Raw genomic sequence first — 110,561 nt, forward strand, 5'->3', positions numbered from 1 at the left:
GTTCGTTTGGGGAAGGTTCCTCGGTTTGGTGCCCTTTTCCCGGCGACGGGACCCCCACGCGGGATCGCCTGGGGGGGTCGGGGAGCGGCGCGCACGGCCCCCGGGCCGGGTGTGCTGCTCCCCGACCCGCCGACTTGCAGGCGATCCCGCCGCGCCGGCGAAGCCGGCGCCATCAAACACAGCCTTCGATCTTCCTGATCAACCTGCCGATCGGTGTTTTCGCAGTCCTTGCTGGCCGAAAGGGTCTCGGCGAGTCGTCCGATCCGGCGCACGGCGCGCTGGACCTGCCCGGACAGGTGCTCGGCGCGTTGTGGATCGGGTCGTTCACCTACGCCGTGATCGCGTCCGACGCGGTCGTCGCGGCGCTCGGCGCACTCGGCTTAGCCGCCTTTATCGTCGTGGAACTGCGGGCTCCGCATCCGATGCTGCCGATCCGGCTGTTCGGCAAGCTCCGCTTCGCCACCTCGATCTTCACCTCGTTCGTCATCGGCTTCGCCTGCTACCCGCTGCCGGTGCTGATCGCCGTGTATCTGCAGCACGGCCTCGACGACAGGCGTGCAGATGCTGCCGTACGTGGTGGCCAACGCCGTGCTCGCGTTCTTCTCCGGAAGGCTCGCCGCCCGCTTCACCGCGGAACGCGTGCTGCCGATCGGCCTGGCCATCACCGCGGCGGGCAGTTTCGCCTTCCTGCTGGTCGACACCACGAGTCCGTATTGGTTGCTCAGCGTCCCGCTCGCGCAGTCTGGCATCGGTCTCGGCCTGAGCCATCACCCCGACCAATGTGGTCGGCCTCGCTGGGCTTCCGGTGCAGCGCACGGGCACCGCAGCCGGCACGGTGAACGCCGCGCGGCAGGTGGGAATGGCGCTCGGCGTCGCCGCGCTCGGTGCCCTTCTCGACCACGGCAGCACCCTCACGACCGGGCTGCGGACCGCGATGGCGGTGGCCGGAGCGGCACTGCTCGCGGTGACCGTCCTCACCGCCGCGACCCTGCGCAGGGCCGGATGAGGCGGGGCGGACTATTGTCCTCGCTGTGGAGACCTTGTTTACGACCCTGTTGATCATCGCGGGCATCGCCACCGTGCTGTTCGCGGTCTTTGTCGTCTACCGGCTGTACGCCGACCAGCGCTGATCAGCATGACGAGTGGCGACGAAGCCATCGCAGCAGCCGACGAGCGGGCCGCCAGCACGCGCGACCGCAACCTGCCGTTGTGGGACGACCTGCCGATCCCGAACGACACGGCGAACCTGCGCGAGGGCCCGAACCTGAACGACGCGTGCCTCGCGCTGCTGCCGCTCGTCGGCGTCTGGCGCGGCGAGGGCGAGATCGACTACCCGACGATCGACGGGCCGATCAAGTTCGCCCAGCAGCTGACCGTCGCCCACGACGGCCGCCCGTTCCTGTACCACGAGGCGCGCTCGTGGCTGCTGAACGAGGACGGCAGCGTGCTGCGGCCCGCCGCCCGCGAAACCGGGTTCTGGCGTCCGCAGGAGGACGACACCCTGGAACTGCTGCTCACGCACAGCTCCGGCATCGTCGAGCTGTACTACGGGAAGCCGCGCAGCCAGACGTCCTGGGAACTCGGCACCGACGCGGTCATCCGCACCGCGACGGCCAAGGAGGTCACCGGTGCGCAGCGGCTGTACGGCCTGGTGAACGGCGACCTCGGGTACGTCGAGGAACGCGCGATGGTCGGCCAGGAGATGCAGCCGCACGCCTCCGCGCTGCTGCGCCGCGTGGTGGGCTGAGGCTCCGGGAGACGCCGTGCGCTGGCGGCGGTACGGCGAACACGCCGCACTGCTCGACTGCGCCTCTCTCGAGGAGATGAGCGCGGCCCGGGCGACGCTCACCGAAGCCGCGCTCGACGGCGTCGAGGAGATCGTCCCCGGGGCCCGCACCCTGCTTGTGGTCGCGGCTCCCGGTTCTGGTGCGCTGGAAGCCGCGCGGTCGTTGCTGGCTTCGGCCGATCTGACACATCCGCCAGCCGGGGATGTCCGCGAAGTTGTCTTGGACGTGCACTACTCCGGCGAGGATCTCGCCCTGGTCGCTGAGGACGCGGGGCTCCGCGTGGACGAGGTCGTCACCCTCCACACCGGCACGGTCTACACAGTCGCGTTCACTGGCTTCGCGCCCGGTTTCGGTTATCTCGCCGGGCTTCCTTTCGAGTTGCAGCAGCCGCGTCTTGCTTCGCCGCGGACCCGGGTCCCCGCTGGCGCGGTGGCCATCGCGGACGAGTACACCGGCGTCTACCCACGGGAATCCCCAGGCGGCTGGCGTTTGATCGGACATACCGAGGCGACGCTTTTCGACCCTTCCGCCGAGCGACCGGCGTTGTTCACGCCTGGTCTCCGTGTGCGGTTCCGGAGTGTCTGATGCGCGCGCTGGAGATCGTCTCGACCGGTGCGCTGGCTCTGGTGCAAGACCTCGGACGACCTGGTTACGCACATCTGGGCGTCCCACCGTCGGGTGCTCTTGACGTCGCTGCGCTGCGGCTCGGCAACCGGCTGGTCGGCAATGCCGAGGACGCCGCCGGGATCGAAACCGTGCTGGGCGGATTGACCGTCCGGGCCGCGGTCTCGTGCACCGCCGCGGTGACCGGACCGCCGGTCGCGGTCTCCGTGGACGGACGGGAAACCGGTTCGCACACGCCGATTTCGCTGCGCCCAGGCCAAAAACTGTCGATCGGCCGACCTGTCTCCGGGCTGCGCTGCTACCTGACGGTGTCCGGTGGGATCGCGGTGCCACCCGTATTGGGGAGCCGGTCGACTGATGTCCTTTCTGGACTCGGCCCCGCGCCGTTGAGCGATGGTGCGACAGTCCCCCTCGGCCCCGTCACCGGTGTTCCGTCCGGTGCCGACGTGGTCGCCGCCGCGCCCGTGCCGTCGCAGCTGACTGTCCCGGTCCTGCTCGGGCCCCGCGACGACTGGTTCGCCGAGCCCGCGAGCGCGCTCAACGCACAGTGGACAGTCACCGCGGAATCCAACCGAGTGGGGGTCCGCCTCTCCGGGCCGCCATTACGTCGAGTGTCCACTTCGGAGTTACCCAGCGAAGGCGTGCTCACCGGCGCGATTCAGGTCCCGCCGAACGGATCGCCGCTGGTGTTCCTCGCCGATCACCCGACCACGGGCGGCTATCCGGTGGTCGCCGTCGTGAGACGGGAGTCACTTGGAGCACTCGCTCAAGCACGCCCCGGAACCTTGGTGCGGTTCCACACGTCCTTCTGAGCGTGGAACGGGTAACGATCACCGGCGGCGCGGGTTTCCTGGAGCTGAACACCGGAGGACGGGCGGAGCTGCCGCAGTCGCTGCGCATCGCACTCGCGACCGGCCAGGTACGCCTCCCGCTGGCCGAAACCCTCCGCGAGCTGCTGGCGCTGCTGGTCGACGGCCAGTACCGGGTCAGCGGCCCGCAGCGGTTCGAGGGCCCCGATCTGGTCCCGGCGAGCGACTGGCCGGACGACGACGATGCCCGCGTCGCGTACTACCGCACGGCGATCCGCTCCGGACACCGTCCGGTGGCGGTGGTTTTGTCCGGTACGCGCCCGTTGCTGCTGGACGGGCACCACAAGATCAGCGCGTACCGGGCGGAGGGGGTCACGCCGTCGGTGGTGCTCATTTCGGCTGCTCGGGCGGAAAACTCAGGCTAGCTTTCGGCGTTGCCGCGCCATCGCGAGGCGGATGGATGCCGCCCAGCCAAACCCGGCCGCCGAAACCTCAGTACTCGCCCTCGTAAGCCGCCACCAGCTCCCCGTGCAGCGCCGACGAGTCCGGCAGCTCCGTCCCGTTCAGCGTGTGCACCCGGGTCACCTTCCGCACCGACGACGTGAGAAAAACGCCGTCCCCGCGCAGCAGGTCCTCCACCGAAAGCGGCTCCACCTTCACCGACCAGCCCGCCTTCTCCGCGCCGCGGAACAGCGCGTACTGCGTCGTCCCTGGCAGGATGCCAACAGTGGACGGCGGGGTGTAGAGCGTCCGCTCCTTCGCCAGGACGACCGTCGACGTCGGTCCTTCGAGCACCGAATCGTCGGTAGCGGTGAAGATCACATCTTGGGCTCCGCGACGGGCCGCCTCGCGCAGGGCGGCCATGTTCATCGCGTAGGAAACCGTTTTCGCGCCGAGCAAAAGCCACGGGGCGCGCTCGGCGAGTTCGGGGCCGAAACCGCGCTCCAGGGTCACCACGGAGACGCCTTCGGTGCGCGCCCGCAGCACCTTCTCGTCGACCTCCAGGCCCATCGCGAACGCCGTCGGCCTTCCCTCCGGATCACCGTCGACACCCCGCGTGTACACGAGTTTCAGGGCAATCTCCGGCCCGCCCCGCCACGCGTCGACGACCGCCCGCGCGGCCCGCGCGAAGCCGTCGAGGTCCGGGGCGGGCAGGTCCAGCATCGCCGCGGAACGGGCGAGCCGGTCGAGGTGCGGACGCATTTCCCGCGGCTTTTTCACTGCCACGAGGATCGTTTCGAACACCCCGTCCCCGCGCAGCAGGCCGAGGTCGTCCACCCGGAGGTGAGCGGCTTCGGGGTCGGCAAGTGAACCGTCGAGGAAGGCGAGAACGCGCATCCCCACAAGGTACTCACTTACCCTTAGCGGTATGCCGTACAGCTCGCCGCTGCTCGAAATCCCCCGCGCGGTCGCCGCGCCCGAGGGCCATCCGGAAGCCGGAGTTCCGTGGCACTGGGGCGATCCGTTCGCCGAGCAGCGCACCGCCGCCCGAGGAGTGGTCGTGATCGACCGCTCGCACCGAGAAATCCTCGCGGTCACCGGCGAGGAACGCTTGTCCTGGCTGCATTTGGTGATCTCGCAACACGTCACCGAACTCGCCGGGAACACGGGCACCGAAGCGCTCGTCCTCGACAGCCAGGGCCACGTCGACACCCACTTCGTGCTCGCGCACACCGGCGAAACGGTCTACCTCGACAGCGACCCCGATCCGGTCGTCACGAGCGCGTTGCCCAAGGGCGGCAAGCAAACCCTGCGCGAGTACCTCGAAGCGATGAAATTCTGGTCCAAGGTCGAGATTCGCGACGCGACGGAAGAACTGGCCGTTCTTTCGGTGCTCGGCCCGGAGACCGACAGCGTGCTCGGCGTCGAACTCGGCGCCGAGCCGTACTCGGTGACCGAGCTGCCCGAAGGCGGATTCGCCCGGCGGATGCCGTGGCCGACGCGAGCGGGCGCGGATCTCGTGGTGCCGCGCGCTCAGCTCACTCAATGGTGGCAACGACTCACCGACGCCGGTGCGCGTCCGGCCGGCTCCTGGACCTTCGACGCGCTGCGCGTGGAATCGCGGCGTCCGCGGCTCGGTGTCGACACCGACGAGCGGACGATCCCGCACGAGGTCGGCTGGATCGGCTCGGCCGCGCACGTCGCGAAGGGCTGCTACCGCGGCCAGGAGACCGTCTCGAAGGTGCACAACGTCGGCCGCCCGCCGCGGTACCTCGCGCTGCTGCACCTCGACGGTTCGCCGGAGATCACGCCGGAGACCGGCGACCCGGTGAAGCTCGGCGAGCGCGTGGTCGGCCGGATCGGCACGGTCGCGCAGCACCACGAACTCGGGCCGATCGCGCTGGCACTGGTCAAACGCTCGGTCCCGGGCGGGGCGGAACTGCTGGCAGGAGACGAGGACCGAGTGGTCCAGGCCACTGTCGATCCGGACTCGGTGCCGGGCGAACACGCGGCGCCCGGACGGGAAGCGGCGCAGAGACTGCGGGGCTGAAGTGAACTCGACGGTAGCGTCGTCGCGGAATGTGGAGCAGGATGTGCCCGTGATCGAAGTGCGTCCCGGCGGGCGACGACGGATCGACCGCGTCCTCGGCCCGGGATATCTCACCGGATTAGGCGACTTGCCGCTCCCGGTGCTGCGCGAGCGGCGCGACGAGGCCGCGCAGGAAGAGACAGACCTGTCCTACCTGCGCCGGCTCCTGCACGCCCGCATCGACATCGTGCGCGCCGAACAGGAACGCCGCTCGTCCGGCGGGGCAGCCAGCATCGTCGACCGGCTCGCGTCGATCCTCGCGGACAACGCGCTCGGCCCGGCCGCCGGTTCGGGCAGACACCAGCAGCTCGAACCGTCCCGCGCGGGCGAGCATCGAAGGCACGCGGAGGCGCTGATCGGCGACACCGGGCTGACCGACGTCGGCTCGCTTTCCGACGACAAGCTCGCCGCCGCGCTGGACACATACGCGGCCGAGGAAGTGTCTGTGTCTTCCTTTCGCCGCCAGGTCCAAGGCGTGATGGACACGCTCAACGCCGAGATCGCCGCGCGCTACAGCAGCGGAGCGGCCACTGTGGACCAGCTGCTGGACAGCGAACTGGGGCGCGTCGAGGAATGACCGGCCAGCCGATCCTCGTCGAGGTCGTCCGGAACGGGTTCGTCGAGAGCGTCCATCACGGATGTCTCGTCGCGACCGCGCCGGACGGCTCCGTCCAGTTCTCCGCGGGCGACGTGACCAGCCCGTTCTTCCCCCGGTCGGCGAACAAGCCGCTGCAGGGCGTCGGCATGCTCCGGGCCGGGCTCGGCTACGACGGCGCGGATCTGGCGTTGGGCTGCGCGTCGCATTCCGGCGAAACCGGACATATCGAGCGTGTCGCCGCGATGCTGTCCGGAGCGGGGCTCGACCCGTCGGCGCTGGCCTGCCCGGCTGAGCTGCCGATCGGCGAGGACGCCCGGCGCGCGGCCAACGAGCCGCGGAAGATCACGATGAACTGCTCCGGCAAGCACGCCGCGATGCTCGCCACCTGCGTCGCGAACGGCGGGGAGACCGACGGCTACCAGCTGCCGGACCATCCGCTGCAGGTCCAGCTGGCGAAGACGGTCGAGGAGCTGACCGGCGAATCCATCGCCGCGGTCGGGGTCGATGGCTGCAGCGCGCCGCTGTTCGCGTTCTCGCCGACCGGCCTGGCGCGGTCGTTCGGCCGGCTCGTCCAGGCCGAGCCGGGCGGCGACGAACGCCGAGTCGCCGACGCGATGCGCGAGCACCCGTGGCTGGTCGCGGGCACCGGCCGGGAAGACACCCGGCTGATGCAGGCCGTGCCCGGACTGCTGTCGAAGAGCGGCGCGGAGGGTGTCCTGGCGTTCGCGCTAGGTGACGGCACCGCGTGCGCGATCAAGATCGCGGACGGTGCGAAGCGGGCCTTGGCACCGCTGGCCATGACCGTCCTCGCTCGCCTGGGCATCGAGGTGCCAGAAGAGCTGTCTGACCTGGTCAATCCGGAGATACGAGGCGGCGGTCAGCGGGTCGGCGAGCTGCGGGTCAGTTGGAGTGCTCCTTAGCCGCGAGGTCGCCCCAGAACTCGCGCAGCTGCGAAAACAGCTCGGCCAGCTCCTCGACGTTCCCGGTGCGCAGCGCGTCGAGGATGTCATGGACCTCCTCCGCGGTGGAGTCGGCGTCCAGCAGCGAGTCGGCGAACAGCTGCACGAGACCGCCGTAGTCCAGTTCGACGACCGAGTCCGGGTCGAAGCTCTCCAGCCACTGGCGGGTCTGCGCGAGCACCCGGCCGGGGCCGGAGTCGCCGAAGGTCGTCTCGATCAGCTCGCCCGCCTCGGACGCCCGGCGCAGCGCGGCCGACATCGGCGTCCGCCACGACGCTTCCCGCGTCGGGTCGGCCGGGCCGCTGCCGAGCACGAGCTTGCGCTCGTCCGGGTCGACCAGCGAGAACCAGGGCAGCGGGACGGTCCAGGTGGTGGTGAGGGTGTGCGCCGCGGCGGCGGTGAGATCGGTCATCGCGGCCTTGGTCTGGGCCCGGGCGCCATCCGCGGTGACGCCGCCGGCGTCGAGGACCGTGATCCGCAACGCCGGTTCGGCGTCGGCGAGGAAGGTGCTCAACGCGGCGGCCGAGCGGGCGCGCAGTTCGAGCGGGCACGCGAACGGGCCCTCGGCCGTGTGGCCCGCCGGGACGTCGGCCGGGTCGAGCACGAGCACGTCGGTGACGAGGCTCGGCGAGGGCCGTCCGTCGCGCAGCTGCGCGGGCAGCAGCCGTACCGGCGCGGCCGCCTGTGACTTGAGCCACATCCGCTGTTCGCGTTCGCCGATCCCGACCCGGCTGAGCCCGCCCGCGGAAACGGCCTCGACCAGCTGTTGCGCCGGGGGATCGCCCAGCGCGCGCAGAGGTTCGTACACCCGCAGATAGGCCACGAAAGGTCGGAGCACCCGAGCATCGTGGCACGCCGACCAGGGCCGATCGGCATCGACGTGCCGGTAACCGGCGTCCGGCGGACACTGTCGCGACGAGCACACCGTGCCACGTCGCATCCAACCCCCGGGACACGGTACGGTGTCAGCAGGAAAGAACTGTCGAGACGATGCGGGGCCGCCGATTCCCCCGGCCGCCCCGCCCCTGTGCGAGGGGGTCGAGCCATGGGGCGCGGCCGGGCTAAGGCCAAGCAGACGAAGGTGGCGCGCGAGCTCAAATACAGCTCCCACGAAACCGACTTCGATGCTTTGCAGCGCGAGCTGTCGAGTAGTTCCTCGGACAACCACGAGGACGACAAGCGGTACGAGGACCCGTACGACGACGGGTACGACGAGTACCGCCGTTGACGCAGGCACACGACACGCGAGGGCGGAATCGGACCTAGGTCCGAGACGCCCTCGCGCGTTGCGTGCTGCCCGTTTTCTTGCTGCTGCCAGTGAGGTGACGAAGGAGTTGGACGGGTGAGCGACATCGCACGAGTAGGTGTGGTCGGAGCAGGGCTGATGGGCTCCGGCATCGCCGAGGTGCACGCCAGGTCCGGGTTGGACGTGCTGGTCACCGAGGTGAACCAGCCCGCTCTCGACGCGGGCAAGGCGCGCATCGAGAAATCGCTGCAACGCGGCGTCCGCAACGGCAAGCTGGCCGCCGAGGACGCCGAAGCGGCGCTCGGGCGGCTGCGCTTCACCACGGACATCGCCGAGTTCGCCGACCGCGATCTCGTCGTCGAGGCCATCCTGGAACAGGAGCAGGCCAAGGTCGACGTGTTCCGGCAGCTGGACAAGATCGTCGAGCGCGAGGACGCGGTGTTCGCGTCCAACACGTCGTCGATCCCGATCATGAAGCTCGGCATGGCCACCGGCCGTCCGCAGCAGGTCGTCGGCATCCACTTCTTCAACCCGGTACCGGTGCTGCCGCTGGTCGAACTGGTCCCGTCGCTGCTGACCAGCGAGGAGACCGCCCGCCGGGCCGAGGAGCACGCCACCGGCGCGCTGGGCAAGACGGTGATCCGGTCGCAGGACCGGGCCGGGTTCATCGTGAACTCGCTGCTCGTGCCGTACCTGCTGTCGGCGATCCGGATGATCGAGTCGGGCTTCGCTTCGGCCGAGGACATCGACCGCGGCATGGAGCTGGGCACGGCGCACCCGATGGGTCCGCTGCGGCTGTCCGACCTGATCGGCCTCGACACGATCAAGGCCATCGCGGACTCGATGTACGCCGAGTTCAAGGAGCCGCTGTACTCGTCGCCGCCGCTGCTGCTGCGCATGGTCGACGCCGGGCTGCTCGGCAAGAAGACCGGCCGCGGGTTCTACTCCTACTCCTGACTTTAGTCGCGGATCCGATCAACCTTTCCCCGCTGTGCGGGGCCGGGCTGGTCGCTTGACTGTGCGGCATGACTTCGACGTTCGTCTTCGCCGCCGGTGCCAACGGCGTGTCCGCCGCCCCGCCCGAACTCGTGCTGCGCGGGTATCGCGGGGTGGGGGTGCCGCAGCCGGAGCAGCAGTTTCGGCTGTCGTATCAGGCTCCGCAGGATCGCGGCGCGTTCTCCACGGAACCGTCGGCGCTGGCCGGCGTGACCGTGGCCGACCAGGTCGCGTCCACTGTGGACGTCGTGCGCCGGGCCGCGGCGCTGGGTCCGGTCGTGCTGGTCGGGTCGAGCATCGGCGGCGCGCTGGTCACGCTCGTCGCCGAAGAGGTGCCGGAGCTGGTGTCGGCGCTGGTCTACGACGCCGCGTTCTGCTGTGTCGACCTGCCGACGCCGGAGGAGTATCTGGCCACGCCCGAGGCCGCGTCGTCGCGGGTCGGGGCGATGTTCGGGTTCATCGCGGCCGACCCGGCGGTGATCGGGGCGATGCGCTTCAACTGGCGTACTTCCACCGCTGAGACCCTGACGACGGCAAAGGCGGCGCTCTGCGCGGACGCCACCGACGGCGAGTTCTACGCCCTGCTCAACGCGATGGCCCCGGACGACATCATCGGCCGCAGCTCGACCGACTCGCGGGGCACGCCGGAGCGATGGGGGCGCGTCCCCCGGTTCTACGTCCGGCATCTCCAAGACCGTATGGTCCCGCTCGCCCTGCAGGACCGGATGATCGCCGAGGCCGACGCGCGCACTCCCGACACGCGGTTCGAGGTGCACGACATCGACACCTCGCACTTCCCGAACGCGGCCGGGATGGCTCAGTTCGTCGAGGTGCTGGACAAGATCGGCCAGTCGGTCAGCTGAACGCCGCTCGGCGCGCGGCCCGGCGCAGCACCGTCAGGATCGCCGGGCCCAGCACGAGGATCGCGACGAGGTTCGTGAGCGCGCGGCCGGTATCCCAGCCCAAGGTGGACGTCAGCACGGTGAAGACCAGGAACCGGTGCAGGTTCTCGCCGAGCGGGCCGCCCGGGACGAAGTCCAGCGCGGTGTGATTCGCCAGGAACGGCCAGGTGAACAGGCTCATCGCGAGGCCGTAGAAGTACGCGGCGACCACGCCGTAGACCGCCAGCAGCGCGATCTCCCACCGGCCCCTCACCCGGCGCGGCAGCAGCCCGGCACCCAGGCCGACCAGCGACGACGCCAGCATCTGGAACGGCAGCCACGGCCCGACGCCCCCGGTGAGCAGGGCGGAGGCGAACAGCGACGTCGAGCCGAGGACGAACCCGAAACCCGGTCCGAAGACCCGCCCGGCCAGCACGAGCAGGAAGAACACCAGCTCGATCCCGCCGGTGCCCGCGCCGAGCGGACGCAGCGCGGCGTTCACCGCGGACAGCACGCCGAGCAGCGCGAGCGCCTTCGCGTCGAGCCCGCCGCTGGACAGCTCGGCCAGCACGATCAGGATCAGCACCGGCAGCGTCACGAGGAAAACGAACGGCGCGTCGGTCACGTGCGCGGAGGTGCCGACGGTGCTGCGGGCGAGCAGCGGCCAGCAGAACATCGCCAGCCCGACCACGACAGCCGCCGTCAGCACCAGCGCCGTGCGGTGCCGGATGCGGACGGCTGGACCCAGGAAATCGGTCACGCCAGCGCCTTCGCCACCGCGTCCACGGTCAGCCACGGCTCCGGCGCGAGAATCTTCGCCACCTGCGGCGCGAATGCGGGCGAGGCCACGACGACGTCCGCGGTCGGACCGTCGGCGACCACTTCGCCCTCGGCCAGGACCACGACCCGGTGCGCGGCGGAGGCGACGAACTCGACGTCGTGGGTGGCCAGCAGCACCGCGTGTCCCTCGGCGGCCAAGTCGGCGAGGATGGTCGCGAAGTGCCGTTTCGCCGGGTAGTCCAGGCCACGAGTCGGCTCGTCCAACAGCACGACCGGCGGGGCAGCGGCCAGCTGCACGGCCAGGACCAAAGCGAGACGCTGGCCTTCGGACAGATCTCGCGGGTTCGTGTCGTCTTCGATGCCGGGCACGAGGCGGTCGAGCAGCTTCCGCGCGGTGCCCGCGGTGACGTCCGATTCGAGGTCCGCCTGCCGGAGTTCCGCCGCGACTGAATCGAGGTACAGCAGGTCAGACGGGGTCTGGGGGACCAAGCCGACGCGCGTGCGGGCAGCCCGCGTCCGGAGCGCCTTCGGGTCCGCGCCGAGCACGTCGACCGTGCCGTCGGACCGGGGTCCGCTGCCCTGCAACGCCCACAGCAGCGAGGACTTGCCCGAGCCGTTCCGGCCCATCAGCGCGACGACCTCGCCACGGTTCAGCCGCAGGTCAACACCCCGCACCGCGTTCACCCCGCCGTACCGGACCCGCACGCCCCGCGCGGTGAGGACCGCCTCGCCAGAGCTTTGTGCCGCCTGAGCAGGGCGACGTTCGGCCAGGCGTTCCCGAAGCGGACGGGCGAGCCGACGGGCGTCGCGGACCGACAGCGGCAGCGGCGACCAGCCCGCGAGTCGGCCCAGCTCGACGATCGGCGGCGCGACATCGGTCTCGGCGAAAACCTCCGCCGGCTGGCCGGAGACCACGGTGCCGTCGCCGGGCAGGTAGAGCAGGCGGTCGGCGTACTGCGCGACGCGTTCCATCCGGTGCTCGGCGACGACGACCGTCGTGCCCAAGTCGTGCACCAGCCGGGTGATCGCGGCCAGCACCTCCTCGGCGGCGGTCGGGTCGAGCGCCGACGTCGGTTCGTCCAGCACCAGCACGCTCGGGTGTGCCGTGAGCACCGCGCCGATCGCGACGCGTTGCTGCTGCCCGCCGGAGAGGGTCCGAAGTGGACGGTCGCGGAGTTCGGCGATACCCAGCAGGTCAAGGGTTTCCTCGACGCGTTTACGCATCACGTCCGGCGCGACCGCGAGCTGCTCCATCGCGTACGCCAGTTCCTCCTCGACGGTGTCGGTGACGAATCCGGCCAGCGGATCCTGCCCGACCACGCCGACCACCGACGCCAGTTCGCGTGGCGGATGCGTCGCGGTGTCGAGCCCGGCGACCTCGACGCGGCCGACCAGGGTGCCGCCGGTGAAATGCGGGACGAGACCGTTGATCGCGCCGAGCAATGTCGACTTGCCGACACCGGTGCGTCCGGCGACGAGGCAGAGTTCGCCCTCCTCGATCGTGAGGTTGACGTCCCGGAGCACCGGCCGGTCCGCCCCGTCGTACGTGACGCTGACGTGCGAAAACTCGATCATCGGGCGACCTCCGACACCAGCGCCGGACGCGGCGCGAACCAAGCGGGCAGCACGCTGATCAGCACCGCGACGGCCGGCAGCAGCGGCAGCGTCGGCCAGGTCAGCGGGCTGGCCGGGGTGGTGAGCGAAACCGGGTCGGCGATCAGCACGAGCACCGCGGTGGCGACGCCGCACAGCGCGACCAGCGTCTCCGGCAACCGCCACGGATCGGGCCGGTAGGTCGTGCGCCGGATCTGCCGCCCGCCCAGCACGAATCCGGCGGCGGCCAGCACCAGACCGGCGACGAGCATCGGCACCCCGAGCCACGACGCGGACCCGTCGAGCACGCCGTAAACCCCCACCGCGACGCCGACCAGCCCGGCCAGCACGCAGGTCGCGATCAGCATCCGGACCCGCGGCGAGAGATAGCCGCGCCGTCCGTAGCCGCGAGAATCCATCGCCGCCGCGAGCTGCAGCGACCGGTCCATGGCGTCGGCGAGCACCGGCACGAAAATCCCCTTCACGAACCGCAGGCCGCGCGTCTTGCCCGCCCGCAGCCGACGCGCGCGGCGCACCCGCTGCACGCTCTCGACCAGCTGCGGGGCCACGGACAACGCGACGGTGACCGCCGTCCCCACCTCATACAGCGCCCCGGGTACGGCCTTGAGCAGGCGTTTCGGGTTCGCCAGCGCGTTCGCGGCACCGATGCAGAGCACGATCGTGGCCAGCCGGAGCCCGTCGTAGAGCCCGCCGAGCAGCTCCTCGGCCGAAGTGGGGCCGAGGAGCTGAATGCCAGCCGCGACGCTCGGCAGCGGGATGGTCGGCAGCGTGAACAGGACGTGGCCGCCGTCCTCGCCGCCGATCAGGATCCGGAACAGCACGCGCGAGGCCACGATCACCCCGGCGATCCAGGCGTACATCCGGAACGCCAGCGCCCACGGCGCGTCGCCGCGGCGGAGCACCACGACGAACCCGGCCACCGCGATCACCAAGGCGAGCAGCACCGGGTTCGTGGTCCGGCTCGCGGCGACGGCGAGCGCGAGCGCCCACACCCACCACGCGCCGGGATGGAGCGCTCGCGGACTACTCCGCGGCACGCCTGCGACGCACCGCGACGACCGTCCCGGCCACCACGAGCAGCACGACGACCACGATGCCGATCACCAGGCCCCACGGGAAGCCACTGTCCGAAGTGGACGCCGGAGCCTGCGCGGGCGCGGTGGCCTTGCGCACCGGCGCGGTGCGCGGCGGCGGATATTCGGTGTAGGACTTGCCGATCGCGAACGACCAGCCCTCGAACGCGCCGGCCGGTGGCTTCCAGCTCTGCGCGCCGACCTGCGCCGACTCCCATTTGCCGCCGTTGGTGGCGGTCCAGAAGCTCCACGACGCCTTCTCCGGCGGCATCCCGGTGCAGGTCTGATCGGCGGGTTTGCCTTCGATCTTGCACATCACCGACAGGCCGTACTTGCCCGCGCCGGTGAGTTCGAAGCCCGCGTTCTGCAGGGCGGTGACGCCGTTTTCCTGTTTGCCGGGGGCGCACCGGACGAGGGTTTCGCCGCCAAGCCCCTGGAAGTCGACGATCACCGTGACGCCGTTGTCGTCCTGGCAATAGCCGTCGGAGCCCTTGCCGGGCGTGGTCGCGGAGGCGGAGGACGCCCCGCCCAAACCGGTGGCGACGAGAAGAGCGCAGCCGGCGAGGACTCGCCCCCAGTGCCGCGCGTGCACGAACCGCATGTCAGATGTACCTCGCATCGATCGGACCACGACGGGCGATCCGGCTCGCGATCCCCGGGGACCGCTCACGGTTGCGGGCCAGCGCCGGATTCTCACCGGCTTCCCCCGTTCGTGGCGAAGAACTTGTCGACGTTAACGCACCGCAGGCCCCGCTGGAAGCGACCGCGGCCACACCTACACTTCCGGGCGTGGGACAGGACCAGTTGCGCGTCGGCCTCGTAGGAACCGGACCGTGGGCCACCACGGTGCACGCCCCCGGGCTCGCGGATCATCCAGGGACCGTGCTCAGTGCCGTGTGGAGCCGTCGGCCGGAAGCCGCCGCCGCGCTCGCGCAGGCCTACGACGCCGTGCCCACCAGCGATCTGGACGAGCTGTTCGAGCAGGTCGACGCACTCGCGTTCGCCGTGCCGCCGGCCGTGCAGGCCGAGCTGGCGACCCGGGCCGCGGAGGCGGGCAAGCACCTGATCCTCGAGAAACCGATCGCCCCCGACCTCGCCACGGCGCAGCGCCTCGCCGACGCCGTGACGTCCGCTGGCGTCGCGTCGCTGGTGATGCTGACGCTGCGGTTCGCCCAGCAAACGCGCGATTGGCTGGACGGCGTCACCGCGGCTGGCGGTTGGCGCGGCGGCAGTGCGCGATGGCTGTCCGGAGCTCTGCTCGCCGGTAAATACGCGACCTCCGCCTGGCGGCAGGATCCGGCTGGCGGCGCGCTCGCCGACATCGGCCCGCACGCGTTCGACCTGCTCGACGCAGCCCTCGGCCCGATCACCGACGTCCTTGCCGCGCACCGCGGTCCCGAAGACCTGTGGCAGCTGCTGCTCGAACACGAAGGCGGCATCACGAGCACCGCGACGCTCAGCCTGCGCCTGCCAGTACAGCCGACGGTGGTCGAGTACTCGGTCTTCGGCGAGCACGGCTTGCGCACTCTCGGCCGTACCGGCACGGCGAACGACGCGTACACCGCGCTGCTGGACGATTTCGCCGCGATGGTGTCGTGCGGAACGACCACGCATCCCTGCGATGTCCGGCGGGGCGTGCACCTCGCTCGGATCGTGGACCAGGCGCGCGCCGCGCTCAATCGTTAATTCGCTTGCCCATCCTGAGACGATGAACGGGAAGTTCGTTTCGGACGAAGGAATGCCTATGTGCTCCGCCACGGCCCACTCCGGCCGCCTGGCCTGAGCTGTTCGGCGCCGCGCGCCGGTGTGGGGTTCGCCCTGCCTGGTTTTTTGTTGCCTGCGCATTCCTTCTTCCTCGAAAGGCTTCCACCAGAGATGTCCGCCCTTCAGGCATACGTCCGCGCCACCGCACCGATCGGCCGCGACACCGAGCGAATCGGCCCGTTCCTGGCCACTTTCGCCCAAGACAGCTCTCATCCGATGGCTAACTACGCCATCCCCGACGACGGCGCGAAGCCCTCGTCCGCCGACGTCGCGGCCCTGGTTTCCGCCTACCAGCAACGAAATCTCCTGCCCCGGCTGGAGTTCTTCACCGAAGCCGCTCCCGAGGTCGAGAAATCCCTTGTCGGCGCGGGGTTCACGCTGGAACGACGCGTGCCGGTGATGACCTGCACTGCTGAAGACCGCGTCGATTGCCTTGCCCCGGAACACATTCAGCTGCGCGAACCGTTGTCCGACGACGAATTCCGCCGCCTGCGGTCCGTGCAAAACGTCGCGTTCGGAGAGCCGCCAGAGGTGTCGGACGCCGATCTCGAACGCAACCGCGACTACCTGACCGTCCTAGCCGAACACGGCGAAACCATTGTGGGCGGCGGAGTCGCGCTGGACATCGTGTCCGGCGCGACGGAAATCGTCGGCATCGCGGTGGCCGCCGAGTACCGCGGCCAAGGCGTCGCGGCGGCAATCACCGCGCACCTAACGCGCCTCGCCCACGAACGCGGGGCGCGGACGGCGTTCCTCACGCCGGGCGATGTCGGTATCGGGACGGTATATCGCCGTGCCGGCTACCAAGTCGCCGGTGAGTGCGTGCACCTGTCGCTGAGCTAATCGTCGTACCGGCCGCCGCGGCCGCGTTTCACGTCGCTGCGGCGTTTCTTCGCTGCCAGACGGCGTTCCTTCGAGCCTCGCGAAGGCTTGGTGGGACGCCGTTTGGCCGACGGCGGCGCGGAGGCCTTCGCCAACACGTCGGCCAACCGCTCCCGGGCCGCGTCGCGGTTCATCAGCTGGGAGCGGTATTCGCTGGCCGCGATGGTCAGCACTCCGTCGACCAGACGGGTGCCCAAGCGAGTCGTGATGCGTTCCTTCAGCGCGGGCGGGATCACGGCGGAGCCCGCGACGTCGAACGACAGCTCGACGCGCGAGTCCGTCGTGTTCACGCCCTGTCCGCCCGGCCCCGAGGACCGGGAGAACCGCTCTCGCAGTTCGGTGCCCGGGATCACGAACCGGGCGCCGACGCGTACGTCCTCCGCCATGTCTTCAGTGTCTCAAGACGTGGCAAGCGGCTTTCAGAACCGCGGGTGGTCGCCGGACAGCACCGCGCGCGGGCCGTCCGGGTCTTCGGCGGGCTGCACGTCGCCGAGGATCCAAGCGGGCACGTGCCGCGCGGTGAGCACCGCCAGCGCCCGGTCGACGTCCTCGGCCGACACGATCGCGACCATGCCGACGCCCATGTTGAACGTCTTCTCCAGCTCCGCGCGCTCGACCTTGCCGCGCTGTCCGATCAGCGCGAACACCGGGGCCGGCGTCCACGTGCCGCGTTCGAGCTTGGCGACGAGGCCGCGCGGCATCACGCGCGCGAGGTTGGCCTCGAGGCCGCCGCCGGTGATGTGCGCGAACGTGCGCACCTCGGTCTCGGCGACCAGCGCGAGGCAGTCCTTCGCGTAGATCTTGGTGGGTTCGAGCAGTTCCTCGCCGAGGGTGCGGCCGAACTCCTCGACGTGCCCGTCCAGCGGCATCCGCGCGATGTCCAGCAGCACGTGCCGGGCCAGCGAGTAGCCGTTGGAGTGCAGGCCGGACGAGCCCATCGCGATGACGACGTCACCGGGGCGGACCTTCTCCGGCGACAGCAGCGCGGACGCCTCGACCGCGCCGACGCCGGTGGCCGACAGGTCGTAGTCGTGCTCGCCCATCAGGCCGGGGTGCTCGGCCGTCTCGCCGCCGAGCAGCGCGCAACCAGCCTGGACGCAACCCTCGGCGATGCCGCCGACCAGCGCCGCGATCTTCTCCGGCACGACCTTGCCGACCGCGATGTAGTCCTGCAGGAACAGCGGCTCCGCTCCGGTGACCACGAGGTCGTCGACGACCATCGCGACCAGGTCGATGCCGACCGTGTCGTGCTTGTCGAGCGCCTGCGCGACCGCGATCTTGGTGCCGACGCCGTCCGTGGAGGAGGCGAGGATCGGCTCTTTCCACTTGTCGAGTTTGAGGGAGAAGAGCCCGGCGAAACCGCCGACCCCGCCGCGCACCTCGGGCCTCGTGGCCCGCTCGGCGTGTGGCTTGAGCAGCTCGACGGCCTGGTCACCGGCGTCGATGCTGACCCCGGCGGCTGCGTACGTGGCGCTCGTGGACTCGCTCACGGAAGCGGACTCCCTACTGGACATGCTTGGTTCACGGACGCCGGACGGCGTCTTCGGCACCGTACCCGGCGGCGCTGACCGGAGTCGCCGCGCCACCTGCGGCGTCCATGCTTTCGAGCAGGTGCTTGCCGATGAGCGCGTCCTCGGGCAGCGGAATCGGGTACTCGCCGGAGAAGCAGGCCGTGCACAGCCGCGACTTCGGCTGCTCCGACGCCGCGACCAGGCCGTCCAGTGAGATGTAGCCGAGCGAATCGGCCCCGATCGAACGGCGGATGCCGTCGAGGTCGACGCCGTTGGCGACGAGTTCGGCGCGCGAGGCGAAGTCGATGCCGTAGAAGCACGGCCACCGCACCGGCGGCGACGCGATCCGCACGTGCACCTCGAGCGCGCCGGCCTCGCGCAGCATCCGCACGAGCGCGCGCTGGGTGTTGCCGCGCACGATCGAGTCGTCCACCACCACCAGGCGCTTGCCGCGGATGACGTCGCGCAGCGGGTTCAGCTTCAGCCGGATGCCGAGCTGCCGGATGGTCTGCGACGGCTGGATAAAGGTGCGCCCGACGTAGGCGTTCTTGACCAGACCGGTGCCGTACGGCAGGCCGGAGCCCTGCGCGTATCCGATCGCGGCCGGGGTGCCGGACTCCGGCACCGGCATCACGAGGTCGGCGTCGACCGGGTGCTCGACGGCCAGCTTGCGGCCGATCTCGACGCGCGTGGCGTGCACGCTGCGGCCGGCGATCGACGTGTCCGGACGGGCGAGGTATACGTACTCGAAGACGCAGCCCTTGGGCTCCGGGTTGGCGAACCGCGACGAACGCAGCCCCTCGGCGTCTATCGCGATCAGCTCGCCCGGCTCGACCTCGCGCACGAAAGACGCGCCGCAGATGTCGAGCGCGGCGGTCTCGCTCGCCACGACCCAGCCGCGCTCCAGCCGGCCGAGCACCAGCGGGTGCACGCCGTGCGGGTCGCGGGCCGCGTACAGGGTGTTCTCGTCGGCGAAGACCAGGCAGAACGCGCCCTTGAGGGTCGGCAGCAGCTCGAGCGCGGCGGCCTCGATGCCCTTGTCGGCGGCGTTCGCGGCGAGCAGGCCGCAGACGAGGTCGGAGTCGCTGGAGGACCCGGTGAGCCCGGCGTGCGGCTTCAGCCCCGCGGCGACGGTGCGGTCGCGCAGTTCGGCGGTGTTGACCAGGTTGCCGTTGTGCGCGAAGGACAGACCGCTGCCGGTGTCCGTGGTGCGGAAGATCGGCTGGGCGTTCTCCCAGATCGTGGCGCCGGTCGTGGAGTACCGGCAGTGCCCGACGGCGATGTGCCCCTGCAGGGACTGCAGGACCTGCTCGTCGAAGACCTGGCTGACGAGCCCGAGGTCCTTGAAGACAACGATCTGCGAGCCGTCCGAGACGGAGATGCCCGCTGCCTCCTGCCCGCGGTGCTGCAGGGCGTAGAGGCCGTAGTAGGTCAGCTTGGCGACTTCTTCCCCGGGAGCCCAGACGCCGAAGACGCCGCACTCCTCACGGGGTTCCGGTTCGGGTTGATCTTCGGGTCGAGCAGGACTGGCGGAGGGGTCGGAAACCACCGAGGAGCTCCCAGGAAGACGCGGGCGGGCCGAGTCCAAGTGTAAGGGGTCGATGAGGTGGGGAAGCGGGCCGCGGCGTGGTTCTGACCACTACGGGGGAGGGTTTGCGGAGCAGTGATCTTGGTTTGGAGCGACAGTCTTGCGGGTGGAGTGGGCACCTGGGTGCGCTCCGTCACCGCCTCGGCTTTTCCCGGTCCTGGCTTTCGAGCTCCGCCAGGTGCGCCAGCGCCGGAAGCGCCGCCACCAGGGCCTCGACCTCGTCGTCGGCGAGTTGGTCGATCAGCCGCGCGTACGCGTCGACGCCCGCCTGGTGCCGCGTCCGCACATAGGACGCGCCGACCTCGGTCAGCTCCACCAGCGTGACCCGCTTGTCGGACGCGTCGCCCCTCCGCTCGACCAGTCCGGCCTCCTCCATCGCCCGGACCAGGGCGGTCATCGCGGGCTGGGTGACCCCTTCGATCACGGCCAGGTCGGTGATGCGTCGCGGGCCGCACCGGTGCAGGGTGGCCAGGGTGGCGGCGGACGTGATGCTGAGATCGCGAGGAAGGCGTCTCGCAGCTCGGGTGGCCAGCTCGTAGAGGGTCGACCCGATCTCAGCGGAAGTACCGCGAGCGGCACCTTGACGGCTCATGCGTGAAGCATAGAGTATTTATATTAATTCTTTATACATCTCTCGAAGCCGGACGGGTCCGGCCGAACACAGGAGGTTTCCGTGGCCAAGGGCTACTGGGCCAGCGTCTACCGCGACATTTCCGACCCCGAGAAACTGGCCGCCTACAACAAGCTGGCCGGTCCGGCCGTCCGAGCCGCGGGCGGGCGGCTCCTGTCCCGCGACGGCCGCGTCGTCGCGCACGAAGCCGGCATCACGCAACGCGTCATTCTGATCGAGTTCGACAGCTTCGAACAGGCCGTCGCGGCATACGAGAGCGAGGCTTACCAGGAGGCGCTGGCAGCCCTCTCCGACGGCGTCGAGCGCGACTTCCGCATCGTCGAAGGCCTCGACTGACCGAGAGGCTGGGCCTCGTCGCGAACGCGGGGCGGAAATGAGCCAGGCCCCGCACGAAGTGGATTGGGCCACTTCGTGCGGGGCCTGAAATCGAGGGCACCGGTGGGGACGGCGCGGAGAGGGTGGATCAGCGAGCGGCCAGCCACTTCGAGCGGCCGCCTCGGCCTGGAACCCAGCAGCCGTTCGCGGAGACGACTGAAGTGACCGGGGGGCGCTCGGGGAGGGCCAGCACTTCGCCCAATACCTGGCTCGCTTCGCCGCGCGAGCGCCACAGCGTGGCCGCGGGGGCGAAGATGTTCTGCTCGCTGCCAGGCAAGCGCGTGGCCTCGACGTCGTCCTCAGCGTTCAGCCGGACGACGTCCACCACATTGTCGTGGACTCGCACTCCGACAACGGCCTGCACTTCGCCGCTTCCGTCCGTCGGGTGGACGAACTGGTAGCCGCGGTCGATGAGTCGCTGCAGGCCTTGCTCGATGTCGAAGGCGGATCCGACGACGTTGGCCTCAGCCGAGGACATCGTCGAATTCGCCGTCCTTCGCGCCGGCGAGGAAGGCCGCCATCTCCGCACGCGTGTAGACGAGCGCCGGCCCCTCCGGGAAACGGGAGTTCCGCATCGCGATCTCGCCCGAGGTAAGCGGGGCGACTTCAACACAGTTGCCTACCGCGCCGCTGTAGCTCGCCTTGCGCCACTGGGCGCCGGTCAGACGGTCGGCCGGAATACCGTTCTCGAACCGTTCAGCCATGATGCCACCTTCCGGGAAGGACGATGAAAAGCTCAGGAATCTGCATGTGCATCTGCCTGTGACTTCGACGCTAGCACGCGCGCATGCAGCGGTAAATGCACGTGCAGAATTTTCTGCAAATTTCTCACTGCGTGACGACACGGTTCAGTAGAAGTTCCCATACAGGTGATTCGAGCACTACCTGAACGGGCTAATAATTACCTTGGGTCACGATATTGGCATTCTGATAACGCACCGCGTTCGTGACTCGCCGCCGTTGGGTGCAGCGGGTGAATGAAGAACACTGACCGTGAGGTCCGACGCGGCAGTAAGAAGGTGTGGAACCGGGTCGGTGGAAACGGGTTCGCGGACTTATGCACGCTCGGTGATGAGAATGCGGGTCGGCGTTCTCCATTCGGTTACCGCTCGCCCGGATGGCGGGGGTGGAATCCTTGGCGGGGAGAATTTCGCTGGAGGCGGCGCCTCGGTGCGGTGAAGTCTGGAAGCGATGCCTCGGTGCGGTGAAGTGAGGTGGGGCGAAGCGGCGAGCGCTTAGCTCTCGGCCCTGCGCTTGGCTAGATCTCGGCCTTGCGCTTGGCGATGCGGGCCCGGCTGCGTTCGGGAGTCTCCGCGTCCACGGCCAGCAGGTCCAGCGCCCGGCCGTACTTCTCGATCTCGTCGCGCTTGTCCAGGTAGTGCGCGCCGGTCAGGTACTCGACGTAGACGATGTTCGGCAGCTCCGCCTCGGCGAAGCGCAGCAGCGAGAACGCGTGCTCAGCCGACAAACCGCTTCGGCAGTACGGCAGGATCTGCACCGACACGTGCGGCAACGTCGTCACCTCGAGCAGGTATTCCAGCTGCTGCCGGAACACCTTCGGTCCGCCGATCGGCCGGTACAGCACCGATTCGTCGAGCACCGCCCAGATCCGCGGCGCGTCGGGACGGGCCAGCATCTTCTGCCGCCGCATGCGCAGGGCCACCAGCTGGTCCACGCGTTCGTCGGCCATTTCCGGGCGGCCGTGGCTGAAGATCGCTCGCGCGTACGGCTCGATCTGCAGCAGGCCGGACACGAACAGCGGCTCCCAGATCTGGATCCGGGACGCGGCTTCCTCCAAGCCGACGAGGTCGGTGAACCATCCGGGCACCGTCTCCCCGAACTTGCGCCACCAGCCCGCTTCGTTCGACTGCTTGACCATGTCGAGGAACGCTTTGCGCTCCTCGTCGTCCGAGACGCCGTACATGGTGAGCAGGTCGGCGACGTCGCGTTCCTTGAAGCCGACCCGGCCGAGTTCCAGCCGGGAGATCTTGGATTCCGAACCGCGGATGTTGTAACCGGCCTGCTGGCGCGTGATCCCGGCTTCCTCGCGCAACCGGCGAAGCTGCGAACCGAGGATCATCCGGCGCGCTGTCGGGCCGAGGCTCTGCTCGCCGGCGGACACGCCTACCGCGTTCATGACCAGGGCCCTTCCATCGCCGCTCGTACGAAATCCGACTACCCAAAGTACACGCAAGGCAGTGCCCCGGACAGCGTGGCACAGGCCTGCGTTCAGGGGATTCTACGGAGTGTGTGCCTCAGAAGACACTCCCGAGGGAACAATTCCGGAGGGAAATCAGATCCGTACGACCGGAAGCCAGTGCGAAAGGTCCGCGCGACTGCCCGAGGCGGATACGCGGGCGGCACTGAGCGCGTCGTCCCAGTCCAGGAGACCGGTGGCCAGTTCGAGCCACGTCCGCGGATCGGTCTCGATGACGTTCGGCGGCGTGCCCCGGGTGTGGCGCGGGCCCTCGACGCATTGCACCGCGGCGTACGGCGGGACCCGGACCTCGACGGTGTGCCCGGGTGCGTCCTGGGCGAGGGTCCGCAGCGTCGCGCGCACCGCGGCGGCCAGTTCCGGGCGCGCCGGATCCGGTCCGGCACCACGCAACCAGTCCGAAACGGCCAGTACCGCCGCCCGTAACTGAGAGGGATCGACCGAACGCGAAGAGGCCATGCGACAACAGTAGAGTGGCCGCGGACGGAGTTTCAGGCACCCGGCACCGAGGGACGGCGATGGCGCAGCGGGACGAGGCAGATCGGATGGTTTCCCGGACCCCGGCGGGCAAACGCGCGCGCCGGAACGCGTATCCGCGCCGCGGGCCGCAAGGAAAACCCGAGATCACTCCCGAGATGCGGGCCAACGCGCGGACGAATCCGAACAGCTGGCTCTACGTCATCGACGAGGCCTTCGACGCCAGCGGCCCGGTGCCGTCGTGGGCGGTCGTCGGCGCGTATCCGGTGAACGGCACCGGAGAGGTCGTCGAGGACTTCCACCCCAACGACCGGTACCGGCCCTCGCCGAAGGCGCTCGGTTTTCCCGAGCCGCGCAACGAACTCGAGCGGCTGCTGCAGATGGTTCGCACCGAGCACCGGCCCGCCGAAGACCTGCCGCGCGTCATCCTCGATTCGACGCTGCTCGTCTACGCGCTGTCCCCGGTGCAGCGCACGGTGATCGGCTTCCACAACGCCGACGGCCGGGTCATGGTCCCGGCGTACACGTCGAAGTCGCTGGTGCCGCGCGAATGGCCGCACGCCCGCGCGGTGCTCGGCCGCGACATCGTCGGGCTGCTCGCCGGACATCCGCTCGCGGTCAACCCGCACGACCTGATCACCGCGGTCGTCCCGGCCGAGCACCTGATGAAGGCGCTGGCCGAAGAACGGCGCTGACCTGGGCAGACCACTCTGCCGAGTGAGCATGATTCGCCGAACTCCCCCGACCCGGGCATCGTGACGCAGCAGGAGTACACGCGTCCGGTGAGGAGCCCTGGGTGAAGCGTCATCTGCTGCTGCGCTGGAGCGCGGTTCTCTTCGCCGGGATCACCGGCACGTCCCTGTGCGAAACGGCGGTGGCCGCGCCGAGCTACGCCGGGGCCGCGGACAACTACGCCGGTTCGCAAATCGCGAAGCACGAAGGCGTGCTGGGATCGCCGAACATCTCCTACACGACGGCGGATCAGTACCTCGGGCACGACGTCAGCGGACACCAGGGCCCGGTCGACTGGCCGGCGGCGGCCGGAGCGGGCGCGAGGTTCGTGTACGTGAAAGCGACCGAGGGCACCGGGTTCGTCAGCGGGCAATTTGCCCAGCAGTACAACGGTTCCTACCAAGCCGGGCTCGTCCGCGGCGCCTACCACTTCGCGCGGCCGGACGTGTCCGACGGCGCCGCGCAGGCCGACTACTTCCTCGCGCACGGCGGCGGCTGGTCGGCTGACGGCAAGACGCTGCCCGGCGCACTCGACATGGAATACAACCCCTACGGCGAAACGTGTTACGGCAAGGACGCGAACGGTATGGTCGCGTGGGTTCGCGCCTTCTCCGACACCTATCGCGCCCGCACCGGACGACTGCCGACGATCTATACGTCGACTAGCTGGTGGAAACGCTGCACCGGAAACAACCCTTCTTTCGGAGGGAATCCGCTCTGGATCGCGCGCTACAACTCCTTCATCGGCGAACTCCCCGCGGGCTGGGGACAGCACGCCATCTGGCAGTTCTCGAACAGCGGGACACTGCCAGGAGACCAGAACTGGCTCAATGGCACCCAAACCGCGCTGCGCAATCTGGCATTCGGGTGAACATTCGTGACGTTGTCACGAATTAGTCATCACCGCCCGATGAAAATCACCCACTCGCCCATTCATCTTCACGGAACTTGATGACAAACGACGATTCGTCCTCAAGAATCTCCCCCGTGGCGGCTACCTGCACATAGCCGCCCTCCGCGAGGGTATCTGTGAAGGGATCGACGATGTCCACTTCCCGAAGAGGACGGCGTACCGCGCTGCTGTCCGCTCTGACCGTCCCCGTTGTCGCGCTCCTGCTCGGCGCTTCGACGGAGGCGATGGCCGACCCGGCCGCTTCCCCGCTTTCGGCGCGGGAGGTCAACGCAGTCAACGCCGACATCCAGGCGAACAACCACACCATGGGTTCGCAGATCCGGCGCGTCGAGGGGGATCAGTCAACCCCCGAGACGAAAACCGCCGCGCAGCGACCGCAACCGGCGGCCGCGCTGCCGAACCAGGTGGCGGCCGCCGTCGCCGGCATCGACGTGTCCGGCTACCAGGGCAATGTCGACTGGGGCAACTGGTGGGGCCAGGGCAAGCGGTTCGTGTGGACCAAGGCCACCGAAAGCACGACCTACACGAACCCGTACTTCGCCCAGCAGTACAACGGTTCCTACAACCAGGGGTTCATCCGCGGCGCGTACCACTTCGCCACCCCGAACACCTCCAGCGGCGCGACGCAGGCGAACTACTTCGTCTCGCACGGCGGCGGCTGGTCGCGGGACGGCAAGACGCTGCCGGGCGTGCTCGACATCGAGTACAACCCCTACGGCGCGACCTGTTACGGCCTGACCAAAGCGTCGATGACGGCGTGGATCAAGGACTTCCACGACACGTATCACGCCAGGACGGGTCGCTGGCCGGTGATCTACACGTCGACGAACTGGTGGAACCAGTGCGCGGGCGGCGATTTCTCCAGCACCGCTCCGCTGTGGATCGCGCGGTACGCGTCCTCGGCCGGAACCCTTCCGTACAACTGGGGCTACTACACCGTGTGGCAGTACACCTCGAGCCCGCTGGACCAGGACACGTTCAACGGCGCCTACGACCGGCTGCAGGCACTCGCCAACGGCTGATCTGAGCGGCGCGCACGGACGCGGCTCCCGGTTCTCCCCTCCTCCTGCCGGGCGGGGCGGCCGGGAGCCGCTTTTGTGCGAGCTTTATCCGCCTTGCACAATGCAGACCTGGGGCGGAGACGGAACCGCCTGAGCCGACGGGGCGTCAGACCGCGGCGCGAGTCGGTGCAGCAGGAAGGCGGAACCGGACATGACTTACCCACCGCAGCCCGGACAGGGCGGGGACCCCTACGGCCAGGGCTGGCAACAGCCCGGCTCGGGCGGGGTGCCACAGCAGCCGGGGTGGGACCCCAACCAGGCCCAGCAGCAGCCGGGATGGGACCCGAACGCCCAGCACCAGCAGCAGCCCGCCTGGGATCCGAACGCTCAGCAGCAGCCGCAGCAGGGCTGGGACCCGAACGCTCAGCAGCAGTACCCGGGGTACCAGCAGCAGCCGTATCCGGGCACCCAGCAGTTCCCGCAGCAGGGCTGGGACCAGGGGCAATACCCGGGCGGACCGGGCGGCGAGCCGCCGAAGAACAACAAGACCGGGCTGTGGATCGGCATCGCCGTCGCGGTCGTCGTGGTGGTCGCGCTGGGCATCACCGGGTTCGTCGCTCCGGGGTTCTTCCTGAGCAAGGACGACAAGGGCAGCTCGCAGGCACAGCCGCCGGCCCCCGCTCCGTCACCGTCCCAGTCCTCTGAGGCTCCGCTGCCGAGCGACTCGTCCTCGCCGTCGACGGATTCGAGCGAGGACCCCGGCTCCAGCGGCGCCTCGGGCGAGGCGAAGCAGGTTATCGACAACTTCCTCGCCAAGCTCAACGCCAAGGACGCCGCCGGCGCCACCGCGCTGGCCTGCCAGGGCACCGAGAGCATGTCGAAGAAGAGCATTGACGAGACCACCAGCGGCGACCCGCAGCTCACGCTGGGCAAGGTCACCGCGGGCAGCGCCACGACGAGCGCCCGGGTCACCGGCACGCTGTCGGGCAAGGACGCCAGCGGCACGATGGTCATCATGAACCGCGGCGGCGGCTACTGCGTGGGGCTGTACCTGATCCTGGCGTTCTGACCCGGTGCGCTCGCCGCTGCTGTGGACGCTGATCGCGTCCGTGGTACTGCTCTGCGGGGTCGGTGGCTGGCTGCTCACCGACCCCGCGACCAGCCGCAGTGACGCACTGAAAACCGCCGGTCTCGCCGGTGGCGCGGTCGTGGCGTTGTACGCGTTGTGGCTCAACGATCGCCGTCGCCGCGTCGAAGAAGCGCGGCAGGTGATCGAGCAGCAGCGGCACGACGTCGACCGCGAGCGGATCTCCGACGAGCGGTTCGCGAAGTCGGTGGAATTGCTGGGGCACGAGGCCGATCAGGTGCGGGTGGGGGCGTTGCACGCGCTGGCGGGGCTGGCGCGGACGCGGCCGGAGTATCGGCAGACCGTGCTGGACGTGCTGTGTTCTTATCTGCGGCGGCCGTTCACTCATAGCCGGTACTTAAATCCGGAATATGGTGGCACGGAGGAGCAGGAACGCGAGCTGCAGGTGCGGCTCACCGCGCAACGGCTGGTCCGGGATCTGCTGCCACCGTCCGATGTGGACGGACCGGGTCCGGACCTCGATCTGACCGGCGCGGTGCTGGAGTATTTCGATCTTTCCCACCGCCGGATAGGCGGACTGCTGCTGCGGCACGCTTCTCTGTACAGCAGCACGAATATCAGCGGTTGCGTCTTCACCGGGCAGGCCTACTTCACCGCCGCGGGCACCGGACCCGGTCGGCTGGTGGGCGTTTTCCGTTGCCGCAACGCGACTTTCCTCGATCGGGCCTGGTTCTCCGGCACCGCGTTCTCGGAGCGGACCAATTTCTCCGACACGACCTTCGCCGGACGAACGACCTTCAAAGGTGCGACGTTCGCGAAGGAAGTCCTGTTCGACGGGGCGACTTTCGCGGATTCGGCGGAAGTCCAGCTGCCCGACGGCTGGAAGCTGGAACCTCGGAATGGCGGATATGTCGCGGTGCCGATCTGAGTAGCATCAAAAAACCGTGGACGTCTACGAAGCGGTGCGCTCCCGGCGGTCGGTCCGCGGCTTCCTCGGCAAGCCGGTACCGCACGAGGTCCTGACCCGAGTCCTCACCACTGCCTTGCGCGCGCCCTCCGGGGGAAATCTGCAGCCGTGGCGGGTGTACGTCCTGTCCGGCGCGAAGCTGGCCGAGCTGACCTACCTGGTCCAGCAGCGCATCGCCGAGGGCGACACCGGTGATCCGCCCCAGGTCCTGCCCTATCCGGAAGCGCTGCCCGAGCAGTACGCGCAGCGGATCGAAGAGCTGGGAGCACTGCGCTACGGCGCGGTCGGCATCGCGCGGGAGGACCGCGCGGGACGGGAGCGGGTCCGCGTCCGGAATTGGGACTGCTTCGGCGCCCCGGTCGGGCTGTTCTGCTACCTGAACGAGCGGATGCTTCCGCCGCAATGGCTGGACGCCGGGATGTTTCTGCAGACCGTGATGCTGCTGCTCCGTGCGGAGGGGCTCGACAGTTGCGCGCAGATCGCGTGGGGCCGCTACCACCGAAGCGTCACGGAGATCGCGGAGCCGCCTGCCGGATATGTCCTCGGCTGCGGCATGTCGATCGGGTACGCCGATCCGGACGAGCCTCAGCCAGCGATCCCTCGGGCACCGCTGGCGGAGGTGGTCACCTTCCGGTCGTGAGTGCCGGCGCCGATCGGCACCGGCACTCACGAGGCCTCAGTCGAACAGGGCCGGAAGGGTCTTCTCCCAGGTCTCGCGCAGTTCTTCGAGGGTGAACTCCGTGACGCCCTGGATCTCCAGCGTGCCGGAATCCGGGTCGACGACACCGGTCTTGCGCCACGGCAGGCCGCGCGCGGTGCACATCTCGGTGAACCGCAGCTCCTCCGTGCGCGGGACCGCCACCAGCACGCGGCCGGACGACTCGGAGAACAGCTGCACGAACGGGTCCTGGTCGCGGTCGAGGAAGACCCGGGCCCCGCACTGTCCAATGAGGACAGTCTCGGTGAGGGCCTGGGCGAGCCCGCCGTCGGCGAGGTCGTGCGCGGCGGAGATCATGCCGTCGCGCGAACCGGCCACCAGGACGTCGGCCAGCAGCTTCTCGCGGGCCAGGTCCACGCGGGGCGGGACGCCGCCGAGGTGGCCGTGCAGCTCGCGGGCCCAGGCCGAACCGTCCAGCTCGTCGTGGGTGTCGCCGAGCAGCAGCAGCGTCTCGCCCGCTTCCGCGCCGATGCCGGTCGGGATGCGGCGGGCGACGTCGTCGATCACGCCGAGCACCGCGATCACCGGGGTCGGCAGGATCGCCGTGTCGCCGGTCTGGTTGAAGAAGCTGACGTTGCCGCCGGTGACCGGGATGCCCAGCTCGACGCACGCGTCGGCGAGACCGTGCACGGCCTGCTCGAACTGCCACATCACGCCCGGGTCGGTCGGGGCGCCGAAGTTGAGGCAGTCGGACACCGCGACCGGGGTCGCGCCGCCGGTGGCGACGTTCCGGTACGCCTCGGCCAGCGCGAGCTGCGCGCCGCGGTACGGGTCGAGGTAGACGAACTTCGCGTTGCAGTCGGTGGCCACCGAGACGCCGCGGTTGCTCTCCTCGTCGATCCGGATCATGCCCGAGTCGGACGGCTGCGACAGCACCGAATTGCCGCGCACGTAGCGGTCGTACTGCGCGGTCACCCATTCCTTCGACGCCTGGTTCGGCGACGCGATGAGCTTCAGGAAGTCCGCGCGCAGTTCCTCGGGCGTCGACGGGCGCGGCAGCTTCGCGGAGGTGTCGGCGATCAGGCCGTCCTGGAACGCGGGGCGCTCGATCGGGCGGTCGTACACCGGGCCCTGGTGCGCGACGGTGTGCGCGGGCACGTCGACCACGATCTCGTCGTTCCAGGTGATGACGAGGTGCTCGCCGTCGGTGACCTCGCCGATGTCGGTGGCGATGACGTCCCATTTGGCGCAGACCGCCATGAACGCCTCGACGTTCTCCGGCGAAACGACCGCGCACATGCGTTCCTGCGATTCGCTGGAGAGCACCTCGGCGGGCGTCATTCCGGTGGCGCGCAACGGAACCCGGTCGAGGTAGATGTGCATGCCGCCGTCACCGGCCGCGGCCAATTCGGACGTCGCGCAGGACAGCCCGGCACCGCCGAGGTCCTGGATGCCGACGACCAGGTTCTCCTTGAACAGGTCGAGACAGCACTCGATGAGCACCTTCTCGGTGAACGGGTCGCCGACCTGCACGCTGGGCAGCTTCCGACGCCCGGCAGCCGATTCGTCGCCGGAGAAGGTGTCGCTGGCGAGCACGGACACGCCGCCGATGCCGTCGAGACCGGTGCGCGCGCCGAACAGGATGATCTTGTTGCCCGAACCGGACGCGAAGGCCAGGTGCAGGTCCTCGGTGCGCATCGCACCGACGCACAGCGCGTTGACCAGCGGGTTGCCCGCGTAGGAGGGGTCGAAGACCAGCTCGCCGCCGATGTTCGGCAGGCCGAGGCAGTTGCCGTAGCCGCCGACGCCCGCGACCACGCCGGGCAGCACGCGTTTGGTGTCCGGCGCGTCGGCCGGGCCGAAGCGCAGCGCGTCCTGCACCGCGAGCGGCCGCGCGCCCATCGCCATGATGTCGCGCACGATGCCGCCGACGCCGGTGGCCGCGCCCTGGTACGGCTCCACATAGGACGGGTGGTTGTGGCTTTCCACCTTGAAGGTGACCGCCCAGCCGTCGCCGATGTCGACGACGCCCGCGTTCTCGCCGATGCCGGCCAGCATCTTGGCCTTCATCTCGTCGGTGGCGGTCTCGCCGAAGTAGCGCAGGTGCTTCTTCGAGGACTTGTAGGAGCAGTGCTCGCTCCACATCACCGAGTACATCGCGAGCTCGGCGTCGGTGGGCCGGCGGCCGAGGATTTCCCGGATCCGCGCGTACTCGTCTTCGGCGAGGCCGAGTTCGACGTACGGCTGGCTCGTTTCCGGGGTCGCCGCGGCCACTGCGGTGGTGTCTGTGCTAACAACAGGGCTGGTCACAGTGTTTGTCCGACTGTCCGTGTCAGGGTTCGCCACGCGCTCAAGACTACGTGTCGACCGGGTCACACCCGCAGCCGCCCGGCCTGGTCCCGGGAAGGTCCGCCAGGGCATAAATCAGTCGCGCCGGACGGTCCCGGCGGCTTAGCGTCAGTGATCGTGCTTTCCGCCACGTACCCCTTTCCCGACATCCGGCTGCCGGAACGCCCGACGGCGGTTCGGTACTTGCTGGCGGTCCTGCGCGCCCGGCCGTGGCTTGTCCTCGGCGCGGCGGTGACCGGGGCGGGCTGGTCGCTGCCGAGCGCCCTGCTGCCGCTGGTGATCGGCCGCGGCGTCGGCGCGATCGCGGACGGCGACACGTCCTCGCTCTGGCGATGGGCGGTGGTCGCGGGCGTGCTCGGCGTGGTGCAGGCGCTGTTCGGCACCGGGCTGCACTTCGCGGCGTACGGCATGTGGATCCACGGCGCGGGCACCACGCAACGCCTGGTCACCGGCCACACGACCCGGCTCGGCGCGTCCCTGCGCGAGGCGGCCAGCACCGGCAACGTCGTCGCGGTCACCTCGTCGGACATGAACTGGATCGGCAACGCGTTCGAGGTCCTCGGCCGCACGATCGGTTCGATCGTGGCCTTCGTGGTCATCGGGATCGCGATGCTCGGCACGTCGCCGCTGCTGGGCACCGTCGCGCTCGTCGGCGTCCCGCTCGCGGTGCTCGGCATCGGGCCGCTGCTCGCGCCGCTGCAGAAACGCAAGACCGCGCAGCGGGAGAATCTGAGCGAGGTGAACGCACTCGGCGCGGATATCGTGTCCGGGCTGCGGATCCTGCGCGGTGTCGGCGGCGAACGGCGGTTCCTGCGCCGGTTCCACGACGCCAGCCAGCTGGTGCGCCGGTCCGGCGTCGAGGTCGGCCGCAGCGAATCGTGGCTCGCCGCCGCGGAGGTGCTGCTGCCCGGGCTGGTCACGGTGGCGATCACCTGGCTGGGTGCCCGGCTCGCGCTCGACGGCACGATCGGCGTCGGCGAACTGGTCGCGTTCTACGGCGTTTCGGCGTTCCTGGTGGTGCCGGTGAGCACGGCGACCGAACAGGTCAGCGCGCTCAGCTCGGGCCTGGTCGCGGCGCGCAAGGTGTGCGGGCTGCTCGCCCTGCGGCCGAGGCTGGCCGACCCGGCGTCGCCGCAGCCGCTGCCGGACGGGCCGCTGGAACTGGTGGACACCACCAGCGGCATCCGCGTCGCTCCGGGCAAGCTGACGGTGGTCGACCTCCGTGCCGAAGCGGAGGCGATCGCCGAGCGGATGGCCCGGTTCGCCGATCCGGACGAGGACGAAAAGGTGCTGGTCGGCGGGGTGCCCGCGGATCGCGTCGCGCTCGCCGAGCTGCGGACCCGCGTGGTGTACGCGCACAACCAGGACCTCTGGTTCTCCGGGGTGCTGCGCGAGCAGCTGGAGCCGGCGCGTCCGGGAAACGTCGACATCTTCGCGGCGCTGCACGCGGCGGACGCCGAGGACATCGTCGAAGCGCTGCCGCGCGGGGTCGACGAGCTGATCGGCGAACGCGGCCGTGAGGTGTCCGGCGGGCAGCGGCAGCGGCTGAGCCTGGCCAGGGCGCTGGCGACCGACGCCGACGTGCTGCTGCTGGACGAGCCGACCTCGGCCGTCGACGCGCACACCGAGGCCCGGATCACCCAGCGCGCCAAGGAATTGCGGAGCGGAAGGACCACGGTGGTGTTCAGCCAGAGTCCATTGTGGAGGAACGTGGCGGACGAGATCGTGCACGGAAAGGCGGTGTCGGTATGACGACGCGGCTCCCGCTCGCGTCGAGGCGCGAGGTCCGGCAATGGGTGCGGCGCACCGCCGCCGAGCACCGCCGCGAGTTCTCCGTGATGCTCGGGCTGTTCTTCCTCGCCACGCTGATCGGGCTGGCCGGGCCGCAGTTGCTGGGCCTCCTGGTGGACGGCGTGGTCAGCCACGGCGCGACGCTGCGGGTCGACCTGCTGGCGGCGGCGTTCGTGGCGGTGCTCGTGCTGCAGGCGTGGGCGAAGAAGGCGGCCCGGTTGCGCGGGCGCGTCTTCGGTGAACGCGTGCTGGCGGAGAACCGCGAACGGTTCGTCAAGAACGCCCTCGACCTGCCGCTGGGCACTGTCGAGGCGGCCGGAACCGGCGACCTGCTCAGCCGCGCGACCAGCGATATCAGCAGGCTGGACCACGCGGTTCGGTTCGCCGCGCCGGAAATCCTGATCGCCACCGCCACCGTGCTGCTGACGACCATCGCGATGATCGTGACGTCGCCGCTGCTCGCGCTCACCCTGCTCGTGGCGCTGCCGCTGCTGGTCCCGGTGAACATCTGGTACCAGCGGCGGATTCCCAAGGCGTTCGCGTGGATGCTCGACCGGTGGGGCGATCTGCAGTCGGTCACCCACGAGACGGTGGAGGGCGCGCGGACCGCGGAGGCGCTGAGCCTCACCGAGCGACGGCTGAGCACCGGACATCGCGCGCTCGACCAGGCGGTGCTCGGCGAGCGGCGGATGCGGTCGTACCAGCTGCGCTGGCTGCCGTCGCTGGAGATCAGCTACGTGCTGCCGATCGCGGCGCTGCTGCTGCTCGGATTGTTCGCCTACCAGCGGGGCTGGGCCGGGCTCGGCACGATCACCACGATGCTGGCGTACGCGCAGGCGATGACCACGCCGCTCAACGAGGCGCTGTTCTGGCTGGAAGACCTGCAGGTCGCGATGGCCGCCGCACGCCGGATCCTCGGCGTGCACCCGACCGAAACGGCTGTGAAGGACACCGAGGTGCCGCGCGGGCGCGACATCGAGGTGCGCGACGTTCGGTTCGGCTACACCGCGGACCGCGAGGTGCTGCACGGCATCAACCTGAGCGTGCCGCGAGGCGAACGGCTGGCGATCGTCGGGCCGTCGGGCGCGGGCAAGTCGACGCTGGGCAGGCTGCTGGCCGGGATTTCGGCGCCGACGGCGGGTTCGATCCAGGTCGGCGGCACCGAGGTGTCGACGCTCGCGGACGACGTGCTGCGCGGCGAGGTTCTGCTGCTGACGCAGGAGCACCACACGTTTTCCGGAACGCTGCGGGAAAACCTGGCGCTGCCTGCCCGGCGCGACGGCGGCGACTGGACCGACGAGGAACTGATGACCGCGCTCGCGTCGTCCGGCGCCGCGGAGTGGGCGGCCGGCCTGCCGGACGGCCTGGACACCAAACTCGGCTCCGGCGCGTACTCGGTCCCGGCCGGTCTCGCGCAGCAGCTGGCACTGGCCCGGGTCGTCCTGGCCGACCCGCACACGCTGGTGCTGGACGAAGCGACGTCGCTGCTGGACACCGGTTCGGCACGGGAGCTGGAACGGTCGCTGAACGCGGTGCTCGAAGGCCGCACGGTAATCGCCATCGCCCACCGGCTCCACACGGCCGCGGCGGCGGACCGGGTCGCGGTGGTGGAAGGCGGGCAGATCACCGAACTCGGCCCGCACCAGGACCTGATCGCCGCGGGCGGCCCGTACTCGCGGTTGGTCGAGGCGGCCAGCTGAGAGGAATGTCCGCTTGGAATCCGGCGTTGGCCCCTTTTGGATCCTGATCTTCCTACCCTGGGGGTGACGCCGGATGGCGGTCATGACGGTGGACGAACGAGAGAAATTCCTCGCCGAGAAGCGCGTGGGCGTGCTGTCGATCGGCCGGGAAGGCGCGGCCCCGCTCGCCGTGCCGGTCTGGTACGACTACGAGCCCGGCGGCGAGCTGCTGATCTGGATGGATCGCGGGTCGGCGAAGGACCGGGCGATCGAGGCCTCCGGCAAGCTGAGCCTCACGGTGCAGCAGGAAACCCAGCCGTACAAGTACGTCACCGTGTCCGGTCCGGTCGTGGACCGGTCCTCCGCGCCGACCGAGGAGCAGGCGTTCGCCATCGCTTCGCGATACGCGCCGGAGGCCGATGCCCGTCAGTTCGTCGAGGGCTCGCTCAAGGAGACCTCGGTGCTGGTGCGGGTGCGCACCGAACGCTGGCTCTCCAGCGACCACAGCAAGTAAAAAGCCGTGAGGGACTTCTTGAGGGAATCTGATTCCCTCAAGAAGTCCCTCACGGACCTTGGCTCAGGCCTTCACGAGCGCGTCGACCGCGCTGTAGAACATGCCGAGACCGTCGTCGGACGGGCCGGTGAGCGCGTCGATCGCGTGCTCCGGGTGCGGCATGAGACCGACCACGCGGCCGTTCTCGCTGGTGACGCCCGCGATGTCGTTGCGGGAGCCGTTCGGGTTGCCGCCGACGTAGCGGAACGCCACCCGGCCCTCCGCCTCCAGCATGTCCACAGTGGACTGATCGGCGACGTAGCAGCCGTCGTTGTTCTTGAGCGGCACCAGGATTTCCGCGCCCGACTCGTAGCGCGAGGTCCACGCGGTGGCGTTGTTGTCCACGCGCAGCCACTGGTCGCGGCACACGAAGTGCAGGCCGACGTTGCGGATCATCGCGCCGGGCAGCAGACCGGCCTCGCACAGGATCTGGAAGCCGTTGCAGATGCCGAGCACCGGCATGCCCTTGTGCGCGGCTTCGATGACCGAGGTCATCACCGGCGCGTACCGGGCGATCACGCCGGCGCGCAGGTAGTCGCCGTAGGAGAAACCGCCGGGGACGACGACCGCGTCGACGCCTTTCAGGTCGTCGTCGGCGTGCCAGAGCGAAACGGCTTCGGCGTCGGCGTAGCGGACCGCGCGGGCGGCGTCGCCGTCGTCGAGCGTGCCGGGGAAGGTGATGACGCCGATGCGGGCGCTCACGCCTCGACCCGCCGGATCGTCCACTGCTCGATCACAGGGTTGGCGAGGAAGCCCTCAGCCATCTTGGCCAGCGTCTCGTCATCGACGTCGTCGTCGACCTCGAGTTCGAAGTGCCGTCCCTGGCGCACGTCGGCGACCCCGGAGAAGCCCAGCCGCGGCAGCGCGCGCGCCACCGCCTGGCCCTGCGGGTCGAGGATCTCGGGTTTGGGCATGACGTCGACAACGACTCGAGCCACGGCTGGCTGCTCCTTATTTCTGCAGGTCGTGGGTGCGGTTGAAGCGTACTTCACTAGCCTGACCGGCAGACAGACCGGTATCGAGGGGGAGACATGAACCACCCGCCGCAAGGCCCGTACCCGCAGCAGGGTCCTTATCCGCCGCGAGGGCCGCAGGCCGGGCCGCCGCAGGGGCCGCCACCGGGGCAGTATCCGCCGCAGTTCGGCCAGTACCCGCCGCCTCCGAAGAAGAAGTCGAAGACCGGGCTGTGGATCTCGCTCGGCGCGGCGGTCGTGGTGCTCGGCGGCGCGGTCGCGTTCACCGGCTGGGTGACGCCGGGCTTCTTCAAGGAGAAGCTGGACACGACGTCGCAGGGGACGCCGGAGCAGCTGGCCCAGTCGGTCGCGAACTCGATCACCAAGCAAACCGGGCTGGATCAGCTGTGGTGCAAGATCCGGTCGAAACGGTCCTACACCGCCGACGAGTTCTTCCGGAGCGCGAAGGACGACGCGAAGATCAGCAATCCGGTGCATCCGACCGGTCAGCAGGAACGCGCGGCCACGATCACCGCGGGCAACCTCGTTTACGGCATCGCGATCATCCCCGACGGCAAGGGCTGGTGCGTGCGCGACGCCAAGGCCGACGGCGAACCGGCCCCGCTGGCCAGCCTGTCGACCGAGCCGAAGCCGCGGCCTCCGGTCAAAGACGGCACGGACGCCGCGACGAAGTTCATCGACGCGGTCAACGCGCGCGACATCCCGGCGGCGTTGTCGGTCATGTGCCGGGACGCGCCGGACACCACTCGCGACGGCACCCAGCAGTGGATCTACGGCGAGACAAAGCTGACCGTGCGCAAGACGGACGTGCTGAAGACCGCGGGCCGGACCATCGTGCACGTCGACGCCAAACTCGACGGGGTCTCCAAGGAGGGCCGGGTGGAGACCGACGACCACGCGGTGGACGGTGCGTGCGTCACCTCCTTCGACCCCACTTCTGACTGATCGGTTTTCCGGGGACTTGCGCGTAGCGTGACCTGCGCCATGATGTGTCGTTGACAGGGTGTCAACACCACCGGGAGGCAGCGTGCCAGAGCAGGACTCCTTCGACTACGTGATCGTCGGCGCGGGCAGCGCGGGCTGCGTGCTGGCGAACCGGCTGAGCGAGGACCCGTCCGCACGGGTGCTGCTGCTCGAAGCCGGCGGCGAGGACACCCCGGACGAGGTCCGGATCCCGGCGGCGTTCGCGTCGCTGTTCAAGACGAAGTGGGACTGGAACTACGAGACCGTCGAGCAGAAGCACACCGGCAAGACGGCGTACTGGCCGCGCGGCCGGCTGCTCGGCGGCTGCTCGTCGATCAACGCGATGATCTACATCCGCGGCAACCGCGCCGACTACGACGGCTGGCGCGATGCGCACGGAGCCACCGGCTGGGGCTGGGACGACGTGCTGCCGTACTTCAAGCGCGCCGAGGGCAACCAGCGCCTCGGCGGTCCGCTGCACGGCACGGACGGCCCGCTGAACGTCGAGGACCGGCGGTTCACGCACGAGCTGTCGCACGCGTGGGTGGACAGCGCCGTTTCGTGGGGGCTCAAGCACACCGACGACTTCAACGGCGAATCGCAGGAGGGGGCCGGGCTCTACCAGGTCACCTGCAAACGCGGTCGCCGCTGGTCCGCCGCGGACGCTTACCTGCGGCCCGCGTTGGCGCGGCCGAACCTCACGGTTCGCACGAACGCGCAGGCCACCAAGGTGGTTTTCGAGGGCACGCGCGCGGTCGGAGTGTCCTATCTGGACAAAGGCGTGCCGACGACCGTCCGCGCGGACGCCGAGGTGCTGCTGTCCGGCGGCGCGATCAACTCGCCGCAACTGCTGATGCTGTCCGGCGTCGGACCGGCCGAGCACTTGCGCGAAATGGGCATCGACGTGGTCGCCGCGCTGCCCGGCGTCGGCGACAACCTGCACGACCATCCAGCGGTCGGCGTGATCTGGTCGACGAAGGGCACGACCGACATCGCGGACTCCGCGACGCCTGCCGGGCTGGTGCGCTACCAGCTGACCAAACGCGGCCCGCTGGCGTCGAACATCGGCGAGGCAGGTGCGTTCTACTCGACGCGCGACGGGCTCGCCGCGCCGGACATGCAGATCCACGTGGCTCCGACGTTGTTCTACGACAACGGAATGCGCGAGCCGACCTGCCCCGGCTTCACGTCCGCGGCGACGCTGGTCGACGTCGCGAGCCGCGGGCGGCTCCGGCTGAAGTCGGCGAATCCGTTGTGGAAGCCGGAAATCGACCCGGCGTATTACGCGGAGTCGATCGATCTGGAGTCGATCAAGTCGGCGTTGCGTTCGCTGATCGAGATCGGCCGGTCGGGTCCGTTGGCGAAGTTCCTGGATCGGCCGTTCCTCCCGGCGACGCATGAGCTGTCGGACGAGGCGTTGACTGAGCACGTCCGGGAGAACACGCAGACGCTGTACCACCCGGTCGGCACGTGCGCGATGGGCAGCGGCGAACACGCGGTGGTGGATCCGGAGTTGAAGGTGCGCGGGGTTTCGGGACTGCGGGTGGTGGACGCTTCGGTCATGTCGGTGGTGCCGCGAGGGAACACCAACGCGCCGACGATCATGGTGGCGGAGAAGGCGGCGGACCTGATCCGGGCTCGATGACCGCTCTGTCGGACTGGCGAGATCTCCTTGCCGCCTGGGCGATTCCGGACACCGTGCACCCTCCGGAGTCGCCGTGGGTCCTGCCGCGCGAGGTGTTTATTCGGCGGGCCGATCAGCAGATCGCCGCACCGATCGGAGCGACGCACCAGCTGGCCGCCGAGGCGTTGCAGGAACCGGGAACGGTGCTCGATATCGGCGCGGCGGCCGGGGCGGCGAGCCTGCCCCTGGTCGGCCGGTCGAACGTCACCGCGGTGACGGCGGTCGACACCGACGACGAGTTGCTCGCGGCGTTCGCCGAAAGGGCGGCGGGCGTGGAGTACCGGGTGTTGTCCGGCAGGTGGCCCGAGCTTGCCGCGGAAGCTGGTGCGGCGGATGTCGTCGTGTGCGGGAACGTGGTCTACAACGTTCCCGACCTCGCCTCGTTCGCCGCGGCGCTCACTGCGGCGGCGCGGCGACGGGTGGTGGTCGAGACAGCCGCGCGGCATCCGTTGACTGAGCTTAATCCGTTGTGGCAACGGTTCCACGGCATCGAGCGACCGTCCGGGCCGACCGCCGAAGACTGTCTCGCGGCGCTCGCGGAAGCAGGGATCGAGCCGGAAGTCGTGGCGTGGCAACGGCCGCCGGAGCCGGAGTACGCGGAGTTCGCCGCCACAGTGGACGTCGTCCGGCGGCGGTTGTGCTTGCCCAAGGAGGCGGCCGGGGAGGTCGAGCGGGCCTTGCTGGACCTGGGCGTGGACCCGGAAATGGCACCAGATATCGGATCTTCCGGCCGGGATCTGGTGACGCTGGCTTGGCCCGGATCCGCCTAACGGGCTCGCGCCGGTTCTAGGGCACGAGCGGGTTGCAGTGCGAACAGTTGCCAGGCAAGGAAACCCAACGCGAGAATGAGGTAAGAGTCGCCGACGAGGTGCTGCCACGGTTCCCACGCGAGCTCTCGCATCCCGCTGGACGGCAGGAACGTGTGCGGCGCGGCGATGTAGACCGAGGCAGCCGCGATCAACGCCGCTCCGGCGCGAATCGTGCGGACACGCGTGGCGAGGATAAGCATTGCGGGCACGACCCAAACCCAGTGGTGCGACCAGGAAATCGGAGACAGGACGAGCACCGTCGCCGCGTTGACGACGAAGGCGAGCGAGCGGTCGACTCGCCGCATGACGAGCACCGCGGCGACCAAGACGAAGGCGGACAGGGCAAGCCACAGCAGGTCATGCGTATGCGGTGGCAGGGCGAGACGGTTGAGAGCGCCTTGGATGGTCTGGTTGGTCGCGTAGGGCGAGCCGCTGAAGCCGTCGGCGCCGGTGAGGCCACCGTCGAAGAAGTACTCGACGGACGCGCGCGGGGCGACCAGGAAGCCGAGCAAGGTTGCTCCGGCACCGGTCAGCAGTGCGTTGCGGGCGGCTCGGAAATCCTTGGCGAGCACGAAGAACAGCAGGAAACCGGCTGGGGTCACCTTGATCGCGGCGGCAAGGCCGACGAGTATCCCGCGCGGCCAGCGCGGGTTGGGCGCTAGACAATCGACTGCGACCAGTGCCATCAGGACGAGGTTGATCTGTCCGAAAGAGAGGGTCGCGCGCACCGGCTCGAAGGCAAGCCCCGCAACGGTGAACGCGGACGCGGCGGCAACGGCGGTGCGCCGGTTCCAGGACTGCCAAAGGCGGCGGACTGCGACATAGAGAACGGCCCAGAGCGACGCGGCGGAGGCGAGGTCGAGCAGAACGGACGCGACAGGCAGCGGTGGGAACGCCAAGACAGAGAAGAGCATCGCGGCGAACGGCGGGTAGATGAACGGCAGCATGGAACCTGCCGTGGTGGTGGGGAGAGCACCGTAAAGATCGCCACCGTGGACGACGGCGTCCGCACCGAAGCGGTAGACCTGCAGGTCAACCGGATTGAAACCGCTGACGACAGCCGCTACGCCCGCGACGAGCACTGTCGCGGCGACGGCGAGCAACAAGGCGAGGATCCGCCCGGCTTTTCCTGGTAACCACATACGGGCGGCGATTGTAACTGCGTCAGCGCTCCGAACGCTCCGCCCGGTAGGCGTGCAGGATGTCACGCGCCTCGTCCGCGGAACGGCGGATGCTGTCCGCGACGACGTCGACAAACCGTGCGATGCCCTCTAACCGGACGGCCGCCTGCGTGTCGGGCCCCAGCACTTCGACGCCGCGCCGCGCGGTCTCGGCGAGGCGGAGGTTGGCGCGAACGGTGGCCATGATCGACTCGTAGAAGACGTCGTCGTCGACCAGGTAACGCTCGCGGCGGCCCTCGTCGCGTTCCCGGCGGACCAGGCCCTGATGTTCGAGGAACGCGATCGCTTTCGACACCGACGCGGGACTGACCTGCAACCGCCGGACGAGTTCGGCGGCGGTGAGGCCGCCGGAATCGGTGGTGAAGAGCGCGACCAGCAGCCGCGCGGTCATCTTCGGCAGCCCTGCGTCGGTGAAGACGGTGGCGAACGACTCCTCGTACTCGCGCACCGCCTCGGCGTCGCGTCCGCCCTCCGGCGGGGCGGGGCGAGCGCGACGGGCGGCCGACTGCCTGCTCCGGTGGGCGCGATGTTCGGTGGCGTGCTGGGCGAGGTCGGCTCGGTAGCCGCCGGGCCCGCCGTTGCGCAGCACCTCGCGTGTGACTGTCGAGGTGGGCCGGTCGAGCCCGCGCGCGATCTCCGCGTACGCGAGACCGTCGGCGAGACCGAGCGCGATCTGGTGTCGTTCCTGCTGGGTGAGCCTGCCGCCGGGCATCGCGATCTCCTTCGTTCCTCGCCGAGGATAGCGTTGACCTTACCCTCATTGCAACAAACCCGTTGCGTTGATCTTAGCGTTCGTTGCAACGATTCACGTCTTCTACCTGCATATATCCTCCGGAAACGCAACAAGTAAGTTGGCAAAAATCAGAAACGCAACGTAGCGTTTCGCAGGTCAGAAACAACTGGGGGAAGGAACCCGAGCATGCCCACCACCGAGAACTACCAAACCGCCGCGCTGCTCCTGAGCCGTCTCGCCCGCCCCGGCGAGCTGATCGTCGGCGACCGCGTCCGTCCACAGTGGATCGACGGCGGCGCGCGGTTCTGGTACGCGGTGAACCACGGCGACAGCAAGAAGTTCTTCCTCGTCGACCCGGTCGCGGGCACCCGCACCCCGGACTTCGACCCGACGAAGCTGCCCGCCGTGACGCCCCCGGGCGGCCCGCTGGACGTACCCTCGCCGGACGGCAAGGTCGCGGTGTCCCAGCGCGGCGCGGACCTCTGGGCGGTGTCCGGTGCCCGCGAATGGCCGCTGACCAACGACGGCGCGCCCGGCTACCAGTACGGCACCAGTCCGGAAAGCCTCGGAAACGGCACTCTGCTGCGGAAGTTCGAACTGCCGCACCTGCCGCCCGCGGTGGCGTGGTCGCCGGCTTCGACCAAGGTGCTGACCCACCGGACGGACGAGCGCGCGGTCCGCGAAACGCACCTGATCGAAGCCCGGCCCGCCGACGGCAGCGCACCCACGCTGCACACCCAGCGCTACCCGTACCCCGGCGACGAGAACATGGCGCTGGCCGAGTTGGTAGTGCTGGACGTCGCCACCGGCACGATAGTCCGCGCGCAGACCGAACCGCTGCTCGCGCCGATGATGTCGCCGGTGACGGCCAAGTGGGCGTGGTGGGCGGCGGACGGCTCGGCGGTGTACTTCCTCGGCCAGCCGCGCGACCGGCGCACCCTCGCCCTGCACCGGCTGGACCCGTCGACCGGCGAGGTCACCACGGTGCTCAGCGAAACCGGGCCGACCCGTGTCGAGCCCACCCAGTGGATGTACCAGCCGCCGATCGTGCGGGTGCTGGAGAACGAGGTGCTGTGGTACTCGCAGCGCGACGACTGGGGTCACCTGTACCGCTACGACCTGCACACCGGCGAACTGCTGAACCAGGTCACGTCCGGGAATTGGGCGGTGCGGCAGATCCTGCACGTCGAAGCGGAGACGGTGTACTTCGTCGCGTCCGGACTGGTCGCGGAGGATCCGTACCGGCGCACGGTGTGCCGGATCGGCTTGGACGGCACCGGATTCGCCAAGGTGACCGATGATTCGCTGGACCACGTCGTCACTGCGTCGAGCGACATGGCGTACTTCGTCGACTCCGCGTCTACTGTGGACACTCCGCCGGTGGCGACGGTCCGCGACTGGTCCGGCCGCGTGCTGGTCGAACTGGAGCGGGCGGACATCACGAAGCTCGTCGCGACCGGCTGGACGGCACCGGAACCGTTCTGCGTCAAGGCGGCTGACGGCGTCACCGACATCTACGGCGTGCTGTACCGGCCGCACGGCTTCGACCCGGCGAAGAAGTACCCGGTCGTGGACAACATCTATCCCGGCCCGCAGGTCACCCGGGTCTCGCCGTCCTTCGACCCGGGCGGCATGGGCCTGGACGCGGAACCCCTTGCCGCGCTTGGCTTCGTGGTGCTCGCCGTGGACGGACGCGGGACGCCGGGCCGGAACAAGGCGTTCCACGACGCGTCTTACGGCAAGCTCGCCGACGCGGGCAGCCTCGACGACCACCTCGCGGCCATGCGGCAACTCGCCGAGACGCGGCCGTGGATGGATCTGGACCGGGTGGGCGCGTTCGGGCATTCCGGCGGCGGATTCGCGACGGTGCGGGCGATGCTGGACTACCCCGAAGTCTACCGAGTCGGCGTCGCTTTGTCCGGTTCGCACGACGCGCCGCACTTCAGCCTGGACTTCGTGGAGGCTTACGACGGCGCGGACAATCCGAAAGCGTGGGCGGCGACGTCCAATGTGGAGATCGCGGATCGACTGGCGGGCAAGCTGTTGCTCGTGCACGGCGAGATGGACGACCGCGTGCACCCGGACAACACGCTGCGGCTGGCGGATCGGCTGATCGCGGCGAACAAGGACTTCGAGCTGCTCATCGTGCCCGGAGCCGAGCACGTGTTCATCGACTGCCTGTCCTACGTTCGCGCCCGCGGCTGGGATTTCCTGGTGCGCGAGCTGATGGGCGAGCAGCCGCCGGCGTACCGGCCCGCGCCGATCGTCCTCGATCCGGAGCTGCTGAGCGAGCTGTTCGCCTGACCGTTTTCACGGAATTGTCGGACCCCGTCGATACAGTCGGACCCATGAGCACCTCCCTCTACTACGACGCGAGCCGGGCGACCGCGCTCACCCCGACCGAGACGGCGGCCATCGAGCGCATCGTCACCGCCCGCCAGTCGTCTTTCCCTTACCCGGACGAGGAATCCCTCTACCTGTACGAGGAAGGCGGCAGCGAGCCGGACGAGATCGTGGCCGGGTCCACCAAGATCCCGTTCGATCCGGACCGGATGATGGCGGTGCTCGAACACGTGCTGGATTCGGTGACCGAGTTGCGCCGCGCCCTTCCGGACGCGGAGTGGCGCGTGCACCTGGACGATTTCGACCTTCCGTGGGACGAGAGCGAGGGGTACTTCCTGCCCTCGTGACGCGGCGGGCGGCCAGGCTTTTTCGCAAGCCCTGTCTCAGGTCCTTGTCTCAGAGCCTGTCTCAGGTCCTTGTCTCAGGCCTGGCCGACCCGCCGCAGCGCCTCGCGGGTGAGATCCGCCAGGGTCGGATAGCCGTCGACAGCCATGATCAAGTCAGTTTCAGCCAGCAAGGTACGCAGCACATGGACAACGCCGTCCTCACCAGCCAACGACAAACCCCAGGCATACGGGCGGCCGACGCCCACCGCGGTCGCGCCCAAGGCCAGCGCCTTCACCACGTCGGCTCCGGAGCGAACGCCGGAGTCGAACAGGACCGGCGTGCCGCCGGAGGCGTCGACCACCTCGGCCAGGCAGTCCAGCGCCGGGAGACCGCCGTTGGCCTGCCGTCCGCCGTGGTTCGAGCAGTAGATCCCGTCGACGCCGCCGTCGATGGCGCGGCGGGCGTCGGCGGGATGCTGAATGCCTTTGACCAGCAACGGAAGCTTGGTCAGCGAGCGCAGCCAGGGCAGGTCGTCCCAGGTGAGCGGGTTGCCGAAAAGCTGCGCCCAGAGCCCGACGGCGGTCGCCGGATCGTCCTCGGGGGCCTTGCCGAGCCGTTTCCGGAAGACCGGGTCGGTGAAGTAGTTGGCCAGGCAATGCCCGCGCAGCTGCGGGAAGTTCGCCGTCGACAGGTCACGTGGACGCCATCCGGTGACCCAGGTGTCGAGCGTGACGACGATGCCGCGGAAGCCCGCCGTCTCGGCGCGTTGCACGAGCGAGGCGGCGAGATCACGGTCGGTAGGCGTGTACAGCTGGAAGAAACCCGGAGTGTCGCTCAGTTCCGGGACGAGCGTTTCCATCGGGTCGACGCTCAGTGTCGAAGCGACCATCGGCACGCCCGTTCGCGCGCTGGCTCGCGCGGTCGCGAGATCGCCGTGGCCGTCCTGCGCGCACAGGCCGATCACCCCGACCGGTGCCAGGAACAGCGGCGATGGCAGCTTCATCCCGAACAGGTCCACCGCCAGGTCGCGTTCGTTCGCGCCGACGAACATCCGCGGGACCAGGCCCCAGCGCTCGAATGCCTCGACGTTCCCGCGCTGGGTCCGCTCGTCGCCCGCCCCACCGGCCACATAGGACAGTACGGACGGCGGAAGCGCTTGTGCCGCACGCGCTTCCAGTTCCGGGTACGCCATCGGCAGATCCGGGACGCGGCCGGACAGCCCGGCGAAGTAGATCTCGAGCTGGAAATCGCCGAAGCCGGGCAACAGTTCTCCTCAGCGTTTGCCGTGCAGGACGGTGACCAGCTTGGCGACCAGCGCGTCCGTGGATTCCTTGCGGGAGAAGGACGTGAGCGTGAGCGGCGCGGTGAACCGCTGCCGGGCCACGGCCTTCGGGCGGGCGAACTCGCGCAGGCCTTCCGGGCCGTGGATCCGGCCGAACCCGGAATCGCCGACGCCACCGAAGGGCAGCGACGCGATGCCGGCGAACGAAAGCGGCGCGTTCACCGAGGTCATGCCCGCGCGCAGCCGCGACGCCAGCTCGGCACCGCGCGCCCGCGAGAACACCGTGGAGCCGAGGCCGTATTTGGTGGCGTTGGCCTTCTCGATCGCTTCGTCCATGTCGCGGACCTTGGCGATGGTGACGGTGGGCCCGAACGTCTCCTCGCGCACCGCCTCGGAGTCCTCCGGGACGTCGACCAGCACGGTCGGCTGGACGTAGCGGTCGCCGACGCTCTCCACACCGCCGACCAGCGCTTTCCCGCCGCGCTTCAGTGCGTCCTCGATGTGGCTGCGGATCACCGAGAGCTGCGAGGGCATGGTGATCGGGCCGTACTGCGCGTCCTCGTCGGAGCCGGCGCGCACGTTCTTCGCCTTCTCGACCACCCGCGCGACGAACTCGTCGGCCACGCGTTCGTGCACGTAGACGCGCTCGACGCCGATGCAGGTCTGGCCGGAGTTCGAGAACGCGCCCCAGACGGTGGCGTCGGCCGCCGCTTCGAGGTCCGCGTCCGTGTCGACCAGCAGCGCGTCCTTGCCGCCCGCCTCGATCACGACCGGGGTGAGCGTGTTCGCGGCGGCGGCCATGATCTTCTTGCCGGTGGCCGCGGAGCCGGTGAACGCGATCTTGTCCACGCCGGAGCCGACCAGCGCGGCGCCGGTCTCTCCGAAACCGGTGATCAGCTGCAGCACCGGCTGCTCGGGCACGATCTCGGCGAACGCGTCGACCAGCCATTTCCCGACGCCCGGGGTGTACTCGCTGGGCTTGAAGACGACAGCGTTGCCCGCGGCCAGCGCGTAGGCGATGGAGCCGAGCGGGGTGAACACCGGGTAGTTCCAGGGCCCGATCACGCCGACGACGCCGAGCGGGAGGTATTCGACGGTCGCGGCCTGGTTGGCCATCAGGAGGCCGGACGAGCGGCGGTGCTTGCCGAGCACCTTGCGGGCGTTCTTCGCCGCCCACGCGATGTGCTCGATCGCCAGCACGCTCTCGAGCTGGGCGTCCGCGATCGGCTTGCCGGTCTCGTCGCGCACGACCTGGCACAGCTGCGGCAGCCGCCGGGTGAGCACGCCCTTCCAGCGCTGCAGCCGCTCCGCACGACCGGCGAAGCCGAGGCCGTCCCACCAGCGCGCGGCCGCCCTCGCCCGCTCGACGGCGGCGCTGACCTCGTCGGCCGTGTGCACCGGATAGGTCCCGACGACCTCGTCGGTGGCCGGGCTGAGCGAATCGAACGTCTCGCCGACGGGCGTCGGCTTCGGCTGGACCGCGGTCATCGGCGTTCTCCCCGTCTCGGTGAACCCCCAGGCTACGAGGTTGCTGACACTCTGCCAACAGTTGCCCGGGCTTCCCGCCAGCATGGCATCCGAGGCGCGGGCGCGGAAAGTCCTCCGACCGGGAGTCCTCCGCTGAGCGCCCTCGTGGACCAGGCCGCGAGCGTAGGGTTGAACCGACCGATCTTGGTAAGGAGAAAACCTGATGCGGATCGTCCATTTCGGACATTCCTGCGTACTGCTCGAGACCGCCGCGGAGCGGATTCTGCTCGACCCCGGCACGTTCTCCACCGGCTTCGAGGACGAGCGCGAACTGTCCGCGGTGCTGATCACCCACCAGCACTTCGACCACCTGGACGTCGAACGCCTGCCCGGCCTGCTGCAGGCGAACCCGGACGCGAAGCTGATCGTCGACCCGGGTTCGGCGGAGGCCATCGAGAAGCTGCACCTGGAGTTCGAGGTCGCCAAGCCCGGCGACGCGTTCGAGTTCGGCGGCACCTCGGTGTCGGTCGTCGGCGGCGAGCACGCGGTGATCCACGCCGACATCCCGGTGATCCCGAACATCGGCTACCTCGTCGACCACGGCGCGTTCTACCACCCGGGCGACTCGTTCTTCGTGCCCGAGCAGAAGGTCGACGTGCTCGGCCTGCCCACCGGAGCACCGTGGCTGAAGGCCGGCGAAGCGGTGGACTTCCTGCGCGCGGTCGCGCCGCGCCGCTCGGTGCCGATCCACGAGGCGGTGCTGGCCAACCCGGCGATGCACTACGGGCTGTTCCAGAACCTGGCTCCGGAAGGCACCGACGTGAAGGTGCTGGAGCGAGGCGTCGCGACCGAGGTCTAGGCGGGAGCGGTGTGGCGCAGGGAGCCGTAGGTGCTCCCGAAAGCCCGGTTTTCGAGGGCGACGTCCACCGCGTCGAACAACGCCTGCCGCAAGCCGGGGCGGCTGAGGTCGGCGGCATCGATGCCAAGCCGCACCAGCCCGCCTCGGCGAGCGGCCCGGGCGGAGGCCAGTACGAGCGCGAAGCAGCGGACAGTCTCCGTACGGTGCGACTGACTCGTGAAGTCCTGCACTCGCGCGCGCCGAATCTCGCCGGTCACCAGGTCCCGTACGGCGTTCTGGTCGGCACACAGCGCGAAGCCGTGCTCCCGCAACGCCTGCACAGTGCCGGGCGACGCAAGCCAACGCGGCGGCGCGAAGCCGTCGACAGTCACGCCGGTCGCGTCGAGCGCGGCCTTCGCGGCGATGAGCCTTAGCCGCGCTTCGTGCGCGGGGAGCACGGCGAACTCGGCCTTACGACCTAGGTGCACGGCGCGGTGCGTCGGCGGAATGCGGTGGTCATAGCCGTTGAGCAGCACCGAATCACCCGCTGCGGCGCGCGTACGGACCCAGGCCGTGACGGGCCCGTCCTCCGTGCGCGCGACATGCAGAATCGACAGCGGGACGTGCCGACGTTCGAGTTCGGTCGCCAGATGCGCACAACGGTGCAACGTGCGCGTGGTGACCCCGGACAGCGAGACCAGCAGGCGAGCATCCACGCCACCATTGCGCCGCAGCCGTGTGGCGACCGCCTGACCGCACCGTGAACTACGAGTGAGACTTACGCGGCGGACAGTCACCGCCCGGTATGCGTCCTGTTTATGCGGCAGTTTTGCGGCAGTGCCAGATAAGCATCGACGGCACGTCCTTCGCCGCTGCGACCAGCGCGTCCGGGATGAGGCCGTTGAGCGACCACGGCCAGAGATCCCACGGCCCACCCCCGGGAACCTGCTGGGGTTTGGTCGGTGCGGGCGTCGGCTCCTGACAACTCACCGGCGCGAGACCCGCGGCGAAAAACGCGTGCAGATAGTCGCCGACCCGATGGTGATAAGTCCGGACCCGAGCCGGAGCGCCATCGACCGTGCGGACCGAGGGGATCGATCCGCGCTGGACCTGCTCCGGGTGCACGTCGGAGAGCACGAGGTGCCCGCCCGGGACGAGAACCCGCGCGAACTCGGCGATCACCGGCGTCAGGTCCGGCACGTGCGCCAACGCGAGGCCGCAGAGCACCACGTCCTGCGAACCGTCGTCGACCGGGAGTTCGTGCAGGTCAGCGACGAGAGTCGAGTCAGCCTTGGCGTGGCTGAGCATCTCAGGAGAACCATCGACGGCGACGACGTGGTGCCCACGTTCGACCAGGAGACGGGTGAGACGCCCGGTACCGCAGGCGGCGTCGAGCGCGCGACCGGACGGGATGGTGTCAAGGATCGCCTCGAGGTGAGGCTCGTCAGCGAAGGCGGGATTCTCGCCGGAGTCGTACGCCGCTGCCCAACGAGCGTAACCATCTCGCGGGGCGAGCTGAGTTACCTCGACGCCTTCAGCCAGCCCTTCGTCGGCCAGCAGTGCACGGATTTCAGCTAGGCGCGCTTCGACGAACTCGCGATCGTGCTCGCCGGTAAACGCGCGGAGCAATGCGGCGCCTTCGATGCCGACGAGATAGGCGAGGGGGTGCTCGTAGCTCACCCTTGCGAACGCTAACCGGGCAAATGCCGCAGAGCCACCGATTTTCCCGCTTACCTCCCTGGGCCTGGCCCTGAGGCGACGGAAATCCACCCCTCGCTGTTCCTCTCGGGAAAGCGGCGATTACGTGCCGCCCCAGGCTTCCTCCGGGGGAGCCACGGCCCCGCCGCCGTGCCGACCGGAGCAGCTTTCCCGACTGGGCTCAGCCGTTCACGGATTGTCCGGTTTGGCCGCCTCCACGAGCCGCCGCACCGCGACCGCGACCCGCCCGCGCAGGTCGGGATCGATGAGGGCCCCGTCCTCGACAGCCTGGCGAGGAATGGGAATCCGCGCACAAGCGTCGTCGACGATGCGGGTGCCCGCGTAGGTGAGCGTCTTGCGGAGGGAGTCGTGCGCGTCCGCGCCCCCGGTTGGCGCGGCGACCGAAGACGCGTTGATCCACGCGACCGGTTTGCCGTACATCTCGCCGCCGCCGATGGTCCAGTCGAGCAGGTTCTTGAACGAACCCGGCAGGCCGCCGGCGTATTCCGGGGTGCAGAACAGGACGCCGTCCGCCGCCCCGATCGCCTCCCGCAACGCCGCGACCTCTTCAGGCAATGGATCCCGGTCGTGATCGGGGTTGAAATGCGGCAGCCCGTCGATCCCACCGTACACAGTGGACGGTGCGAACCCGGCCGCGGTCGCGATGACAGCCGCGTTGACCGAACCGGCCCGCAGACTGCCGCTGATGAGCAGAAGCACGAAACCCAGTGTGCCAGCGCGGACGGTGCCGCGGGGTCGCCTTTTTCGGCAGGCGCCTAACGTTCACCCGCGGCTACCGCGCGAACGCGATTGCCGCACGCCCTGCCGCCGCTGACTCCGGCCCGGCCGCGCTTCGGGACCGCGTGCCGAGCTGCGCATGGGCTTGGCGGCGGACGGTTGGTGACGGATCGGGTTCCAGCCGAGCGCAGATGCGGGAACGGCCGGAGCGGACCGCGAGCGGAGCCCCGCCAGAGGAGCCGGGGTGCCCGACAAGCCCGCAGCCAACGGCACGCGGGCTCCGCGAACATCCGAGCTCGCCACGGCCAACCGCGCTCAGGCCCCGCCAACACCCGAGCCCGCCACGACCAACCGCACACACGCTCAGCGAACCCGAGCCACACACAGCCAACCGCACCCACGCCCCGCCAGCACCCGAGCCATCCACGCCTAACCGCACCCAGACTCCGCCAGCACCCGAGCCCGCCACGACCGCGCGCACGCACGCTCAGCGAACCCGAGCCACACACAGCCAACCGCACCCAGGCCCCGCCAACCCAGGCCCACCACAGCCAAACCCGCGCCGGACCTGGCGCACAGCCCGCCGAGCCGGGGATCAACCGCGAACCGCGACGCGGTGCGCCAGGCTCACTCCCACACCACCCCTCCCCGTTGTCCCTGTGCCAATCCGGCCGCCGCAGCCGCGGCTCGGGTTTCTGGGGCCAGGGGGTTCGGCCCGATCGCTGCGACCGAAGCCTCGTCCGGTTCCAGTACCGCGATCTTCGCGCCTGCCTCGCGAAGGTCCGCCAGCACCTGTTCGAATGGTCGCTCCGTTGGGAATGCCTCCGCCGCACCCATCGGAACAACCACCGTCACCTGAGCGAAACCTGTTGCGTAGTCAGCATTCGCCGAAGAACGGACACCACCGTCGACATAACGCCTGCCGTTGATCGGCACCACCGGCCAGACGCCGGGCACCGCGCAGCTTGCCTCGACCGCGTCGACCAGCGGGACGCCGGACGCGCGGTCGAACACTGCCGGTTCACCGGTTTCCGCTTCCACCGCAACGATTTTCACCGCACGCTCGGGCCAATCGTGGGACGGCAGGCGGGATTCGATCACCGCGCGCCGCTTCGACTCCGGTACGGTTTCCGCGGCCAGGGCGTATTTTCCTATCTCCCGGCGGATTTCCGCCGCGGTGCCGCCGTCGGCCAGCACCGCGGCGAACTCCTCGCCGAACTTTTCCGGGTCGAACTCGGCCGCGATCTCCGCCGCTTGCAAGGACGGGTCGGTCTGCCGCGCGTACAGCCGCGGCAACGGCAATCCGCTGCCCAGCTGCGCCGCCACCGCCGCGCCCGCCGACGTGCCGATCAGCATGTCGGCTCCGGTCACGTCCTGGCCCGCTTCCGCGAGCCCGGCCAGCAATCCGGTCGTCCACGCGATCCCGGCGACGCCACCGCCGCCCAACACCAAAGCTCGGCTCATGCCGCTCCTCTCACCGGCACCCACTCTGCCCTACGGCACCGACAATTTCCGAAGCGCCGACTCCAGCAGCGCGTCCGTCTCGGGAATCGGCAAGGCCAGCTCCCGCAACGTTTCCGCCACCTCGCGGTATTTCGCCACCCGCGCCGGGCTCGAACTGCTCGCACTCTCCCGCAGCAACCGCTCGTGGACGATCGACGGCAGGTCCGCGAAATCGAAAATCGTGAACCCCCTGCCCAGATCGGGGTGCCGGTCCGCCGGGACCACTCGCACCTCGACCTTGCCTTCCGCCAACCGCTCACGCAGGTGCCACAGCTGCTCCGCCATCGCGTCCGCGTCGCCGATCCTCTTGTGCAGCGCCGTTTCCCCCAGCACCAGCACACACCGTGCGCCCGAATCGAGCACCACTCGCCGCGCCAGCCTCTCGGCTACCCGCGCCTCCACCTCGTCCGCGACAGCTCCCGAGGCACCCGATAGCAGCGCTCGCGCGTACCCACTCGTCTGCAACAACGGCGGCACCACCTCCGGCTCCCAGCCGAACACTGCCTCCGCCGTGCGCTCCCACTCCAGGTACGGTTCTTCTCCGCCGCTGTCTATCCAGTCCTGCTCTCGCGCTCCTCGCGCCATCTCCACTATTCGCCTGCGGTCCGGCCCGATCACCCTGCAATGCGCCAGTACCGCTCCGATGTCCTCCGGCTTCGGCAGCCGCAGTCCTCGTTCCCAATTCGTCACGAAACCAGGCGTCATCCCCAGCAACCGGGCCAACTCTCTTACGCCCAGTCTTCTTCTCTCCCGCGCCGCGCGTAACTCCAGGCCCAATGCCCTCGCGCGCGGTGTTGCGTACGGTGTGGTCATGGTTGCAGTGTGTCAGGGGGTGCCGACAGTTTTCGGGGTTCTCTCTCCCTGGGGCCTTCGCTCTTTCCCCTGTCCTACAGCCACTCCTCCAGCGACAACCCCGTCATCCTCTCGTACGCCTCCACGTACCTTCCCCTCGTCGCCTCCACCACTTCCCTCGGCAACGGCGGCGGCTGCACGTTCGACGCCCTGTCCCAGCCCGACTCCGGCCCCGTCAGCCAATTGCGCACGTACTGCTTGTCGAACGACGGCTGCACCCTTCCCGGCTCGTACCCCTCCGCCGGCCAGTACCGCGACGAATCCGGCGTCAGCACTTCGTCCGCCAGCACCAGCGCGCCCGTCTCGTCCACACCGAACTCGAACTTCGTGTCCGCCAGCAGGATTCCGCGCTTCGCCGCAACTTCCGCGCCACGGCGGTACACCGCGAGCGTCGCCTCGCGTAGCTCCTCCGCGCGCTTCGCGCCGATAGTCGCGACCACTGCGTCGAACGAAACGTTCTCGTCGTGCTCGCCGAACGCCGCCTTCGTCGCGGGCGTGAAAATCGGCGACGGTAGCTTCGAGGCCTCCACGAGCCCTTCGGGCAGCTCTACGCCGCACACTGCCCCCGTGCGCTGGTAGTCCGAGTATCCGGAGCCCGTGAGGTATCCGCGCGCGACAGCTTCCACCGGAAGCATGTCGAGACGGCGTACGAGTAGCGCGCGTCCGCGTACCTCGGCAGGGATGCGCGGGTCGTCGTACGCGACAAGGTGGTTCGGGATCAGGTCCGACAGCTGCTCGAACCAGAACACGCTCATCGCCGTGAGAACACGGCCCTTGTCGGGGATAGGCGTGTCCAGGATGAAGTCGTAGGCGGAGATGCGGTCCGAGGTGACCAGCAGCAGATGGTCGTCTCCAACCGCGTACAGGTCCCGGACTTTTCCAGCGGCGATCTTCGGGTAATCGGCGAGCGTCGTCACCGCTGCACCCTAACCCGACGATCGTCACTACGAGGATGATGCAGGTCATGGCCTACCGCTGGATTTCGTTCACCTCCGACTACGGGCTGCACGACGGCTTCGTGGCCGCCTGCCACGGGGTCATCGCGGGCATCGCGCCCGACGTACGCGTTCTCGACGTGACCCACCTCGTACCGCCGCAGCAGGTGCGCTCAGGCGCGGCAGTGCTCGCGCAGACCGTGCCGTCGCTTCCTAAGGCCGTACACCTCGCTGTCGTCGACCCAGGCGTCGGTACGGAGCGTCGCGGCATCGTGGTGGTCGCGACGCACGGCATCTTGGTCGGCCCGGACAACGGTCTGCTGCTACCCGCCGCAGAGGCATTAGGCGGCGTGTACGCGTCGTACGTGATCGATGTGCGCACGCCGACGTCCGCGACCTTTCACGGCCGAGACATCTTCGCCCCTGTCGCCGCGAAGCTCGCTCTCGGCGCGCACCCCGGCTCCTTCGGGCCCGCTATCCGCGACCTGGTGCGACTGCCGGAGCCGCTGATCGCAGCGTTCCCGGGCAAGCTCGTGTCGGACGTGCTGACCGTCGACCACTTCGGCAACGTCCAGCTCGCCGCCACCGCCGCTGACCTCGAACTAACCGGGTTGACCGGTGAGGTGACCGTGCACAGCGAGCACGTCGCGGTGTCCGCCGCGATCGGCCGCACCTTCGCCGACGTGCCGCGCGGCGCGAACCTCGTCTACACCGACTCGGCAGGCAAGCTGGCCGTGGCGGTCAACGGCGGCTCGGCGGCTTCGGTGCTGCGGATCGGGCCGGCCGAGGAATGCACCATCACCGCGTCGCCGACCGCCAGCTGACCGGGCCGGGTCACCGCCGCCTTCATGCCGAAGAGGACGCCGCCCTCCGGATCGCGGTGGTACGCCGCGAGCGAGCGAATCGGCTCCGGACCGGAGCGCTTGCCGGTTTCCTGGTCGACCATCGGCACCGCGCACCGGACGCACAGCTTCGCGTAGGCGAACTCGGCCCCGCCGGCTTCCATCCGGCGCACCGAGTCCTCGGCGTGCGGTTCGGTCCAGCCGCGAATCACGAGGTTCGGCCGGAAGCGGTCCATCGGCACGGGTTCGCCGCCGCGTTCGGCGATTCGTTCGTTCAGGTGGTCCAAAGAGGACTCGGAGATCACGAGGATCGCGTGCCCGTCGGCGAACCTCGCGGTGCCGGGGGTTTCGCCGCTCGTCACCCGGTCGTGTTCCGGCGTCACACCGAGGAGCACGGACGACTGGCCCACGACGGTGGAGAACCACTCGGCGGCGTCGGCGCCCTGGTGGACGCCCTCGCCGGTCCAGTTGAAGGTGGCCGCGGGGTGCCGTCGGCCGTCCTTCTGGACGTCGATGGTCAGGTCCTCGATCCCCGGTGCGGACAGGACGAGACGGGTGCCGTCGTCCAGGACGCGGGGGCGGATGGCGGCCATGACGGGGAAGCGGCGCTGGCTGCGGAAGTCGCCGTCGGGGGCGGTGACGATGAACTCGCGGTCGTGCGCGAGGCCGGCCGGGGTGACGTCGGCGGATTGGACTGTGGTGCCGGAGCAGCCTTTGACCGGGTAATACGTGAGCTGCGAGATCATCCCCATGGGGTTCACGGTACCTGTTCGTCCGAAGGGGACTGGGGTGCACGATCCCGCACGGACGGCTGCCGCGCCGGTATCCTGCGGACTCGTGGAGCTGCTGCCGTTCGAGGAGTATGTGCGCTCGCTGCCGCGGAAGCGGATGTCGGCAGGCACCCTGCTGCGCGACGAATCCGGACACGTCCTGCTTGTCGAGCCGTCCTATAAGGACAGTTGGGACATACCCGGCGGGGTGTGCGACGCGGGCGAGCCTCCGTGGCGCACGGCACGCCGGGAACAAGCCGAGGAAATCGGGATCGACCGCCCGCTAGGCCCGCTGCTGGTCATCGACTACGCACCAGACGACGGCCGGATGCCAGAAGGGCTCGCGTTCATCTTCGACGGTGGGCGCATCTCCGCAGCGGAAGCCGCCCGCCTGCCCCTCACCGACCCGGAGATCCTGGCCGTCCACCTGCTGCCGATCGACGAGGCAATTCAGCGAGTAGCACCGACGCTGGCCCGGCGGCTCCGAGTCGCCTGGGAAGCCGCACAGACCGGCGACAGCTTTATCCTCTGCGAGGACGGCCGTCCCCTCAAAGCACCTGCGACAGGAACTGCTGCAACCGAGGACTAGCCGGTGCCTCGAACACCTGCTCCGGCGTCCCCTGCTCCACGATCCGTCCCGCGTCCATGAACGCGACCTCATCGGCCACGCTCCGCGCGAACCCCATCTCGTGGGTCACCACGATCAAGGTGAGACCCCGCGACGCCAGCCCCGCCATCAGGTCCAGGACGCCCTTCACCAGTTCCGGGTCCAGCGCGCTCGTGGCCTCGTCGAAGAGCATCACTTCCGGTTCCATCGCCAGCGCTCGGGCGATCGCCACCCGCTGTTGCTGACCACCCGACAGCGCTGCCGGGCGGTACGGGGCCTTGTCCGCGAGGCCGACTTCCGCCAGCCTGACCCGGGCGACCTCCGCTGCGTCCTCTTTGGACAGACCGCGCACGCTGCGCAGCGGCAGCACGATGTTGTCCAGCACGCTTCGATGCCCGAACAGGTTGAAGTGCTGGAACACCATCCCGACGCGCTGGCGCAGCGCGTCCGGGTCCGAGGCGATGACGCTTTCCCCGTCCAGCAGCAGGTCGCCGCTGTCGGGCTCCTGCAGGCGGTTCACGCAGCGCAGCAAGGTCGATTTTCCGGAACCGGACGGGCCGATGACGCACGTGGTGCTGCCGCTCGGCACCTTCAGGTTCACCCCGCGCAAGACCTCCAACGTCCCGAATCGAACGTGGATGTCCTTCAGTTCCACCGAAGACGAACGAATTGCCGTACTCATACCGTCCCACCCGCGAGCATCTCGTTGCTCTCCGCGGTCACCTTGCGACCGGTCTGCAGCCGCTTGTCGATGTAGTTCACCAGGTGCGTCAACGGAACCGTGATCACCAGGTAGACCACCCCGGCGGCCACCAGCGGCGACAGGTTGCCAGTGTTAGCAGCGAGGTCCTGCCCGATGCGGAACAATTCCCGTTGCGAGGTAAGGAAACCGAGGAAGTACACCAGGGTCGAGTCCTTCACCAGTGCGATGAACTGGTTCACCAGCGCGGGCAGCACCCGCCGCACGCCCTGCGGGATCACCACCAGCAACATCGCTTTGGAATAGCTCATGCCGAGCGCGCGGCTCGCCTCCAGCTGTCCCTTGTCGACGCTCTGAATGCCCGCCCGGAAGATCTCGCCGATATACGCGGCGGCGATCAGGCTCAGTGCGGCGATGCCCAGTGGGTACGGGTTGTTGCCCACCAAGTCACGGGCGAGCAGGCCGACACCCTGTCCGATCACCAGGATCGTCAGGATCGCGGGCAAGCCACGGAAAATGTCCGTGTACACCCGCGCGGGCCAGCGCAGCCAGCGTTTCGTGGACAGGCCCATCACCGCGAGCACCATGCCGAGCAGGGTTCCGATGACAGCCGCCGCCACCGACAGGATCAGGGTGTTGAGGAGGCCGGTCTTGAGCAGGTCCGGGAAAACTTCCCAGATGTACTGCCAGTTCAGGAAAGTGTCGAAAAACTGATCCATCGGGCTACTTCGTCTTGAAATCCGCGGGAACCGGAATGCTCGGCTCGAACTGCTGGTGCACCTTCGCCCAAGTACCGTCCGCGACGGCCTTCTTGATGCCGTCGTTGAGCTTGGTCAGCAGGTCGGTGTTGCCCTTGCGCACCGCGTACCCGTGCGGAATGTTGGTGGTGATCGCCTTCGTGACCTTCAGCTCGGGGTTCTTCGTCGCGTAATCCTCCGCGGACACCTGGTCGAACACCGCGCCGTCGATCGCCGACGACTTCAGCGCGCTCAGCACCGCCGCGTCGTTCGGGAACCGGACCGCCTGCGCCTTCGGCGCGTTCGAGGCCAGCCAGGTGTCCGACACCGTGCCCTGCACCACGCCGATCCGCTTGCCGGACAACGAGTTCTCGTCCGTGATGCCCGCGGTCGCCTTCGCCTCGATGCCGAGCGACTGGTAGTTGTACGGATCGCTGAACGCCACCGTCTTCTTGCGCGCGTCGGTCTGCGCGATCGCCGAACTGCCGATGTCGAACCGGCCGTTCGCGACGCTGCCGAGCAGCGCCGAGAAATCGGTCGCCACGAATTCCAGCTTCAGGCCCTCTTTCGCGGCGATATCCTTCAGCAACGCGTTGTCGAAGCCGGTGAATTGGCCGTTCTCCTGGTACGCGTTGGGCCGCGAATCGCTCAGCGTGCCGACCCGCAGGGTCTCGCCGCCGTCGCCACCGCACGCGGTGAGACCGGCGACCAGTGCCACGGTGACGCTGGTGAAGGCGGTGACGATCAGTTTTTTCATGCCACCAGTGTGCCCCGGCATCAGGAGTTCGCCACCGGGAGGCCCGGGCCGCCCTTCTCCAGCTCCTTCGCCACCGGCGCCGCCTTGAAGAACTGCGCGTGCAGCCGGGCGGCGGTGCCGTCGGCGATCGCCTTGGCCAGACCGTCGTTGATCTTCTTCAGCAACTCGGGGTTCGACTTGGCGACGGCGAAGGCGGACGGGGTGTCCTTGTCCGCGACGGTGTAGCCGAACTCGAGCGGAACCGCCGGGTTCTGGTCAAGATACTTCTGACCGATGTCCTTCGGCACGACCCAGCCGTCGAGCCCGCCGGTCTTCAGCTGCGCGAAACCGGCGTTGTAATCCGGGAACCGGACCACCTGCGCGCCGGCGAGCTTGCCGGCGAACTCGTCCTGCACCGAACCCTGCACGACGCCGACCCGCTTGCCCGCGAACGAGTTCGCGGCGGGCAGCGCGGCGCCCTTCTTGCTGACGACGGTGGTGTAGCTGGTGTCGTAACCGTTGCTGAAGGCCACGGTCTTCTTGCGCGCGGCGGTCGCGGAGATCGTCGAGCTGCCGATGTCGAGCTGGCCGCCGGCGACCTTGGCGAGCAGGCTGGAGAACTCGGTGCCGACGAACTCGACCTGGAAGCCCTCGCGCTTGGCGATGTCCCGCAGGAGTTCGTTGTCGTACCCGGTGAACTGGCCGTTTTCGAGGTAGATGCTGGGCGGGGCGTCGGTGAGGGTGCCGACGCGCAGGGTTCCCCCGGAAGCGTCCGAGGATCCGCACGCCGTAAGGCCCGCGGTGGCGGCGACTACGACGGCGAGCGTGCTGAGGATCTTTCTCATGGCTTCTTCCTGAATATCCGGGGGTGCGCAGACAAGAAGCGCCAGGCCGCGGGGTGGCGGCCTGGCGCTTCCGGGTTCGGCACGAAGACTAAAAGCTTCGCCCGTTCGAGTAATGCCGTCTCAGCACGTGGACGACGTGCGCGCACTCACAGAATCGGCTGCGGCGCGTACGCCGCGGCGTCCGGGAATCGCTTGAGCACGTCCTCGACGCGCGCCGCGACCTCTTCGACCTGACGCGGGGCCACGCCGGTGAACGAGATCCGGTCGGCGAGGAGTTCGCCCAGGTCAGCGCGGTCGAGCGGGATCCGTTCGTCGGCCGCGAGCCGGTCGAGCAGGTCGTTCTCCGCGCCGCGTTCGCGCATCGCGAGAGCCACGCCGACGGCGTTCTCCTTGATGGCCTCGTGAGCCGTCTCACGCCCGACGCCCCGGCGCACCGACGCCATGAGCACCTTCGTGGTCGCGAGGAACGGGAGATAGCGATCAAGCTCACGCTCGACCACGGCCGGGAACGCGCCGAATTCACCGAGCACGGTGAGGAAGGTTTCGAGCAAGCCGTCGAGTGCGAAGAACGCGTCCGGCAGCGCGACGCGGCGCACCACGGAATCCGAGACGTCGCCCTCGTTCCACTGGTCGCCGGCCAGCTCGCCGATCATCGACAGGTAACCGCGCAGCACCACCGCGAGACCGTTGACGCGCTCGCAGGAACGGGTGTTCATCTTGTGCGGCATGGCCGACGACCCGACCTGGCCCGGTTTGAAGCCCTCGGTGACCAGCTCGTGCCCGGCCATCAGCCGGATCGTCTTGGCGAGGCTGGACGGCGCGGCGGCGAGCTGGACCACAGTGGACAACACGTCGAAGTCGAGCGAGCGCGGATACACCTGGCCGACGCTGACGAACCTGTTGCCGAAGCCGAGGAACTCGGCGATCCGCGATTCCAGCTGGTCCAAAGTGGACTCGTCGCCGAGCAGGTCGAGCATGTCCTGCGCGGTGCCGACCGGGCCCTTGATGCCGCGCAGCGGGTAGCGCTCGATCAGGTTGTCCAGCCGGGAGAACGCGACGAGCAGCTCGTCGGCGGCGGTCGCGAAGCGCTTGCCGAGCGTGGTCGCCTGCGCGGCGACGTTGTGCGAGCGGCCGGCCATCACCAGGTCGGAGTGCTCGACGGCGAGCGCGGCCAGCCGGGACAGCACCGCGGCGACGCGGCCGCGGACCAGTTCCAGCGAGCGCAGCTGCTGCAGCTGCTCGACGTTCTCGGTGAGGTCGCGCGAGGTCATGCCCTTGTGCACGTGCTCGTGGCCGGCGAGGGCGTTGAACTCCTCGATCCGGGCCTTCACGTCGTGCCGGGTGACGCGTTCGCGGGCGGCGATCGATTCGAGGTCGACCTGCTCGATCACCCGCTCGTAGTCGTCGACCACGCCTTCGGGCACCTCGACGCCCAGCTCGGCCTGAGCCCGCAGCACGGCGAGCCACAGCCGCCGCTCGAGCACGACCTTGCGTTCGGGCGACCAGAGCGCCACCAGCTCAGGAGAGGCGTAGCGGGCGGCGAGCACGTTCGGAATGCTGGGCTTGAGCGTCACGGGGCCACGATACCTGCGCAGGTCAGCGGCGCGGTCACCACTCCGTGAGGCTGCCGTCGGGCAGCCGCCACACCGGGGACCGCCAGGTGTGTCCGGTCTCGTCGGCTCGGCGGACGGCCTCCTCGTCCACCTCGATGCCGAGCCCAGGGGCAGTCGGCCGCGCGGCGTAGCCGTCGGTGAAGCGGAACAACGCGTCGTCGGCGAGATACGCGATCGGCTCGCGGCCGTCGTGGTAGTGCATGCCGAGGCTTTGTTCCTGGATCAGGAAGTTCGGCGTCGCGAACGCCACCTGCAGCGCGGCGGCCAGCGAGATCGGGCCGAGCGGGCAGTGCGGGGCGAGGTTCGCGCCGTACACCTCGGCCAGCGCGGCGATCCGGCGCAGCTCCGAGATCCCGCCCGCGTGCGACGGGTCGGGCTGCACCACGGCGACGCCCGCGTCCAGCACCGGTTTGAACTCCCAGCGCGAGAACAGCCGTTCCCCGAGCGCGATCGGGACCGTCGAGGCCTCGACCACCGATGCCAGCACGTCGGCGGGCAGTTCGGGCAGTACTGGCTCCTCGACGAACATCGGCTGTACTTCTTCGAGCATCTTCACCAGCCGTCGCGCCATCGCGGGCGAGACGCGGCCGTGGAAGTCGATCGCCAGGTCACGGTCGGGTCCGAGCGCTTCCCGGGCCTCCCGGGCGCGGGCCAGTGCGGCATGAGCCTCGGCGGGCGTGGCGATCGGCCCGAGCGGGCCGGCGACGTTCATCTTCACCGCGGTGAAACCCCGCTCGACCTGCGCGGACACCGCGTCGAAGATCCCCGACGGGCGGTCGCCGCCGACCCACGAATACACCCGAACGCGATCGCGCACCGGGCCGCCGAGCAGCTCGTGCACCGGAGCGTTCCGTGCCTTGCCCGCGATGTCCCACAGCGCCTGATCGAACCCGGCGAGCGCACTGGAGAGCACCGGACCGCCACGGTAGAAGCCGCCGCGCCGGAGCACCTGCCAGTGGTCCTCGATGCGCAGCGGATCCTTCCCGACGACCAACTCGGCCAGCTCGTGCACGGCCGCGCGGACGGTCCCGGCGCGTCCCTCCACGACCGGCTCGCCCCAGCCGGTGATGCCCTCGTCCGTGCTGACCTTCAGGAACAACCAGCGCGGCGCGACGAGAAACGTCTCGATCCCGGTGATCTCCACCCTGCCTCCTAAGCGGAATCCTTCGCGGCCGACCAGCCGCCGTCGACAGTCAGCTCGGCACCCGTGACGAACGACGCCGCGGGCGAGAGCAGGAACGCGATCACCGCGGCGACTTCGGCCGGGTCGCCGAGCCGTCCGGCGGGCGTCGCGCGAGTGCTGCGTTCGCGGTCTTCCGCGCTGATCCGGTCCCACGCCTCGGTCTCGACCGGGCCGGGAAGCACCGAATTCACCCGTACCTCCGGCGCGTACTCCACGGCCAATTGCCGAGCCAGAGACACCAAAGCGCCTTTGCTGGCCGCGTAAGCCGGGTGGCCGGGCAGGCCGAATCGCGCGTGTACCGAGGAAACCAGCACCACGGAACCGCGCCGGGAGCGCAGCGAAGGCAGGCAGGTCCGCACGGCCAGGTACGACGCGGTGAGGTTCACGTCCAGCTGTCGTTGCCATTGCGCGCGGTCGGTTTCGTGCAGCGGGCCCAAAGTCGGCAGATAAGCGTTGCTGACCACGGCGTCGACTTCACCGGCCAGCTCGAGAACGCGTTGCCACGTCTCGTCTTCGGTCACGTCGCCCCGCACGCCGCCGGGCATCGGGGCGAGGTCGACGCCGATCACCCGGTAGCCGTCAGCTTCGAGCTGGCGGGCGGTCGCGGCGCCGATCCCGGACGCCGCACCGGTCACCACGGCAGTGCGCATGGTTCGCAAGCATGCCGGGACGCTCGCGACCCAGTCAAGAATAATTAGTAATTTATAATTTGCCTGCTAGGCTGACCGGCATGGGATACCGGTGGGAGATCACCCGCGAAGCAGTGCGCCAGGGCGTCGTCGGGATCGTGCGGACAGCGGACGCTGCCTCGGCCGTCGCCGCCGCGCGGGCAGTGCTCGACGCCGGACTGAAGTCGGTCGAAGTCCCGCTCACCAACGCGGGCGCGCTCGTCGCGATCGGGGAACTGAGCGCCGCGTATCCGGACGCCACGATCGGGGCCGGCACGGTGCTCGACGAGTCGTCCGCGACGGCCGCGATCCGGGCAGGGGCCCAGTTTCTCGTCTCCCCGTCACTGCACACCGAGGTCTTGCGTACCGCTCATCGGTACGGCGTCGCGGCGCTGCCGGGCACCGGTTCGGTCACCGAAATCGTGCGCGCGATGGAGGAAGGTGCTGATGCCGTAAAGGTTTTCCCGGCTTCCGCGCTCGGTCCGCAGTGGATCAAGGACGTGCTCGCCGCGCTTCCGCAGGCACCGCTGGTGCCGACGGGTGGAATCGCTCCCGAGGACGTGCCAGGCTGGCTCGACGCGGGCGCGGTCGCCTGCGGGATCGGGTCGGCGCTGACCCGTGGTTCGCCTGAGGACATCCGGGTCAGAGTGGCCGCATTGGTGAGGGAGAGCTCGTGAGCGACGTCGTACTCGTCGGCTGCCGTACCGCCGAAACCGGCGGAAACGGCACGGGAATCGCGATTTTCCGCCGCTCCGGCGACGAACTGATCGCGGAATCGACGTTGCCGATGGTGTCGCCGACCTGGCTGGCCCAGCATCCCGCGCTGCCGATGGTGTACGCGGTCAACGAGACGAGCTACGGCGAGATCACCTCCATTTCGGTCGCCGACGGCCTGGCCACGCTCGACGTGGTCGAATCCGGCGGGGCCAGCCCGTGCCACCTCGCGGTGACGCCGAACGGCCGATTCCTGTTGTGCGCCAACTACGGCGGCGGCAACCTGGCCGTGTTCGCCCTGCGCGCGGACGGCCGGATCGACGGCCGCACAGACCTGGTGCAGCACACCGGGAGCGGGCCGCGCGCCGACCGGCAGGAAGGCCCGCACGTCCACATGGCGGTGTCCTCGGCGGACAGCTCGGTGGTAAGCGCTGTCGATCTGGGCACCGATGAAATCCGCAGCTACACACTGTCCCCGGAAGGAAAACTGACCCCACTGGCCGTTTCGTCGCTGCCGCCGGGCACGGGGCCGCGGCAGCTGGTGCGCGGCGCGGACGGAATCGCCTACGTGGCAGGAGAATTGTCCGGCGAGCTGATCACTATGCGGGAGACGTCGCCAGGAGCGTTCGAGTTCGTCGCGGCGACCCCGGCGACCGCGGCAGGCGGCGAATCCCTGGTGGCACACCTGGAAGTGCTCGATTCCGGGATTTACCTGTCGAATCGCGGGCCGGAATGCATCACGTCGTTCGCCGGAGATCCGCTGCGCGCGACCGTCGATCAGCCGTGCGGCGCGTACCCGTGGAACTTCGCGGTGGCGGACGGAACGTGCTACACCGCCGCGTTCCGGGACGACGTCATTTCCGTTTTCCCGTTGAAAGACTTGGGAAACGCCGAGGTGCGCAAGTACCCGACCGGCTCCCCGACGTGCGTGCTCCCGCTCCGGTGACCGATCATCGCCCTCGCGGCCTGCACGGACAGACCGTGGAAACGCTCGCCGCGCGCATTCTTTCCGGCGAATGGCGCGAGGGCATGGTGCTGGACCTTCCCGCGCTGCGCGAGGAGCTGGACATCAGTCTCACCGCGCTGCGTGAAGCGCTGAAAGTGTTGGCAGCAAAGGGAATGATCGGCGCTCGACAGAAGCACGGAACGTTCGTGCAACCGCGCGAGAATTGGCAGCTTCTCGACGCCGATGTCATGCGCTGGCAAACCACTGCCCGCGGAAACAATGGCCTGCTGGACGAATTGGCCGAAGTGCGCGCGGTGGTCGAGCCCGCTGCGGCGCGGATGGCCGCGGAACGTGCGACCGCCGAAGACCTTGCCGCGCTGGCGTCCGCGCTCGACGCGATGGTCGACGCGCCGGATCTGGAAGCGAGTGTCGAGGCGGATCTGGCGTTCCACCGCGGCCTGTTGACCGCCGCGCACAACAACTTCCTGCTCCAGATCGAACGCGTCATCGCGATCGGGCTGGCGGAGCGGGACAAACTCGTCCACAGCGCCGGCCCCACCGACGACCCGGTGCCAAGCCACCGCCGGGTGCTGGACGCCATCGCCGCACGCGACCCGGTCGGCGCGGAGACCGCGATGCTGGACCTGCTGGTGAAATCCGCCGCCGACGCGAAGCGGACAGGTCAGGAAGTGAACGCCCGGCGGTAGGCTGTCGGCGTGGTCCCGAGTGCCCGGCGGAAGTGCAGCCGCAGGTTGGCCGGGGTGCCCAGGCCGCAGTCTCGCGCCACCCGGTCCACCGAATGATCCGTGGACTCCAGCAGTTCCCGTGCTTTGCCGAGCCGAGCGTTGAGCAGCCACTGCAACGGCGTCGTCCCGGTTTCCTCGGCGAACCGGCGCAGGAAAGTGCGCTGCGACATCTCGGCGTGCCGGGCGAGCAGGCGGATGCTGAGCGATTCGTCCAGTCGCTGCAACGCCCATTCCCGCGTGGCCGACAGCGAAGCGTCGCCCGCGTCCGCGAGCGGAGCGGGGACGTATTGCGCCTGCCCGCCTTCCCGATGCGGAGCGGCGACCAGACCGCGCGCGATCCGATTCGCGACCGCGGCACCCAGATCGCGGCGCACGATGTGCAGGCACAGATCGATGCCGCAGCACACGCCAGCCGAGGTGAGCACGTCACCCTCGTCGACGTAGAGCACATCTCTATCGACCTGGACCGAAGGGTATTCCCGCTCGAATTCGTCGATATATTCCCAATGCGTGGTGGCGTGCAAGCCGTCCAGCACTCCCGCCGCGGCCAGCGCGAACGCGCCGGTGCAGATGGACACCACCCGCCGTCCCCGGTCGCGTGCCTCGGCCAGCAACTCGACCGCCGCTTCCGGCGTCTCGCGGATCGGGTCGTATCCCGGCACGATCACCGTGTCCGCCGCGCGCAGCTCCGCGACGCCGCCCTCGGCGGCCAGCTCGAACCCAGCGCTGGTGGCGACCTTCGGTTTGAGCGAGCACAACGTCATCTCGTAATGCGTTTGCGGCCGTGTGTGGAACACCTGCGCCGGGATCGCCAGGTCCAGCGGGAGAACCCCGTCGAGCACCAGTACCGCTACCCGATGCACCGTCATGGCAAGATTCTATCGAAGTCCGGCAAACTTGCCACTCACCAGGTCAGAGCGGTGCGGGCCAGGCTTTAGGGCATGACCGAACTCCTTCCGGACCCGGTTGCCGCACTGCCCGCGACTCCACTGGCGGACGCCGTCATCGAGGTCGTCCGCCCAGTGGAATCGCGGTCGGTGTTCAACCACAGCGTCCGCACCTACCTGTTCGCCCGGCTGGTCGCCGACCGGCTCGCGCTCTCCGGCTACGACGACGACCTGCTGTTCGCCGCGTGCGTGATGCACGACCTCGGCGTGGCACCGGACGGCCCGCACCAGGAACGCTTCGAGGTCGAGGGGGCCGAACGCGCGGCCGGATTCCTTGTCGAACAAGGGATTTCGACCGCGGACGCCGACGAGGTCTGGCAGGCCATCGCCCTGCACACTTCCCCGGGCATCGTGGAACATCGCGGCCAGCTGTGCGTCCTCGTCCACGCTGGGGTCGCCGTCGACTTCGGCGGCCCGATCGGCGCCGAGTACCTCGCCGCGGTCACCGACGAGCAGGCCGCGACGATCCACGCCGCTTATCCCCGACTGGACATGGTCCGTTCGCTCACCGACGCGATCGTCGCGCAGGCCGCGAAAAACCCGAAAAACGCGCCGGTGCCGTCCACTCCCGCCGATTTCCTGCGGGAACGCGCGGCCGACGGCGAAACCCGGCTGGAACGCGCCGCCCATTCGTCCCGCTGGGGCAACTGAGAAAGGATCCACATGCACTCCGTCGAAATCCCCGAGGACTCCGAAGTTTTCGGACCGTCCGGGGCGTCCGCCTTCGCCCGTTTCGGTTACTCGGCCGCCGTCCGCGCGGGCAATCTCCTGTTCATCGCCGGGACGATCGGCCGCCGCCCGGACGGGGCCATCGCGGAAACCATCGAGGAACAAACCGAGATCGCGCTCCGCCGGATCGAGGAAATCCTTCGCCTGGAAGGCCTCGACCTCTCCTCGCTGGTCGACGTCACGAGCTATCACGTCGACATCCACCAGCACCTGCCCGGTTTCCTGGAAGCCAAGCAGCACCTCGTGACTGCGGAGCCCTACCCGGCGTGGTCGATGATCGGCGTCAGCGGGCTCGCCAGCCCGGGGCTGCTGATCGAAATCCGGGCCACCGCGGCGTATCCGGACTAACTGTCCTCAATGGACGCTGGCGGACTCCGCGAGCGCGGTCCGCAGCATCCGCGCGGCGGCGGCGCGCGGGGCCGGGTCGACCGCGATCAGCGCGTTGACCACGGCCCCGTCCACCAGCGCGACCAGCCGGTCCAGCTCGTCCTTGGCCACCGGCGTGCCGGAGCGGGCGAAGATCTCCGTGAGCAGTTCGTTGAGCTGCTGGGACAACGTCCGCATCAACGGCCGCAGGTACGGCCGCCTGCCCGTGGCGACCAGGCGTTCGTAGCGCAGCAGAACCGCCTCGGCGTCGGCTTCCGGATCGCCGCTCTGCGGGCCGAGCAGCATGTCCAGAACGAGTTCCACGGTCGCCTGCACGCCCCGGTTCCGGGTCGTCAGGTCGTCCAGCTGCCGGCGTCCGTTGGCCAGTTCGGTCTGCCCGTGGTGTTCCACCGCGGCGGTGACGAGCTCTTCCAGCGAGTCGAAGTAGTACGTCGTGGACGCCAGCGGCAGGCCCGCCCGCTCGGCGACCGCCCGGTGCCGGACCGCGTCGAAGCCGCCCTCGGCCAGCAGCTCAGCGGCGGCTTCGACGAGCGCTGCCCGTCGTCGTTCGCCCTTGGGGGTGGTGGCTGCTGCCGTCATGTCCGGTCATTCTGCCAGCCGTCCAGGAGGCCGCCGATCAGAACCGGGTGGCCAGCGAAGCGGCGAAGCGCGCCAGGTCGGTCGCGTACGGTGCTGGTTGCCCGGACGTTCCCGGCACGCTGACCAGCACGAGAGTCCCACCGCTGCCGGTTTGCTGACGCACGGTGACGGCTCCGGCCGGTTGCGTGGGCACGGTCACCGCGGCACCGCGAGCGAACACCGCCGCGCCGATCGTCCCGTCCGGAAGCGGGAACCCCGCGCCGCGCGACGACGTCGTACAGACGCTGCCTGGGGAAGCCTGCGCGGCGTTCAAGTGGCCTGGGAGCTCGCCAGCGAGGGCAGTGGCGAGCTCCCAGTCCACCCGTCCGCACCCGGAGGTGCCTTCGACCCGAGGGCCGGTCCTCCCGGTTTCGCCGGCTCCCTGCCGAGACGGCTGACCCGGGAAGTCATCCCCCGTGCTGAAAGGACGCGCCGCCGACCCGCCGGGTTGCACTGGCGCGGCCGCGGAATTAGCGAGCGAATCGGACTTCTCGCTCGAAATTCCCACAATTCCCCACGTACCGAACCCAGCGGCCACCACCACCGCAGCCGCGCCGACGGTGATCCGGTTGCGCCGACGCACCGTCTCGCGCTTCGAACGGCGCACCACGTCGTCCACCGAGAACGTCGGAGGCGGCACCTCACCGGGAGCGGCGGAGAACAACGTCTCGGCTTCCCGCTCATCCATTGGTCTCCACCTCCCGTTCCAGTACCTGACGCAGGTTCGCCAGCCCGCGCGCCGTTTGGCTCTTCACATTGCCTTCGCTGCAGCCCAGCGCTGTCGCCGCGGCTCCGACGTCCAGGCCGTCGAAAAACCGCAGCACCAGTACCGCCCGCTGCTTCGGCGGAACTTCCTTCAGCGCCGCGAGCAGGTCCTCGCGCGTCGCGACGCGTTCCGCGAGCCCCGGGGCGTCGTCCACGGGTTCCGGCAGCACTTCGGTCTGCCGCTCCCGCCGCCACGGCCGCCGTGACTCGTCGATGACCGCGCGCACGAGCGTCTTGCGCACGTACGCGTCGGTCGCCGCGCGGTCTCTGATCTTCTTCCACCTCCGGTGCAGCGCGACGAACGCCGTCTGCGCGAGGTCGTCGGCTTTGTGCCAATCCCCGCACATCAGATAGGCGCTCCGGCGCACGGCGTCCCTCCTCGCGGCGAAGTACTCCGCGAACTCTTGTTCGTCGCGCTGGTCCACGCGCTTTGCAGCTCCGCTCTGGCCTTGTCCGGTGAAGGGACGGATCCGGGGGCGTCCACGGTTGCACGTCCGGCCGGAAACGTTCCACCCCCCGCCGCATTGATGCGGCCCCCACCTGTGTGATGTGATCGGACTGTGACCATGACTGGGCAGTTGATCGACTTCCGTTCCGACACCGTCACCCGCCCGGACGCGATCATGCGCGCGGCCATGGCCGAAGCCGAGGTCGACGACAACGTCATCGGCACCGACCCGACCATCGCCGAACTCGAGCGCCGGGCCGCGCAGACGCTCGGCATGCCCGCGGCGCTGTGGACGCCGAGCGGGACGATGGCGAACCTGATCGCGCTGAGCGTCCACCTGCGCCGCGGCGACCGGTTCCTCGCCACCCGCGGCGCGCACGTGCTCACCAGCGAACTCGGCTCGGCCGCCTGGCTGGCCGGCGGCATGCCGGACATCCTCGAACACGACGCGGGCCCCGGCCGGTGCCTGCCGGAGACGCTCGAAGCCGCGATCGGCAACCCCGGTCCGTACTTCACGCTCAACACCACGCTGCTGTGCCTGGAGAACACGCACAACGCGGCCGGCGGCGCGGTCACTCCGCCGGACGAGCACGCGCAACTGCTGTCCGTCGCGAAGCAGGCCGGGCTCACCGTGCACCTCGACGGCGCGCGGATCTGGCACGCGGCCGTCGCGCTGCAGGTGCCGCCCGCCGCGCTGACCGTCGGCGTGGACACCGTGTCGGCGTGCTTCAGCAAGGGCCTCGGCGCGCCGGTCGGTTCGGTCGTCGCGGGCAGTGCCGAGTTCGTCGAGCAGGCCCGCCGGATGCGGCAAATGCTCGGCGGCGGCGTGCGTCAGGGCGGGGTGCTCGCCGCGGCCTGCCTGGTCGCGCTGGACCGCGTCGACGAACTGGCCGAGACGCACGAGTTCGCGAAGCGGCTGGCCGACGGTATTTCCGAGCACGGCTGGGACGTGCGGACGCCGGATACCAATATCGTTCTGGCCGGGGTGCCGGACGTGCCGACCGCGCTGAACTGGCTCGGCTCGCTCGGCATCCAGGCTCTGCCCATGGCGGGCAAGGTCCGGTTCGTGACGCACCGCGACCTGTCGTCCGCTGACATCGCCGAAGCACTGCACCGGATCAAAGCCGGTGCCTGAACCCTGGGGGGACTCGGGTGACCAACTGGATCGTGTTCGACTACGGCGAGGTGCTCAGCCTCCGCACCGCCGCGGTGCCGAAGCTGGCCGCCGCCATGGGCGTCTCGCACGAGACGTTCGAGCCGGTGTACTGGAGCGTGCGCGACCCATACGACCGCGGCTGCCCTGACCTGGAGTACTGGACGTCGATCGGCGACCAGGTAGGCGCGAAGGTGGACGACGCGCTGTCGGCCGAACTGACCGCGCTCGATGTCGCGGGCTGGGGACAGCTCGCGCCAGGATCGCTGGACCTGCTGCAGTCGCTGTCCGAAGCCGGAGCCTCGCTCGCGTTGCTGTCGAACGCGCCGTCGGTGTTCGGCGTCTGGGTGCGCGAGCAGGAGTGGGCGAAGCTGTTCAAGCACACGCTGTTCTCCGGCGACGTGAAGGTCGCGAAGCCGGACGCCGAGATTTTCCAGCTGCTGCTGGACAAACTGGGTGCGAAACCGGACGAGTGCCTGTTCTTCGACGACCGTCAGATCAACATCGACGGTGCCCGCGCGGTCGGAATCCGCGCGCACCTGTGGGACGGCGCCGAAGCCGCCCGCGCGGCGCTGGCCTGAGCAGCGAACGGCTCCCGCACCTTTCTCGGTGCGGGAGCCTTCGTCTGCTCAGTATGGTCCGGCTCCGGTCAGCGGCTGATCCGCTTCGACTGCTTCTTCCCGGTGATCGCCCCGTAGGCCGCGGTGCCCAGGAACAGCACCCCGCCGATGATGCCGATCCACAGCACGGCCTTGAACACGAAGCCGATCACTGACCCGAGCACCATGAAGGCGATCCAGGCCACGACGAGCGCTCCGACGATCTTCCAGAACATGGCTCCTCCGATGCCGTTTCCGCGCCACGTCGGCCCGGTGCCCTCCAGCGTGCCATCCGTGCGACGGAAACTCTCTACGCTGAGCCAACGTTCAGGGGGATCCCAGGGTTCCCCTGAGCCGCTCTCCTGGTCGTCTCGTCCAGCGGGTCCGGCGGTGACACTTGGCGTGACCTGCGGTTTCGCGCCGACCGGATCCGGTTGAACCCGAGCTGGCGGATCAGCACGTCGAGCACGGCGGACGCGGGGCCGACCAGGCCGTCCCAGCCGCGGCGGATCAGGCCGAGCCGGGACCGGCTCAGCGCGGTGCGGCTGGTGTGACAAGCCGATCTGCCCGAACCCAGCCCCGCGACCAGTGCGGCCGATGCGGGCGGCAGAGCAACCCGACAGCTTGGTCACCGGACCGGCCGAGACATCATGGAATGCAGTTTTTACGGCTTTACGACTGTCCGTTGAAAGGCACCTACTATCGGACCGTTGTTCATTCGACGCCCCGGACCAATTATCAGTGGTGAATTATTCACCACTGAGTCGGGAGCAAAATCAATGCGCAAGAAATTGATCGCAGGCGGTGCCTTCGCCGTCGCGCTCGCCCTCACAACCGGTGGAACTGCCACCGCGCGGCAATTCTCCGCCGCCCCCTCGGCCACCGGTGGCCCGACGGTGAAAAACGCCTGTGCGCAGGTGCGCGCGGCAGGCCACATGTCCTGCTTCGCACAGGTGCGCACCGACATCAAGCAGGCCCGGCGCGCCCCCGGCTCCGCCCCCTCCGGCTACGGCCCCGCAGAGCTGCAAGCTGCCTATCAGCTGAAGGCCGACGGCGGTGCGGGCCAGACGATCGCCGTCACCGAGTCCGGCGATTACCCCTCTCTCAAAGCAGATTTGGCCGCCTACCGCAAGCAGTTCGGATTACCCGCCGGCGACGTGCAGATCGTGAATGAAGACGGCCAGGAGAGCCCGCTGCCTGCCGCCGACCCGGACTGGGCCGTCGAGACCGCGCTGGACGTCGACATGATCGCGGCGACCGCGCCGAACGCCAAGATCCTCGTGGTCGAGGCCAATCAGGCCACCACCGACCACTTGGGCAAGGCGGTGGACACCGCGGTCAAGCTCGGCGCGAAGTTCGTCTCCAACAGCTGGGGCGGCGACGAGTCCGAGGGGAGCGCGGGCGACGCGCACTTCAAGCACCCCGGCGTGGCGATCACCGCGTCCAGCGGTGACAGCGGCTACGGCGCGAGCTGGCCGGCATCCTCCCCGTACGCCGTCGGCGTCGGCGGCACGACCCTGAAGAGCAGCGGCGGCTCGTACACCGAGACGGCGTGGAAAGGCGCGGGCTCGGGTTGCTCCAGCTACGCGGCGAAGCCCGGTTTCCAGACCGACGCGACCGGCTGCGACAAGAAGGCCATCGCGGACGTCTCCGCGGTCGCCGACCCGGCCACCGGTGTCGCGGTGTACGACACCTTCCAGCAGAGCGGTTGGCAGGTCGTCGGCGGCACCAGCGCTTCGTCACCGATCATCGCGAGCGTCTACGCCGATGCCGGCACCCCCGGTGCGCAGGACTGGCCCGCCCAGTACCCGTGGTCGCACACCGACCAGCTGACCGACGTCACCTCGGGCAGCAACGGCAGCTGCGACACCAAGCAGTGGTGCAACGCGGGCGCCGGGTGGGACGGCCCGACCGGGCTGGGCACCCCGAAGGGCACCGCCGCCTTCACCAAGTAAGAATCGAAAATTTCAGATAGTTCACCTTAAACGGGCATAATAGCGACCAGCGGTCTAGCGGAACAAATACGACGTTCCGCTCGATCGCTGGTCGTCGCCTTTGTCCGACTCCCTTCACTCGATAGGGTTCCGAACAAGGGAAGGTGCCACCGGCACGGGGAGCCGCAGCGGAGGAGACGCGCATTGACGCTCCACGATTATTCGATTGCGCCGCACAGTCCCGATCAGCGAAATAACCTTGACCCCCTCGATCCGGGCGAACCCTCCTTCGCCGAAACACTGCGCGGTGCGATCGACGCCAGCGGCCTCACCCTGGAACGCATCCGGGCCAGGCTGACCGAGCGCGGAAGCCGGGTCAGCCTGGCGACGCTGAGCAACTGGCAGTCCGGCAGCCGCCAGCCCGAACAACGCCGGTCGATAGAAGCGGTGCGCCAGCTCGAGAACGTCCTCGAACTGCCGATGGGCAGGCTGTCCGGCAGGCTGGGACCGCCCCGGCCGAGGGGCAGGCAAGTCGCCGCCGAGGAGTCCGCCGCGCCCCACGAGCAGTGGCTGGACTCCAGTGGTCTGTCGGCGCTGATGACCGACGCCGACATCGCACCGCAGAACGGACTGCGCCGGATCAGCTTGCACCTGCGCTGTCACCTCGACTCCGGCCGGGCTGTGCACCGGATCAGCTACCGGCACGTCCTGCTGGCCGAACGGGACGGCATCAGCCACGACCTCAACCTGCTGGAGCTCTCCCCAGGCTCCCGCAGGCGGCCCACGCTCATCCCGACGTACAACTGCAGGCTGGGCCGCCAGTCGGTGAGCGAAGAGAAGCACCTGATGATCAACGAACTGCTCTTCGACAGTGCGCTCCGCCGCGGCGAAACCGTGGTCCTCGAGTACGAGATCGAGCTGTACCCCGAGCCGGGACAGCCGTCCGACAACGGCTGGACCACCAGTTTCCGGCTGCCCATCCAGGAATTCCTGATCGAGGCCCAGTTCGGTCCCGATGCCGTCCCGGTCCGCTGCCGGGAGGTCCGCCGCCCGTTCAGCGATCCGACCCCGACCGAACGACCTGTGCGCATCGGCGAATCGGCCAACACGCACGCCGTCATGCTCGGACTGCGCGCCGGGAGGTACGGGCTCGAATGGGACTGGCCCGAGCAGCACGGCTGACCGGACCGCTCAAGCCGCGCGGAGGAACCACGCTGCCTGGACGCACCAGAGGTCAGCGGCCGATGGCCAGAGATCACCCCAGCCAGCCGCCGAGCCTGCGCACCCCCTCGGTCACGTCCTCGGTCGCGCCGGCGAAGGAGAACCGCACGTAGCGGCCGCCGTCGACCGGGTCGAAGTCGATTCCCGGGGTGATCGCGAGGCCGGTGTCGGCGAGCAGCCGCTGACACCAGCTGAGGCTGTCGGTGGTGTGGTCGGAGACGTCGGCGTAGGCGTAGAACGCGCCGTCGGCGGGGGCGAGTTTGTCGAGACCGATCTCGCGGAGACCGGCGAAAAGCAGGTCGCGGTTGCGGCGGTAATGCTCGACGTGCGCGTCCGCTTCTGCGTACGACTCCGGCGTGAACGCCGCGACGGCCGCGTACTGCGAAACCGCAGGCGGGCAGATGGTGAAGTTGCCGGTCAGGACGTCGACCGCCCGGTGCAGCCGCTGCGGCACCAGCATCCAGCCGAGCCGCCAGCCAGTCATCGCGAAGTACTTCGAGAACGACCCGAGCACCAACGCTTCCCGGCCGTACTGCCAGGCACAATCGAGCTGCTTGCCATACGAGATGCCGTGGTAGATCTCGTCGCTGATCAACTGCACGCCGTGCGACGCGCACCAGCCGGAAATCGCGGCCAGCTCGCCCGGCGGCAGCACGGTCCCGGTGGGGTTGCTGGGACTCGCGACGATAAGCCCGTCGATCGGCCCCAGCTGATCGAGCTGCTCGACAGTCGGCTGGAAATTCGTCTCGGCGGTCGTGGCGAACTCGACCACCTCGCAACCGAGGACGTTCAGCAGATTCCGGTACGCCGGATAGCCCGGCCGGGCCATCGCGACCCGCGCGCCCGGGTCGAACGCGCTCAGGAACGACAGCAGAAACCCACCGGACGAACCGGTGGTCATGACGACGTCGGACGCGGCCACCTCGACGTCGTAGGTGCGCCGGTAATGCCCGGCGACGGCTTCGCGCAGCTCAGGAATGCCGAGCTGTTCGGTGTAGCCGAGGGTGTGGTTTTCGAGAGCTTCCTGGGCCGCCCGCAACACCGCCGCCGGAGCGGGCACCGACGGCTGCCCGGCGGCCAGCGAAATCAGGTCGCCATGGCTGCGACGGCGCGCCTGAGCCGCGGACAGCACGTCCATCACGTGAAAAGGAGGCACGCCTGCCCGCAACGCGGGCCCGCCGAAAGCACCGATGTCGACCATGCGGCCAGGCTAACCGGCGGAACCGCGTGCGGGGTTGTGCCGTCAGTAACCGCGGTACGCGCCGCCGTGCGCCATCGCCGCGATGCCCGGGACGTTGGACATCGAGCCGTACCGGTCGAGCGAGTACCGCACCCCGGCGATGATGTTGTCGACCGGGTTGTAGATGTTGTCGTGCCCGGGCAGCTTGTGCGCGTTGAACGTGGAGTCGATGCACTGCATCAGGCCCTTGGACGGATGCCCGGCCGCGGCGTTCGAATCCCAGTTGTTGATCGCGTTCGGATTGCCGCCGGACTCGTGCTGGATGATCGCCCAGATGTTCTTGATGTCCGCGTCGGTCACGTTCACGCCCGCGGCCTGCAGTGCCTTGATGGCTTCCTGGATCCACTGCTGAACGTTGCCGGGCGGAGGCGAAGAGGGCGGACCGCCGCTCGGGCCGAGACCGCCGCCGCCACCCGACGCGCCGCCCCCGCCACCGCCGCCGTGGTGGCCGCCACCGCCACTGCCGCCACCGCCGTGTCCAGTGTGCAGACCACCGGTGCTCTGCGGGACGGTGCCGTCCGAGTTGGGCAGAGGGACCTTCGAGTAGCCGCCCTCGATCTGCGTCTTCATCAGGTCCTGCGACTTCTTGACCATGTCGTCGGCCTGGCTCAGCAGCGGATCGATGGTCTGTTCGGCCGCGGTCGCGTCCTTCTGGTTCGCCTCGTTCGCGTCGGAGATGATCTTCGCCGACGTCGGGCTGGGCGGCGGGCCCTTCTTGTCCGACTTGTCGTTGGCGTATGCCGCTTCGGCCGCCTGCGTCTTCTGCGCTTTGTCCGACTCTTCCTTGATGCGCTTGTCGATCGCCGTCTTGGCGGTGTTCATGGCCTCGGTGACCTTGGTCTTGATCCCGCCGAGGTCGCTCGACAGCTGCGTCAGGTCCTTGCCGACGTCGTCAAGATGCCCCTGCACCTTGTCGCCCGCTTTGGTGATCTGCGTGACGTACTCGACGAAGGAGTCCGCCGCCGGACCTTCCCACACGCCGCCTGCCAACGACTTCGTGGAATTGTTCAGCGCGGCACTGTGGTCGCCCGCCTGCTTCGCGGCGTCGCTGAACTGCTTCCCGGCTTTGCTGATCGCGTCCGGGTTGATCTTGTCGACCTTCTTGGACTTCTCGACAATGCCGTTCCAGTTCGGCGGGTAGTCGATCAGCGCCATGCTCTTGCCCCCTCGTGCCTGCTCAGCGGTCTTCGTGCACAGTCAGGTCGGTCTTGTGGACCTGATCGGTCTCCTGGATCAGCCCGGCGGCCTTCTTGAGGATGAAGCTGGTCGCCTCCATCAGCTTCCCGGCCGCGTCGAACTCGCTGTGCACGCCCTGTTTGAACGTGCCGACCGCGCCGTGCACGTCCTTCGAGCCGCCCATCGTGCCGAACGGGCTTTCCGGCTCGTCGTCAACGCCGGTGAGGTGCTTCTTGGACTTTTCGAACTCGTCCTTCAGCTTCTCCACGTTCCTGGCGGCAATGGCCATGGAATCCGGGTCGTAGACAGGCACCGTTCGTCATCCCCTTCGCGACACTCTCTTCCCGACCAGTTCGGACGCTCCGCTCACCGAGTCGGTTCCCTGCTTACTCTAAGACTTCGAACGCGTGCCGTGTGCAGTTCTGTCCGACTTCGGGCCGCGAACCCCCGGACCGGGTTATCGCGCGGTCGAAACGGGAGAAAACGGGCAGCCTCAACGTGTCAAATCGCGGCTTGCAACTCCCGCACCCGTTCCACCAGCACCGCGTTGTCCGCCGGGCTCACCGTCGCCCAGGTATAGCCGTCCGAATCATCGGTCAACTGGAACAGATACCGCCCGGAATCGGTGTCGTAAAAAGCCGCCACGTGCGGCGAACGGCGCACCGTTCCGTCCCGCAGCACCCGTTCCGCGCAGAATTGGCCGCGGGCCGCCTGTCCCATCAGCATGCCCGCCAGTTCCTGTGCCTCCCACAACGCCACACCCCGATCCTCCAAGGCGGTGACCAGGGCTTTCGGATCGCCAGCGGCAGCCGCGTCGGCGGCGGCGAGCGTGCTGTGCGGTACCGAGATCGACTGGCCGACCCCGGCGTCGAACTCCCCGGCGACCCGCACCGCGACGTCGGCGAGGGTGTCCGGTTCGGCGTCGATCAGCCACACCTCGTCCCGGTCGACTACCGCGAGCACGGCCTGGCTTCCCCGGCTCACCGCGCGGCCGTGGATCTCCCGGTCCGCCCACACCCAGACGTCCACGGCTTCCCGCGGCCGCGCCAGCAAATGCAGCTGGTCCAGCACTGTCCCGGAAGGACGGCGGCCGCGTGCGAGCCGTCGCTGTGCCAGCGAATCCCAAACGGACTCGATCAGTTCGGCCCGTTCGGTGTGCGTGCGCCCCGGCGACGGAACCGCGAGCGCGGCCGGGCGCCCGCCCAGGTCCAGCGATTCCCACAGCACGTCGAATTCGAGGGCGGTCAGTACCAGGTTCACGGCCGGCGCACGTCTCCCGTGCCGTCGCCGAGGACGTCGCGCGTCACCATCCGGCCGTCGGCGAACAGGTCCTTGTCGTCTACACCGAAGCGGCGCACGTGCTCGTCGTCGCTTTCCTGCGGAGCGGCTTCGGAGAGGTACTTGGCGTCGCCACTGGCCGATTTCGGCGCGATCTGCTCGGCTTTCCGCAGTGCGACGGCTTCTTCCTCGGGAAGCTCGTCCACTGGCAACGGCCGGACCAGCCCCTTCTGCTGACCGTCTTGTGCGCGGCCCTGCCGTTCGCGGTCTCCGGAAAGCGCACCACCGGCTACTCCCGCGCCCAAGGCAGCGGCGCCTGCGCCGATTTCACCGGCCGACGCTCCTCCGCCGCGCGGGGCCGGGGCATTACCGGAGGGTTCGGCCACCGGGGCGGGCGGTGCCTGCGGGACGCTGCCGACCAGACGACCCCGTTGCAGCGCTTGGTTTTCGTGCCCGCCGCCGGGGTAGCTGCCACCCGTCGCACCGCCGGGGTTTCCTCCCGAGCCGCCGCGACCGGTGGTGCCACCGAAACTTTCGGAACTGCCAACGGTTCCGCGATTGGCCGGACCGGACCCGCTGTCGGATCCGCTGCTCGTCCCGCGCGGACCAGTCGGCAGGAACGTGCCGGACTCCCCGGGACGCACCCCGCCAGGGACCCGCGTCCCGCCGGAAGTGCCCGGCCCGCCTGAAGTGCTTGGCCCGCCAGGGATTCCCGGCACGTTGGGGGTGCCGCCCGACCGAGGCGCGCCAGGCAATCCCGGCTCGCTGCCCCGAGGTGCGTTCCCCGGTGCCTTCTCCCAGCCCGCCGGAGGGGGCGACGACGGCGGCACGTAGCTGGCCGCGACCACCGGCGCAGTTGACCGAGCCGCCGGCGCCTGCGAAGGCGTGCCGTACGCGGGCGTCGGCGGATCCGCGACCGGAGGGGCCGGAGGCGGCGGCGGGGGAACGTATTGCGACTTCACCGAAGCCGCGGCGGGCCGCACCTGGCCGTCCGGCGTCACGTCGACCGCCGCGGCCGCGCGGTCGACCGGGCTCGGTCCGCTGCCGGGCTGGACCATCGTGAGTGATTGCGGCTGGCTCAACGGTTCGGCCGACAGCAGGTTTTCCCCGCTCTGCTGGGCGTAGGAGTTCAACGCCTCGACCGCTTGGCCGCGCGCGTTGTCCGCTGCCTGCACCTGGGCCGCGTGATCCGTCTCGAATCCGAGGAAGCTCGCGACCGAATCGACGAGCGTGAGGCTTTCCGCGCCTTTGCGCACCGCCGCCGGATCGGGCAGCTTGTACTTGGTGCGGTTGAACGCTTCCCCTTGTGCGAAAAGCATTTCCGCGGTGTGCGTGACCTTCTGCATCGCGTCCTGCGAGAAGCCCGCCTGATCCGACAGCACCTGCCCGGCCTGTCCGCCCGCCTGGCTCTGCCATTCCACGCCGAGCTTCGCCAGCTGGTCGCGCAGCGTGCGGTCGGTGCCCGCGAGCGCGGTCGCGACCTCCCGCAGCGCCTCGACCGCGGTGGCGATGCTGGCGATTCCGTCGCCGGTGCCGAACTTCTCGATCTCGTCGGCGATGGCGGTGTCGGTCCACCCGTCGAAACGGTGGTCGCGGATCCTGCCCGCGAGTTCGGAGATCTCCACGCGCCCTCCCTAGGTCCGGTTCTTCAGGCCCTGCACGGCCAGGCCGGCGGCCTGGGTGGCGATTTCGCACAGCTGCGGCTGGCTGAACGCGCCCGCGGTGACCGCGAACTCCTGTGCCGCCATGGTGTGTCCCGCGGCGACGCCGACGAGCACCTCGCAGTCGGCGGGCGTGCCTGCCGCGCGGTAGTTCGTGATCGCCGGATAGCCCTCGACGCTCGTGGACGCGGTGGTCATGCTGTTCTTGCGCCGCGAGCCGGTGAGCCACTCCTGCACGTCCGCGCCGACGATCCGCAGGTGCAGCGCGTGGAACGGCTCGGTCTTGTCCGAATCGAACACGCAGGTGGGCCCGTCCTTCGCCTCCGCGGCCTTGCGCGGCGCGCTCGTGACCTTCAACAGATCGAGCTGCGCCTGCCCGAGCAGGTCGCAGGGATCGGTCCCGGCGATCGGCAAATCCGACGGCCGCGGCGGCAGTGCGGCCGCTTTCGTCTGTTGCGCCAGGGAACTCATCGCGGGTTGGACGGGGTACGCGGTGCCTTGCTCGCCCGACGAGCAGCCCGCGACGCCGAGTACCGCGACAACCGCGAGGATCGGCTTAGTGGATGCCGTGCGCACCGCGGTCCCCGAAAGCCGCGGCCTTGTCCGCGTCGCTGGCTTCGTACGTCTTCGCTGCTTCGCGCAGCTGTCCGACGAGCTTGTGCAGATTGGCGACGTACGCGCGCACCTGCGCGACGTACGACTGATCACCTTCCGCGACAACGGTGTTCCACGCCGCCATCGCGTTCACGCTCACCGCGTCCGACGAAGGAGTGTCGACGCGCAGCTCGCCCAACCGCGTGAGGAGCTTGTCTTCGAGCGCACTGACCTGCTCGTCGACCACCCGCGCGACCTCGAGCAGCTTCGCCGGCTCGACCACGATGTCCGCCACGCCCGGCGCTGCCGGTACCGACGAAGCCAGGTCGGTGAGCGGTGTGCTTCCCGGCATGCGCTAACCCCTCCCGTGATACGGACGGTGACCGTACGGACCCGTTTCGAGGCTACCAACCGCCGCGTGAACCCGAGGCGAACTTCGTGGAGAAGCTGCTCAGGCGGGAGCGCTTACTTCCCCGTTGGCCGCGCGCAGTGCGATATCGGTGCGATGGTGCGAGCCAGCGAGGTGTACGCGCTCGACAGTCTCGTACGCGTGCTTACGCGCCGCCTTAAGCGACTTACCGGTGCCGACAACCGACAACACGCGTCCGCCCGCCGAGATAACCGCACCGTCGTCGCGACGCCGCGTACCCGCGTGAAGCACGCCTTCGATCTCTCCGCCGGTGATGACGTCACCAGTGCGCGGCTTGCCCGGGTACCCGTCAGCAGCGATCACGACGGTCACCGCGGCCCCGCCGGACCACTCCAGCGGCGGCAGCTCGGCCAGCTTCCCGGTCGCCGTCGCGTTCAGGATGGTCGCCAGCGACGTACGCAGCAGCGCGAGCACAACCTGCGTCTCGGGGTCGCCGAAACGGCAGTTGAACTCGATCACCTGCGGGCCTTCCGAGGTGAGCGCGAGACCGGCGTAGAGCAGGCCGGAGAACGGGCTGCCCCGGTCGGCGAGTTCGTCCACCACCGGCTGCACGACCCGCGCGACAACGTCGTCCACCAGGTCCTCAGGCGCCCACGGCAACGGTGCGTACGCGCCCATACCGCCGGTGTTCGGGCCAGTGTCGCCGTCGCCGACGCGCTTGAAGTCCTGCGCCGGCAGCATCGGCACCACAGTGCGGCCGTCAACGAAGCAGAACAGAGAGGCCTCCGGGCCGTCCAAAAAGGACTCCAGAAGGACCGGGTGCCCACCGTCGAGCAGCATCAGCGCATGCTTGCGCGCGACCTCGACGTCCTGGGTCACGACGACGCCCTTGCCAGCGGCGAGACCGTCGTCCTTCACCACCCAGGTGGGCCCGAAGCGCTGAAGCGCGGCGTCGAGACGCGCGGGAGTGTCGACGACCTCACTGCGGGCAGTCGGCACCTTCGCGGCCGCCATGACGTCCTTCGCGAACGCCTTCGACCCCTCGATGCGCGCAGCCGCGGCAGACGGTCCGAAGCAGGCGATACCGGCTTCGCGCACCGCGTCGGCGACGCCCGCGACGAGCGGCACCTCCGGCCCGATCACGACGAGGTCAGCCTTCCACTCCTTGGCCAGGGCCGCGACGGCCTCCGGCTCGGCGAGCTCGACCCCGAGCTGCTCGGCGACCGCGGTCGTGCCGGCGTTGCCGGGGGCGCAAGCAAGCGCCGTGACCGCGGGGTCGCCTGCCACCGCGAGGACGAGTGCATGCTCCCGAGCGCCGGAGCCGATTACCAGTACGCGCACGCCGGACAGCGTAACGGTGGGTGTCGCGCCGCGGCAGCGCGCCATCCGCGACCCCGCCCGGACCAGGTGCGCGACTGGTCCGGTGAGTGCTCAGCCCTGGGAGAATCCTGTCCGAAATCGGATGCCATCCACCGTTTACCCGGTTGTCAACCGCCCGTCCGGCTGGTGCCGCGCGCTCGACGCTTGCGGCGGTGAGGGTGACGCGGTAGTCGTGGCGAGCTGCGGATCGCCCGGTAGAGAAAGGTCCCCCCATGAAGCGCAAACGCCTCGGCGTGCTCGCCCTGTCCGGCCTGGCCCTGCTCGGCGTCGCCGGCCTCGCGATCGGCCCGGCCGCCGCGAGCGAGGAGACGGCCGCGGGTGCGGCCGCGCACGGTCCCCGGCACGATGGCCCGGTGATCGTCGGACACCGGGGAGCGCCCGGCTACCGCCCGGAGCACACGCTCGCGTCGTACGAACTCGCCTGGCGGATGGGCGTGGACTACGTCGACGTCGACCTGGTGCCGACCAAGGACGGCCAGCTCGTCGCCCGGCACGAGCCGGAGATCGGCGGCACGACCGACGTCGCGGCCCATCCGGAGTTCGCCTCGCGCAAGACCACGAAGGTCATCGACGGAACCAAGATGACCGGCTGGTTCACCGAGGACTTCACCCTCGCCGAGCTGAAGACGCTCTACGCCAAGGAGCGGATCCCGCAGAACCGGCCGAACAACCAGCTCTACGACGGCCGCTACCGGATCGCGACGTACCAGGAGGTGCTCGACCTGACCCGGCGGCTCGGCCACGAGCTGCACCGGACGCTGGGCACCTACCCGGAGGTCAAGCACTCGACGTACTTCTCCTCGATCGGCAACCCGACCGAACCGAAGCTGGTGTCGATCCTCAACCGCAACGGCCTGAACCGGCCGAACGCGCCGGTGATCATCCAGTCGTTCGAGGTGTCGAACCTGCGGGAGCTGCACAAGCAGGTGCGCGTCCCGCTGCTGCAGCTGACCGAGGCGAAGGGCGCTCCGGCGGACTTCATCGCGAAGGGCGACAAGCGCACCTACGCCGACCTGGTCACGCCCGCCGGACTGCGCGAGATCGCGAAATACGCGAAGTACCTCGGCCCGGAGAAGGGGCAGATCATCCCGCGGGACGCACAGGACAACCTCGGCAAGCCGACCACGCTGATCGCCGACGCGCACCGCGCCGGGCTCGAGGTGCAGCCCTACACCTTCCGCAACGAAAACCCGTTCCTTCCGGCGAACCTGCGCTCCTCGGCCAGCCCGAGCGCGTTCGGCAACGTGTTCGCGGAGGAAGCGGCGTTCCTGAAGGCCGGGGTCGACGGATTCTTCGCCGACCAGCCGGACACCGCGCTGGAATCGGTGCGGGACTTCACTGGCCGCTGATTTCCCTTTGCTGGCTTAGGTTTTCCTTCCGGCCCGCTGGTGACGTTCGCGTCGCCGGCGGGCCGTTTTTGTCGGGGTGGCCTGATACGTTCTCCGGCAGGACAAGCCCCGCGTGTGGTCTTCGCTCGCGCCCTGCTGCCGTGGGCGATCCTGCCCGGGCCGGATTGCCCTTGCTGCCTCCGCCCATGAGTTCGCGGCGCATTCCTGGGACCTCGCGCACGCCATCGGCCGGGCTGCCGCGCTCGATCCGGACCTTGCCGCGCGAGCCCTCGAAGCGTTCTCGACGTTCGTCCGCCAGAGGCCCGGAACTGCTCGACAGACGACCGGTTCGAGTGATGCGCTCTCGAACAATTGTTCGAGATACTGGTGCCATGTCAATCACCGAAACCCGGACCGCCCTGCGCCGTTCGGAGGAGCTTCCGCCCAGCCACCTGCGAAACCTTGACACCCGCGAACCGCGAGGGCTAACTTCTGCGCACTCTCAATGGTCTGTCCGCATACCTTTCAGGTGGGTGCCCGATGGATGTCTCCGACCAGCAGACCGGCCAACCCGACGAAGACAGCGCTCGCCTGCACGCGCTCGGCTACGCGCAGGAACTCAAACGCACGATGTCGGCGTTCTCGAACTTCGCCGTGTCGTTCACGATCATCTCGATCCTGTCCGGCTGCCTCACGCTGTACGGCTTCGGCATGAAGACCGGCGGCCCGGCGGCGATGATCTGGGGCTGGCCGCTGGTCGGGCTGTTCGTGGTGCTGGTCGGGCTGGGCATGGCGGAGGTGTGCTCGAGCTATCCGACCGCGGGCGGGCTCTACTACTGGGCGGCGAAGCTGGCGACGCGCAACGGTCCCGCGTGGTCGTGGTTCACCGGCTGGTTCAACCTGATCGGGCAGATCGCGGTGACGGCTGGCATCGACTTCGGCGCTGCCCTGTTCCTCAACGCGTTCCTCGATCTGCAGTGGGGCTTCAGCGCGACGCCGGGGCACACGATTCTGTTGCTGGTCGTCATCCTTGTCCTGCACGGGGTGCTGAACACGTTCGGCGTGCGCGTGGTGGCGGTGCTGAACAGCGTCAGCGTGTGGTGGCATCTGGTGGGCGTGCTGGTGATCGTGGGCGTGCTCGTGTTCGTGCCGGCGAAGCACCAGGAAGCGTCGTTCGTGTTCGGCAGCTTCGTGAACCAGACCGGCTGGGGTTCCGCGCCGTATGTGTTCCTGCTGGGTTTGCTGCTGGCGCAGTACACCCTCACCGGCTACGACGCCTCGGCGCACATGACGGAGGAAACCAAGAACGCCGCGAAAGCGGGTCCGCGCGGAATCATCAACTCGATTCTCGTGTCGCTGGTCGCGGGCTGGATCCTGTTGATCGGCCTGACGTTCGCGATCCAGGACTACGACGGAGCCGTCAACTCGGCCACCGGCGTCCCGCCGGCACAGATCTTCATCGACGCGACCGGTGCGGTGACCGGCAAATTCCTGCTCCTGATCTGCATCGGCGCACAGCTGTTCTGCGGCATGGCCTCGGTGACCGCGAACTCCCGCATGATCTACGCCTTCGCCCGCGACGGCGCGATCCCGGGTTCGAAGGTCTGGCACAGCATCAACAAACGAACCCAAACCCCGACCAACGCGGTATGGCTGGCGGCCGGCGGCGCGCTGGTGCTCGCACTGCCGTACCTGTGGAGCGCGACGGCTTACGCAGCAGTCACTTCGATCGCGACAGTGGGCCTGTACGTCGCGTACGTGATCCCGGTCTTCCTCCGCGTCCGCCGGGGCGACAGCTTCGAGAAGGGCCCGTGGAACCTGGGCCGCTGGGGCAAACCGATCGGCATCGTCGCGACGGGGTGGGTCGTGGTGATCTTCGTGCTCTTCATGCTCCCCCAAGCGAGCCCCATCACGGTCGACACGTTCAACTACACGCCGATCGCCTTCCTGGTAGTCCTGGGCGGGGCTGCCCTGTGGTGGGTCTTGTCGGCACGGAAGTGGTTCACCGGCCCGAAGGTGCAAGGTTCGGCGGAGGAATTGGCCGCGGTGGAAAAGGAACTGAAGGAACTCGGTTAGTCCTGGGAGTTCTGGAAGCGGCTGACCGTTCCCCACCCGGCATCCCTCCACCCGGCATTGCTCCACCCGACGTTGCTCCGCCGACGAGCCTTGGACTGGAGCCTGCACGCGGGGCCTGATCAACCCGCACGCCGAACCGCCGTGCGGCGACTGCTCCGCAGCACCGGCGGGCGACTTCGCCCATCACCGCCAACCACTCCCAGGTCCGTCGTCCGCACCGTCCGCCGGTCGTCGCCAACTCCGTCGCGTCCGCGTCGCGCTGGCGTGCGAGCCGACCGCCCCCGAACCCGGCCCGCCCTCGACCATCCGCCCCACCCCGAAGGGAGGCCCGACACGAACCACACCCTCCGCGTCGCACTGGCGCGCGAGAGCCGACCACCTCCGAACCCCGGCCCCCTCCCGACCCCGACCCCGACCGTCCACCTCACTTCGAAGGGAGGCCCGACACGAACCCACACCATCCGCGCCTCGGCTGACCCATGAGTCAAGATGCGAAGCATGGAGACCTTGACGCTGGTCGGCGTGCTCGCCGGATCGCTCGGGCTGACCGCGGTCGCCCGGCGGTTCAACCTTTCCGCGCCGCTGCTCATCGTGGTGGTCGTGCTGGGGATCGCGCTGATTCCCGGCGTTCCGCGGGTCGAGCTGGAGCCCGAGCTGATCCTGACCGTCGTGCTGCCGCCGCTGCTGTACTCGACGTCGCTGGAGAGTTCGCTCTCCCACTTTCGTGCGAATCTGCGGCCGATCATCACCCTCGGGGTGCTGCTCGTGGTGGTCACCGCGTTCGTGATCGCGTTCGTGGTGCACCTGCTGCTGCCCGATCTGCCGTGGGCGTCGGCGCTGGTGCTCGGGGCGGTCGTGTCTCCGCCGGACGCGGTGACCGCCGTCGCGATCGGTCGGCGGCTGGGGTTGCCGCGGGGCGTGATGACGGTGCTCACCGGCGAAAGCCTGGTCAACGACGCGGCCGCGCTCACGCTGTACAAGGTCGCGCTCGCGGCGGTGGCCGGGACGGCGGGGTCGCTCGGGCACGGGTTCGCGGTCTTCGCCGTCGCGACGGTGGTCGGCATTCTGGTCGGGCTGGTCGCGGGCGGGGTCGTCGAACTCATCCGCACGCGGCTGGACGATCCGCTGCTCGAATCGGCGTTCGGGATCGTGGTGCCGTTCGCGGCGTACGTGACCGCGGAGCATCTGCATCCGTTCGGGGCGGAGTTCAGCGGGTCCGGCGTGCTGGCGGTGGTCACGGCGGGGCTGTTCCTCGGGCACCGGTCGTTGCGGGCGTCCCCGGCGACGCGGGTGCAGGACCGGTCTGTCTGGGCGTCGATCGACGTCATGCTCGAGGCGCTGGTGTTCGCGTTGATGGCGTTGCAGCTGCCGTTCGTGCTCGACGGGGCGCAGCATGCCGCGCGGGACAACGGGACGCTCGCGCTGTCCGCGGTCGTCGTGCTGCTCGCCACGATGTTCGTGCGGATTCCGGCCGTGTTCCTGTCCAGCTATCTGCCTCGGTCGCTGCAACTTCTCAGACGCACCAAGCACGATCCGCCAGCCTGGCGTTCGCTGGCGGTGATCTCGTGGACCGGCATGCGCGGCGTGGTCACCATCGCCGCCGCGTCCGGTGTTCCGGCGGGTACGCCTGGTCGCGCCGAGATTCAGCTGTTCGCGTTCTCCGTCGCGGTCGGGACGGTGCTAATCCAAGGCCTCACGCTGCCGCCGCTGATTCGGCTGCTCAAAGTCCAGGACCCGGAGGAGGACGCCCGCGACCAGGCCGAGGAGCTGGCCGCGCGCAAGGTCGCGCAAAAGGCCGCGCACGAACGGCTGCGCGAGCTCGCGCGTGACCAACTGTCCACATTGGACATGGAACCGGAGAAAATGAAGCGGCTCGAAGAACGGCTGGAACGCGTGGTGGACACCCGTTACCGGTTCGCGCAGGCCGCGATCACCCTGTCCGGCGAGGAACGCCGCGACAGTCCGCAGGCGCAGTTCGCCAAGGCGCGGCGGGAACTCCTCATTACCCAGCGTGCGGCGATGATCGAGGAGAACCGCGCCGGTCGCCTTGACGACGACGTCCTGCAGAAGGTGCTGCACGAACTCGATCTGGAGGAACTGTCAGTAACGACAACCCTTACGAACCGGATGAGTTGAGCTCGCCCGTCAGCCGCCAGGTGCGCCGCCGGTCCTCGTCGGTGTGCAGGGCGGTCTGGGTGAGCAACACGTCGGTCGCGCCCGCGTCGAAGTAGCGCTGCACGCCGGCAGCGACCGTCTCCTCGTCGCCGATCAGCACCAGTTCCGCCGCGTTTTCGATGCCGCCCTCCTGCAGCACGCGCCGATACGACGGGATCGAACCGTAGAAACCGAGTTCCCGCGCCGCGATCTCGCGCACCGCGTCGACGTCGCTGGTCACCACAGCCGGAACGGCGGCGACCACTCGCTTGCCCGGACCGATCCCGGGCACGATCAGGTTTGAGAGAGCACGCGGGCTGGCCAGGTACGGCAGCGTCCCGTCCGCCAGTTCCCCGGTGACGCGCAACGCCTGCGGACCCATCGCGGCAACGAGCACCGAAATCGGTGTCGCCGGCGCGGGCTCCGACAGGTGCACCTCCACCGTCGAGCCGGTGAAGTCGACTTGTTCCCCGGCGAACAGCGCACGCAAAACGGTCAGAGTCTCCCGCAGGTGCCGCACCGGCGGCGGATACGGCGTGCCGTAGACGGGTTCGAGAAAGTTCTTCGACCCAAGGCCGATGCCGAGAGTGAACCGCCCGCCGGACGCCTCGCTCGCCGTGCGCGCGGCAGCGGCCAGCACCAGCGGATGCCGCGGGTAAATCGGCACGACGGACGTGCCGATTTCGACCCGGGAAGTCATCTGCCCGGCCAGCGCGGCCAGCGCCAGTGCGTCGTGGCTCGACGGCAATTGGGAGAACCAGATCGACGCCGCGCCCGCCTCCTCGGCCTCGCGCACCTGGTCCAGGACTTCGGCCACTGTGATGTTCGCCTGCGGGCGGGCAGGAAGGGTTAGTCCGACGCTCATACCTTCAAATTATTCAGCCGCGCCACCGGTTTCTCACCAGCGGAAACAAGTACGCGGCTTTGTGCCAGCCGCCTTCTCAGCCGACGAGAGCCCCTGCCCGGCCGCCCGGCAGACCCGCACCCTGGACGCCCGACGACCCCAGGAGGACCGATGTCCCTGACCGACGTCATCGACGGCACCCGCCAAGCCGTGCGGACGGACCGGCACAACGCGGCGGTGTCGTTCAGCGTCGACCACGCACTGGCCGCGAACACCGCGACGGTGGTGGACGTCCGGGTGCGCGACCACGCGTTCACCGTCGACGAACCGCCCGCCCTCGGCGGCACCGACCAGGCGGCGAACCCGGTCGAGTACGCGCTGGCCGCGCTCGGCTCCTGCCAGGTGATCACGTACCAGTTCTGGGCGGCCCGCCTCGGCATCCCGCTGGACGGAGTCCGCGTGAAGGTGGACGGAGACCTCGACCTGCACGGCTTCTTCGGCTTCGACGAATCGACGCGCCCCGGCTTCAGCGACGTGCGAGTGTCCGTGGAACTCGACGGCCCGGCCGCGCCCGAGGTCTACGAACAACTCCGCCGCGCGGTGGACGAACACTGCCCGGTGCTCGACCTGTTCCGCAACCAAACCCCAGTCACCACAACGGTTCGCTGACCACAACGATCACGACGGATCCAGCTCGCGGCGATAGACCAAAGTCCCGTCGGCGGAAACGCTCCACTGGTCGGGCAGTATCGGCTCTTCGGCCAGCTGCCCGATCTTCGCGTCCTGGAAGTTGAAGCGGGTACCGGGAAACTCGTCCCACGACAACGAATCGCCGACATACTCTTCGCTCGGCTGACTGATCTTCGGAGGCTTGTCGAATTCGATGAACTGACCGAACTCCCCGTCCCGAAAATCGCACGTCCCGCAGAACTCCGAGCGAAAGAACCCGGCTCCGCCGAGGAACCGAACACTCCTCGCCGAAAGATGCCAGCCGAACCGCGTCCGCGTGAAGATGGCGCGATCGAGAAACTTCGTACCGGAGAAGCTCGCCAGCCGATCGAAGTCGGCCTCGTAGAACCACACCTCTCCGTGGAAGACAGTCTGGTCGAACCTGGCCACCACCAGGAACTGAGTTCCGCGGAACCGTGCTTTGCCGACAGAACACCCGGCAAGCCGGAAGTCGATCAAGACCGCGCGACTCAGGTCTATCTCAAGGGCACCCCAATTCGCTGGGGAGCCGTCACTCTCCCGGAGATGATCCGCCAGCAGTCCCTGCGCGGCGAGCCGTACCTGAAGTTCCTCTCGCTCCTGCCGTTCAGCCTCCGACATTTCGCTTTTCAGGTCGGCAGCCACGGACCGTTCGTAATCCCACGAAGGTTCGGGAAACGGCATTCGCAGATACGCACAGACAACGTTGACGACGGCCTGTCGCAGCGTCGGATTCGCGTTCGCCAGCCGTTCCAGCGCATACAATCCGCCGAGCCGAACGGGTGCCTTGTCCGACCCGATCTGTTCGACAGCTTTGGCGTACAGCTCGGTGATCCGCCGCTCGGTCAGGTCGAACTCGGTCGCGAGCTGGACCCTCTCGCGATGCCGCTGATCCTCGGCGGTGGCGGCGATGGTCTCGTTGATCTGTATTTCCATCGACCGTTGCCGACGCGCCGCCAGCCACAAGGCGAAGGCTCCGCCGGTGCCGACCGCGAGGCTCAGCGCCGTCCGGATGGCGTCGAGCTCAGCCCGGGCGGTGTCCGACGTCGGCGCGGTCGCCACCTGGCTCACCAACAGCCAGGTCGCCGCCGCGATCAGAACCGCGGTCGCCGCGGCGGCAGCGGCAACCCACCACCACCGCAGCTCCGGCAGCTTCTGCACCCGGCCAGCCCTGCCAGCCCGGTCAGGTCGGCCATCCCGGCCAGCCCGGCCAGGCCCGCCAGACCGGTCAGGCCCGCCAGTCCCGTCCGATCGACCAGCACCACCATCCGTCGTCATGCCGCTCTCATCGAACGGCGAACGACAGACGCAACAACTCAGGCGAACTCGTGCCGCACGATCGTCTGTTCCCGCCCGGGGCCAACGCCGATCGCCGAAACCCGCGCCCCCGACAGCTCCTCGATCCGCTCGACGTAAGCCCGCGCGTTGGCAGGCAGCTCGTCGTACGTGCGGCAGGCCGAGATGTCCTCGAACCAGCCCGGGAGCTCTTCGTAGATCGGGACCGCGTGGTGCACGTCGGTCTGGGTCATCGGCATGTCCGAGGTCCGGAAGCCGTCCACCTCGTAGCCGACGCAGACCGGGACCTTCTCCAGGCCGGACAGCACGTCCAGCTTGGTCAGGAAGTAGTCGGTGATTCCGTTGACCCGCACCGCGTAGCGGGCGATCACCGCGTCGAACCAGCCGGTGCGCCGGGAGCGGCCGGTGGTGACGCCGAACTCGCCGCCCTGCTTGCGCAGGTACTCGCCGGACTCGTCGTCCAGTTCGGTCGGGAACGGGCCGGAGCCGACGCGGGTCGTGTAGGCCTTCAGGATGCCCAGCACGGTCGTGATGCGGCCCGGGCCGATGCCCGACCCCGCGCTCGCGCCGCCGGACGTCGGGTTCGACGACGTGACGAACGGGTACGTGCCGTGGTCCACGTCGAGCAGCGTGCCCTGCGAACCCTCCAGCAGCACCGTTTCGCCGCGCTCCAGCGCCTGGTTCAGCTGCAGCCGGGTGTCGGCGATGCGGTGCGCGAACTTCTCGCCCGCCGCGAGCACCTCGTCGGCGACCTGGTCGGCGTCGAGCGCCTTGCGGTTGTAGACCTTGACCAGCACCTGGTTCTTGAATTCCAGTGCCGCCTCGACCTTCTGGCGGAAGATCTTCTCGTCGAGCAGGTCCTGCACTCGGACGCCGACGCGGGCGATCTTGTCCTGGTAGCACGGGCCGATGCCGCGGCCGGTGGTGCCGATCTTGCGGCTGCCGAGATAGCGCTCGGTGACTTTGTCGATCGCCACGTGGTACGGCATGATCAAATGCGCGTCGGCCGAGATCAGCAGCTTGCTGGTGTCGACGTCGCGCTCCTCGAGACCGGCCAGCTCGTCCAGCAGCACGCCCGGGTCGATGACCACGCCGTTGCCGATGACGTTCGTCACGCCCGGCGTCAGGATCCCCGACGGGATCAGGTGCAGCGCGAAGTTCTCGCCGTTCGGCAGCACGACCGTGTGGCCCGCGTTGTTGCCGCCCTGGTAGCGGACGACCCACTTGACGCGGTCGCCGAGCAGGTCGGTGGCCTTGCCCTTGCCCTCGTCCCCCCACTGGGCACCGATCAGCACGATGGCCGGCATGTGACACTCCAGGTGTTCGGCAATAGGAATAGTGCTCCCGGACGGGGGCACGGGTGGCGCTGGTAAATGCCGGTGCATGACTTTAACGGAGGACGCCGGGGTGCGCGGAATAGTGGTGGCCTGCGGGGCCGCGGCGGATCTGCCCGCGCGGCTCGGCGACGTCGGCCTCGTGCACGCCGGACCCCGTCCCGGCAAGGCGGAAATCGACCCCTTGCTGGGGGAACACGACCGGCTCGTCGTGCTGGGCTCCGACGCCGACCTCGCCGCCGTGGTGGTGCGTCTCATGCGCCGCGAAGTACTCCCGGGCGTGTCCGTCGGTTTCGTGGCCACTGAGACCGGCTCTCGCGTCGCCGCGCACTGGCGGCTGCCTTCGGACCCGGACGAGGCGTTCGCGCTCGCTTGGAAGGGCGAGGACGCCGAAACCCCGCTCGTGCGCGACGACACCGGCGGCGTGCTCCTCGGGCACGCGACCCTGCGCGATGTCAAGGGCCAGGCGTATTGCGACGAACAGGTGGCTTTCGACGGATTGGTTTCCGGCATCGAGGTCGCACCGGACGACTCCGGAGTGACCGCCCGAATCACCCGCGGCAAGCTCCTCAAACGGTCCTCGACGTTCCGCGGGCGCGCCTTCCAGCTCGGCTGCGTTCCGACGTCTTCGCTGGTCATCGACGGTGTCCCGCAGGAACGCGAGATCACCCGGCGAACCTGGTACCGGCACACCGCCGACCTCCGCGCGGTCCGCAGCTGACCCGTTAGTGCTGGACAACGTTCAAGCCAATTTGGACTCTCGATGACTTTCCGTTTACTGAAGGTCGGTTTCCTGTCACCTGACGGTGTTGCGCACGCCACTTTCGTGGTCAAAGGTGAACCAGTCCCACACCTGACCAGGGAGGCAGAAATATGCCGACCACTCGTACAGTTCGCAACTCTTTGACCGTCCTGGCCGGCGTCGCGCTGCTCGGCTCGGTCACGGTCGGCGTCGCCGACGCCACCCCGCCCGGCATCCCGTCGGCGGACACCGCGAAGAGCCAGCTCGCCGGTCTCACGGTGAAACCGGACGGCTCGCAAACCGGGTACAGCCGCGACAAGTTCCCGCACTGGATCGACCAGGGCAACAGCTGCAACACGCGCGAGCTGGTGCTCAAGCGCGACGGCACCAACGTGAAGGTCGGCTCCGACTGTGCCCCGACCTCGGGCACCTGGACCTCGCCGTATGACGGGGCGACCTGGAGCTCTCCGTCCGATGTGGACATCGACCACGTCGTGCCGCTCGCCGACGCGTGGCGCACCGGCGCGTCGTCGTGGACCACCGCGCAGCGACAGGCCTACGCCAACGACCTGACCGACCCGCAGCTGATCGCGGTGACCGACAACGTCAACCAGGAAAAGGGCGACAAGTCGCCGGACCAGTGGAAGCCGCCGTCCACCGGTTACTGGTGCACCTACGCCAAAATGTGGGTGACGGTCAAGGCCAAGTTCAAGCTGACCGTGAATTCGGCGGAGAAGTCTGCGCTGACGGACATGCTGGGGCGTTGCTGACGCTTTCGGCCCTACCGCGGGCACCGCTGCCGTCCTATGGTCCAAACCCATGAGGAAGATCACGGCGGCGGTGCTGGCGGTGTTCCTGGTGCTCTGCGGAGCAGTCCCGGCCACGGCGGCGACCGGACGCAGAGTTGTTGTCTACTACCAAACCACGCACCAAAACGGGTCGTACATCTCTCCGCTGGGGCTCACCGACCACGGCACCGGCGTCACCGACGTGATCGTCGGAGCCGTGCATCTCAACGACGGCGGAACCATGACGCTCAACGACGATCCGCCGTCGGACGCCAAGTTCGCGCAGATGTGGGCCGATCTCGCCACCATGCAAGGCAAAGGCGTGCACGCGCTCGCTTTCGTCGGCGGTGCGGCGAAAGGCAGCTTCCAGCGCCTGGAGCAGGACTTCGACACTTACTATCCGTTGCTGCGCACCCTGATCCGCGACCATTCGCTGTCCGGCATCGACCTCGACGTCGAGGAGCAGATGTCGAACGACGCGCTGAACCGGGTGATCGACGCGCTGCGCAGCGACTTCGGCCCGGACTTCCTGATCACCCTCGCCCCGGTCGCGACCGAACTCAGCGGCGGTGGCGGCCTTTCCGGCCTCGACTACGACCGGCTCTACCGCGAGCGCGGCGACCAGATCTCCTGGTTCAACGCCCAGTTCTACTGCGGCTGGGGTTCGCTGTCGGACACCTCGGGCTACGACCAGATCATCAGTCACGGCGTCGTCCCGGCGAGCAAGGTCGTCGCGGGAACTGTCACGAATCCGGCTAACTGCAACGGTTACGTCGATATGCCGACGCTAAAGAACACCGTCAGCAGTCTTGTCCAGAAGTATCCGGACTTCGGCGGCATCGACGGTTGGGAGTACTTCAACTCGCTGCCCGGCGACACCGCGGCGCCGTGGGAGTGGGCGCAGCAAATCGCGCCGACAGTCAAGGGTTAGCCAGCCGCAGGATTTCCCTTGCCAGCGCGTCGTTCTGCCGGAATGAGATCGCATTCGTGCGCGGTCGGGTAAAAGCGCCCGCTGATCGGACACTCGTGTGCGGGCCGACCGCGAACCGCGTCGGATGCGCGGTTCCGTCCACAGTGACCAGACGGAAGTCGTTGAGCGTCGTGGCAATCCGCCCGGACGGCAAGTTCGCACCGTCGACGTCCGGCACGGTTTCCTCCGCCAGCGCTCCGGTGTCCCGCAGGCTGCGCAACAGCGGGTCGGACACTCGCGGGACACTGGCGTTCGGCAGTCGCGCCTCGATCAACGTGCGTGCGGCGACAGTGTCCGGATGGCTGGCGCTCGAGGCGACGAACGTCCTGGCCGTCTCGTCAGCGTCGATCGAGATGTCCGCGCCAAGGAACGACACGACGCCAGCGTCCTCAAGTGCGAGCAGTTCGTCGAGCCGACGCGGCGGTGGACCGCTTGCGTAGTAAGAGAAGAACCCGTGGAACCAGCCGTCCATATCGGACACTTGAGAGGCGGCGGTCAGGCGTCCGGTGGCGAGCAGCACGGGCAGCTGACCGATCACCGACAGCAGCGCCATAAACGCGCCGAGGTCCGCACTGTGGTGCACATCCGCCCGTCGTGCGAGGTCGGACTCGATGTATTTCCGCACCGCTTTTCCGAATTCCTCACCGGAAGCGAACCGGCGGCCAGCGAAGGGACGATCCAACCGCTCCAGGTCGAGCCGGTCCTCCAGCGCAGGCACCGCGGCCGCGATCAGAGCGTCCATTTCGGACGTTCCCCACGGCAGGTCGGCGAATTTGTCCGCGAAGACCGCGAAATCCGTACGCACGCGATCCGGATGCCCGGTGAACAGCTCGGTGTAATACGCCCAGGCGAGTTCCTTCGCGATCAGCGGCCACACGTCCGCGCGAAAGTCGAGCGGACCGGTCAGCCCATCGATGGCGCGCTTGTCGAAGAATCTGGGAATCTGCAACGGTTTCCCGCGCAGTCGGTAGCCGGTTTTCGCGTGATACGGCACCCCTCGCCGGGACCCGACGCGCAGCACCGGCTCGGCGCCGCTCGGGTGGTACCGCAGACCGCCGCACGGCAGCTCCTCGAACCGGCCGCCGCGACCCTCCGTCAGCAACAGCATCAGATCCACGAACGCGAGTCCGAAACCGCGCACTAGCACCGGTTCTCCGGCGGGCACAGCGAAATAGTCGACGTCCGCGGTGTAGCCAGCGGGGTAGTAGGCCAGCTCGTGTTGCTCGGCGAACGCCTCCAGTTCTCGTTCGCGAGAATCGGGGACCGCGTCGAGATGGCCGACGGTCAGCACTACGGCGTCGGCAGTCACGGTCGTGCCGTCGGAAAGCCGCACGGTCTCGTCGCTGTCGATGCTCTCGGCCGTGGCGAGGTGCTCGATAACCGTGATGCCGGACGGCAATTCAGCGACCACCTTGCGGTAGAACCACTCCAGGTACCGGCTCTGCAACCGCCGGGTCGGGAAGTCCGTGGAGGCCAGGGACTCGAACTCGGCGCGGACGTCGTCCGGCACCGGATACGCCAGGGTGCCCGCGCGCACCTGCCGCACCCACTCGATCAGCGACGGGCCCGGCCGCACCGGGCCGTCGATCCGGACGGTGTCGTCGGTGAAGACGGTGACGTCCTCGGGCATCGAGTTCATCCGCAGCAGCGGCGACTGCTCGTACCGCCACACCCGGCCGGGGCCGGGCGGGAACGGGTCGATGAGATGGACTTCGGCTTGCCGGTCGCCGAGCAGTTCGGCAGCGTTCGCGGACAGCCGTTCGAGGACGCCGACCCCGCGAGGTCCGGCGCCCACGATGGCGAGCGTGAACGTCGGGAGAGCGGTCACCCGGGCGAAGCTACGCGGCTGGGTGGCCGGACGGCGGCCGTTCCACACTGCGGACGATTCACCCGAACGGATGTGGCACAAACCACAAAGATCGAAGCGGCCCCGGAGGAGAGTGCGGAGCGCTATCGTCTGGACACGTGGCGAACTGACCGTGACCTGTCGGATACCGGCTAAAGAACCTAGAGAATCACCAACAGTCACGAGACACTGAGCTTGACAACTCACTTCGTGTGACCGGCCCGTGACCAGGAGGATCTAGGGTCACCCGTTGGTCACTAGTGCGGCACAGTCCGCACACAGCAGCGGGGAGAACACGCATGACGACAGCACCACACCGGGTCACGTTCCGCGAGGTGTTCGGAGTCGCCGAGTTCCGCGCGATGTGGTTCGGCGAACTGCTGTCGATCGCCGGTGACCAGCTCGCCCGCGTCGCGTTGTCCGTCCTCGTCTACGCCAACACCGGTTCCGCGACGCTGACCGGCCTGACGTACGCACTCACGTTCTTCCCGTCGCTGCTGGGCGGCATCTTCCTCACCGGACTCGCCGACCGCTTCCCGCGCCGGGCGGTCATGGTGACCGTCGACCTCACGCGCGCGGCGCTGATTCTGTGCGTTGCCATTCCCGGACTGCCGTTCTGGGCACTATGCGTGCTCGTCGGCTGTGTTTCCCTGCTGAATCCGCCGTTCAAGGCGTCTCAGCTGGCCTTGCTGCCGCAGGTGCTCGAAGGCGACCGCTTCGTGGTCGGCATGGGCATCCGGAGCATGACGGTCCAATCCGCGCAGCTGCTCGGTTTCGCCGGCGGTGGCGCGCTGCTGCTCACGATGGACGCCCGCCTCGCCCTGGTGCTCGACGCGGGCACGTTCCTGCTCTCCGCGCTCTTCCTCCGCTTCGGACTGAAATCCCGCCCCGCAGCGGCCAGCGGGGAAAAGCGCAAGCCGTTCCTCTCCTCGCTGAGCGCGGGCGGCAAGGTCGCCTTCGCGACCAGTGCGCTGCGGTCCCTGATGGTCTTCACGTGGCTCGCCGGCCTGATGCCGGTGTACGAGGGCATTGCCGCGCCCTACGTCGCCTCCTCGGGCGGCGGGTCCGAAATGATCGGCTTCCTGCTCGCCGCCGACCCGGTGGGCAGCGTGATCTTCACCTTCATCTACACGCGCTGGGTTCCCGCCGGGATCCGGCCGAAGCTGATCGGCCCGATGACCGCGCTCGCCGCGATCCCGCTGCTGCTGTGTTTCCTGCAGCCGGGCCCGATCGTTTCGGTGATCCTGTTCGTGATCTCCGGCGGCTTCGGCACGATCGCGCTGCTGCAGGCGACGGCCTCGCTGACGGTCGCGGTTCCGGACGAGAGCCGGGCTCAGACGATGGGGCTTTCGAACACCGGATTGACCACCACAATGGGCGTGACGCCGTTGATCGGCGGGGTCATCGCGGACCACGTGAGCGCGCAGACGACGGTCGGAATCTTCGGATTGGCCGGGCTGCTCATCACGATTCCCCTCGCGATCGCGTGGCAGCGGACCGTTTCCGGGCAGGCCAAAGAGGGGTCTGCGAAGGAAGCCACACGCGCCGAACATGCCTGATTACCCCGACATGCCCCGCGCGTGAGGCTCTGACCTGCGCGACCTTGCGGTGCTGCTACGCGGTCACTGTTCCTTGCTGCGCATCGCTGGTCACCCTTCATCCGGCGTGTTCGGGAAAAATGTACACACCTAAGGCCCTTGTGGACAGGCGGCAAACGGTCTGAAACTGTGAGTAAGGCGAGTGTCACTGGAGATCCGCGCAAGACCCGGGGGGAAGAATGGTCACATTGGGGGAATTTTCTGGTCTGGGGCTGCGCGATGCGGTCTCCCGGTGGTCGCTCTGGACTCGGCCGCGGCAATGGGTCGCGGTCACGCTGACGAGCATGGCCGTCACGGTGGTGCTCACCGTGGTGAGCACGCTGGTGTTCCCGGTCAGCCTCAGCCAGATCGGCATCCTCGGCATGCTCGCAGGGCTGGCGATCGCGCAGACCGAGGTCACGCGGCAGATCGAACGGCAGCGCCGGATGTTGAGCCAGGGCCCGCACATCACCGTGACCTCGGTATGGCTGCTCCCGGCGGCGCTGCTGGTGCCGCCGCAGCTGGTGGCCGCGCTGGGCGTGATCATCTACGTCTACCTGGCGTTCCGCAGCTGGAACGGCACGCGCCCCGGTGAGGCGCACCGCGTCGCGGCCAACGCGACCACGATGATCCTCTCCGGCTTCGGCGCCGCGCTGGCCGGACATCTCGCGAACGGCCACAGCGTCACCACCGTGGTGGCGGGCGCGCTCGGCTATTTCCTGGTCAACACCGCACTGACCGGCCTTGGTCTGTACCTGACCGACCCGGCGAAGGCGACCGCCGAGTCCTGCCTCGGCACGATGGACGACAACCTGCTGGAACTGGCGACCCTGTGCGTCGGCGGGCTGCTGGTGATGGTGCTGAGCCAGGAACCGCTGCTGTCGGTGCTGGTGATCCTGCCGCTGTACGTGCTGCAGCGCTCGATGCTGATCAAGCGGCTCGAGGAACTCGCGACCACGGACCAGAAGACGCAGCTGCTCAACGCCACGACCTGGCAGGACGGCGCGCAGCGCGAGATTTCCCGTGCCGAGCGCGAGAACGGCAGCTTCGGCGCGCTGATGATCGACCTCGACCACTTCAAGCGGATCAACGACACTTACGGCCACCTCGCGGGCGACGACGTGCTCAAAGCCGTTGCCGCGGTGGTGAAACAGGAGACGCGGGCCCACGACCTCGTCGGCCGGTTCGGCGGCGAGGAGTTCGTCGCGCTGCTGCCGTCGACGTCGAAGGAAGACGCGATCGTGACGGCGCAACGGATCCGGCAGCGCATCAGCGAGCTGGTGATCCCGACGCAGACGAACGAAGGCGTATCGGTCGCGATCGAAAACCGCACCGCGTCGATCGGGGTGGCGGCGTTCCCGCTAGACGGGGCAAGTATCGAGGAAGTGATGGCCGCGGCCGACGCCGCGGTGTATGCGGCGAAGAACAGCGGCCGCAACCGGGTCGTCGGCTCGGTAGCCCCAACCCGGGAACTCGCGGCGGTCGCCTGACGGCCTCGGACCCGGCCGGCACCCTCCCCCGGCCGGCCGGGTCATCCTTCGCGAGCCATCAGCACCAGGACGGCTCAGCTCAACTCGCCGCAGCGGAGCTTCCTGCGAGCTCGTGGCTGCCCGCGAGTTCTTCACGCAACTATGCAAGCAAGCCTCCCGCGACCTCCGGAACTTCGGAAATGACACCTGTGCCGGTCACCGGGATCCGCCCAGCCCGCGTCGACGAATTCGCCGCCGTCGCCGCGTTGCGCTGGCGGTGGGTCGCGGACCAGGACGGCCTGCCGGAACGCGACCGGGCCGAATTCGTCCGCGAGTTCGCCGCCTGGGCTCGCGCGCACGCCGAAACGCATCGCTGTCTGGTCGCGGTACGGGACGAGCAAGTTCTCGGGATGGCCTTCCTCGCCCTCACTCCCAGAGTGCCGACGCCGCATGACTTTTCGCGGATCTGCGGCGACGTGCAATGCGTGTACGTCGTGCCGGAAGCACGCGACAGTGGCGTCGGCGGTCTCCTGATCGAGGCGACGCTGCGGCTGGCCGCGGAATTCGGGTTGGAGCGGGTGACCGTGCATTCCTCGGACCGCGCGATCCCGGCCTATCTGCGGCACGGATTCTCGGTGTCGGGAAATCTGCTCCACAGCGAACTGCGGATCGCGACCGACCGGACGGCTAACCGAACGTATTCCTAGGCCCCTCGGTGGTTTTCCCCTGCGCGAGCTCCCGGAAGTGCTGTGCGGTGTGCTGCACGAACGCCGCCGATTGGCGGGAGTCCAGGGAGAAATCGCGGATCCGGTCCGCGACTTCGCAGTAGGTGTCGTTCCCCTCGTCGAGGAGGAAGGCCCCCGAGTGCTGGTGCTCGAAGTAGACGATCGGATCGCCGACCTCCACGTAGTACACGCAAAACCGCCCGGCCAGTCCCGAATGCCCGCCGCTGCTGCCGGGCACGACGCGGACCGACAGCTTCGCCGACGTCGCCATCAGGTCGGCGAGAAACCGGAGCTGCCGGGCCATCGTCGAAGGCCCGCCGACCGGATTGCGCAACGCCGCCTCGCCCAGCAGCACCTCGCACGGGATCGCGCCGGGGCCGACCACCAGCGGACGGCGCATCATCCGGAGCTCCGCCTGGCGTTCCGCGTCCTTCAGCGGCAATCCGTCGGCGAGGAACAACGCCCGCGCGTAATCCGGGATCTGCAGCAGCCCCGGCAGGAGCAGCGGCTGCCATTCGACGACCGACGTCGCGGCGCGTTCGCAGGCGAGCAGCCCGCCGAGGTGGTCCGGGTCGGACTGTTTGCCTCGGGCGACCCAGCCCGGTTCGGCGGTGCCGCGCGCCAGTTGCAGGATCCGCTGTTTCTCCGCACCCACGACGCCGAGCGCGCCGAGGATGCCCGCGACGTCCTCCAGCGCGGGAACCCGTTGTCCCAGCTCCCAGTTCGACACCAGCGCAGGGTTGGTGCCGACTCGCCGGGCGAGTTCGCGCAGTCCGAAACGGGCGTCGACCCTGGCCTCGCGCAGTGCGGTGCCGAGGGTGCGGATCCGGGGGGTGAGCATGGCCGTGCCTCGCATGGCCGCCTTTGTAGGTGTCACCAAATGCGAACACCTCTAGCTGTCACCCGAAGGTGGGCAACGGACCGGTCGCGCCCTGGTTTTCCGGGGCGCGACCGGCGGCCCACGTCACTTCGGACCGGTCACTTCAAACCGGTCGCCTCGGCCGCGGCCGGGTCGGAGTCGGCGAGGAACGTCTTGCAGCGTTCGTACTCCTCGGATTCGCCGATGCGGCCCGCGGCGGTGCCGAGCACGGCGAGCGCGCGCAGGAAACCCTGGTTCGGCCGGTGCGCCCACGGCACCGGGCCGAAGCCCTTCCAGCCGGCCCGGCGCAGCTGGTCGAGGCCGCGGTGGTAGCCGGTGCGGGCGTAGGCGTACGCGGCGACGGTCTCGCCGTCGGCGAGCGCGCGTTCGGCGAGCGTGGCCCAGGCCTCGCTGTAGTCGGGGTGTTCGGCGGCCACGGCGGACGGGTCCGTCCCGGAGTCGAGCGCGGCCTGCGCGTCGGTGTGCTCGGGCAGCAGCGTGGGCTCGGGGCCCAGCAGGTTGTGCGTCATGCCGCCATTGTGCCCACGATGTCCTCGGGTCAGAGGAACAGGCTGGTCAGCACGCCTCCGCCGGCCAGCACGAGGGCTGCGATCAGCACGGCGGCGACGGCTCGTTTCGGCATCATGGGCCGACACCCTGCCGTGCCGGGCCGGGCGGGGGCAAGTCCGCCACCCGTAGGGGTGAACCCCGGTTTTTGCCCCTTCTCCCGCCGCGGGGTCTTGCGGCAGTGGATGATGGCGCCTATGACGAAGGCGGTTGAAGACGTCGCCGGCCCCGCGGTCCCGCGCGGACCAGTGGGCAAGACGAGGCTTTTCTTCGCGACGCACTGGCACCGCGGCGCACCGGGGCAGCCGACTCCGGCGTGGGTGCTGCGGTTCTGTTACGGCATGTGGCTGACCGCGTTCGCGTTCAAGCTGGTCGGGTCGTCGTGGGACATGTCGTGGCACTTCAAGTGGCTGCGCGACGACCTCGCCCCGCCGCACCTGATCAACACCGTCGGCACGGTGATCATCATCGTGCTGGTGGCGATCCACAGCTACACCGGCCTCGGCTGCGACCGGCGCTCGCTGCGGCTCATGCAGGCCGGGCTGATCGTGTTCCTGGTCGCCGCGCCGCTCGACGTGATCAACCACCGCGTGAACGGCCTCGACCTGACCGCGTGGAGCCCGTCGCACCTGATGCTGTACCTCGGCACCGGCATCATGCAGGCCGGCGTCCTGCTCGGCTGGCTGCGGCTGGCCCCGCCGGGCCGCTTCCGCACCGGGGTGCTGCTCGCGCTGTGGGCGTTCTTCCTGGAGAACACCTTCTTCCCGAACGGACAGCAGGAGTACGGCATCCTCGGCCTGCGGGCCTGGGAACGCGGCGCGCCCGAGGCGGAGCCGACGCTGCTTTCCTTCGCCGCCAACCAGATCGGCCACCCGGTCGACCGGGCCGCGGTGGTGCACTTCACGATGCCGATCCCGGAGTGGGTTTATCCGCTGTGGGGAATCGGGGTTTCGGCGCTGATCCTGGTGCTGGCCCGCAAGACCGTCGGACAGCGCTGGGCCGGGCTGACCGTGGCCGGCGCGTATGTCGCGTACCGGTGCGTGATGTGGCCGCTGCTGCTGGCGCTGGGCTTCCCGGTGTCGACGGTGCCGTTCTATCTGCTGGCTGTCGGCCTGGCGGTGGATCTGGCCTTCCTGCTGCCCCGGCCTGCGCTGGCGGGCTCGGTGTTGGTGACGGTGCTCGGGTATGGCGCGTTCTGGGTGCAGTCTCAGTTGCGTCCTTGGCTGCTCGGTGACGCGCACACGGAATCGGCGCCGCCGGTGGCGTATTGGACGGCTTTGGTCGCCGTGGTGGCGGTGTTCGCGTTGTGGGCCGGGGCCGGCCCGGCGAAGGAATGGCGGGCTTCGCGGCGCACGGTCGCGGCGTAACGCGGGGGTTCGGTGGGGCTCAGCGCGCATGCCCGGCGGCAGGTCCAGCAACAGGCCACGAAGCTGATCGCGGCGCGGTTCCGGGATCCCTTACGGCGCAACACGTTGGCCGGGTTGCTGGAGCGGACCGCCGAAGGCTGGCACCTGGCGGTGCGCACCGGGGACCCGGGAACCGCCGATGCCTTCCTGATCGGGCGCGCCGGGGTGTTCGCAGTTGTTGTCACCGATCCGCCGCCGGACGAAACGACGATGCGAGAGGTGGCCCGGGACGCGGAAGAACGGTTCGCCGGACTGCCCGGCCCGGGCGGGCAGCGCATCGCCCGGAGCGCGGTGACCCTGGTCGTGATCGGCGGCTCGGGGTCATCGCCGGGGGCCGCCGGGCCGTTCTGGTCGTTGCCCGCGGCCAGACTGGACCAGCTTTTCCGGCGCGACACGGTGCATCTGACCGCTCGGCAAGCCGCCAGGATCGCTTCGGGGCTCGCCGCCCGGTTGCGTGGCTACAAGTGGCTGACGGTCGCGGCTCCGGAAAAGGCGGCCGAGACGTCCGAGCTGCTCTCGGCGGAGAGCGTCGCGGACGACCAGCTGCTCGCGGCGGTGGAGCGGCCGTTCGAGACGTGGATGACGTTCCTGCATCCCGACCAGGCCGCACTGGCGTCGCGCAACTATTCCGGCCCGGCGCGGATCAGCGGTCCGGCCGGGACCGGGAAGACGGTGGTCGCTCTGCACCGCATGCGGCACGTCGGCCGCCGGAGCACCGGTCCGCTGCTGTTCACGACGTTCGTGCGCACCCTGCCGCCGGTCAACGAGACCACGTTCCGGCGGCTGGCCCCGGAGCTGGCGGGCCGGGCGCAGTTCGTCAGCCTGCACGCCTGGGCCCGGGCGTTCCTCGCCGGGCGCGGTATCCAGTTGAACACCAATCCGAGGCTCACCAAGGACGCGTTCGCGCGCGCTTGGACGCAGCATCGCGAACCCCTTGAGCGGCTGGGGCCGAACTACGACTACTGGGAGACCGAGGTCCAGCGCATCATCAAGGGCCAGGGCATCGCGACGTTGGAGAGGTACCAGTCCATCCACCGTGCCCGGCGCGGGCTCCGGCTCGATCGGGGGCAACGAGCGAAGGTCTGGCAGCTGTACGAGACGTACTCGCAAAATCTGGCCGCGAACGGGCTGTCCGACTTCCACGACCTGCTGTCCCGGGCGAGCACTGAACTCGAACGGCAGCCTCTCGAAGAGCCGTATGCGTCCGTCGTGGTTGACGAAGCGCAGGACATGACTCTCACCGGTCTGCGGCTGTTGCGCACGATCGCTGGTGACGGGCCGAATCAGCTGCTGCTCGTGGGCGACGGACAGCAGCAGGTCTACCCCGGTGGTTGGCGGCTGTCCGACGCGGGGATCCCGATCCAAGGCCGCGGCGAAGTGCTTCGGGTCAACTACCGCAACCGCACGGGCATTCTCGACTTCGCTCGGCGGATCAACGCGGTGGACGATTTGGACGGTGCGGCGGGGGTCGCGCTGCGCGACGCGGATTCGGTCAACGAAGGCGGCGTCGTGAAGTCGTGGACCGGCACGCAGGCCGAGCTTCCGGACGCGCTGACTGCCGCCGTCCGGGACCTGGCCATTCCGCGCGGCGAGACCGCGCTGATCACCTTCAGCAACGCGGATGCCGAGCTGTGCCGGCGCTTCCTGGAATCCGCCGGGATCACCACGCGGGCGCTCGAACGTTACGTCGGGGAGGCCGAGGACCGGCTGCACGTCGGGACCGTGCACCGGGCGAAGGGGCTCGACTTTCGCGCGGTGCTGGTCGTCCAATTGCCGCGTCCTTCGCCGGAAGACCCTGCCGAGCAAGAGGAACAGCGGGAGTTGCTCAGCAGGCAGCGGCTGGTCGCCGCCACCCGGGCACGGGACTTTCTCTGGTGGGGCGTCGTACCGTCCTAACTGGACAGAAGACGGCGGTAGTGCTCGGTGGCCGGTTTGATGCCGTGGTCCGGGTCGGCGTTGTACAGCCCGTCCGGCCCCTTCGGACCGAAGCTGTACGGCTGATACAGCGTGGCGCAGGACGGTTCGGTCTCGGCAAGTCGTTGCCAGCGTTGCCATTCCGCGTCGTAGCGGGCCAGGTGGTAGCGCATGGCGGCTTTGTCGTATCCGCCATTCTGGTCGCCTACATAGCCGCGCAGCATCACTTCCCAGCCGTGACGCACTACGCGGTGCCAGGATTGGCCGTAGCGCGCGGACACTCGCAGGTACGTCCGGTCGGCGTGGTTGCGCAGCGGGAGCGTGTCGGACAGCGCGACGATTTCGTCCCACATCCGGGCCGCTTGGGATTTCTCGGCGAGCACCGGTTCCACCCGGCCTTGTGCGACTATTGCCGCATAATCACTGGTCAGGTCCTTGTCGGAGCCGCCGAGGAACTGGTCGCGGGTCCACATCAGCCTGCCCATCGGGTGCACCACGCTGTAATGCCCGCGCAGCACGGCGGCTGCCGACAGCAGCGCGAGGCGGCGGAAACGGCGGACTTGTTCGCCACGCAAGCCGAGCCGCGTCGTCGCGTATTCGGCGAACGCGCCTTCCTCGCCGAGGCCGGTGTCGCGGGTCCAGCGGGCGATCACCCAGGTGTTGAGGTCGCACCACAATTCGTTGTGGAGATACGGTCCGCGCCAGCCGCCGCCGCGAGACCAGGTCCAGATTCCGGCGATGATGGGGTTGTCGGCCACCTCCGCGAGCCCGATCGGGCCGGTCCGCGGTTGGGTGCGGAATTCTTCGAAACCGTTGACCACGCCGTCGATCACGTAGTTCGGGAACGCGCCCTTTCCCTCGTACTCGCGCTGGCATTCCACCTCGATGATCTGCCGGTGCTTCCCGACGCCGATGGTGCGGTTGAACGGGATGGTCCGCCAGAAGTCTTTCGCGGTGTGCTTGATCGAGAAGACCAGGTTTTCGTGCGTTTCGACCTGGTCGGTCACCTGGCGGTAGAAGTCCGGGTCGCTGGTCAGTTTGTCGCTGCCGGTGGACCAGGTGCGGTAGAAGACTCGCTTGCCGCGCAGGCACATCTCGTCACGCAGGATGCCGAGCAGCGTCAGATGGCTCGCGGCACCGTTGGTGATCGGGTTGTTTCCGGTGTGGAACGGCACGTTCTGCACGTACGTCTCGCCGGTGCGCACGACGATTCCGTCCAGACCGGGGAAACGGGCGCAGATCTCGCGCAGCATCAGGCGGTGGATTTGCTGAGTGAGCGGACGGTCGAAGCTGATTCTGCCTTGACTGTCGAGGACTTGGTCGCCATATAGCTCGACCAGGCGTTTCGGCAGGACGATGATGTCGGTGAAGAAATACGCCGCGATACCTGCCGCGTGCGCCCGCGCGATATGTGCGTCGATCTTCTTCGCAGTAGCTTCGACCCAGGCGCGACCCGGTGAGTTCTCTGGGAAAATGCGCTCGTCGAACGTGTCGAAGGTGATCGCGGTCTGCGGCGGCGTGAACTCGTTGATCACCTGACCGTCGTAGCCGTAGCTCTTCAGCGTCGCAGAATCGTTGAAGCGACTGGAAAACAGCGGCTCCCCGGGGTTGTTCTGGACCATGTCGAGCAGGAACGGCAACCGTCGCCCGGCGGGTTTCGCGAAGGCTGTGCCAGTGGTGGCCGCGAGAGCCGCGAGGGCGACCCCACCACGCAACGCCGTCCGCCGGCTGGTTTCCCACGCTGCGCCCATGCCTGCGGCCTCCAAGATCAGAATAGATCTGATGTATTTCCCTTGAGAGTAAGAAAGGCCCGGATTCGCGTCAACCGCCATCCCGCAGCATTCATGCTTGTGAAAACTTGTCTTGGCCAGACAGGATCCTTGCCCCGACCTTCCCGGAGCTGGTACCTCTGAAGGACCGATACATCCGATGACCGCCGCCGCAACGGGAGTGGATGCGTCATGGACCAGCCAAGAATCAGCCGCCGCAGCGTGCTCGCCGCAGCGGGTGCCGCCGGACTGCTCGGACTCACCGCGACCCCGGCATCCGCCGCCCCCGCCGCCACCCCGTGGTACCCCTCCGCCAAATTCGGCATCTTCATCCACTGGGGTGCCTACTCAGCCGCAGCCTGGGGCGACGCCAAACACGCCGCGGAGTGGTACCTGTACGCCATGAACGTCACGGATCCCGCGCGCGGCACCGGAACCCGTGACCACCACCTGAAAACCTACGGCGCGGATTTCGCGTACGACCAGTTCATCCCACGCTTCACCGCCCGCCGCTACAACCCGCACTCCTGGGTGCGCCTGTTCGAACAAGCCGGAGCCCGGTACTTCGTCCTGACCTCCAAACACCACGACGGTTTTCAGCTGTTCCGCAACACCGTCTCCGACCGCAATTCCGTCCGCCTCGGCCCAGGCCGCGACCTGGTCGGCGAACTCTTCTCGGCTGCCGCACACACCCGCCTCAAACGCGGCCTCTACTACTCGCTGGGCGAGTTCTACAACCCCGCGCTCGGCACCGCCCCCAGAAACCCTTACACCGGCGCGGAAATCGACTACACCGGCTACCGCCCAGTCACCGACTACGTGACACAATACGAGCACGCACACCTGAAAACCCTCATCGACCAGTACGACCCCGACCTGCTGTGGGCAGACGGCCAGGGCTACCACGAATTCGGCGGCGGCCCGATCTTCCGGCCGAAGAACTGGGACTGGCGCAGCGACGAAATCCTGTCCTATTACTACCGCAATGCCGCCGACCGCCCGCACCCGAAGAGCGTCCTGGCAAACGACCGCTTCGAGGCTTCGCACGCGGATTTCGCTACCGTGGAAGGGGATAACAAGAAGTACGTCCTCCGGCCCGATCCGTGGGAAGCCTGCCTGAACATCGGAAAATCCTGGGGGTACAACGAAAACGAGGATCCCGCGAAGATCAAATCATCCGTGCAGCTGATCCGCCTTCTGGCCGAAGTGGTGAGCAAGAACGGAAACCTGCTGCTCAACATCGGCCCACGCGAGGACGGCACGATCGCGGACTGGATGAGTTCGCGCCTGCTGGACATGGGCCGCTGGCTGCGCCTGAACGGCCGCGCGATCTACGGTTCGACGCCCTGGACCCGGGCAATGGACGGCGACCTCTGCTACACCCGCACGCGCGGAGCGTTCCACCTGATCCCGCTCCAATGGCCCGGCGCGCGGCTTCTTGTGCCGGGGGATGTTCCGATCGGTGACCGGTCGCAGGTCCGACTTCTGGGAGGACATTCCCGGCCGTTGTCGTGGACGCGGACGGCGGAGGGGGTCGTGATTGATCTGCCTCGACGTCGGACGGATGACTTCACCGACGAGTTCCCGGCGGTGCTTTCGGTGACGGATTGGTGATCGGACCGTTCACCAGCCGCGTTCGCGCCACTCGGGAAGCTTCGGACGTTCCGCGCCCAGCGTGGAATCGCCGCCATGCCCCGGGTAGAACCACGTCTCGTCCGGCAACTCCCCGAAGATCTTCTCCTCCACGTCCTTGAGCAACGACGCAAACCGGGCCGGGTCCTTCTCCGTATTACCGATTCCGCCCGGAAACAGCGAATCACCGGTGAAGACGTGCGGAAACCCTTCCGGGTCGCGGTAAACGAGCGCGATGCTGCCGGGCGAATGGCCGACGAGGTGCCGCGCCGTCAGCTCGACCTCGCCGACTCGGATGGTGTCGCCGTCCGATGCGTGCCTTGATCCTGTCGATGTCGTCGCGGCCAGCATAAGTACGGGCACCGGTTGCCTCCGCGACTTCCGCGAGCGCGATCCAATGGTCCCAATGCTGGTGCGTCGTCACGATCGACGCGAGACCGTCGTCGCCGGCCAGGGTGAGGAGGGTTTGCGAGTCGGCGGCCGCGTCGATGAGCAACTGTTCGCCGGTGGCGCGGCAGCGCAGCAGGTAAGCGTTGTTGTCGATCGTGCCGACTGAGACTTTCGAGATGGTCAAGCCGCTGGTCTCCCGCACGTCAGCTGGGCCGCCGATGGTCACTACTCCGGTGTAGGCCATGGAGTTCCTCCCTCGTCACGGTCCAGCCAACCGATGCGGCGCGAAGCCGTCAACCAGGGCAGTCCATTCTCCGAACTGATCAAAACGATTGCGCGCGGCCGAGCAACCTTCCCGAGCAAACGGAAACATTTGGTCAGACGAGTCAGTACGCGCTGTCGTCAGTCCAGTCAGTCTGTGAGAAATCCTCCTCATCGTCGGCTGCTGGTCGCGGCCGCTGGCGGGCCTTACGTGGTTGTCCGGGCTCCGCTCCAGCAGCAGGCTCGGGCGGCCGCGGGTCCCCCTGAGCGACGCCGGTTTCGGTCATTGGTTCGGCGAGCCCCTGTGCTTCAGGGATCGGCGTTCCGTTCGGCCATACGCAAGGTGAAGTGCTGGTGAGGAACAAGCCACCTTGCGGGTTAGCTTCAAGCGCCATACGAAAACTGTCCGCGTTGTTCTCGACCCAGAGGTACTCGTTCGGCGGATTGTTGTCGAGCACCCGGAAGTTGTGGTTCTGCCACCAGGTGCGAAGGGCGTCGAAATACGTGGGGATCTTGTCCTTCGCCAGCCCTTCGACCTGGTAGGTCCGACTGGCGAGAACCCTGTTCTTGGGACCGTTGTCGCTAGGGTCGTCGCAGTCGCCCCGCTGTTCCGATGCGAACAACGAGTACCGAGCCTCCGCGGGCAGCGCTTCGCGTGCCTTCTTCGAGTACTCCTCAACCTGCTGGTTGGCCTGTTCGATGGTGATCGTTGGTTGCATTCCGTCTCCTCCCGTACCGCACGCGCTCACAGACCACGTCAGGACGGCGAGCGCCGCCAGGTAGATCACGGCGGTGGGTTTCCGGCGGCTTTTCACGGTTAGAAGGTTGGTTGGCCGGCGATAACGCGCCCCATGTTGTTGAGCGCCTTGTTTCCGGGATCCCAATACATCGAGTGAGCGGCTGCGTTGTAACCGAATGCGTACCACGGCCCTTCGGTGCTCTGCTTCGGATCGCTTGGTCCCGAGCTGAACGTGTTGGCGTCGCTGAAGTTCTGCGGCTCGATGCCGTGCACAGGCGCGAGCTGGATCGGATCGTGCGAATCCACCGTGGAGTGAACGTGCTCTGCCGGAATCCCGAGTTCGCTGGCCTGGTTGACGCCGACGCCAGGACTGGCGACGAAAACGATGTCGTCGACATTGAGGTGCTCGTCGCGTGCGGCATGGCCGATGACGGTGGTTCCGTAGCTGTGGCCGATCATCGTGTTGTGCGACGGCGCACCCTGGTGGGTCGCCCGGAGCCCGTCCTGAAAGCGGTCGAGGTCTTTCTTCGCGTCGTCCGCGTAGTCACCGCTCATCGCGTTGGGCGCCACATCATCCGGTGCGTCGTAACCGACCCAGGAAACCACCGCGGTGGACGCCGACCCGGCCTTCGCCGCGGAGTCGAACATGCGGTCGGAACGGTCCATCTCGCCTTTGATCTTGCCAAGTTCCGCGCCGGTACCGGGAACGTAGGTGGCGACGTTCTTCGCCGTGTCCGGGTTGCCTACCGAGACAATTGCCTTGCCGTCCCCGCTCGCGTCCAAGCCAATCAAGAAAGTCTGCCTCCCGCCCGGGCCGATGTTGGTGAGCCGTTCCTCGATCGCACGCAGGCCGTTGAGCTTGCCCGCGATCTCGTCGAGCTTTTCCTTGCCTGGCCAATCGGTCTGATGCGGGGAACGCGGGTCGTTCGGATTGGCTCTGGAGATCTCCGTCGCTTCTGCCTGGAGCTTGCCGATCTCCCGCTGGAGCACCGCCCGGTTGGCCGCGTCCCGATCCACGATCGGGACGCCGTCCAGGTTGCGGACCAGATCGGGCGAATCCCGCAGGATCGTAGCCTTCGCGGTGTCGGAGAGGGTGTCCCACCAGGCCTTGTTGTCGCCCGGAGTTCCGCCTTCGGGCGGACCGATGATCGAGAGCCCGCTTTGCGCGGCACCCGCTGCGGCAGCCTGAGCGAGTGTGCCTGCATCCCGCTCGGTTATCTCCCCGCGCAGCGTCCGGGTCAGGATCGCGGCTAGGTCAGCATCCACGTCGTTCGCTCTGCGGAGGACCTGTTCGACCCGGTCCACGAGTTCAACCCGGATTTTCTCGCGCTGTGCTGCCACGTCCGGGGGCGGGGGCGGACCGGATGTCGGCGGTGCGACCACCGCGCCGTCGCCTCCGATCACCCACGAGTTCGTCCGGGCCAGCTCATCGGTCTCAGCCACCACGGCCGCAATGCGCTCGACCGCGATTTGCGCCTCGTGCGCGCCTCGACGGACTGCGGACGCCTCGGCTACCCGCCGTTCCAGAGTCGAGATCAGCGAGTTGTCCCTGGCTGACGCAGCACCTGCGGCATCACCCGTCCAGCCATCGAACTTCGCCGCGTTCTCCACATCATCGTTCAGCGCGAGCAACTGGTTGCAGCGCTGGTTAAGCGCATCAGAAACTCCGCCGATCGCCGCGGCGTTCCAGCGCCGCACATCCGCCCACACGACCATCAGACCGGCCTCGGCCCGCCGTGCACCGGGACAACCCGCAGATCATGTGCTGCTGCCTGGTCGTCCGTCCGGTAGCGGCGGGCCGCCGCCGTAAGCTGGTCGGCGTACTCGTCCATGTTTTTCGTCCAGGCAAGCAGCTCTCGCCCCCACATGTCGCCGAGCATCCGCGCCGCCTCGATGGCCGTCCCGCCGGGCAACCCTTGTGCGACACCAACCAGAGTGCCCGCCAGATCAACAGACCGTGCACCGTCTGCGGACCGCTTCGCGGCCTCAGACGACTTCTCGATCGCATCGATCACGACCTCAAACCCACTCATCGCACCCCCACACATTGTGACCCTCCGATCACACTATGACCTGGGTGCAGCGCAAAAGCCCGCCAAAGTACCCGAAAATCACCCCAGTGGCCGTTTCAGGAATGCGGCGAAGAGCGGTCTCGTGGGCTAA

General features: G+C 68.7%; 113 protein-coding genes, 1 pseudogene and 1 riboswitch. Of the genes and pseudogenes, 54 read left to right on the forward strand and 60 right to left on the reverse strand.

Annotated elements, in window-relative coordinates:
- Positions 1–134 precede the first annotated feature (134 nt).
- From ACZ7SW_RS00755 to ACZ7SW_RS00780, 6 genes are all read left to right on the forward strand, one after another.
- Positions 135–839 (forward strand): hypothetical protein, encoded by a 705-nt coding sequence (locus tag ACZ7SW_RS00755; protein ID WP_470228344.1) that lies wholly within the window; start codon positions 135–137, stop codon positions 837–839.
- Positions 836–1,006: a hypothetical protein gene (locus ACZ7SW_RS00760; RefSeq protein ID WP_470228345.1), complete on the forward strand. Its 171-nt coding sequence runs from the start codon at positions 836–838 to the stop codon at positions 1,004–1,006. The genes ACZ7SW_RS00755 and ACZ7SW_RS00760 overlap by 4 nt, the downstream gene beginning before the upstream one ends.
- A 129-nt stretch (positions 1,007–1,135) precedes the next feature.
- Positions 1,136–1,747 (forward strand): heme-binding beta-barrel domain-containing protein, encoded by a 612-nt coding sequence (locus tag ACZ7SW_RS00765; protein WP_470228346.1) that lies wholly within the window; start codon positions 1,136–1,138, stop codon positions 1,745–1,747.
- 16 nt (positions 1,748–1,763) lie between these two features.
- Entirely contained in the window at positions 1,764–2,372 is a 609-nt protein-coding gene (locus tag ACZ7SW_RS00770) for a 5-oxoprolinase subunit B family protein (RefSeq protein WP_470228347.1), read from the forward strand.
- A complete protein-coding gene (locus ACZ7SW_RS00775; protein WP_470228348.1) occupies positions 2,372–3,223 on the forward strand; it encodes a 5-oxoprolinase subunit C family protein in 852 nt (283 codons plus the stop codon). The genes ACZ7SW_RS00770 and ACZ7SW_RS00775 overlap by 1 nt, the downstream gene beginning before the upstream one ends.
- Positions 3,224–3,225: 2 nt before the next feature.
- The gene (locus tag ACZ7SW_RS00780) at positions 3,226–3,645 is read left to right on the forward strand and encodes a hypothetical protein (RefSeq protein WP_470228349.1); all 420 of its coding nucleotides are present in this window, start codon (positions 3,226–3,228) and stop codon (positions 3,643–3,645) included.
- 67 nt (positions 3,646–3,712) lie between these two features.
- On the opposite strand, the gene ACZ7SW_RS00785 is transcribed toward ACZ7SW_RS00780, so the two are convergent.
- Complete coding sequence (locus ACZ7SW_RS00785; protein WP_470228350.1) at positions 3,713–4,558, reverse strand: aminodeoxychorismate lyase; 846 nt, start codon at positions 4,556–4,558, stop codon at positions 3,713–3,715.
- A 31-nt stretch (positions 4,559–4,589) separates the two neighbouring features.
- Between ACZ7SW_RS00785 and ygfZ the strand changes: the two genes are divergently transcribed.
- The 3 genes from ygfZ to ACZ7SW_RS00800 are packed head-to-tail and all read left to right on the forward strand — an operon-like array spanning position 4,590 to position 7,268.
- Complete coding sequence (gene ygfZ / locus ACZ7SW_RS00790) at positions 4,590–5,711, forward strand: CAF17-like 4Fe-4S cluster assembly/insertion protein YgfZ (RefSeq protein ID WP_470228351.1); 1,122 nt, start codon at positions 4,590–4,592, stop codon at positions 5,709–5,711.
- A 49-nt stretch (positions 5,712–5,760) separates the two neighbouring features.
- The gene (locus ACZ7SW_RS00795; protein WP_470228352.1) at positions 5,761–6,327 is read left to right on the forward strand and encodes an RsiG family protein; all 567 of its coding nucleotides are present in this window, start codon (positions 5,761–5,763) and stop codon (positions 6,325–6,327) included.
- A complete protein-coding gene (locus ACZ7SW_RS00800) occupies positions 6,324–7,268 on the forward strand; it encodes an asparaginase (RefSeq protein WP_470228353.1) in 945 nt (314 codons plus the stop codon). Before ACZ7SW_RS00795 ends, ACZ7SW_RS00800 begins: the two co-directional genes overlap by 4 nt.
- On the opposite strand, the gene ACZ7SW_RS00805 is transcribed toward ACZ7SW_RS00800, so the two are convergent.
- Entirely contained in the window at positions 7,249–8,145 is an 897-nt protein-coding gene (locus ACZ7SW_RS00805) for a DUF8083 family protein (protein ID WP_470228354.1), read from the reverse strand. The two genes, ACZ7SW_RS00800 and ACZ7SW_RS00805, sit on opposite strands and share 20 nt — an antisense overlap.
- A gap of 207 nt (positions 8,146–8,352) precedes the next feature.
- Between ACZ7SW_RS00805 and ACZ7SW_RS00810 the strand changes: the two genes are divergently transcribed.
- The 3 genes from ACZ7SW_RS00810 (at position 8,353) to ACZ7SW_RS00820 (ending at position 10,412) form a co-directional block, all read left to right on the forward strand.
- Entirely contained in the window at positions 8,353–8,535 is a 183-nt protein-coding gene (locus ACZ7SW_RS00810; RefSeq protein WP_037716129.1) for a DUF3073 domain-containing protein, read from the forward strand.
- A gap of 114 nt (positions 8,536–8,649) precedes the next feature.
- Positions 8,650–9,510 (forward strand): 3-hydroxybutyryl-CoA dehydrogenase, encoded by an 861-nt coding sequence (locus ACZ7SW_RS00815; RefSeq protein WP_344266205.1) that lies wholly within the window; start codon positions 8,650–8,652, stop codon positions 9,508–9,510.
- 68 nt (positions 9,511–9,578) lie between these two features.
- Entirely contained in the window at positions 9,579–10,412 is an 834-nt protein-coding gene (locus ACZ7SW_RS00820; protein WP_470228355.1) for an alpha/beta fold hydrolase, read from the forward strand.
- Here the strand turns inward: ACZ7SW_RS00820 and ACZ7SW_RS00825 are convergent.
- From ACZ7SW_RS00825 to ACZ7SW_RS00840, 4 genes are read right to left on the reverse strand one after another with little or no spacing between them, the layout of a single operon-like run.
- Complete coding sequence (locus tag ACZ7SW_RS00825; RefSeq protein WP_470228356.1) at positions 10,405–11,190, reverse strand: ECF transporter S component; 786 nt, start codon at positions 11,188–11,190, stop codon at positions 10,405–10,407. The genes ACZ7SW_RS00820 and ACZ7SW_RS00825 overlap by 8 nt on opposite strands.
- Entirely contained in the window at positions 11,187–12,785 is a 1,599-nt protein-coding gene (locus ACZ7SW_RS00830; protein WP_470228357.1) for an ABC transporter ATP-binding protein, read from the reverse strand. The genes ACZ7SW_RS00825 and ACZ7SW_RS00830 overlap by 4 nt, the downstream gene beginning before the upstream one ends.
- A complete protein-coding gene (locus ACZ7SW_RS00835) occupies positions 12,782–13,861 on the reverse strand; it encodes a CbiQ family ECF transporter T component (RefSeq protein WP_470228358.1) in 1,080 nt (359 codons plus the stop codon). The genes ACZ7SW_RS00830 and ACZ7SW_RS00835 overlap by 4 nt, the downstream gene beginning before the upstream one ends.
- Entirely contained in the window at positions 13,848–14,498 is a 651-nt protein-coding gene (locus ACZ7SW_RS00840) for a hypothetical protein (RefSeq protein ID WP_470228359.1), read from the reverse strand. The genes ACZ7SW_RS00835 and ACZ7SW_RS00840 overlap by 14 nt, the downstream gene beginning before the upstream one ends.
- Before the next feature lie 13 nt (positions 14,499–14,511).
- A riboswitch (cobalamin riboswitch) is annotated at positions 14,512–14,658 on the reverse strand.
- Positions 14,659–14,686: 28 nt separating this feature from the next.
- Between ACZ7SW_RS00840 and ACZ7SW_RS00845 the strand changes: the two genes are divergently transcribed.
- Both ACZ7SW_RS00845 and ACZ7SW_RS00850 read left to right on the forward strand, forming a co-directional pair.
- Entirely contained in the window at positions 14,687–15,583 is an 897-nt protein-coding gene (locus ACZ7SW_RS00845) for a Gfo/Idh/MocA family protein (RefSeq protein WP_470228360.1), read from the forward strand.
- 189 nt (positions 15,584–15,772) lie between these two features.
- Positions 15,773–16,504 (forward strand): GNAT family N-acetyltransferase, encoded by a 732-nt coding sequence (locus tag ACZ7SW_RS00850; RefSeq protein ID WP_470228361.1) that lies wholly within the window; start codon positions 15,773–15,775, stop codon positions 16,502–16,504.
- Here ACZ7SW_RS00850 and arfB read toward each other — a convergent pair.
- From arfB to ACZ7SW_RS00870, 4 genes are all read right to left on the reverse strand, one after another.
- Positions 16,501–16,929: an alternative ribosome rescue aminoacyl-tRNA hydrolase ArfB gene (gene arfB, locus ACZ7SW_RS00855; RefSeq protein WP_470228362.1), complete on the reverse strand. Its 429-nt coding sequence runs from the start codon at positions 16,927–16,929 to the stop codon at positions 16,501–16,503. The two genes, ACZ7SW_RS00850 and arfB, sit on opposite strands and share 4 nt — an antisense overlap.
- Before the next feature lie 33 nt (positions 16,930–16,962).
- On the reverse strand, positions 16,963–18,033 hold the full coding sequence (gene purM / locus ACZ7SW_RS00860; RefSeq protein ID WP_182892735.1) for a phosphoribosylformylglycinamidine cyclo-ligase: 1,071 nt from the start codon (positions 18,031–18,033) through the stop codon (positions 16,963–16,965).
- A 31-nt stretch (positions 18,034–18,064) separates the two neighbouring features.
- A complete protein-coding gene (purF, locus tag ACZ7SW_RS00865; RefSeq protein WP_470228363.1) occupies positions 18,065–19,603 on the reverse strand; it encodes an amidophosphoribosyltransferase in 1,539 nt (512 codons plus the stop codon).
- A 172-nt stretch (positions 19,604–19,775) separates the two neighbouring features.
- On the reverse strand, positions 19,776–20,234 hold the full coding sequence (locus tag ACZ7SW_RS00870; RefSeq protein ID WP_470228364.1) for a MarR family winged helix-turn-helix transcriptional regulator: 459 nt from the start codon (positions 20,232–20,234) through the stop codon (positions 19,776–19,778).
- 81 nt (positions 20,235–20,315) lie between these two features.
- Between ACZ7SW_RS00870 and ACZ7SW_RS00875 the strand changes: the two genes are divergently transcribed.
- On the forward strand, positions 20,316–20,609 hold the full coding sequence (locus ACZ7SW_RS00875; RefSeq protein WP_470228365.1) for a DUF1330 domain-containing protein: 294 nt from the start codon (positions 20,316–20,318) through the stop codon (positions 20,607–20,609).
- Positions 20,610–20,736: 127 nt separating this feature from the next.
- Here ACZ7SW_RS00875 and ACZ7SW_RS00880 read toward each other — a convergent pair whose 3' ends face one another.
- The 4 genes from ACZ7SW_RS00880 to ACZ7SW_RS00895 form a co-directional block, all read right to left on the reverse strand.
- Entirely contained in the window at positions 20,737–21,126 is a 390-nt protein-coding gene (locus ACZ7SW_RS00880) for a hypothetical protein (RefSeq protein WP_470228366.1), read from the reverse strand.
- The gene (locus ACZ7SW_RS00885) at positions 21,113–21,352 is read right to left on the reverse strand and encodes a DUF397 domain-containing protein (protein ID WP_020664000.1); all 240 of its coding nucleotides are present in this window, start codon (positions 21,350–21,352) and stop codon (positions 21,113–21,115) included. Before ACZ7SW_RS00885 ends, ACZ7SW_RS00880 begins: the two co-directional genes overlap by 14 nt.
- 554 nt (positions 21,353–21,906) lie before the next feature.
- Positions 21,907–22,785 (reverse strand): helix-turn-helix domain-containing protein, encoded by an 879-nt coding sequence (locus ACZ7SW_RS00890; RefSeq protein WP_354745996.1) that lies wholly within the window; start codon positions 22,783–22,785, stop codon positions 21,907–21,909.
- A 156-nt stretch (positions 22,786–22,941) separates the two neighbouring features.
- Positions 22,942–23,322 (reverse strand): sterol carrier family protein, encoded by a 381-nt coding sequence (locus tag ACZ7SW_RS00895; RefSeq protein WP_470228367.1) that lies wholly within the window; start codon positions 23,320–23,322, stop codon positions 22,942–22,944.
- A gap of 59 nt (positions 23,323–23,381) precedes the next feature.
- Between ACZ7SW_RS00895 and ACZ7SW_RS00900 the strand changes: the two genes are divergently transcribed.
- Entirely contained in the window at positions 23,382–24,035 is a 654-nt protein-coding gene (locus tag ACZ7SW_RS00900) for a type VII secretion system-associated protein (RefSeq protein ID WP_470228368.1), read from the forward strand.
- A gap of 116 nt (positions 24,036–24,151) precedes the next feature.
- Positions 24,152–24,943, forward strand: coding sequence for a lysozyme (locus ACZ7SW_RS00905; protein WP_470229217.1), 792 nt, complete (start codon positions 24,152–24,154; stop codon positions 24,941–24,943).
- 46 nt (positions 24,944–24,989) lie between these two features.
- On the opposite strand, the gene ACZ7SW_RS00910 is transcribed toward ACZ7SW_RS00905, so the two are convergent.
- The gene (locus ACZ7SW_RS00910) at positions 24,990–25,124 is read right to left on the reverse strand and encodes a hypothetical protein (RefSeq protein WP_255443103.1); all 135 of its coding nucleotides are present in this window, start codon (positions 25,122–25,124) and stop codon (positions 24,990–24,992) included.
- Between ACZ7SW_RS00910 and ACZ7SW_RS00915 the strand changes: the two genes are divergently transcribed.
- The 4 genes from ACZ7SW_RS00915 to ACZ7SW_RS00930 all read left to right on the forward strand — a co-directional run bounded on the left by ACZ7SW_RS00915 (position 25,117) and on the right by ACZ7SW_RS00930 (position 28,680).
- On the forward strand, positions 25,117–26,007 hold the full coding sequence (locus tag ACZ7SW_RS00915; protein ID WP_470228369.1) for a lysozyme: 891 nt from the start codon (positions 25,117–25,119) through the stop codon (positions 26,005–26,007). The genes ACZ7SW_RS00910 and ACZ7SW_RS00915 overlap by 8 nt on opposite strands.
- A gap of 190 nt (positions 26,008–26,197) precedes the next feature.
- On the forward strand, positions 26,198–27,055 hold the full coding sequence (locus ACZ7SW_RS00920; RefSeq protein WP_470228370.1) for a hypothetical protein: 858 nt from the start codon (positions 26,198–26,200) through the stop codon (positions 27,053–27,055).
- Positions 27,056–27,059: 4 nt separating this feature from the next.
- Positions 27,060–28,001 carry a pentapeptide repeat-containing protein gene (locus tag ACZ7SW_RS00925; protein ID WP_470228371.1) on the forward strand — a complete coding sequence of 314 codons (942 nt, stop codon included), beginning with the start codon at positions 27,060–27,062 and terminating at the stop codon, positions 27,999–28,001.
- Between the two features lie 16 nt (positions 28,002–28,017).
- On the forward strand, positions 28,018–28,680 hold the full coding sequence (locus ACZ7SW_RS00930) for a nitroreductase (RefSeq protein WP_470228372.1): 663 nt from the start codon (positions 28,018–28,020) through the stop codon (positions 28,678–28,680).
- A gap of 36 nt (positions 28,681–28,716) precedes the next feature.
- Here ACZ7SW_RS00930 and purL read toward each other — a convergent pair whose 3' ends face one another.
- Positions 28,717–31,044 (reverse strand): phosphoribosylformylglycinamidine synthase subunit PurL, encoded by a 2,328-nt coding sequence (gene purL / locus ACZ7SW_RS00935; protein ID WP_470228373.1) that lies wholly within the window; start codon positions 31,042–31,044, stop codon positions 28,717–28,719.
- A 120-nt stretch (positions 31,045–31,164) separates the two neighbouring features.
- Between purL and ACZ7SW_RS00940 the strand changes: the two genes are divergently transcribed.
- The 3 genes from ACZ7SW_RS00940 (at position 31,165) to ACZ7SW_RS00950 (ending at position 35,031) form a co-directional block, all read left to right on the forward strand.
- Complete coding sequence (locus tag ACZ7SW_RS00940; protein ID WP_470228374.1) at positions 31,165–32,799, forward strand: ABC transporter ATP-binding protein; 1,635 nt, start codon at positions 31,165–31,167, stop codon at positions 32,797–32,799.
- On the forward strand, positions 32,796–34,538 hold the full coding sequence (locus ACZ7SW_RS00945) for an ABC transporter ATP-binding protein (RefSeq protein WP_470228375.1): 1,743 nt from the start codon (positions 32,796–32,798) through the stop codon (positions 34,536–34,538). The genes ACZ7SW_RS00940 and ACZ7SW_RS00945 overlap by 4 nt, the downstream gene beginning before the upstream one ends.
- Positions 34,539–34,611: 73 nt before the next feature.
- Positions 34,612–35,031, forward strand: a complete 420-nt coding sequence (locus ACZ7SW_RS00950; protein WP_470228376.1) for a pyridoxamine 5'-phosphate oxidase family protein — start codon at positions 34,612–34,614, stop codon at positions 35,029–35,031.
- A 63-nt stretch (positions 35,032–35,094) separates the two neighbouring features.
- Here ACZ7SW_RS00950 and purQ read toward each other — a convergent pair whose 3' ends face one another.
- Together purQ and purS are read right to left on the reverse strand one after the other, a co-directional pair.
- Positions 35,095–35,772 carry a phosphoribosylformylglycinamidine synthase subunit PurQ gene (purQ, locus tag ACZ7SW_RS00955; protein WP_470228377.1) on the reverse strand — a complete coding sequence of 226 codons (678 nt, stop codon included), beginning with the start codon at positions 35,770–35,772 and terminating at the stop codon, positions 35,095–35,097.
- The gene (gene purS, locus ACZ7SW_RS00960) at positions 35,769–36,008 is read right to left on the reverse strand and encodes a phosphoribosylformylglycinamidine synthase subunit PurS (protein ID WP_037808692.1); all 240 of its coding nucleotides are present in this window, start codon (positions 36,006–36,008) and stop codon (positions 35,769–35,771) included. The genes purQ and purS overlap by 4 nt, the downstream gene beginning before the upstream one ends.
- A gap of 93 nt (positions 36,009–36,101) precedes the next feature.
- On the opposite strand from purS, the gene ACZ7SW_RS00965 reads away from it, so the two are divergent.
- From ACZ7SW_RS00965 to ACZ7SW_RS00975, 3 genes are all read left to right on the forward strand, one after another.
- Entirely contained in the window at positions 36,102–36,989 is an 888-nt protein-coding gene (locus tag ACZ7SW_RS00965; protein WP_470228378.1) for a hypothetical protein, read from the forward strand.
- 82 nt (positions 36,990–37,071) lie between these two features.
- Complete coding sequence (locus ACZ7SW_RS00970) at positions 37,072–38,652, forward strand: GMC family oxidoreductase (RefSeq protein WP_470228379.1); 1,581 nt, start codon at positions 37,072–37,074, stop codon at positions 38,650–38,652.
- Positions 38,649–39,461: a class I SAM-dependent methyltransferase gene (locus tag ACZ7SW_RS00975; protein ID WP_470228380.1), complete on the forward strand. Its 813-nt coding sequence runs from the start codon at positions 38,649–38,651 to the stop codon at positions 39,459–39,461. Before ACZ7SW_RS00970 ends, ACZ7SW_RS00975 begins: the two co-directional genes overlap by 4 nt.
- Here the strand turns inward: ACZ7SW_RS00975 and ACZ7SW_RS00980 are convergent.
- Positions 39,458–40,582 (reverse strand): glycosyltransferase 87 family protein, encoded by a 1,125-nt coding sequence (locus ACZ7SW_RS00980; protein ID WP_470228381.1) that lies wholly within the window; start codon positions 40,580–40,582, stop codon positions 39,458–39,460. The two genes, ACZ7SW_RS00975 and ACZ7SW_RS00980, sit on opposite strands and share 4 nt — an antisense overlap.
- An 82-nt stretch (positions 40,583–40,664) precedes the next feature.
- On the reverse strand, positions 40,665–41,393 hold the full coding sequence (locus ACZ7SW_RS00985; protein WP_470228382.1) for a GbsR/MarR family transcriptional regulator: 729 nt from the start codon (positions 41,391–41,393) through the stop codon (positions 40,665–40,667).
- 207 nt (positions 41,394–41,600) lie between these two features.
- Between ACZ7SW_RS00985 and ACZ7SW_RS00990 the strand changes: the two genes are divergently transcribed.
- A complete protein-coding gene (locus ACZ7SW_RS00990) occupies positions 41,601–43,718 on the forward strand; it encodes a S9 family peptidase (RefSeq protein WP_470228383.1) in 2,118 nt (705 codons plus the stop codon).
- A gap of 44 nt (positions 43,719–43,762) precedes the next feature.
- On the forward strand, positions 43,763–44,104 hold the full coding sequence (locus tag ACZ7SW_RS00995) for a hypothetical protein (RefSeq protein WP_470228384.1): 342 nt from the start codon (positions 43,763–43,765) through the stop codon (positions 44,102–44,104).
- Between the two features lie 74 nt (positions 44,105–44,178).
- Here ACZ7SW_RS00995 and ACZ7SW_RS01000 read toward each other — a convergent pair whose 3' ends face one another.
- Positions 44,179–45,348 carry an alpha-hydroxy-acid oxidizing protein gene (locus ACZ7SW_RS01000; RefSeq protein ID WP_470228385.1) on the reverse strand — a complete coding sequence of 390 codons (1,170 nt, stop codon included), beginning with the start codon at positions 45,346–45,348 and terminating at the stop codon, positions 44,179–44,181.
- 9 nt (positions 45,349–45,357) lie between these two features.
- Positions 45,358–46,854, reverse strand: a complete 1,497-nt coding sequence (locus tag ACZ7SW_RS01005; protein WP_470228386.1) for an aldehyde dehydrogenase family protein — start codon at positions 46,852–46,854, stop codon at positions 45,358–45,360.
- Between the two features lie 202 nt (positions 46,855–47,056).
- On the opposite strand from ACZ7SW_RS01005, the gene ACZ7SW_RS01010 reads away from it, so the two are divergent.
- Positions 47,057–47,692 carry an MBL fold metallo-hydrolase gene (locus ACZ7SW_RS01010; protein ID WP_470228387.1) on the forward strand — a complete coding sequence of 212 codons (636 nt, stop codon included), beginning with the start codon at positions 47,057–47,059 and terminating at the stop codon, positions 47,690–47,692.
- Here ACZ7SW_RS01010 and ACZ7SW_RS01015 read toward each other — a convergent pair.
- The 6 genes from ACZ7SW_RS01015 to ACZ7SW_RS01040 all read right to left on the reverse strand — a co-directional run bounded on the left by ACZ7SW_RS01015 (position 47,689) and on the right by ACZ7SW_RS01040 (position 53,379).
- A complete protein-coding gene (locus ACZ7SW_RS01015; RefSeq protein ID WP_470228388.1) occupies positions 47,689–48,387 on the reverse strand; it encodes a DUF2334 domain-containing protein in 699 nt (232 codons plus the stop codon). The genes ACZ7SW_RS01010 and ACZ7SW_RS01015 overlap by 4 nt on opposite strands.
- 100 nt (positions 48,388–48,487) lie before the next feature.
- On the reverse strand, positions 48,488–49,351 hold the full coding sequence (locus tag ACZ7SW_RS01020) for a class I SAM-dependent methyltransferase (RefSeq protein WP_470228389.1): 864 nt from the start codon (positions 49,349–49,351) through the stop codon (positions 48,488–48,490).
- A 207-nt stretch (positions 49,352–49,558) separates the two neighbouring features.
- Entirely contained in the window at positions 49,559–50,035 is a 477-nt protein-coding gene (locus ACZ7SW_RS01025) for an NADPH-dependent FMN reductase (RefSeq protein WP_470229218.1), read from the reverse strand.
- Between the two features lie 699 nt (positions 50,036–50,734).
- Complete coding sequence (locus ACZ7SW_RS01030) at positions 50,735–51,571, reverse strand: patatin-like phospholipase family protein (RefSeq protein ID WP_470228390.1); 837 nt, start codon at positions 51,569–51,571, stop codon at positions 50,735–50,737.
- Between the two features lie 30 nt (positions 51,572–51,601).
- Positions 51,602–52,423 carry a helix-turn-helix domain-containing protein gene (locus ACZ7SW_RS01035; protein WP_470228391.1) on the reverse strand — a complete coding sequence of 274 codons (822 nt, stop codon included), beginning with the start codon at positions 52,421–52,423 and terminating at the stop codon, positions 51,602–51,604.
- Between the two features lie 74 nt (positions 52,424–52,497).
- Positions 52,498–53,379, reverse strand: coding sequence for a phosphoribosylaminoimidazolesuccinocarboxamide synthase (locus ACZ7SW_RS01040; protein WP_470228392.1), 882 nt, complete (start codon positions 53,377–53,379; stop codon positions 52,498–52,500).
- A 47-nt stretch (positions 53,380–53,426) separates the two neighbouring features.
- Here ACZ7SW_RS01040 and ACZ7SW_RS01045 point away from each other — a divergent pair, with 47 nt between their 5' ends.
- The gene (locus tag ACZ7SW_RS01045; protein ID WP_470228393.1) at positions 53,427–54,221 is read left to right on the forward strand and encodes an SAM hydrolase/SAM-dependent halogenase family protein; all 795 of its coding nucleotides are present in this window, start codon (positions 53,427–53,429) and stop codon (positions 54,219–54,221) included.
- Here ACZ7SW_RS01045 and ACZ7SW_RS01050 read toward each other — a convergent pair.
- On the reverse strand, positions 54,104–54,991 hold the full coding sequence (locus tag ACZ7SW_RS01050; RefSeq protein WP_470228394.1) for an MOSC domain-containing protein: 888 nt from the start codon (positions 54,989–54,991) through the stop codon (positions 54,104–54,106). The two genes, ACZ7SW_RS01045 and ACZ7SW_RS01050, sit on opposite strands and share 118 nt — an antisense overlap.
- Before the next feature lie 85 nt (positions 54,992–55,076).
- On the opposite strand from ACZ7SW_RS01050, the gene ACZ7SW_RS01055 reads away from it, so the two are divergent.
- A complete protein-coding gene (locus ACZ7SW_RS01055; protein ID WP_470228395.1) occupies positions 55,077–55,598 on the forward strand; it encodes an NUDIX domain-containing protein in 522 nt (173 codons plus the stop codon).
- Here ACZ7SW_RS01055 and ACZ7SW_RS01060 read toward each other — a convergent pair.
- The 7 genes from ACZ7SW_RS01060 to ACZ7SW_RS01090 all read right to left on the reverse strand — a co-directional run bounded on the left by ACZ7SW_RS01060 (position 55,558) and on the right by ACZ7SW_RS01090 (position 62,080).
- On the reverse strand, positions 55,558–56,298 hold the full coding sequence (locus ACZ7SW_RS01060) for an amino acid ABC transporter ATP-binding protein (protein ID WP_470228396.1): 741 nt from the start codon (positions 56,296–56,298) through the stop codon (positions 55,558–55,560). The genes ACZ7SW_RS01055 and ACZ7SW_RS01060 overlap by 41 nt on opposite strands.
- Complete coding sequence (locus ACZ7SW_RS01065) at positions 56,295–57,035, reverse strand: amino acid ABC transporter permease (protein ID WP_470228397.1); 741 nt, start codon at positions 57,033–57,035, stop codon at positions 56,295–56,297. Before ACZ7SW_RS01065 ends, ACZ7SW_RS01060 begins: the two co-directional genes overlap by 4 nt.
- Positions 57,036–57,039: 4 nt before the next feature.
- Positions 57,040–57,810: an ABC transporter substrate-binding protein gene (locus ACZ7SW_RS01070; RefSeq protein WP_470228398.1), complete on the reverse strand. Its 771-nt coding sequence runs from the start codon at positions 57,808–57,810 to the stop codon at positions 57,040–57,042.
- Positions 57,811–57,830: 20 nt separating this feature from the next.
- Positions 57,831–58,634 (reverse strand): substrate-binding periplasmic protein, encoded by an 804-nt coding sequence (locus ACZ7SW_RS01075; protein WP_470228399.1) that lies wholly within the window; start codon positions 58,632–58,634, stop codon positions 57,831–57,833.
- A 146-nt stretch (positions 58,635–58,780) separates the two neighbouring features.
- Positions 58,781–60,208, reverse strand: coding sequence for an adenylosuccinate lyase (gene purB, locus ACZ7SW_RS01080; RefSeq protein ID WP_470228400.1), 1,428 nt, complete (start codon positions 60,206–60,208; stop codon positions 58,781–58,783).
- A 34-nt stretch (positions 60,209–60,242) separates the two neighbouring features.
- Positions 60,243–61,391: a galactonate dehydratase gene (gene dgoD / locus ACZ7SW_RS01085; protein ID WP_470228401.1), complete on the reverse strand. Its 1,149-nt coding sequence runs from the start codon at positions 61,389–61,391 to the stop codon at positions 60,243–60,245.
- Between the two features lie 8 nt (positions 61,392–61,399).
- Positions 61,400–62,080 carry an SDR family NAD(P)-dependent oxidoreductase gene (locus ACZ7SW_RS01090; protein WP_470228402.1) on the reverse strand — a complete coding sequence of 227 codons (681 nt, stop codon included), beginning with the start codon at positions 62,078–62,080 and terminating at the stop codon, positions 61,400–61,402.
- An 80-nt stretch (positions 62,081–62,160) separates the two neighbouring features.
- Here ACZ7SW_RS01090 and ACZ7SW_RS01095 point away from each other — a divergent pair, with 80 nt between their 5' ends.
- Genes ACZ7SW_RS01095 through ACZ7SW_RS01105 form a run of 3 tightly spaced genes read left to right on the forward strand, consistent with a single transcriptional unit; the run spans position 62,161 to position 64,465 of the window.
- Entirely contained in the window at positions 62,161–62,775 is a 615-nt protein-coding gene (locus ACZ7SW_RS01095; RefSeq protein ID WP_470228403.1) for a bifunctional 4-hydroxy-2-oxoglutarate aldolase/2-dehydro-3-deoxy-phosphogluconate aldolase, read from the forward strand.
- Complete coding sequence (locus ACZ7SW_RS01100) at positions 62,772–63,758, forward strand: lactonase family protein (protein ID WP_470228404.1); 987 nt, start codon at positions 62,772–62,774, stop codon at positions 63,756–63,758. Before ACZ7SW_RS01095 ends, ACZ7SW_RS01100 begins: the two co-directional genes overlap by 4 nt.
- On the forward strand, positions 63,755–64,465 hold the full coding sequence (locus ACZ7SW_RS01105; protein ID WP_470228405.1) for a FadR/GntR family transcriptional regulator: 711 nt from the start codon (positions 63,755–63,757) through the stop codon (positions 64,463–64,465). Before ACZ7SW_RS01100 ends, ACZ7SW_RS01105 begins: the two co-directional genes overlap by 4 nt.
- Here ACZ7SW_RS01105 and ACZ7SW_RS01110 read toward each other — a convergent pair.
- Entirely contained in the window at positions 64,441–65,373 is a 933-nt protein-coding gene (locus tag ACZ7SW_RS01110; RefSeq protein WP_470228406.1) for a GlxA family transcriptional regulator, read from the reverse strand. The two genes, ACZ7SW_RS01105 and ACZ7SW_RS01110, sit on opposite strands and share 25 nt — an antisense overlap.
- 72 nt (positions 65,374–65,445) lie before the next feature.
- On the opposite strand from ACZ7SW_RS01110, the gene ACZ7SW_RS01115 reads away from it, so the two are divergent.
- Positions 65,446–66,102, forward strand: a complete 657-nt coding sequence (locus ACZ7SW_RS01115) for an HD domain-containing protein (RefSeq protein ID WP_470228407.1) — start codon at positions 65,446–65,448, stop codon at positions 66,100–66,102.
- Between the two features lie 12 nt (positions 66,103–66,114).
- Positions 66,115–66,528 (forward strand): Rid family hydrolase, encoded by a 414-nt coding sequence (locus ACZ7SW_RS01120; RefSeq protein WP_470228408.1) that lies wholly within the window; start codon positions 66,115–66,117, stop codon positions 66,526–66,528.
- A 6-nt stretch (positions 66,529–66,534) separates the two neighbouring features.
- Here the strand turns inward: ACZ7SW_RS01120 and ACZ7SW_RS01125 are convergent, their stop codons facing one another.
- From ACZ7SW_RS01125 to ACZ7SW_RS01135, 3 genes are read right to left on the reverse strand one after another with little or no spacing between them, the layout of a single operon-like run.
- On the reverse strand, positions 66,535–67,146 hold the full coding sequence (locus tag ACZ7SW_RS01125; protein ID WP_470228409.1) for a TetR/AcrR family transcriptional regulator: 612 nt from the start codon (positions 67,144–67,146) through the stop codon (positions 66,535–66,537).
- 37 nt (positions 67,147–67,183) lie between these two features.
- Entirely contained in the window at positions 67,184–67,873 is a 690-nt protein-coding gene (locus tag ACZ7SW_RS01130; protein ID WP_470228410.1) for a hypothetical protein, read from the reverse strand.
- A complete protein-coding gene (locus ACZ7SW_RS01135; protein ID WP_470228411.1) occupies positions 67,866–68,375 on the reverse strand; it encodes a SigE family RNA polymerase sigma factor in 510 nt (169 codons plus the stop codon). The genes ACZ7SW_RS01130 and ACZ7SW_RS01135 overlap by 8 nt, the downstream gene beginning before the upstream one ends.
- Positions 68,376–68,516: 141 nt before the next feature.
- Here ACZ7SW_RS01135 and ACZ7SW_RS01140 point away from each other — a divergent pair, with 141 nt between their 5' ends.
- Positions 68,517–69,533: a threonine aldolase family protein gene (locus tag ACZ7SW_RS01140; protein WP_470228412.1), complete on the forward strand. Its 1,017-nt coding sequence runs from the start codon at positions 68,517–68,519 to the stop codon at positions 69,531–69,533.
- A gap of 17 nt (positions 69,534–69,550) precedes the next feature.
- A complete protein-coding gene (locus ACZ7SW_RS01145; protein ID WP_470228413.1) occupies positions 69,551–70,132 on the forward strand; it encodes an HAD family hydrolase in 582 nt (193 codons plus the stop codon).
- 68 nt (positions 70,133–70,200) lie between these two features.
- On the opposite strand, the gene ACZ7SW_RS01150 is transcribed toward ACZ7SW_RS01145, so the two are convergent.
- Positions 70,201–70,386 carry a hypothetical protein gene (locus tag ACZ7SW_RS01150; RefSeq protein ID WP_344266394.1) on the reverse strand — a complete coding sequence of 62 codons (186 nt, stop codon included), beginning with the start codon at positions 70,384–70,386 and terminating at the stop codon, positions 70,201–70,203.
- 543 nt (positions 70,387–70,929) lie between these two features.
- On the opposite strand from ACZ7SW_RS01150, the gene ACZ7SW_RS01155 reads away from it, so the two are divergent.
- Positions 70,930–72,105, forward strand: a complete 1,176-nt coding sequence (locus ACZ7SW_RS01155; RefSeq protein WP_470228414.1) for a S53 family peptidase — start codon at positions 70,930–70,932, stop codon at positions 72,103–72,105.
- 183 nt (positions 72,106–72,288) lie between these two features.
- Positions 72,289–73,266: a hypothetical protein gene (locus ACZ7SW_RS01160; RefSeq protein ID WP_470228415.1), complete on the forward strand. Its 978-nt coding sequence runs from the start codon at positions 72,289–72,291 to the stop codon at positions 73,264–73,266.
- 73 nt (positions 73,267–73,339) lie between these two features.
- Here ACZ7SW_RS01160 and ACZ7SW_RS01165 read toward each other — a convergent pair whose 3' ends face one another.
- The 8 genes from ACZ7SW_RS01165 to purD form a co-directional block, all read right to left on the reverse strand.
- Positions 73,340–74,506: a pyridoxal phosphate-dependent aminotransferase gene (locus ACZ7SW_RS01165; RefSeq protein WP_470228416.1), complete on the reverse strand. Its 1,167-nt coding sequence runs from the start codon at positions 74,504–74,506 to the stop codon at positions 73,340–73,342.
- Positions 74,507–74,548: 42 nt separating this feature from the next.
- Positions 74,549–75,700, reverse strand: coding sequence for a transglycosylase SLT domain-containing protein (locus ACZ7SW_RS01170; RefSeq protein WP_470228417.1), 1,152 nt, complete (start codon positions 75,698–75,700; stop codon positions 74,549–74,551).
- A gap of 22 nt (positions 75,701–75,722) precedes the next feature.
- Positions 75,723–76,034 (reverse strand): hypothetical protein, encoded by a 312-nt coding sequence (locus ACZ7SW_RS01175; protein ID WP_067577414.1) that lies wholly within the window; start codon positions 76,032–76,034, stop codon positions 75,723–75,725.
- 188 nt (positions 76,035–76,222) lie between these two features.
- Entirely contained in the window at positions 76,223–76,981 is a 759-nt protein-coding gene (locus ACZ7SW_RS01180; RefSeq protein WP_470228418.1) for an ESX secretion-associated protein EspG, read from the reverse strand.
- On the reverse strand, positions 76,978–78,624 hold the full coding sequence (locus ACZ7SW_RS01185) for a hypothetical protein (protein WP_470228419.1): 1,647 nt from the start codon (positions 78,622–78,624) through the stop codon (positions 76,978–76,980). Before ACZ7SW_RS01185 ends, ACZ7SW_RS01180 begins: the two co-directional genes overlap by 4 nt.
- 9 nt (positions 78,625–78,633) lie before the next feature.
- Positions 78,634–79,236 (reverse strand): DUF3558 domain-containing protein, encoded by a 603-nt coding sequence (locus tag ACZ7SW_RS01190; RefSeq protein ID WP_470228420.1) that lies wholly within the window; start codon positions 79,234–79,236, stop codon positions 78,634–78,636.
- The gene (locus ACZ7SW_RS01195) at positions 79,217–79,606 is read right to left on the reverse strand and encodes a PE domain-containing protein (RefSeq protein WP_470228421.1); all 390 of its coding nucleotides are present in this window, start codon (positions 79,604–79,606) and stop codon (positions 79,217–79,219) included. Before ACZ7SW_RS01195 ends, ACZ7SW_RS01190 begins: the two co-directional genes overlap by 20 nt.
- Positions 79,607–79,705: 99 nt before the next feature.
- A complete protein-coding gene (purD, locus tag ACZ7SW_RS01200; protein WP_354740856.1) occupies positions 79,706–80,965 on the reverse strand; it encodes a phosphoribosylamine--glycine ligase in 1,260 nt (419 codons plus the stop codon).
- A gap of 251 nt (positions 80,966–81,216) precedes the next feature.
- Here purD and ACZ7SW_RS01205 point away from each other — a divergent pair, with 251 nt between their 5' ends.
- From ACZ7SW_RS01205 to ACZ7SW_RS01215, 3 genes are all read left to right on the forward strand, one after another.
- On the forward strand, positions 81,217–82,353 hold the full coding sequence (locus tag ACZ7SW_RS01205; protein WP_470228422.1) for a glycerophosphodiester phosphodiesterase: 1,137 nt from the start codon (positions 81,217–81,219) through the stop codon (positions 82,351–82,353).
- 519 nt (positions 82,354–82,872) lie between these two features.
- Positions 82,873–84,408, forward strand: coding sequence for an amino acid permease (locus tag ACZ7SW_RS01210; protein ID WP_470228423.1), 1,536 nt, complete (start codon positions 82,873–82,875; stop codon positions 84,406–84,408).
- 498 nt (positions 84,409–84,906) lie between these two features.
- A complete protein-coding gene (locus ACZ7SW_RS01215) occupies positions 84,907–86,544 on the forward strand; it encodes a Na+/H+ antiporter (RefSeq protein ID WP_470228424.1) in 1,638 nt (545 codons plus the stop codon).
- On the opposite strand, the gene ACZ7SW_RS01220 is transcribed toward ACZ7SW_RS01215, so the two are convergent.
- Positions 86,525–87,427, reverse strand: coding sequence for a TIGR03564 family F420-dependent LLM class oxidoreductase (locus ACZ7SW_RS01220; protein WP_470228425.1), 903 nt, complete (start codon positions 87,425–87,427; stop codon positions 86,525–86,527). The two genes, ACZ7SW_RS01215 and ACZ7SW_RS01220, sit on opposite strands and share 20 nt — an antisense overlap.
- Positions 87,428–87,577: 150 nt before the next feature.
- Between ACZ7SW_RS01220 and ACZ7SW_RS01225 the strand changes: the two genes are divergently transcribed.
- Entirely contained in the window at positions 87,578–88,075 is a 498-nt protein-coding gene (locus tag ACZ7SW_RS01225) for an OsmC family protein (protein WP_470228426.1), read from the forward strand.
- Between the two features lie 9 nt (positions 88,076–88,084).
- On the opposite strand, the gene ACZ7SW_RS01230 is transcribed toward ACZ7SW_RS01225, so the two are convergent.
- Complete coding sequence (locus ACZ7SW_RS01230; RefSeq protein ID WP_470228427.1) at positions 88,085–89,275, reverse strand: pentapeptide repeat-containing protein; 1,191 nt, start codon at positions 89,273–89,275, stop codon at positions 88,085–88,087.
- Positions 89,276–89,430: 155 nt separating this feature from the next.
- Positions 89,431–90,717, reverse strand: a complete 1,287-nt coding sequence (locus ACZ7SW_RS01235; protein ID WP_470228428.1) for an adenylosuccinate synthase — start codon at positions 90,715–90,717, stop codon at positions 89,431–89,433.
- Positions 90,718–90,793: 76 nt separating this feature from the next.
- Here ACZ7SW_RS01235 and ACZ7SW_RS01240 point away from each other — a divergent pair, with 76 nt between their 5' ends.
- The 3 genes from ACZ7SW_RS01240 (at position 90,794) to ACZ7SW_RS01250 (ending at position 93,205) form a co-directional block, all read left to right on the forward strand.
- On the forward strand, positions 90,794–91,465 hold the full coding sequence (locus ACZ7SW_RS01240; protein ID WP_470228429.1) for a hypothetical protein: 672 nt from the start codon (positions 90,794–90,796) through the stop codon (positions 91,463–91,465).
- Between the two features lie 152 nt (positions 91,466–91,617).
- Positions 91,618–92,256, forward strand: a complete 639-nt coding sequence (locus ACZ7SW_RS01245) for an HNH endonuclease family protein (RefSeq protein WP_470228430.1) — start codon at positions 91,618–91,620, stop codon at positions 92,254–92,256.
- Positions 92,257–92,305: 49 nt separating this feature from the next.
- Positions 92,306–93,205, forward strand: coding sequence for a glycosyl hydrolase family 18 protein (locus ACZ7SW_RS01250; protein WP_470228431.1), 900 nt, complete (start codon positions 92,306–92,308; stop codon positions 93,203–93,205).
- Here ACZ7SW_RS01250 and ACZ7SW_RS01255 read toward each other — a convergent pair.
- A complete protein-coding gene (locus ACZ7SW_RS01255; protein ID WP_470228432.1) occupies positions 93,195–95,072 on the reverse strand; it encodes an FAD/NAD(P)-binding protein in 1,878 nt (625 codons plus the stop codon). The two genes, ACZ7SW_RS01250 and ACZ7SW_RS01255, sit on opposite strands and share 11 nt — an antisense overlap.
- Positions 95,073–95,389: 317 nt before the next feature.
- On the opposite strand from ACZ7SW_RS01255, the gene ACZ7SW_RS01260 reads away from it, so the two are divergent.
- From ACZ7SW_RS01260 to ACZ7SW_RS01270, 3 genes are all read left to right on the forward strand, one after another.
- The gene (locus ACZ7SW_RS01260) at positions 95,390–96,649 is read left to right on the forward strand and encodes an MFS transporter (RefSeq protein WP_470228433.1); all 1,260 of its coding nucleotides are present in this window, start codon (positions 95,390–95,392) and stop codon (positions 96,647–96,649) included.
- Between the two features lie 323 nt (positions 96,650–96,972).
- A complete protein-coding gene (locus tag ACZ7SW_RS01265; RefSeq protein WP_470228434.1) occupies positions 96,973–98,157 on the forward strand; it encodes a GGDEF domain-containing protein in 1,185 nt (394 codons plus the stop codon).
- 179 nt (positions 98,158–98,336) lie between these two features.
- Positions 98,337–98,843 (forward strand): GNAT family N-acetyltransferase, encoded by a 507-nt coding sequence (locus ACZ7SW_RS01270; protein ID WP_470228435.1) that lies wholly within the window; start codon positions 98,337–98,339, stop codon positions 98,841–98,843.
- On the opposite strand, the gene ACZ7SW_RS01275 is transcribed toward ACZ7SW_RS01270, so the two are convergent.
- Positions 98,824–99,717, reverse strand: coding sequence for a helix-turn-helix domain-containing protein (locus ACZ7SW_RS01275; RefSeq protein ID WP_470228436.1), 894 nt, complete (start codon positions 99,715–99,717; stop codon positions 98,824–98,826). The two genes, ACZ7SW_RS01270 and ACZ7SW_RS01275, sit on opposite strands and share 20 nt — an antisense overlap.
- A 122-nt stretch (positions 99,718–99,839) precedes the next feature.
- Entirely contained in the window at positions 99,840–100,250 is a 411-nt protein-coding gene (locus tag ACZ7SW_RS01280) for a DUF3151 domain-containing protein (protein ID WP_470228437.1), read from the reverse strand.
- A gap of 234 nt (positions 100,251–100,484) precedes the next feature.
- Between ACZ7SW_RS01280 and ACZ7SW_RS01285 the strand changes: the two genes are divergently transcribed.
- Complete coding sequence (locus tag ACZ7SW_RS01285) at positions 100,485–101,654, forward strand: hypothetical protein (RefSeq protein WP_470228438.1); 1,170 nt, start codon at positions 100,485–100,487, stop codon at positions 101,652–101,654.
- Positions 101,655–101,666: 12 nt separating this feature from the next.
- On the forward strand, positions 101,667–103,589 hold the full coding sequence (locus ACZ7SW_RS01290) for a UvrD-helicase domain-containing protein (RefSeq protein ID WP_470228439.1): 1,923 nt from the start codon (positions 101,667–101,669) through the stop codon (positions 103,587–103,589).
- Here the strand turns inward: ACZ7SW_RS01290 and ACZ7SW_RS01295 are convergent.
- Positions 103,586–105,358 carry a hypothetical protein gene (locus tag ACZ7SW_RS01295; RefSeq protein WP_470228440.1) on the reverse strand — a complete coding sequence of 591 codons (1,773 nt, stop codon included), beginning with the start codon at positions 105,356–105,358 and terminating at the stop codon, positions 103,586–103,588. The two genes, ACZ7SW_RS01290 and ACZ7SW_RS01295, sit on opposite strands and share 4 nt — an antisense overlap.
- Positions 105,359–105,568: 210 nt before the next feature.
- Here ACZ7SW_RS01295 and ACZ7SW_RS01300 point away from each other — a divergent pair, with 210 nt between their 5' ends.
- The gene (locus ACZ7SW_RS01300; protein WP_470228441.1) at positions 105,569–106,990 is read left to right on the forward strand and encodes an alpha-L-fucosidase; all 1,422 of its coding nucleotides are present in this window, start codon (positions 105,569–105,571) and stop codon (positions 106,988–106,990) included.
- Positions 106,991–106,999: 9 nt separating this feature from the next.
- Here ACZ7SW_RS01300 and ACZ7SW_RS01305 read toward each other — a convergent pair.
- From ACZ7SW_RS01305 to ACZ7SW_RS01320, 4 genes and pseudogenes are all read right to left on the reverse strand, one after another.
- Positions 107,000–107,642, reverse strand: a pseudogene (locus ACZ7SW_RS01305) (MBL fold metallo-hydrolase).
- A gap of 142 nt (positions 107,643–107,784) precedes the next feature.
- Positions 107,785–108,474, reverse strand: a complete 690-nt coding sequence (locus ACZ7SW_RS01310; RefSeq protein ID WP_470228442.1) for a hypothetical protein — start codon at positions 108,472–108,474, stop codon at positions 107,785–107,787.
- Between the two features lie 2 nt (positions 108,475–108,476).
- The gene (locus tag ACZ7SW_RS01315; protein WP_470228443.1) at positions 108,477–110,114 is read right to left on the reverse strand and encodes an alpha/beta hydrolase; all 1,638 of its coding nucleotides are present in this window, start codon (positions 110,112–110,114) and stop codon (positions 108,477–108,479) included.
- Positions 110,114–110,431, reverse strand: a complete 318-nt coding sequence (locus ACZ7SW_RS01320) for a type VII secretion target (protein WP_470228444.1) — start codon at positions 110,429–110,431, stop codon at positions 110,114–110,116. The genes ACZ7SW_RS01315 and ACZ7SW_RS01320 overlap by 1 nt, the downstream gene beginning before the upstream one ends.
- Between the last annotated feature and the right edge of the window lie 130 nt (positions 110,432–110,561).

The sequence above is a fragment of the Amycolatopsis sp. NPDC114484 genome, assembly GCF_055633755.1.

Bases quoted from the DNA above. Each gene is read 5' to 3' on its own strand.
- ACZ7SW_RS00945 (WP_470228375.1), top strand. From the start codon at position 32,796: ATGACGACGCGGCTCCCGCTCGCGTCGAGGCGCGAGGTCCGGCAATGG.
- ACZ7SW_RS01095 (WP_470228403.1), top strand. From the start codon at position 62,161: ATGGGATACCGGTGGGAGATCACCCGCGAAGCAGTGCGCCAGGGCGTC.
- ACZ7SW_RS00850 (WP_470228361.1), top strand. From the start codon at position 15,773: ATGTCCGCCCTTCAGGCATACGTCCGCGCCACCGCACCGATCGGCCGC.
- ACZ7SW_RS01225 (WP_470228426.1), top strand. From the start codon at position 87,578: ATGTCCCTGACCGACGTCATCGACGGCACCCGCCAAGCCGTGCGGACG.
- ACZ7SW_RS01120 (WP_470228408.1), top strand. From the start codon at position 66,115: ATGCACTCCGTCGAAATCCCCGAGGACTCCGAAGTTTTCGGACCGTCC.
- ACZ7SW_RS01050 (WP_470228394.1), bottom strand. From the start codon at position 54,991: ATGGGGATGATCTCGCAGCTCACGTATTACCCGGTCAAAGGCTGCTCC.
- ACZ7SW_RS01130 (WP_470228410.1), bottom strand. From the start codon at position 67,873: ATGGATGAGCGGGAAGCCGAGACGTTGTTCTCCGCCGCTCCCGGTGAG.
- ACZ7SW_RS01275 (WP_470228436.1), bottom strand. From the start codon at position 99,717: ATGCGAGGCACGGCCATGCTCACCCCCCGGATCCGCACCCTCGGCACC.
- ACZ7SW_RS01170 (WP_470228417.1), bottom strand. From the start codon at position 75,700: ATGGCGCTGATCGACTACCCGCCGAACTGGAACGGCATTGTCGAGAAG.
- ACZ7SW_RS01315 (WP_470228443.1), bottom strand. From the start codon at position 110,114: ATGGTCGTGTGGGCGGATGTGCGGCGCTGGAACGCCGCGGCGATCGGC.
- ACZ7SW_RS01195 (WP_470228421.1), bottom strand. From the start codon at position 79,606: ATGCCGGGAAGCACACCGCTCACCGACCTGGCTTCGTCGGTACCGGCA.
- ACZ7SW_RS00775 (WP_470228348.1), top strand. From the start codon at position 2,372: ATGCGCGCGCTGGAGATCGTCTCGACCGGTGCGCTGGCTCTGGTGCAA.
- ACZ7SW_RS00830 (WP_470228357.1), bottom strand. From the start codon at position 12,785: ATGATCGAGTTTTCGCACGTCAGCGTCACGTACGACGGGGCGGACCGG.
- ACZ7SW_RS01035 (WP_470228391.1), bottom strand. From the start codon at position 52,423: ATGACCACACCGTACGCAACACCGCGCGCGAGGGCATTGGGCCTGGAG.
- ACZ7SW_RS00885 (WP_020664000.1), bottom strand. From the start codon at position 21,352: ATGGCTGAACGGTTCGAGAACGGTATTCCGGCCGACCGTCTGACCGGC.
- ACZ7SW_RS00985 (WP_470228382.1), bottom strand. From the start codon at position 41,393: ATGCCCGGCGGCAGGCTCACCCAGCAGGAACGACACCAGATCGCGCTC.
- ACZ7SW_RS00880 (WP_470228366.1), bottom strand. From the start codon at position 21,126: ATGTCCTCGGCTGAGGCCAACGTCGTCGGATCCGCCTTCGACATCGAG.
- ACZ7SW_RS01240 (WP_470228429.1), top strand. From the start codon at position 90,794: ATGACTTTAACGGAGGACGCCGGGGTGCGCGGAATAGTGGTGGCCTGC.
- ACZ7SW_RS00920 (WP_470228370.1), top strand. From the start codon at position 26,198: ATGACTTACCCACCGCAGCCCGGACAGGGCGGGGACCCCTACGGCCAG.
- ACZ7SW_RS01280 (WP_470228437.1), bottom strand. From the start codon at position 100,250: ATGACGCACAACCTGCTGGGCCCCGAGCCCACGCTGCTGCCCGAGCAC.
- ACZ7SW_RS00820 (WP_470228355.1), top strand. From the start codon at position 9,579: ATGACTTCGACGTTCGTCTTCGCCGCCGGTGCCAACGGCGTGTCCGCC.
- ACZ7SW_RS01110 (WP_470228406.1), bottom strand. From the start codon at position 65,373: ATGACGGTGCATCGGGTAGCGGTACTGGTGCTCGACGGGGTTCTCCCG.
- ACZ7SW_RS01245 (WP_470228430.1), top strand. From the start codon at position 91,618: ATGCCGACCACTCGTACAGTTCGCAACTCTTTGACCGTCCTGGCCGGC.
- ygfZ (WP_470228351.1), top strand. From the start codon at position 4,590: ATGCCGTACAGCTCGCCGCTGCTCGAAATCCCCCGCGCGGTCGCCGCG.
- ACZ7SW_RS01235 (WP_470228428.1), bottom strand. From the start codon at position 90,717: ATGCCGGCCATCGTGCTGATCGGTGCCCAGTGGGGGGACGAGGGCAAG.
- ACZ7SW_RS00965 (WP_470228378.1), top strand. From the start codon at position 36,102: ATGAACCACCCGCCGCAAGGCCCGTACCCGCAGCAGGGTCCTTATCCG.
- ACZ7SW_RS01115 (WP_470228407.1), top strand. From the start codon at position 65,446: ATGACCGAACTCCTTCCGGACCCGGTTGCCGCACTGCCCGCGACTCCA.
- ACZ7SW_RS00785 (WP_470228350.1), bottom strand. From the start codon at position 4,558: ATGCGCGTTCTCGCCTTCCTCGACGGTTCACTTGCCGACCCCGAAGCC.
- ACZ7SW_RS01165 (WP_470228416.1), bottom strand. From the start codon at position 74,506: ATGGTCGACATCGGTGCTTTCGGCGGGCCCGCGTTGCGGGCAGGCGTG.
- ACZ7SW_RS01220 (WP_470228425.1), bottom strand. From the start codon at position 87,427: ATGAGCGTCGGACTAACCCTTCCTGCCCGCCCGCAGGCGAACATCACA.
- ACZ7SW_RS00890 (WP_354745996.1), bottom strand. From the start codon at position 22,785: ATGAACGCGGTAGGCGTGTCCGCCGGCGAGCAGAGCCTCGGCCCGACA.
- ACZ7SW_RS01215 (WP_470228424.1), top strand. From the start codon at position 84,907: ATGGAGACCTTGACGCTGGTCGGCGTGCTCGCCGGATCGCTCGGGCTG.
- ACZ7SW_RS00900 (WP_470228368.1), top strand. From the start codon at position 23,382: ATGGCGCAGCGGGACGAGGCAGATCGGATGGTTTCCCGGACCCCGGCG.
- ACZ7SW_RS01125 (WP_470228409.1), bottom strand. From the start codon at position 67,146: ATGACGGCAGCAGCCACCACCCCCAAGGGCGAACGACGACGGGCAGCG.
- ACZ7SW_RS00840 (WP_470228359.1), bottom strand. From the start codon at position 14,498: ATGCGGTTCGTGCACGCGCGGCACTGGGGGCGAGTCCTCGCCGGCTGC.
- ACZ7SW_RS01070 (WP_470228398.1), bottom strand. From the start codon at position 57,810: ATGAAAAAACTGATCGTCACCGCCTTCACCAGCGTCACCGTGGCACTG.
- ACZ7SW_RS01285 (WP_470228438.1), top strand. From the start codon at position 100,485: ATGACGAAGGCGGTTGAAGACGTCGCCGGCCCCGCGGTCCCGCGCGGA.
- ACZ7SW_RS01150 (WP_344266394.1), bottom strand. From the start codon at position 70,386: ATGTTCTGGAAGATCGTCGGAGCGCTCGTCGTGGCCTGGATCGCCTTC.
- ACZ7SW_RS01205 (WP_470228422.1), top strand. From the start codon at position 81,217: ATGAAGCGCAAACGCCTCGGCGTGCTCGCCCTGTCCGGCCTGGCCCTG.
- ACZ7SW_RS01140 (WP_470228412.1), top strand. From the start codon at position 68,517: ATGACTGGGCAGTTGATCGACTTCCGTTCCGACACCGTCACCCGCCCG.
- ACZ7SW_RS00765 (WP_470228346.1), top strand. From the start codon at position 1,136: ATGACGAGTGGCGACGAAGCCATCGCAGCAGCCGACGAGCGGGCCGCC.
- ACZ7SW_RS00800 (WP_470228353.1), top strand. From the start codon at position 6,324: ATGACCGGCCAGCCGATCCTCGTCGAGGTCGTCCGGAACGGGTTCGTC.
- ACZ7SW_RS01210 (WP_470228423.1), top strand. From the start codon at position 82,873: ATGGATGTCTCCGACCAGCAGACCGGCCAACCCGACGAAGACAGCGCT.
- ACZ7SW_RS01005 (WP_470228386.1), bottom strand. From the start codon at position 46,854: ATGACCGCGGTCCAGCCGAAGCCGACGCCCGTCGGCGAGACGTTCGAT.
- ACZ7SW_RS01270 (WP_470228435.1), top strand. From the start codon at position 98,337: ATGACACCTGTGCCGGTCACCGGGATCCGCCCAGCCCGCGTCGACGAA.
- ACZ7SW_RS01090 (WP_470228402.1), bottom strand. From the start codon at position 62,080: ATGCGCACTGCCGTGGTGACCGGTGCGGCGTCCGGGATCGGCGCCGCG.
- ACZ7SW_RS01155 (WP_470228414.1), top strand. From the start codon at position 70,930: ATGCGCAAGAAATTGATCGCAGGCGGTGCCTTCGCCGTCGCGCTCGCC.
- ACZ7SW_RS00950 (WP_470228376.1), top strand. From the start codon at position 34,612: ATGGCGGTCATGACGGTGGACGAACGAGAGAAATTCCTCGCCGAGAAG.
- ACZ7SW_RS00810 (WP_037716129.1), top strand. From the start codon at position 8,353: ATGGGGCGCGGCCGGGCTAAGGCCAAGCAGACGAAGGTGGCGCGCGAG.
- ACZ7SW_RS01250 (WP_470228431.1), top strand. From the start codon at position 92,306: ATGAGGAAGATCACGGCGGCGGTGCTGGCGGTGTTCCTGGTGCTCTGC.
- ACZ7SW_RS01300 (WP_470228441.1), top strand. From the start codon at position 105,569: ATGGACCAGCCAAGAATCAGCCGCCGCAGCGTGCTCGCCGCAGCGGGT.
- ACZ7SW_RS00915 (WP_470228369.1), top strand. From the start codon at position 25,117: ATGTCCACTTCCCGAAGAGGACGGCGTACCGCGCTGCTGTCCGCTCTG.
- ACZ7SW_RS01030 (WP_470228390.1), bottom strand. From the start codon at position 51,571: ATGAGCCGAGCTTTGGTGTTGGGCGGCGGTGGCGTCGCCGGGATCGCG.
- ACZ7SW_RS00975 (WP_470228380.1), top strand. From the start codon at position 38,649: ATGACCGCTCTGTCGGACTGGCGAGATCTCCTTGCCGCCTGGGCGATT.
- ACZ7SW_RS00995 (WP_470228384.1), top strand. From the start codon at position 43,763: ATGAGCACCTCCCTCTACTACGACGCGAGCCGGGCGACCGCGCTCACC.
- ACZ7SW_RS01065 (WP_470228397.1), bottom strand. From the start codon at position 57,035: ATGGATCAGTTTTTCGACACTTTCCTGAACTGGCAGTACATCTGGGAA.
- ACZ7SW_RS00990 (WP_470228383.1), top strand. From the start codon at position 41,601: ATGCCCACCACCGAGAACTACCAAACCGCCGCGCTGCTCCTGAGCCGT.
- ACZ7SW_RS01045 (WP_470228393.1), top strand. From the start codon at position 53,427: ATGGCCTACCGCTGGATTTCGTTCACCTCCGACTACGGGCTGCACGAC.
- arfB (WP_470228362.1), bottom strand. From the start codon at position 16,929: ATGGCGGAGGACGTACGCGTCGGCGCCCGGTTCGTGATCCCGGGCACC.
- ACZ7SW_RS01060 (WP_470228396.1), bottom strand. From the start codon at position 56,298: ATGAGTACGGCAATTCGTTCGTCTTCGGTGGAACTGAAGGACATCCAC.
- ACZ7SW_RS01320 (WP_470228444.1), bottom strand. From the start codon at position 110,431: ATGAGTGGGTTTGAGGTCGTGATCGATGCGATCGAGAAGTCGTCTGAG.
- ACZ7SW_RS01295 (WP_470228440.1), bottom strand. From the start codon at position 105,358: ATGGGCGCAGCGTGGGAAACCAGCCGGCGGACGGCGTTGCGTGGTGGG.
- ACZ7SW_RS00895 (WP_470228367.1), bottom strand. From the start codon at position 23,322: ATGGCCTCTTCGCGTTCGGTCGATCCCTCTCAGTTACGGGCGGCGGTA.
- ACZ7SW_RS01010 (WP_470228387.1), top strand. From the start codon at position 47,057: ATGCGGATCGTCCATTTCGGACATTCCTGCGTACTGCTCGAGACCGCC.
- ACZ7SW_RS01075 (WP_470228399.1), bottom strand. From the start codon at position 58,634: ATGAGAAAGATCCTCAGCACGCTCGCCGTCGTAGTCGCCGCCACCGCG.
- ACZ7SW_RS00870 (WP_470228364.1), bottom strand. From the start codon at position 20,234: ATGAGCCGTCAAGGTGCCGCTCGCGGTACTTCCGCTGAGATCGGGTCG.
- ACZ7SW_RS01260 (WP_470228433.1), top strand. From the start codon at position 95,390: ATGACGACAGCACCACACCGGGTCACGTTCCGCGAGGTGTTCGGAGTC.
- ACZ7SW_RS01265 (WP_470228434.1), top strand. From the start codon at position 96,973: ATGGCCGTCACGGTGGTGCTCACCGTGGTGAGCACGCTGGTGTTCCCG.